Below are 114423 nucleotides of genomic sequence, written 5' to 3'. Positions count from 1 at the left end.
GAGAAGGTCTGGCAGGACCTTGAGGCCGGCCGGCCCGTGGACAGCCTGTGAGCGGGCCGAAGAACGGGTCCACGGGCGTCGTCTTCGACGAGTCGGCCCTGCTGGCGCTGGGCTCGGGGAATTCGCTCGCCTCGCAGTTCGTCGCCAACACCGAGCACGGCCCCACCCGGCACGTGTACGTCCCCGCGCTCTGCCTGGCCGCCGCCGACGGGATGCGCAAGGGGCTCGCCGAGCACGTCGGGGCCCTGCCCGCGGTCGAGATCGTCGAGCTGGACTTCGCGGGCGCCTCCACGGTCGGCGCGCTGCTGCGCCAGGGCGTGCAGTGGCGGCTGGGCCATGCGGTCCACCTGTCCCGCCCGACCGCGGACTGGCCCGACGGACGCCATGTGCTGACCGCCGACCCGGACCTGTACGCGGACATGGCCCTCGTGCGGACCATCAGGCTGCCGCGTCAGCGGTGATCGGCAACGGTCCGGGGCACCCCACGGGGGTGCCCCGCACCGGCCTCAGCTGAAGACGATCATCGAGCCCTGGGCGAGGCTCCGCGTTGCCGCCGCGTGCAGGCCCAGCCAGACGTGCCGTTCGCGGGCGAAGGGGCTCGGGTCGTAGGGGGCGGGCCTGGCCGGTTCCTCCAGGGCCGTGGGGGAGAGCGGGGCGTCGGGGGCCGCCGGGGGGTTCGCCGGGTCGATGCCGATCGCCGCCGCCACCGACTCCAGCTCCCGCAGCAGTGCCTGGGAGGAGCCCAGGGGGCCCCCGCCGGTGAGGAGTTCGTCGTTGGACAGGGGGTGCGGGAAGTCCACCGGCACATAGGCGCCCGCATGGTCGTAGTGCCACACCAGATGCGACTGCTGGGCCGTGGACTCGAACATCTCCAGCAGCTGCTCGTAGTCGCCGCCGAGTTCGTCGACCGGGGTCACGGCGAGCCCGCACAGCTGGAGCAGATGGGCGCGGCGCAGGAAGTGCAGCGCGTCGTAGTCGAAGCCCGCGACCGGCGCCACCTCGCCGGTCAGCCCCGGCATGTACTGGTACACCGGAACCGGTGGCAGCCCGGCCTCGCCCAGCGCCTTGTCGTAGAGGGCGAGTTCCTCGGCGAACGGGTTGTCGGGGGTGTGGCACAGCACGTCGACGAGCGGGACCAGCCACAGATCACAGGCCAACAGTAAGCTCCTCGGGTCATCGGTGTGGTGCAGGCAGCGTAGTGCGCGCGGGGGCCGGACGCCCCGCCTCGTGCAGGTCCCATACCCATACGCCGCCCACCCACTTACCGGGCCGCCCCACCAGCAGGTCCACCGTCTCGCGCAGCCGGTCCTGGTACGGCTGCGGAGGCAGCACCAGCACCCCCGCCTTCCAGTACGCGAAGTCGGCCCGCGCCTGCGCCCGCCAGTTCTTGCCGATCACCGGCGCCACCCCGGTGAAGCTGACATCGCGCAGCATGCTGGAGGTGAAGCGGGGGGAGGCGCCGTAGATGCCGACGCGCTCGGGGCCGTAGGGGCCGTTGAAGTAGCCGCCGGGCAGCCGGAAGCCGAGGCCCGCCGCGGTCTGCCAGTGCAGGGCCTCCGCGTTGCCCGAGTCGGGCAGCGGCACCGGCACCAGGGTCTCGTCCTTGCCGACGTAGGCCCGCCAGGTGCCGTCCGCGATGAAGGACGGCACGGGGGCCCGCTCCACCGACCGCAGCGGGGCCGGGAGGATCGGGATGAGCGCCGCGGCGACCGCGGTCAGGCCCAGGAACTGGCGGCCGACGCGCGGAGTGTGCACCAGCCGCTCCACCGCCACCGCCAGCAGCATGCCGAGCGCGGGCGCGCACACCATCGCCACCCGGCCCTCGATGACCGACTCGAACAGGGGCAGATGCGCGAACAGCGCCCAGGGGCCCGGGACCGTCATGTGCGTCAGCGGGATCCCGAACCGCGGGCCCAGCGAGAGCAGCCCGGCGGCCGCCGCGGTGAAGGCCAGCGCCTTGACCAGCGGGCGCTCCCACAGCCGTACGACGAACGCGAACGCCACCAGCGCCAGCGGCCAGCCGTAGAAGGCGTTCTGCTCGGTGGGGTTCGGGGACAGCGCGTCCGCCGTCGTGCGGTCGCCCGCGACCAGGGAGCGTTCCGCGAAGGACAGCAGCGCCCGGGGGCTGTTGCCCATGTTCGGGGCGTGCAGCACCCGCGTATAGCTCTGCGGGCCGAAGAACTGCCAGTACAGCGGCAGCGCGAGCAGCGGGAGGCACACCGCGGCCGCGATCGCCGTCCCCTTCAGCAGCGGGCGCACGGCCGCCTTCGCCACCTCCGGCCGCACCACCGCGTACGCGGCCGCGAACAGCACCATGCCGAGGGCCGCCAGCAGCAGCGGCTCCTCGCCCAGGAAGATCTGGTACGCGGCCATCAGCCCGAGGACCACCCCGTCCCGCACCACCCGGGTGCCCGCGCACAGCCGCAGCGTCCGCTCCACGATCGGCGGGATCATGAACAGCACCACGAAGTTGGGATGCGCGTTGGCGTGGCTGACCATCGGGGGAGCGAAGGCCGCGAGGGCCGCGCCGGTGAAGGCCGCGCCCCGGTGCCGTACGACCCGCCGGACGATCAGCGCGTACCAGGCGGTGGCGGTCGCGGCCAGCCCCAGGGTCGTCACCAGGGCGAGGGAGACGGCGGGCCCCAGCGCGAGGGTGACCGGCGCGAAGGGCACGGTCAGGCCCAGCATGACCGTGTTGGCCATGAGGTTCACCCCGTCCGGGAAGCCCTGGAGGGTGGTGAAGAAGGGGTTGCGGAGATGGGCCACATGGTCGGCCGTCACCGCGAAGAACCACTCCCACTGGTTCTGGTCCTGCAACGAGTCCGGGAGATAGCGGTGGGCCGGGTCCGCCCAGCGGCCCGAGTACAGCGCCACCGCCATCAGCAGGAAGGCGGCGGCCGCGAGGACGTCCGCGGGGCGGACCGCGCGGAGCTTCAGCGCGGTCAGCTCGGCGAGGACCCGGAGGTAGTCCAGCGGGCGGACCTTGGAGCCGGGCTGGTGCGCCCAGCGCACCGGCACCTCGGCGACCGGCCAGCCCGCGCGCCGGAAGTGCTGGAGTATCTCCACGTCGATGCCCCAGCCGGTCAGCCGGGACGCGGCGAACGCCTCCCGCGCCCGGTCGCCGTCGAACAGCTTGAAACCGCACTGGGTGTCGCGGACGCCGGGCACCGCGACCCGGCGTATCAGCCAGTTCCCGGCCCGCCCGAGGAACTCCCGGGCGGCGCTCTGGTGCCGTTCGATGGTCGCGCCCGCCACCGTGCGGGAGCCGACCGCCGCCGCGTTCCCCTCGGCCAGCGCCTTGTCCAGCAGTTCCAACTGCTCGATCGGGGCGGCCAGATCGGCGTCCGTGAGCAGCACCCGTCGGCCCGCCGAGGCGAGCACCCCGAGGCGCAGGGCATGGCCCTTGCCGCGGTTGCGGGGGCTGGTGACGAGCCGGATGCGCCGGTCGCGGGCCGAGGCCGCGGTCACCACGTCCCGGGTGGCGTCGGTGGAGCCGTCGTCGACGACGAGGACCTCCCACGCGCCGAAGCGGTTCTCGTGCTCGCGCAGATGTGCGGCGATCGCGTCGAGGGTGGGGGCGAGCCGCTCCTCCTCGTTGTAGGCGGGCACGACGACGGACAGATCGACGGCGGCGGACGGCATGCTGGGGGAGACGGACGGCATGTTCTGTAGGACGTGCGCGCCCTCGGTCCGGCTCATCCGGCGTCCGGCCCTTCGAGCAGACCGCGGCAGTGCGCGTTGTACGCGGCGACCCGGTCCTGCGCCGCGACGGCGTCACGGCGGGCGAGCGCGTCGACGACCTCGGTGTACCCGGACCACAGACGGCCCCCGAGCGGGGCGGCCCCGCGCAGATGCTGGACCGTGCACACCCAGGACTGCACCCGCAGCCGGTGCAGGAACCCGGCCAGGTAGGGGTTGCTGTACAGGGCGCTCAGCTCCCGCCAGAAACGCAGGTCGTAGCCGATGAGGATGTTCAGCTCACCGGCCGCGGCGGCCCGCTGGGCCTCCTCGCCGCGGCGGCGCACCGCGGCCAGGGCGGCGGCCAGCGGCGGCCCGTCGAGGGCGGCCCGGCCGTCGTTGTCGAGCAGACGGCGGAAGAGGCCGTCCGTGACCAGGCCGCGCGCCTCGATCATGCCGCGGTAGTCGTCCAGGGAGTAGGAGTGCACCTCGAAACCGCGGTGCTGCACGGCGTCCAGCAGGCCCTGCGCCGACAGGTCCACCAGGGCCTCGCGGACCGGTGTCGCGGAGACGCCGTACTGGTCGGCGATCTCCTTCACGGTGAACTCCTGCCCCGGCTGGAGCCGGCCGGCCAGCACCTCGTCGCGGAGCGCGTCCGCGATCTGCTGCCGCAAGGTGCTGCGGGTCACCGCGCCGTTTCCGGTGCTGCCGGGCATGGTCGGGTATCTCCCTCGTCGCAAAAGGGTGGCGTGCTCGCACACATCTACGAGCACGCCACCATACGCGTTCGAGGGTCCGGGGATTCCGGGTCCTACTCGGTGTACTCGTCCGCCACCGAGAGCGCCGCGTCCAGCGCCGCCAGCCCCTCCTTCAGCTCGGCCTCCGTCGCGTTGCACGGCGGGACCACATGCGTCCGGTTCATGTTCACGAACGGCCAGACGCCGTTCGCCTTCATGGCGGCGGCGAACGCACCCATCGGCCTGGCCGCCTCCCCGGCCGCGTTGTACGGCACCAGCGGCTCGCGGGTCTCCCTGTTCCGCACCAGCTCCAGGGCCCAGAACATGCCCACCCCGCGCACCTCGCCCACGCACGGGTGGCGCTCGGCCAGCCTGCGCAGGCCCGGCTCCACCACCGAGGCGCCCAGCTCCGCCGCGTTCTCGACGACGCCCTCCTCGGCCATCACCCCGATCGTCGCCACGGCCGCCGCGCACGCCAGCGGATGCCCCGAGTACGTCAGCCCGCCCGGGTACGGCCGCCTGCCGAAGGTCTCCGCGATCCGCCCGGATATGGCGACACCGCCGAGCGGCACATACCCGGAGTTCACGCCCTTGGCGAAGGTCATCAGGTCCGGGACCACGTCGAACAGGTCCGCCGCGAACCAGCGGCCGGTGCGCCCGAATCCGGACATCACCTCGTCCAGAACGAAGACGATCCCGTACTTGTCGCACAGGGCGCGCACGCCCGCGAGATAACCCGGCGGCGGCACCATGATCCCGGCGGTGCCCGGCACGCTCTCCAGGATGATCGCGGCGATCGTCCCGGGGCCCTCGTAGGCGATGGTCGTCTCCAGGTGCTCCAGCGCCCGCTCGCACTCCTGCTGCTCCGTCTCCGCGTAGAAGCGGGAGCGGTACAGGAAGGGCGCCCAGAAGCGGACCACGCCCGCCGCGCCGCTGTCGGAGGGCCAGCGGCGCGGGTCACCGGTGAGGTTCACGGCCTGCTGGGTGCCGCCGTGGTACGAGCGGTAGGCGGACAGCACCTTGGGGCGCCCGGTGTGGATCCGCGCCATGCGCACGGCGTGCTCCACCGCGTCGGCGCCACCATTGGTGAAGAAGATCTTGTCGAGGTCGCCGGGGGTGCGCTCGGCGATCAGCCGGGCGGCCTCCGAACGCGCCTGGACCGCGAAGGCGGGCGCGAAGGTGGTCAGGGAGGCGGCCTGCTCCTGGATCGCGGCGACGACCTTCGGGTGCTGGTAGCCGATGTTGGTGAAGACCAGTCCGCTCGACAGGTCGAGGTAGCGGTTGCCGTCGAAGTCCCAGAAGTACGACCCCTCCGCACCGGCGACGGCGAGCGGGTCGATGAGATCCTGCGCTGACCAGGAGTGGAAGACATGCGCACGGTCCGCGGCCTTGACGGCGGCGCCGGCCTGGGGGTCGGTCTGAGGCGTCATGCGCCCGAGCGTAGGAGTTCGCTGCCGGTGCGCGACACCGGCGTCCTGTCTGCGGTCGGGCCCGGAACACGACAGTCTGTCGACAGATGACGGAACCGGGCCCCGGTGGCCGACTCTTCGCGGGGTGGTGCCGCTCTGTGGTTATCCTCTGGCTGTCCGTGGCCACGCGGGGCCGCGCACGCAGGGGGTAGGTGAGGCGGCGATGGAGAAGCCGGGGGGCGGGGATCCGCTGGGAATCCCGCCGGGCTTCGGGCTCCGGGGGAGCGCCGGGGCCTATCGGCTGCTCGCCCGGCTCGGGGCCGGCGGCCTGGGCGACGTGTACGCGGCCCGCTCCGACCGGGGCCGCACGGTCGCCGTGAAACTCGTCCGGCGGGAACTGGCCGGGCAGGAGGACTTCCGGGCGCGCTTCCGGCGGGAGGTGCGGGCCGCCCGGCGGGTCGGCGGGCACTGGACCGCGCCCGTCCTGGACGCGGACACCGAGGCCGATGTCCCCTGGGTCGCCACCGCCTATGTCGCGGGACCCGCCCTCCAGACGGTCGTCTCCCGGGACCACGGAGCCCTGCCCGAACGGTCCGTCCGCGTCCTGGCCGCCGGGCTCGCCCACGCCCTGCGGGACATCCACACGGCCGGGATCGTCCACCACGATCTCAAGCCCTCCAATGTGCTGGTGACCACCGACGGGCCCCGGGTCGTCGACTTCGGCATCGGCCGCGCCCTGGACTCCCCGGGCGGCGCGGGGCTCACCCGGACCGGCGCACCGGTGGGCGCGCCCGGCTTCCTGGCGCCCGAACAGGTGCGCGGCGACCGCGTCACGCCCGCGTGCGACGTGTTCTCCCTGGGCTCGGTCCTCGCCTACGCGGCCACGGGCGCCCTTCCCTTCGGCGGCGGGGACAGCGGGCTGCACGCCCTGATGTTCCGCATCGCCCAGGAGGAGCCCGACCTGACGGGCGTGCCGGAGAGCCTCGCCGACCTCGTCCGCGCCTGCCTCCGCAAGGACCCGGCGGCCCGCCCCACCCCCACCGAGATCCTGACCCGCACCGACCCCGACCACACCCTCACCCAGGGCCCCACCTCCACCCCCTGGCTCCCGGCCTCCCTGACGGCCCGGCTGGGGCGGTACGGGGAGGGCTCCGCCGGGGGTGTGGAGGGCTCTGCGGGGGGCTCAGCGACGGGCCTTTCGGGGGGCTTTCCGGGGGGTGCGGCGGGCTCCGCCGCGGAGGGTGCGCACGGTGGCGTTCATGGCGTGGGCCCCGCCGGGAGCGCCGTAGAACCCGGCGAGGGGACCGCGAGTCCAGCCGGGAGTGCCGTAGGCCTGAGCGAGCGCCCCTCAAGCCCCGGCCGGGGGGCCACGGGCCCGGAAGCCGCAGACTCCGCGGAGGCGGAAGCGGGGGCAGAGGTGGGGGCAGAGGCAGAGACCGGGGCGGAGGCGGAGCCGGGGGCGGGGGCGGAGGCGGAAGCCGAGGCCGAGGCCGGTTGGCCCGGTGTTCCGTCCGCCGGTGCGGCCCCGGCGTCCGGAGCGTCGGGCCCCTGGCCCCCCGCGCACCTCACCAAGCGGCTCCCGGCCGCGCCTACCAACCCCGAGGTGCCCTCGGCCCGCCACTCGCCGTTTCCCGCCAACTCCGGGGCGCCCGCGGCCACGTCCCTGCCGGGCGTACCCCCCGCCCGCCCCCCGGCGCCGCCCGCCACCCTCCACTCGCCCCCCGCCACCCCCGAAGCAGCGCCCGATCCCGAAGCAGCGCCCGATCCCGAAGTGGCGCCCGAGCACGCGTCCGCGGCCGATGTGCCGTACGGGGGCGACGCGCCGTACGGGGGCGACGCGCCGTACCGGGGTGATGTGCCGTACCGGGCCGGTCAGGCGTACGCGGGCGGGTCTCCCTACGGGATCCCCTCGGACGGGCGGCCGGTCTTCTCCGGGGAGCCGCCCGCGCCGGGCGGCGGCTACGGCTTTCCCCAGCAGCACCCCCAGCCGCCCGGCTACGGCCACGGCGGCTTCGGCCCGGTCCAGCCGTACGGGCCGTACTCCTATGGCGGTCCCCAGGAGCCGCGCCGCAGGAGCCGGCGTTCCAGCGCCGCGCTGCTGGTCGCCGCGCTGGTGGTCGCGCTCGGGGCGGGTGGTTCGGTGTACGCGCTGATGCAGGGCGACGGGACCGGCACGCACGGCCGCGGCCACGAGCACGGCCCCTCCGCCGCGTCCGCGGCCCCCGCTCCGGACACCCCCGCCCCGGAGACCGCCGCTCCGGCGACCCCCGCGCCCTCCGCGAGCCCCTCCGCGCGCGGTGCCGTGCCCGGCGCCTTCCTCGGCACCTGGACCGCCGCCATCGACCACGGGGGCGGCCGCAACACCCGGCGGCTGGTCATCGCGCAGGGCGGGGTGGGCGACCCGGTGCTCTCGCTGACCGCGGAGGGCCCCTCCGCGGGCGGCGGCTACCGCTGCGTCTTCCGGGCCGAGCTGTCCGGACCGCCCCGCGCGGACGGCTCGTTGGCGATCGGGCCCTCCACGGTCGCGGCGGCCCGCCCCGCCTCGGCCTGCACCCCCGGCGCGGCCACCGAGCTGTCGCTCCTGCCGGACGGCCGCCTCCGCCGGGTGAACACCGGCGACGGCGAATCCCTCACCTATGCCAAAGAGAACTGAAGTCACGTAACCCACAGGCTGGTTGAACGTCATACCGACTTCCGCCGCCGTCCCCTGCCCACCCGCACCGGCGGACCGTACCGTGACCCCACGATCGGCTCCGGGGAGTTTCGGGGGACCCGCGGTGCAGTGGTTCAGCGCAGAGAACATCGTGGCCGTGGGGACCGCGGTCCTCGGCATCGTCGCGTCCGGCGCCATGGTCTGGTACGAACGCCGGGTGCCGCGCCGCAAACGCGTCGGCTACCGCGTCCAGATGGACAACCCGATCGGCGACGACGTCCGCTCCGGCCGCGCCAACCGCCGCCTCGGCCTCTTCGACGAGACCCCGGGCATGGCGGACGCGACGCTCGTCCTGCTGCGCATCGAGAACGACGGCTCCCAGGGCATCGACGGCGGCGACTACACCGGACCCGAACCCCACGGCCTGACCGCGGTGTTCACGGACCGCACCATCCGCGGGGTGTCGGTCACCCAGCCGACCGACGCCGACCATCTGATGGACCACTTCACCGCGGAGCGCGGCTTCGGCTACGAGGGCAACCGGCTCCGCATCCCGCGCGTCCCGCTCAACCGGGGCGACCACTTCAAGCTGCTGGTGCTGCTGTCCGGCGGCGACGTGGGCAGCGGGATACGGCTCACCGGCGGCATCCGTGAGGGCGAGGTGCATCCCAACCGCAGCGCCACCCCGGACGAACAGCCGCCGCTGTTCAGCCGGGCCGCCCGGCTCATCAGCATCACGCTCACCCTCAGCGTCCTCACCCTCGCCGGTATCGTCATCGCCCGCGACGACCACCCGCTCCCCCTGGGCTGCGCCCGGGGCACCCTGACGGTCACCGGGTCGACGGCCTTCGCGCCCGTGGTGCGGGAGCTGGCGCAGGAGTACGGGAAGAAGTGCGCGGGCGCCGACATCACGGTGGACGCCCACGGCAGCGAGGCCGGGGTCGGCGAACTCACCGCCCTGCGCCCCCGTTCCCGGCACGCCCCCGCCCTGATCGCGTTCTCCGACGGTGCCACCCCGAGGGCCGACGCGGCCCGTGATCTCACCGGCAGCCGGATCGCCGTCTCCGCCTTCACCCTGGTCGTCAACGAGGACGTCGACCTGGGGCGCGGGCTCTCCCTGGCCCAGGTGCGCCGCATCTACGACGGCCGGATCACCCGCTGGAGGCAGCTCGACCCCCGGCTGCCCGACCTGCCCGTGGTGCTGGTCAGCCGGACCGCCGACTCCGGCACCCGCCAGATCTTCCAGCGCCGGGTGCTCGGCACCTGGGAGCGGGTCCCCAGCACCTCCCTGGACTGCGTGCACCGGGACGACCGGTCCGCGCCGGTGACGCGCTGCGAACTCGGCTCCACCCAGGAGGTGCTGGACCGGGTGGCCGCGATCCCGGGCGCGATCGGCTACAGCGAACTCAACCTCGCCCTCGGCCACCGGGGCCTGCGCCGGGTGTCCCTGGACGGCGCCGCGGCCTCCGGCGAGGACATCGAGTACCGCCGGAGCGGCTACCCCTACCGCGGTGTCGAGTACGCCTACACCTACGGCCGCCCGCCCACCGGCTCCCTCACCGCCCGCTTCCTCGCCTACGTCGGCCAGAGCACCGGCGAGGACGTCATCCGGGCCCACGGCCATCTGCCGTGCTCGGCCCCGGCGGTGGCCCCCCTCTGCGCGGACGACGACAACACCTGATCCCGCGACGCCCCCTCATCGAGGATCCGGCGGCCGCTGGCGTGGCATGTTCGGGCGGGCCCCCGTGGGCGGGGCGAACCGGCCCGGGGCCGATGCCTCGGCCCGGGGACCGGTCGCGCCCACCGACTGGAGCACCAGCGGCGCGGACCCCCGGCGGAACTCCACCATCCAGTCCGCGGTCTCCGCCCGCATCAGCTCCGTCACGTCCTCGCAGAACCGCCGCAGCACCGACAGACAGCGCTCCGCCGCCTCGCCCGCGGTGCCCTCCGTCGGCCCGAGCACCTCCCGCACGCTCTCGGTCGCCCAATCGAACTGGAGTGCCTGCAACCGCCGTTCCAGGGCCTGGGCGGTCGCCACATCCCGCATCCAGCCGGAGGTCACCCCGAAGAACCGGTCCCCGGCGACACACGCCATCCCCAGCAGCAGCGACAGATACGCCCACGGCACGGCCCGGTCCGTCACCCCGGTCTGGTCGAGCAGCGGCAGCGCGGCCCCGCACACCACCCCGGCCGCCGCGCCCCCGCGCAGGCCCCGGGCGACCCGGCGCTTCCACACCCGGTTCGCGAGATACCAGGCCGCCGTCTCCAGCGCCCGCCGCTCCACCCACCGGTACAGCTCGTCCAGCCGCTCCGCGGGCTCCCCCCAGTCGCCGTGCGGAAACGGCCGCCCCCCGAGGTCGCCCGGCCGGGGGCCCGCCGCGCCGTCGCCCCGGCCGTCCTGGAGGGGACCCTCGGGCTGCATCTCCGGCTGACTCACCCGGCACTCCCTACGTACGGCTCCGACGTTCCGCGATGTTCCGCGATGGTCGCTTCGCGGGGCGCACCCGCCGCTCGGTACACACTCCGCGACGGACGAGTGACGCATGGTGCTCAAGCGCCGGACCCTTCCTACCGTCCCCCGGACGGCCGGGGCCCGCCTTTCCCCGCATTTCCGCCCGGAAGTGGGCCCGGGCCAGGGGGAGGCCGCCCCGAAAAGCCACTCGAAAGAGTGCCGCCATCCGTGCGACCCGGGTCCGGACGGACTACCGGAGCGAGCCTCCCGGTGACCACGTAGGCTCGTGCCAGGCGGCAAAACCCCGCCCTGACAGCCGTACGCGACCTGCCAGCCGAACCCGTACGAGACCAGGAGCTGATCGTGATTCCCGGTGGTGGCCAGCCCAATATGCAGCAGTTGCTCCAGCAGGCCCAGAAGATGCAGCAGGACCTCGCGCAGGCCCAGGAGGAGCTGGCGCGGACCGAGGTCGAAGGCCAGTCGGGCGGCGGCCTCGTCAGGGCCACCGTCACCGGCGCCGGGGAGCTGCGCGCCCTGGCGATCGACCCCAAGGCGGTCGACCCCGAGGACACCGAGACGCTCGCCGACCTGATCGTCGCGGCCGTCCAGGTGGCCAACGAGAACGCGCAGGCACTCCAGCAGCAGAAGCTCGGCCCGCTGGCCCAGGGGCTCGGTGGCGGCGGCCTCCCCGGTCTGCCGTTCTGAGTCCACCGGCCCGTCCCTTCTGCGCAAGGCGAGGGCCAACTACCGTACGTACCAAGAAACCCGGCCCGGCCGCGGTACCCGCGGATGTACGTCAGCAAGGCCGAAGCCCTTCAGGAAAGGCACTCCGTTGTACGAAGGCGTGGTCCAGGACCTCATCGACGAGCTGGGGCGGCTGCCCGGCGTCGGTCCCAAGAGCGCCCAGCGGATCGCCTTCCACGTCCTCGCGGCCGAGCCGACGGACGTCCGCCGGCTCGCCCAGGCGCTGCTGGAGGTGAAGGCGAAGGTCCGCTTCTGCGCCGTCTGCGGCAATGTGGCGCAGGAGGAACTCTGCGGCATCTGCCGCGACGCCCGCCGCGACCCCGCGGTGATCTGCGTGGTGGAGGAGCCGAAGGACGTCGTCGCGATCGAACGCACCCGTGAGTTCCGCGGCCGCTACCACGTCCTGGGCGGCGCGATCAGCCCCATCGAGGGCGTCGGCCCGGACGATCTGCGGATCAGGGAACTGCTCGCCAGGCTGGCCGACGGCACGGTCACCGAACTGATCCTGGCGACGGACCCCAACCTGGAGGGCGAGGCCACCGCCACCTATCTCGCCCGCATGATCAAACCCATGGGCCTCAAGGTCACCCGCCTGGCCAGCGGCCTCCCGGTGGGCGGCGACCTGGAATACGCGGACGAGGTCACCCTCGGCCGCGCCTTCGAGGGGAGACGACTCCTAGATGTCTGACGCCACGCTGCACTCCACGACGCAGGACCCCGACGACTTCGCCGTCCAGATCGCGGACCAGGTCGAGAGTTTCCTGGTCGCCGTCACGGAGGTCGCCAAGGGCGACGAACCCGACTCGGCCGTCCCCTTCCTCCTGCTGGAGATCTCCCAGCTGCTGCTCGCGGGCGGACGGCTGGGCGCGCACGAGGACATCGTGCCCGAGGAGCGGTACGAGCCGGACACGGGCCCGGACGTGGACGTGGACGAGCTGCGGGAACGCTTCGCCGTCATGCTCGACCCGATCGACGTCTACTCGGAGGTCTTCGACCCCTACGAGCCGCGCCAGGCCTCCGTCCCGGCCCGTATCTCCGACGACCTGGCCGACATCATCACGGACCTGCGCCACGGCATGGCCCACTACCGCGCGGGCCGCACCACGGAGGCGCTGTGGTGGTGGCAGTTCTCGTACTTCTCCAACTGGGGCTCCACCGCCTCCGCGACCCTGCGCGCCCTCCAGTCCGTGGTCGCCCATGTGCGGCTGAACCAGCCCCTGGCGGAGCTGGACGGGCTCGACACCGACCAGGACCTCGGCGACGACGCCCTCGCGGAGGAGGCGGGCCGGGTCATGGCCCGGGAGATCGCGGCACCGCTCGGACTCCGCTCGGTCAGGTAGCGGGCCCGGCCGCGCCGGTGTCTGTGACACGCGGCACGTTTCCGAGTAGGGGGCGCGCGGCGGGGGCAGGTGCCGTTCGAAGCGGCCCGGCTTTCCCGCGGAAAGCGGCGGTGAAAACCGTCGTACCTCCGTCCAGGATCCGTAGAAAAAGGGGAGGGTCCCGATGGGAGCGGGACATCTCACCATGCGGTATCCCGGAAGGGGAATTCGGTCGCTCGATAGACTGAGCCGACCGCACCGGCACTGCGCGGGTGCGGAAAGAGACGGATTGAGCGAGGAGCGCACGTGGGCCTTGTCGTGCAGAAGTACGGAGGCTCCTCCGTAGCCGATGCCGAAGGCATCAAGCGCGTCGCCAAGCGGATCGTGGAAGCGAAGAAGAACGGCAACCAGGTGGTTGTCGTCGTTTCCGCGATGGGCGACACGACGGACGAGCTGATCGATCTCGCCGAGCAGGTGTCCCCGATGCCTGCCGGACGTGAATTCGACATGCTGCTGACCGCCGGAGAGCGGATCTCCATGGCCCTGCTGGCCATGGCGATCAAAAACCTGGGCCACGAGGCCCAGAGCTTCACCGGCAGCCAGGCAGGAGTCATCACCGACTCGGTCCACAACAAGGCCCGGATCATCGATGTCACCCCCGGCCGCATCCGCACCGCGCTGGACGAGGGCAACATCGCGATCGTCGCCGGTTTCCAGGGTGTGAGCCAGGACAAGAAGGACATCACGACCCTGGGGCGCGGCGGCTCCGACACGACCGCCGTTGCGCTGGCCGCCGCCCTCGACGCCGAGGTCTGCGAGATCTACACCGACGTCGACGGCGTGTTCACCGCCGACCCGCGCGTCGTGAAGAAGGCCCGGAAGATCGACTGGATCTCCTTCGAGGACATGCTGGAGCTGGCCGCGTCCGGGTCCAAGGTGCTGCTCCACCGCTGCGTGGAGTACGCGCGCCGCTACAACATCCCGATCCACGTCCGCTCCTCCTTCAGCGGGCTGCGCGGTACGTGGGTCAGCAGCGAGCCGATCGAGCAAGGGGACAAGCAGGTGGAGCAGGCCATCATCTCCGGAGTCGCGCACGACACCTCCGAGGCCAAGATCACGGTCGTCGGTGTGCCGGACAAGCCGGGCGAGGCCGCCTCGATCTTCCGCGCCATCGCCGACGCCCAGATCAACATCGACATGGTCGTGCAGAACGTGTCGGCCGCCTCGACCGGGCTCACCGACATTTCCTTCACTCTCCCGAAGACCGAGGGCCGCAAGGCGATCGACGCCCTGGAGAAGGGCAAGACCGCGATCGGCTACGACTCCCTGCGCTACGACGACCAGATCGGCAAGATCTCCCTCGTCGGCGCGGGCATGAAGACCAACCCGGGCGTCACGGCCACCTTCTTCGAGGCGCTCAGCGACGCGGGCGTGAACATCGAGCTGATCTCGACCTCCGAGATCCGCATCTCGGTGGTCACCCGCGCGGACGACGTCTCCGAGGCGGTCCGCGCCGTGCACACCGCGTTCGGCCTGGACACCGAGAGCGACGAGGCGGTCGTCTACGGAGGCACCGGGCGATGACCCGCCTCCCCCGCGGGGGCGAGGACCGTACGGACTCCGCACCGCCGAGCCGTACGGGGCCCGGGCGCGTGCGCCCGCCGGGTACGAGGGCGGGGCGCGTGTGCCCGCCGCGTAGTGCGGGGTCCGGGCGCGCATGCCTTCCGGGACCCGCCCTGGCGTGCCCTCCGGGCCCTGGCCCGGCCGCGGCTCCCGTACGGCAGGCCGCGTCCCCCGTATGGCAGGCCGCGGCTCCTGCACGGCAGGCCGCGCTCCCCGGGGAGTGCCGGTGACGGCGGCGCGGACCGGGCGGCCCACGCTCGCCGTCGTGGGCGCGACCGGAGCCGCCGGCTCGGTCATGCTCCAGATCCTGTCCCAGCACGCGGACATCTGGGGCGAGATCCGGCTGATCGCCTCACCCCGCTCGGCGGGCCGCAAACTGACCGTGCGCGGCGAGGAGGTCGAGGTCGTCGCGCTCGACGAGGACGCCCTGTCCGGCGTCGACGTCGCCCTGTTCGACGTACCGGACGAGGTGGCCCGCCAGTGGGCGCCGATCGCCGTCGCCCGCGGCGCGGTCGTGGTGGACAGCTCCGGCGCCTTCCGGATGGACCCCGAAGTCCCGCTCGTCGTGCCGGAGGTCAACCCGCACGCCGCCCGGGTCCGCCCCCGCGGCATCATCGCCAACCCCCACTGCACGACCCTCGCGATGATCGTGCCGATCGGCGCCCTGCACGCCGAGTTCGGGCTGAGCGGACTGGTCGTCTCCTCGTACCAGGCCGTGAGCGGCGCGGGCCGCGCGGGCATCGACACCCTGCGGCAGCAGCTGTCCCTGGTCGCGGGCACCGAACTGGGCACCAGCCCCGGCGACGTACGGCGCGCCGTCGGCGACAACACCGGGCCCTTCCCCGAGCCGGTGGCGCTGAACGTCGTCCCCTGGGCCGGGACACCGGCCGAGGACGGCTGGTCCTCGGAGGAGATGAAGATCCGCGACGAGTCCCGCAAGGTCCTGGGCCTGCCCCGGCTGCCGGTCGCGGTCACCTGCGTCCGCGTGCCCGTCGTCACCGCGCACTCCCTCACCGTCCACGCCCGCTTCGAGGGCGAGGTTACGGTCGAGCGCGCCCGCGACATCCTCGCCACCGCCCCCGGGGTGGTCCTCTTCGACGACCCGGCCGCGGGCGAGTTCCCCACCCCCGCCGATGTGGTCGGCACCGACCCCACCTGGGTGGGCCGGGTGCGCCGCTCCCTCGACGACCCGACCGCCCTGGAACTGTTCGTCTGCGGCGACAACCTCCGCAAGGGCTCGGCACTGAACACGGCCCAGATCGCGGAGCTCGTCGCGGCGGAGCTGGGGGCTTCGGAGGGCTGAGGCGGGGGCGGCGGCGAGGTCGGCGCGGGAGCGGCCCGGCTCTCCACGCCGGGTGCCGCGCGGGAAGGTGTCCCGTCCGGCGGGAAACCCCCTGGTCGTCGGCCGAAAGATTTGTAGGATCTGTGTCGGTTCCGTGGACCGGTCGCATGATCGGAACCACGCGAGCACCACTTGAATCGGAGCCCCCGGGTGTCCGAGGATTTCCCTCCCCGCTCCGCAACCGCCTGCGGCGCGGGGAGCGTCTTTGCGGTCGCCCTGGGGGAGGGCGCGCACCATCACACATGGGGCACAGGGGAAGAGCAGGTACGCATGAGGCCACTAGACGCACGGTCCGTCGCGCTGGGGGGCGCACCCGGGCACGTGCAGACCGACCTGCTGCCCGACGAGAAGGCGATACCCGACGCGTACAACCCTCATGGGGCGGAACGTGTCCAACTGGCGTGGCAGAGGTACTCGAATTCACCGCGGTACGGGCGAGGGGCACGACCCTCCGCCCGCCCCGCCGTCCCCGCCTGTCCGGTGCGCCCGGCGGCATGCCGGTGATCGCGCCCATGCCCGCAGCGCGGCCCGCCCGCATACCCGGACAGCGCGAGAGCGCCGAGGAGACGACGGCCGCCGGCACCACGGTGGACCATCTCACCGAGACCTACCGCGCCCACTACCGCTCCCTCCTCGGGCTCGCGGCGCTCCTCCTCGACGACACCGCGTCCTGTGAGGACGTCGTCCAGGAGGCGTTCATCCGCGTCCACTCGGCCCGCAAGCGGGTCCGCGACCCGGAGAAGACCCTCGCCTATCTGCGTCAGACGGTCGTCAATCTGTCGCGTTCGGCGCTGCGCCGCCGCATCCTCGGCCTCAAGCTGCTGTCCAAGCCGATGCCGGACATGGCGAGCGCCGAGGAGGGCGCCTACGACCAGCTGGAGCGCGACTCGCTGATCCAGGCCATGAAGGGCCTCCAGCGCCGCCAGCGCGAGGTGCTGGTGCTGCGCTACTTCGCGGACATGACCGAGGCCCAGGTCGCCGAGACGCTGGGGATATCGCTGGGTTCGGTGAAGGCGTACGGTTCGCGCGGCATCGCGGCGCTGCGGGTCGCCATGGGAGCGACGGCATGAACGACCGCGCCGACCGGGACGAAACCGTCGGCCCCCGCACCCACCCCCAGCCCGACGCCCGCCCCGAGCCCGACGCCCGCCCCGAGCCCGACGCCCGCCCCGAGCCCGACGCCCGCCCCGAGCCCGACGCCCGCCCCGAGCCCGACGTACGTCCCGGGCGGGACGAGGAGTCCGGGCTGGACGAGAGGTCCGGGCTGGACGAGCGTCATGGGCAGCACGGGCGGGACGAGCGGCACGGGCGGACGGACCGGACCGGGCGAAACGAGCGGTTCGGGCCGACGGACCGGCCACGCCCGCACAAGAACGACCACGAGCAGCATGCTGGGAACGGAACTGTGAACCACCGCCCCGACGACCAGGCCCCCACGGCCCTCCGGCCGGACGGCGCCGACACCCCAGGCCCCGCAGGGTCGCCCGGGCTCGCGGAGAAGGAGAACGGGTCCGGCACCGGGCGGGACGGCTGGGAGACCGAGGGCCTCGCCCCGGACGAACGGGCGCTACGGCGCCTGCTGCACCAGGCCGTGGACGAGATCGAGCCACGCGACGGCACCCTGGACCATCTGCGGCGCGCGGTGCCCGCCCGACGGGCCCGCAAGCGGCAGGCCCTGATCGGCATGGCGGCGGCCGCCCTGTTCATCGGTACCGCGATCCCGGCCCTCGTCCATGTCTCCGACGCCACCGGCCCCGACGCCGACCCCTCCATCGCCGGGCAGGCCTCCCGGGCCCGGCAGGACCAGCGGCACGACGAGGGACCGGACGGCGGCTCCAGCGGCGCGGTCGGCTCCCACGGCACCGCCGAGGGCCGGGAATCGGGCGCCAGGCCGGGCACGGAGGGCAAGGGCAGGGGCAAGACCGGCGGAGCCACCGCCCCCACGGCCTCCGCGCCCGGCGCACCCACCTGTACGACGGCCCAGCTCGGCGGCGAGACCGCCATCGCGGGCGCCCCGGACTCCGCCGGCACGGTCTACGGCACCTTCCGCGTCGCCAATGTCTCCGCCGCGAGCTGCACGGTCCCGGGCGGCGGCAGCGTGGCTGCGGCTCCCAAGGGCGCGGCGGAACCGTCGAAGATCGACGTGGTGCAGCATGTCGCGGGCGACGCGGCGGCCGGACTGCCCGACCCGTCCCAGGAGGTCGCCTCGCTCGTGCTGAAGCCCGGCGGGGCCTACGAGGTCAAGTTCGCCTGGGTCCCCTCCGAGACCTGCCCCACCACGGGCGGCGGCAGCGACGGTCCCTCACCGGACCCCAGCCCCTCGGGCAGTCCCGGCACGGGCGGCGGCACGGCCGCCCAGGGCAGCGGGGTGGCACCCCAGCTGATGACGGAGGACGGGGTGGCCGACGGCAGCGTGATCGTCTCCCACACACCGGAGACCGGCTCCGCCCCCGCCACGGCAACCGTCTCCAACGCCTGCGCAGGCACCGTCTACCGCACCGGCATGCTCCCGGCCACCTGACCCCCCGCCCGACCGCCCCCGGCGCCTCTCGGGCCCTGCTCCGCCCCTCACCGGGCGAGGCCTGCCCACCGGTGCCGGGCGGGACGGGCGGGGCAGGCCCGCTCGCCAGTCGTCACGGGCCTCCCGTACGGACCTCTCGTACGGGCCCGCGTACGGGCCTCGCGCCCGCCCGAACCTCAGGTCGCCGCGGTCCCGGACCCGGCCCTGGACTCGCTCCCGGCGGCCGCCGCCTCGCCACCGTCGGCTGCCCCACCTGCGGCGCCCGCAGCCCCCTCGGGGGCCTTGGGAGCCGTGGCAGCCTCGGAGGCCGCGGCAGCCTTCGGAGTCTCGCTCCCGGCCCCCGGCCCCTCCATGACGAGGCCAAGCTCCGCGTCCCGCGCGTACTCCACCTCACGGCGCAGCAGGCGGAACCACATGAAGACCGTGAAGCCCGCGAAGACGAACCACTCGCCCGTGTAGCCGAGATTCTGGAAGGCCTTGAGATCCAGCCCGGTCCCCTGGGGTGCCGTCGCCGGTACCGCCTTCATGCCGCTGTCGGCCTTGTCGAGCGTGACCCAGGCGTCGTAGAGGCGGTAGGGCACGAGGTTCACCAGGGACGCCGCGCTGATCGCGGCGGTCTGATCGGGGGGGAGCCCCCCGCCCCCACCCACCCCGTTCCCCCCCGGACTTTCCGATGCCTGCAAGGCACCCGTGACGGTGACCTCGCCGGTCGGCGCGGCCGGTGCCTTCGCACGGTTCGCGTCGCCCGGCAGCCAGCCCCGCACGACGGGCAGGGCCCTGCCCCCGTCGGTGCGCAGCAGTGTCAGGACGTAGAAGCCCTGCCTGCCGTCCAGCTCCCGGTCCGGCACCAGCAGCTGCGTGCCGTAGCGGCCGGTGGCCGTGGCCCGCTTGCCGGACGTGTTCTTGTCGACCGGCAGCAGTTCCTGAAGGGGCCGGGCCGCCTCCGTGCGGGCCGCCGAGGCCTGTCGGCTCGCCTGCTCCTGCTCATGGACCCGGGACTCGAACCGGCCCAGCTGCCACGACCCCATGAAGATGCAGAAGGGGACGGCCAACAGCACGAAGACGTTGATCCCCCACCAGCGGGGTGTCAGCAGAAAGCGGTACACGCCCTCCACGGTACGGTGCCGCCCTCCCCGACCCGTCCGTGGGGCCCGGCGGACGGGGACGCGCGCCCCCGTACGCCGGGCGGGTCATACGCACCCGCCCCGGCCCACGTCCTCCCGCCCCTGTCCCTCCCCCCCTCTCCGGATGTCACTTCGCCAGATGGCGCTCCGCGAAGTCCAGCTCCAGCCGCACCTGCTTGATCCGCTCGTCGACCACCAGGGAGCCGTGTCCCGCGTCATAGCGGTACACCTCGTGCACCGCGCCCCGGGCGGTGAGCCGGTCCACATAGTTCTCGACCTGGCGGATCGGGCAGCGCGGGTCGTTCACCCCTGCCGAGATGTAGACCGGGGCCTTCACCGCGTCCACGTAGGTCAGCGGTGACGACGCCTCGAACCGCTCCGGTACCTCCTCGGGGGTGCCCCCGAGCAGCGTCCGGTCCATGGCCTTCAGCGTTTCCATCTCGTCGTGGTACGCCGTCACATAGTCCGCGACCGGTACCGCCGCGATGCCGATCGTCCATGCGTCCGGCTGGGTGCCGACTCCGAGCAGGGTCAGATAGCCGCCCCAGGAGCCGCCGGTCAGGACCAGCCGCTCCGGGTCCGCGAGCCCGGACGACACCGCCCAGTCCCGCACCGCCGCGATGTCCTCCAGCTCGATCAGCCCCACCCGGTGCTTCAGGGCGTCCGTCCACTCGCGCCCGTAGCCCGTCGAGCCCCGGTAGTTGACCCGCACCACCGCGTACCCGTGGTCCACCCAGGCCGCCGGGCCCGCCGCGAACGAGTCGCTGTCGTGCCAGGTGGGGCCGCCGTGGATGTCGAACACCGTCGGCAGCGGCCCGGTCGCCCCGGCCGGCTTCTGCACCAGGGCGTGGATGCGGCCGCCCGGGCCCTCCACCCACACGTCCTCCACCGGGACCGACCCGGGTGACTTCATCCCGGGCGGATCCAGCACGACCCGGCCCGTCGTGGACCGCACCACCGGCGGCTCGGCCGCCGACGACCACAGGTACTCCACGGTCCCGTCGGGGCGGGCCGTCGCCCCCGACACGGAGCCGGGCGGTGTCGGGACCCGGACCAGCTCGCGCGTCGCCAGGTCGTACCGCAGGAGTTCGCTGCGGGCCTCGAAGCTGTGCGCGATCAGCAGCGCGGAGCCGTCCGGGTACCACTCCGCTGCCACATCGCCCGGCAGCTCCAGGGCGAGGTCGGTCTCCTCGCCCGAGGAGACGTCCCACACCAGCGGTTCCCACCGGCCGCGCCGCTGGTGCCCGACCAGCAGCCGGGTGTCCCCGTCGACCGGTGCGAAGCCCAGCGACTCCAGGCCCAGCTCGACCCGGCCGCCCTTGGTGTCGTCCAGCTCCGCCACCGTGGCGCCGTCCGCCCGCAGCACCCGCAGGGCCGAGTGCATCGCGTCGCCGTGCTCGGTGTGCTCCACGGCGATCAGCGAGCCGTCGTGCGAGAGACCGCCCACTCCGGCCGACTCGCGGTGCCGGTACAGCTCGACGGGGGACTCACCGGTCCGCACCAGATGGACCGTCGAGCCGTCCTCGTCGGTCGAGCGGCCCACGACCGCCGTCCGCCCGTCCCGTCCGATCGCCAGTCCCGCCGGGTAGGACGGCTCCAGGCCGGGAGCTGCGGGCTCGTCGGGCCCGGACCGCGCCGCCGAGGGGTCCTGTGTGAACCGCTGGCGTCTCCAGATGCCGAACTCGTCCCCGTCGGTGTCGTCGAACCACCAGATCCACTCGCCGTCCGGTGAGAGCAGCCCGTCCGTCGTACCGTTCGGCCGGTCCGTGACCTGGCGCTGCTCGCCCGTGTCGCGGTCCCACGCGTACAGCTCGTAGGTCCCCGTGGCGTTGGAGACGAACAACGCGCGATGCGGCGCGTCCTCCGCCCAGTCCGGCAGTGACACCCGTGGCGCCCGGAAGCGCTTCTCCCAGTCCGGCATGTTCTCGCCGCGCTCGGGCGAGGTGGGGCCGTTGCTCTCAGTCATGGCCCCATAGTGCCTGGCTCGGGGCACATCGTGCGGGGGAGGTCCTCAGCCTGTGGAAAACTCTTCGCCACAAGCCCCTGACCAGCCACGACCGCGCCGCCCGCCCGCCATGCCGCCAGCCCGCCGCGCCGCCAGCCCACCGGGTCGCCCGCCCACCTGCCGCGCCGCTAGCCCGCCATGCCGCCAGCCAGGCCAGCGAGTCCGCCGCCCGCCCGCCGCGCCACCCGCCCGCCATGCCGCCCCGCCCATCGCGCCGCCCGCCGCGCCGCGCCGCCCTACACCCCCGCAGCCCCCTCCCCCCGCCGTCGCCCCAGGAGTTCGGCCAGGCCGCGGCGGGTCGCGGCCAGGACCACCCGGTCCTCGGGGCGCAGGACGTAGGTGGACGGCAGGTCCCAGACCAGGCCCGAGGGGCGGCCCGGGGCGCCCGCGTCGGGGTCCGGGGCCGGGGTCCGGGCGCCGGGTGCCGCCGTGTCCAGGGCGAGGACGCGCCAGGCGCCCGCCCGGAAGGCCTGCGCGACCGTCCGCCCCTCCAGCTGCGGATGACCGGCCACGTTCACCGCGGCGAACAGCAGCACCCGGCGTTCCACGGGGATCGCCCCCAGGATCTGCCGCCCCAGCATGGCCCCGGCGAAGGCGGGCGCCGCCAGGTGCGACACGCTGCGACTGCGGGTCAGGGCGTGCGGGTGGGCGGCGCGCAGGGTGCGGTAGACCGCGGTCGCGAAGTCGTCGTCGTACAGGCGCAGGACGACCCGCAGATCGGGCCGCACGGACCGGGCGTACAGGACGGCTTCGAGGTTGGTGGTGTCGGCGCTGGTGAGGGCGAGCAGTGCGTGCGCGCGGTGGATCTTGGCGGCCTCCAGGACGCCTTCCTCCGTCACATTGCCGAGCACGACCGGCACCCGAAGCCGCCGGGCCGTCGCAAGGCCCCGGGCCTCCGGATCGCCCTCCACGCACACCACGGGAATCCTCAGTTCCCGCAGCCGGGTCAGCACCCGGGTGCCGATCTTGCCGACGCCGAGCAGCACCACATGGCCGGACAGTCCCCGTGGCGGCTTGCGCAGGGCGGTCCCGCTGCGGAAGGTGCCGAGCGCCTCCAGGACGGCCGCCACCAGCACCGGCAGCAGCAGCAGGCCGACCAGCCCGGAGAGGAGCTGGAGGATCTGCCGTCCGGCGGGCTGGCCGATGGCCGGGTCGTTGATCGCGAACAGGTCGAGCAGCGTCAAGTAGGTGGCGCGCAGCGGGGGTTCCCCGGTGACCGCCATCGACGCGACGGCCAGCGCGACGACACAGCCGACGATTCCCGCGAAGGACCAGCGCAGCCGCCGTGACAGCAGGGAGCCCAGGGGGACGACGCTGCGTCCGGCGGAGAGCGCGGGACCCGCGTAGGAGACGTTCTCCAGGACGACGGTGCCGCGCCCGGTGGCGGCGGCGACCGCCCGTTCGTCTGGGAGGAGTTGGGGTCCCTGCTCGCCGCTGCCCTCGGAGCCGTCGGCGCCCGCGGGGTCGTTGGCCGTCGCCGACAGCAGGGCCAGGGTGCACAGCCCGGGGTCGGCGACCTCGCCGGGCCGGGGCGGCGGGCGTTCCACGGCGCGCAGCATCAGCCCGTCGGTCTGCACCACCTTGGTGGTGCCGGCGACGGCGGTCGCGGCCAGTGCGGGCGCGGCGGTGTCGGCGTCGGACAGGACGGTCGTGGACGTGTCGAACCCTCCGGCCTCCCCGTCGCTCCCGCCCAGGGCCAGCGCCGCCGCCTGGTCGAGGAGTGCCTCTATGTGCTGCCCGAGCCGCCGGTTGTAGAGGCGCAGCACCAGCCGGATGCGGGGGTTGAGGCGGCGGGCGGTGAGGGCGGCGCGGATGTTGGTCTCGTCGTCGTCGTAGACGAGCGCGAGGGCCCTCGCCCGCTCCACCCCGGCCTCGGCGAGTACGGATTCGGACGCCTCCGACGCCTCCAACACCCGTACGTCGCCGGGTGGGTGCGGCGCACGGGCGGTCCCGGCACCCGGGCCACGGCCGTCGGCGCCGCTGCCGCTGCCGCTGCCGCCGTTGCCGGTTCCGGTGGTGGTGTTGCCGTTGCCCGCCGCGCGGGTGACGGCGGCGGAGACCCGGTCGAGCAGCCCGGAGGCGCGGGCGCGACCCACCACCGGCTGCCGGGCGACCCGGGTGGCGGGCGGCACGACAAGGGCCACCTGCTCGCCGTACACCCCGCGCAACTCGGCCGCCAGCCGATGCGCGAGCCCGTCGTCGCCGCACACCACCATGTGCGCGACCGTGTCCCCCGACCCGTTCTGCTGCGGAACGCCTGCCACGGGGGAAAGACTGCCGCACCGGCGGGCCGGTTCCACAGGGGGGTGCCGGTAGCGGGGATTCCGGGGCGCGGGGCGGTACGGCTCCGGGAGGGGCCGCCGTCCGGACCGGGCGGCGCCCGGATCCCGTACCCGCGGTGTCATCCGAACGGGTCATCGTGGTGGACGCGACGGCAATTCGTGAATTCGTCCGCCATACTCAGGGTGTTCCCTGCTGAGTGCACGTTCCAGTATCCGAATACGCGGGCCCGGACGGATGGCAGCGGCTCCACGGGCCGGACCATTCCCTGAGGGGGCTCATCGTGGCCGTGGAAATTCCGCCCCTGCTGAAAACCTCCCGACTCAGGATGCGAGGGGGCCTCTTCGGTGAATGCCTCGCGGAATTCCTGGGGACCTTTGTCCTGGTGTCCTTCGGGGCGGGCGTGGTGGCCATGGCGGTCGCCGCGCTCCCCGGATCGGGCCGTACGGTGGGGCCCACCACCTTCTTCCTGGGGGCCGGTGACTGGCTGCTGGTCACCTGGGGCTGGGCGCTCGCCGTCACCTTCGGCGTCTATGTGGCGGGCGGAGTCAGCGGCGCCCACCTCAATCCGGCGATCACCCTCGCTTTCGCGACGCGCCGCGGTTTCCCCTGGCGCAAGGTGATTCCGTACATGGCGTCGCAATTGGTGGGCGCATTCACCGGCGCCGCACTGGTGTACGCCGTCTACCACGACGCGATCAACACCTTCGACCGGGTCGCGGCGGGCCAGAAGGTCAACGGGCACACCCTGGCCACCTTTTCCATCTTCGCCACGTTCCCCGCGCCGTACTACCACAGCGGAATGTGGGGCCCGCTCATCGACCAGATCGTCGGCACGGCCTTTCTTGCCATGTTCATCGTGGCCGTCGTCGATCTGCGCAACACGGCCGTCAAGGCCAATCTGGGCCCTTGGGTGATCGGCCTCGCGGTCGCCGCCATCGGCATGTCCTACGGTGCGAACGCGGGCTATGCCATCAACCCGGCCCGGGACTTCGGCCCCCGCCTGTTCACCTGGCTCGCGGGCTGGCAGGGCATCGCACTGCCCGGCACCCTCGCGGGCTCCTTCAGCAACTACTTCTGGGTCCCCATCGTCGGCCCGCTCATCGGCGGCGTCCTCGGCGTCCTCCTCTACGACCTCTTCATCGGCGACGTCCTGCACGCCCGGCTGCGACTGTCCGAAGGTCCCGAAGCCGGCCGCACCCGCCCCGAGACGGACCCCGGCGGGACGTGACCTGCCCCGCCCGGCCCGGGGGCGGCGACGCCCTTGCCGGGCCCCCGGGTCCCCTCTACCGTAAAACTGACGCATCGTCAGATCAGGAGGGGAGCAGCAGTGGGAGCGGACGGCAGCACAACCGACCTGCCCCGGGTCATCAGCGTGGACGACCATGTGATCGAGCCCGCACACCTCTTCGGGACATGGCTCCCGGCCAAATACCGGGACCGGGGGCCGAAGCCCCTCACCGCAGGCATCGGGGAACTCCGGTACATCGGCGGCAAGTACCGGTTCACCACCGACCCCGAGGGCCAGATCACCGACTGGTGGGAGTACGAGGGCCGGCTCTTCCCGTACAAGCGCATCATCGCCGCCGTCGGCTTCTCCCGGGACGAGATGACCCTCGACGGCATCACCCGGGAGCAGATGCGCCGCGGCTGCTGGGACCCCAAGGCCCGGCTCGACGACATGGACCTCAACCATGTCGAGGCATCCCTCTGCTTCCCCACCTTCCCGCGCTTCTGCGGGCAGACCTTCGCCGAGGCCGAGGACAAGGAGGTCGCGCTCGCCTGCGTCCGCGCCTACAACGACTGGATGGTCGAGGAGTGGTGCGGCGACAGCGGAGGGCGTCTGATCCCGCTGTGCCTGATCCCGCTGTGGGACATCGGCCTGGCCGTCGACGAGATCCGGCGCAACGCCGCCCGCGGTGTGCGGGCCGTGACCTTCAGCGAGATCCCGACCTATCTGGGGCTGCCCTCGATCCACTCCGGCTACTGGGACCCGTTCTTCGCGGCGTGCGAGGAGACCGGGACCGTGGTCAACATGCACATCGGGTCCTCCTCGCAGATGCCCGCCGCCTCCCCCGACGCCCCGCCCGCCGTCCAGGCGTCGCTGAGCTTCAACAACGCCATGGCGTCGATGATGGACTTCCTCTTCTCCGGGGTCCTGGTGAAGTTCCCCCGGCTCAAGCTCGCCTACAGCGAGGGGCAGATGGGCTGGATCCCGTACGCGCTGGAACGCGCCGACGACGTGTGGGAGGAGCACCGGGCCTGGGGCGGGGTCAAGGACCTGATCCCGGAGCCCCCGTCGACGTACTACTACCGGCAGATGTTCTGCTGCTTCTTCCGCGACCGGCACGGCATCGAGGCCATCGACACCGTCGGCGTGGACAACGCGACCTTCGAGACCGACTACCCGCACGTCGACTCGACCTGGCCGCACACCAAGCAGGTCGCGGCCGAGCATGTGGCCGGGCTGTCCGACGAGGTGACGTACAAACTGCTGCGCGGCAACGCCATCCGGATGCTGGAGCTGCCCTTCGACCGGTGACCCCGGCGCCGCCCCGTCCCGTCCCGGGGCATGGAAAGACCCGACCGCTGGCGACGGGGGATGCACCAGCGATCGGGCTGTGGCCAAGAGTAACAACGCTGCTCGGGCGGCGGGAGTCGACTGCCTGGCCCGGGAGGGGAGTTGTGAGCGGGATCACGTTACGGAGGCGGCCCGGCCCGGCCGTGCTCAGGGTCCGCAGGGCGGCCGGTACGAGAGCCGGGGCAGGTACTCGTGCCACCGTTCCGGGGTCAGCACGCCCCGGGTGACCGCGCAGATGTGCCGGATGGCCGCGTCGGCGTCCAGGCTCCACAGCCGGACCGTGTCCGAGCCGCTCGACACCCCGAGCACATGGCTGTTGGGGCTGAAGGACAGGAAGTTCCCGGTCTTGGCGTAGGGGCTCATCGACTGGCCGATCGGGCGGGCGGCCGACGGCCGGGTGACGTCCCACAGCCGTACGGTGTTGTCGTTGCCGCCGCTGGCCAGGGTGTGGCCCGACCGGCTGAACGTCAGCGAGGTGACCGCCTCGGTGTGGCCGGTGAGCGGGGGGCCGAGGCCGGTCGCCGTCCGCGGGTCGGTGACGTCCCAGAGCCGTACGGTGTCGTCGTCGCTGCCGCTGGCCAGGGTCCGCCCGTCGGGGCTGTACGCCAGCGCGTTGACGGGCCCGGAGTGCCCCGCGAGCGGGCTGCCGAGCGGGGCCGGACGCGCGGGGTCGCCCAGGTCCCACAGCCGGATGGTGTTGTCGGCGCTGCCGCTGGCAAGGGTGCGCCCGTCCGGGCTGAAGGCCAGGCTGTTGATGAAGCCCCAGTGGCCGGTCAGCGGCCTGCCCAGGGCGACGGCATGGGAGAGGTCGCTGACGTTCCACAGCTGGATGGTGCGCTGGTCGTAGGCAGTGGCCAGGATCCGGCCGTCGGGGCTGTACGCCAGCGCGTACGAGCCCATGAAGCGGGTCCGCAGCGCGAGACGCGGCCCGGTGACCACCGGGTGCGCGGGGTCGGTGACATTCCACAGATACACCGACTCGTTCGAGGTGAGCACCACGAGCGTGCGGCCGTCGGGGGAGAACACCAGCGACCGCTGGCCCCCGTCGGCGGGCATGAACGGCCGTCCCACGAGCACGGGACGCCCCGGCACCGTGACGTTCCACAGCCGGACCCGGCCGTCGCCCGCGGCCGTGGCGAGCAGCCTTCCGTCCGGGCGGAACACCCCGTTGCGGCCGGTGATGTCCGAGGTCGGCAGCGACCACAGACGCACCTTGCTGTCCCCGCTCCCGGTGGCCAGCGTCCGCCCGTCGGGGCTGAACCCCAGGGCGTACATCTCGCCGCTGCCGCCCGCGAGCGGCTCGCCGACCTGGGAGGGCCAGGCCGGGTCGCTGACGTTCCAGAGGCTGGCCGTGCTGTCCGCGCTGGCGGCGGCGAGCCGCCGTCCGTCGGGGCTGAAGGCCACCGACCAGATGGCGCCCGTGTGGCCGGTGAGCGGTGAGCCGATCGCCGCCGCGTGCGCGGGGTCGGAGACGTTCCACAGCCGGATGGTGTTGTCGGCACTGCCGCTGGCGAGGGTGTGCCCGTCGGGGCTGAAGGCCACCGAGTGCACCAGGTCCGTATGGCCGGTGAGCACCGTCGGCAGTGGCTTCGGACGGCGCGGATCGGCCGTGTTCCACAGCCGGACGGTGTTGTCGTCGCTGCCCGCCGCGAGGGTGCGGCCGTCGGGGCTGAACGCCACACAGCGCACCGCCGCCGTATGGCCGCCGAGCGCGCCGAGCGGCTTCGGCCGCCGCGGATCGGCGACGTTCCACAGGCGTACGGTGCGGTCCTCGCCCGCGGACGCCAGGGTGCGGCCGTCCGGGCTGAAGGCGACCAGATAGATCGTGCCCCGATGGCCGGTCAGGGGCTTTCCGAGCAGGGCCGGCCGGGCGGGGTCGGTCACGTCCCACAGCCGGATCGTGCCGTCGTCCCCGGCGCTGGCCAGGGTGTGCCCGTCCGGGCTGAAGACAGCGCTGCTCACCCAGCTCGTATGACCGGTGAGGGGATTGCCCAGCGGCTTGGGGCGGCTCCGGTCGGCCACGTCCCACAGGCGGACGGTCCGGTCGTAACCGGCCGTGGCCAGGGTCTTGCCGTCGGGGCTGAAGGAGGTGAGGTAGACGGCGCCCTGATGGCCGAGCAGGGGAGTGGCCAGAGGCGCGTTCACGATCGAGATCAGCCTGCTGTAGGCGCCCTTGTCGTCCGGCCGCAGGTCGCGGGCCACCAGGCTCAGCTGGGCGGCCAGCGAGGGATCCGTGTGCTGCACCCGGTCCGCCTCCGCGAGGACCTGCGCGTACACCGCGTCGTCCCGCTGCCGCCACGCCACCACCGCCGAACCGGCCGCGAGCACGGCGAGCACCACCAGTGCCGCCACGGCGGCCCGGGCGATCAGGACCGTGCGCTTGCGCAGCCCGGCCGAGGCGGCCAGGAACTGCACGGCGCTGCGGGTCAGCGAGGTGTCCCCGGCGGACTTCGCCCAGCTGCGGGCCTGTTCGAGCCGGGAGCCGCGGTAGAGCAGCGAGCTGTCCCGCTCCGAGGCCTCCCAGGCCCGTCCGTCCTCCTCCAGCCGCTGGCGCAGCAGATTGCCGTTGCGGTCCTCGTCGATCCAGTCGCGCAGCCGCGGCCAGGCGTGCAGCAGGGCCTCATGGGTGATCTCCACGGTCTCCGCGTCGAGCGTCACCAGCCGGGCCCGGACCAGCGCCTCCAGGGACTCGTCCGTCTTGCCGGGATCCGTCGACTCCTCCGCCAGCTGGCGCCTGGTCCCCCGGCGGCGGGTGGCCTGGGTGTCCTCGCCCAGCCGCACCAGACGGAGCAGCAGCAGCCGCGCGGCCGTACGGGCCGCCGGGTCGAGGCCCGACCAGGCCCGCTCGGCGGTCGCCGCCACCGCGCCCTGGATCCCGCCCGCCGCGCGGTAGCCCGCCAGCGTCAGCCGTCCCGCCTTGCGGCGCTGCCAGGTGGCGAGCAGGGCGTGGGACAGCAGCGGCAGCACCCCCGCGTTGTGGGCGCCGCGCGGACCGTCGGCGCCCACCTCACGGATGATCAGTTCGGCGAGCCCCGGCTCCAGTTCCAGCCCCACGGCCTTGGCCGGGCCCGTCACCGCCTCGCGCAGCTCCACGGCGGTCAGCGGTCCGAGCACCATGTGCCGGTGCTGGAGCGCGTCGGCCAGTTCGGGGTAGCCGAGGCACTCCTCGTAGAAGTCGGCCCGGATGCCGAGCAGGACCAGCACCGGGGCCTGCTCACCGGGGCGGCCCGGTGCGGAGGCGGCATGGAGGAGCTGGATGAAGGCGCGCCGGTGCGACTCGTCGGCGCAGAGGGTGAACGCCTCCTCGAACTGGTCCACGACGAGGACCGGACGAGGCGCCGGGGACCCCGTGCGGCACGCCCATTCCGCGACGGCTTCCCGCACGGCGCGGGCGAAGGCCGGGGTACCGGGAGGAGCGGCGACCGGCTCCGCGGCACGGAGCAGGGGCGCGATCAGGGGTGCGAGGGCGGGGATCCGGCGGGCCAGTTCCGCCAGGGGGTCACTTCCCGGTACGAGGTGCAGCACCTCCCGTGTCCCGTCGCCGTCCCCGCCCAGTGCGCCGTTTCCCAGCGCGGGCCCCAGTCCGGCGTTCAGCAGGGACGACTTGCCCGCTCCGGAGGCGCCCACGAGTATGACCGGACCGCCCGTCCGCTCCGCCGCCCGGAGTTGGGCGATGAGCGCCTCCGTGCTCCGCTCCCGTCCGAAGAACCACCCGGCGTCCTCCTGCCGGTAGGCGGCCAGCCCCCGGTACGGGCAGACACCGGCCACGGCCGGGGCCTCGGCCGGGAGCCGTTCCTCCTCCTCGACGGCCGTCTCGGGGCGGTCGCCGACCGGATCGGCCACCGCCCGCTCCCACAGCCGGTGCCACTGGGCCACGTCGTACAGGCCCTTGGACACCGGAGCGGGCCTTGAACGCCGCGCCTGGGGTATCAGGATCTGGAGCACCGCGGCGAGGGCGGTGAACTGGGCGGGCACGTTCTTGGCCCGTCGCCAGTCGCTGATCCGCTGGGCCGACACCCGTACGGGCCGCCCCCGTTCGTCGACCCGCTGCAATCGGTCGACCGCTTCGGCCACGCGCTTCAGGGGAGGGTTGCCGGCCTCCTTGTACAGCAGCGCGAGACGTTCCGCGAAGGCTGTACGTGCCCCCGAGTCGGAACTCAAGGCCTCCACTCCTTACTTCCCCCGCGGCTGGACTTCCGGACCGGAAAACTCACTTTATACGGCTGACCTGCGGTGAAGTCGCTTGTTTGACACCGGAACCTCCTCGGGGGGATGCACCGGCTGGCAGGATCAAGGAAGCACCGCGCATCGTCCGCAGGGGCCACCGGACCGGCGTCCGGGAGCCACACCGTGGCGCATGTTTCCGGTCGTTGCTGCCGGAGCCGTTGCAGCTGTTGCAGCCGTCGCGTCGAGCACGGGCCCGGACGTCCACCGGTCCGCGCCGTTCGGTACCGGTCCCCACGAGGGGAGGGACCGGTACCGGGCGCCGCCTCCTCCGTCTGCCGTTCGAAGAGGCCCTAGAGGTCGAGTACGACCTCGCCCACCGGCTCGCTGCAACAGACGAGAACGCTGCCCGCGTCCGGGAGTTCGAGGGGCGGCGTGGTGTAGGTGATGCCGCCCGAGACCAGAGGCGTGACACAGGTGTGGCACACACCGGTGCGGCAGGACCAGCGGGTCGGTACGTCGCAGGCCTCGGCGAGGTCGAGCAGCGAGGCATGAGCGGCCGACCAGGCGGTGGTGATGCCGCTGCGGGCGAAGGTGACGAGAGGTCCGGTGCCGGGCGGCCCGGGCGGCTGGTGCGGCCGGACCGCGGGCGCCGGTGCCACCCCGGGGGTGAGGGCGGGAAGCGCGCTGAACCGTTCCGTGCGGATCCGTTCGGGCCGTAGACCGTGGTCGCGCAGAAAGCCGCCGACCTCCTCCATGAAGGCGCTCGGCCCGCAGAGATAGGCGTCCGCGTCGGCGGGAAGGCCCAGCTCCGCGAGCGACCGGGCGGTCGGCCGTCCCGCGCTGACCCGGGGCCCGCCGGGAGGGGAGTCGGCCGCGCCGGTGTAGTAGATGTGCTCGTGGCCGTCGGGGAGCCGGGCCAGCAGTGCCCGCACCTCCTCCGCGAAGACATGGTGGGCGCGGTCATGGGCGACATGGATCCACCAGACGGGGCGTGCGTCCCGCGCGGCGGCCAACTGGTGGAGCATGGCGAGCACCGGGGTGGCGCCGATCCCCGCCGAGACCAGGACGACCGGCCGGGTGCCCGCTTCGAGGACGAACGTGCCGCGCGGACTGGCGATGTCCACGAGATCCCCGGGGCGGAGCACGGCGTTGAGGTAGCCGCTGACCCTTCCCCGGGGTTCGCGCTTGACGCTGATCCGGTAGATGCCGGACGAGGGCGCGGAGGACAGGGAGTAGCTGCGCACGGTGGGGGATTCCGCGCCGACGGCGATCCGGAGGGAGAGGTACTGCCCGGCGCGGGCCTCCGGCAGGGGCGTGCCGTCGGGGGTGCCGAGGTAGATCGACGAGACGGACGGTGTCTCGTGCACGATCCGGACCACCCGCAGGCGCTGGAAGCCCGCCCGGCCTGCCGTCTCCCCGTCCCGCCGGACATCTGTCCCTCCTGTTCCGCCCGGTGCTCCCGGGCCGCCCGGTGCCTGCTGGGGCTCTTGGGCGTGTTCGGCAGCGAGTTCCCGGAAGGACTGCTGCCAACCGGGGCTCAGCGCGGGGATGTTCAGCGCTCTGCGCAGCGTGGCGGGGTCGCGGCCGGGAAGGTAGAGCAGCGCATCGGTGTCGGCCACGCTGAGCGCCTCGGGTCCTCTGCGGGTCAGGGTGATCTCGTCGCCCGCCCGTACCCGCCCCTCGGCCAGGACCCGCAGATAGAAGCCCGGGCGGTGGTGGGCGACCAGAAGGGAGGCCATGGCGGGTTCGCCCAGGCGCATGCCCACCCGGTAGCAGGTGACCCGTGGCTGGGTGACCTCGAATTCCGCCTCCCCGATGCGGTACCGGTCGCCGATGCACACCTCGTCGTCGGGCAGTCCGTCGACGGTGAAGTTCTCTCCGAAGATCCCGACGGTGAGGTCGTCGCGCCCGAGTTGCCGACGCCAGTACGCGTAGGACTCACGCTGGTAGACGAGAACGGCACGCATCTCGCCCCCGTGCCCGGCCAGATCGCCCTGACCGTCACCCTCGATGTTCAGCCGTCGCACCATCCGGGGCCCCTGCACGGGAGATTTCCAGGCTCCGGTGTGGACGGTCCGTCCCTGCCAGGGGACGTCCTGGGGCATGCCTACGTTGACGGACAGCAGCATCGCCATCGCGGACCTCCTGCGAGGTGTCCGGCCGGAGGCGGCCTGGTGCGGAGGGTGGGGAGGGTGCGGAGCGGTGGTCCCTGCGCTCGGGCCGATCGTAGTTCTGGGCCGGTATCGCCGCACTCTGCACCAATGTTCCACGTGAAACACTGCGGGGCGCCTCGCGGACGCTCCCGGCGACCGGGCCTGCGGGTCTACTCGGCCGCGGTGTCCCGGGTGCGCTGGTAGTGGCGCCGTGCCTTCATGCGGTTGCCGCACACGGCCATCGAGCACCAGCGGGCCCTGTTGGTCTTGCTGCGGTCGATGAGGAACAGCCGGCACTCCGCGTTGTCGCACGGCCGCAGCCGCCCGGGCGCCGTCTCCTGGAGCGCGCTCCAGGCCATGACCGCCTCCACCGCCAACCGGCGTTCCGCGGGCACGTCCAGCTCCCATGCCACCCCGGCCGCCAGGACCCGGGGGCGGGAGACGACGCCCTCAAGCAGCGGCTCCAGCGATGCGGCGGACGCTCCGCCCCGCACCACCTCCTGCAACGCATCGCGCGCCTGGAGGAGGTACCGGCGCTCCCCGGCCGTGCCGCTGCCGCCGTGTTCCCGCTGCCAGGACCGTGCCGCCCCCGGATCCGCCAGCCGGTCCTGGACGGCCCCATGCACCACGGGTGCGCTGTTGAGCAGCTCCAGCAAGGCGTCCTGCCGCTCCCGGCCGCTGTCCGCCATCCTCGCCTCCTAACCCCATCGCTCCACTTGAAAGGTTAACCGACACTCCGGGCCGCCCGTGGCCGCCCTGGTCGCCCGACGCGCCCGCCATCTAACCCCTAAAGCATCCTTGACAGGTTATGCCCGCCGTGCTCGACTGAAGAGCGAAGTAACCACTGAAAGTGCTCGAACCAGTTAGATATGCGAAGGTGAAGGGAGCAAGAACATGACCACCCCCGCAGTCCACCACCGCACCGCCACCGTCAAGGGACTGGAGGTCTTCTACCGGGAGGCCGGGGACCCCCAGGCGCCCGCGGTCGTCCTGCTGCACGGCTTCCCGACCAGCTCGCACATGTTCCGCCGGCTGATCCCGGCGCTGGCCGACCGCTACCGGGTCATCGCCCCGGACCACATCGGCTTCGGCCAGTCCGCGATGCCCTCCCCCCAGGACTTCCCGTACACCTTCGAGGCCCTCACCGACGTCACCTCCGGCCTGCTGGGGGAGCTGGGCGTCGACCGGTTCGCGATGTACGTCCAGGACTACGGCGCCCCCATCGGCTGGCGGCTCGCCCTCCAGGCCCCCGACCGCATCACGGCGATCGTCACCCAGAACGGCAACGCCTACGAGGACGGCTTCGTCAAGCCCTTCTGGGACGGCGTCTTCGCCTACGCCAAGAACCCGGGACCGGACACCGACGGCCCCGTGCGCGCGGCCCTGACCCTGGAGGTCACCCGCTGGCAGTACCTGAACGGGGTCGCCGACCCCACCCTGGTCAGCCCCGACAACTGGGTCCACGACCAGGCCCTGCTGGACCGCCCCGGCAACGCGGAGATCCAGCTCGCGCTCTTCCGCGACTATCCCGCCAACGTGGACCTGTACCCGCGGGTGCACCAGTACTTCCGTGACTCCCGGGTCCCGCTGCTGGCGGTCTGGGGCGCGGGCGACGAGATCTTCGGCCCCGAGGGCGCCAGGGCGTACGGCCGGGACCTGCCCGACGCGGAGATCCATCTGCTCGACTCCGGCCACTTCGCCCTGGAGAGCCACTTCGGACCCATCACCGAGCACATCCGCGGCTTCCTCGGCCGCACCCTGCCCCGCCCCACCGGCTGATGCCGCTCCGCACCCGGAACGGGGTCAGACGGCCGCCGGGCGCGGGGACCCGCGGAAGACCTGGCTGGTGTGCCAGGTGCGGTGGGGCTCGGCGACGGGGCGGATGCCGGGCTGGGGGCCGATGAGCGGACGGCCCGCCAGGGCGGTGACATGGTCGCGGGCGGCGGTGCTGCGGCCGATGAAGCGTTGCGAGACCAGGATGCGGTGGCCGTCGCCCATGCCGAGGACCCCCTTGTCGAACAGCTTGTGGTGCAGGGAGCACAGGCACAGCCCGTGTCGACGTCGTCCGGCCCGTCGAACGCCCACCAGCGCACATGGGCCGCCTCCAGCCCGACGGGAGAGGTGCCGAGCATGCCGTCGTAGCCGCAGAAGGCGCACTGGTACTCGTAGGCGGTCAGCACCATCTCCCGCATCCGGCGGTCCCGCCCGCGCCTCCCGGGCGACGCGGACGCGTCCGTCTGCGCCGGTTCCAGTTCCAGGCCCACGGCCTCGCACAGGTCCTGGTGCAGCGACGGAGGGAAGTGCAGGTCCAGCAGCACCCTCGCCATCCGGCCCAGCAGCGACGGTTCGCGCAGCAGTTCGGCGCGCAGCCCCGGGGCGAGCCGTCCGGTGGCGCCGCCGGCCCGCAGCTCCCGTACCCCGGTGCCGGGGCTGCCGCCGCCGCGGTCGGTCCGCACCTCCCACACCCCGTCGCTGACGAGATGGTGGAAGGGGTAGGCGGGCGTGGTCACGCGCGCCGGACCGTACTCGGCCAGCAGCTGCTTCAGATCGGCCTCCACCGCGCTGTACGGCAGGGTGTCCCCGGCGTCCGCCTGGAACCGGCCCAGCGCGTACAGCAGCAGCAACGGCTTGTGCGGCGCGCGCACCCCGTCCCGGCTCCACTGCCTCAACCCGGCGGCGCGCTCCAGCCAATCCATGGCCGCTGATCGTAGCGGCACCCCGCCGGGCAGCGGGAGGTGCGGTGGACGGCGGGACCGCCCTCAGCTCTGGTCCGTCGCGGGCAGTACGGCCCGCAGGATCTCCTGGACGCGGTCCTCGATGTCCTTGCGGTCGTCGAGGACCCAGGAGATGTGCTGGGCGCCGAAGAAGGCCGAGACGAGGACGCGGGCGGTGGACTCGGGGGAGGCGGGCGCCGGGAGTCTGCCCTGCTGCCGGGCCTGGCGGAGCCACACCGTGAGGGACTCGGTGTAGCCGAGGTACGGCATCGGCATCTCGACGCCGATCAGGGAACGTTCGATCTGGAGCCGGGCCCCGGCCTGGACCATCGTGTCGTCGCGGAAGGCGACGGCGGTCCGCACCAGCAGCTCCGCCACCGCTTTCAGCGGCGGCAGCCCGGTCTCCTCCACCTCCTGCCCGATGACCCCGAGCACGTGGTAGAACTCCTCGGCCACCGCCTGGGCGAGCGCCTCCTTGTTGGCGAAGTGGAAGTAGACCGCCCCCTTGGTCACGCCCGCCAGTTCGGCCACGTCCTGCACGGTCACCGCGGGGAAGCCCTTGATCGCGAAGGCCTCCGCCGCCGCGTCGAGCACCTGGCCGCGCGTGCGCACCGCGCGTTCCTGCTTCAGCCCCGTGTCCCGGTGCCGGGGTGCGGTGCCCCGTCCGGGCCGGGACCTGGGGGCGCTGCGTTCCGCGGCCATGGCGTCCATCCCTTGTTCAGACTCTGATCTTCGCTTGAAATATACCTTCGGGAATGTATTGTAAGTGGCGGCTCGACGAGCTCAAGCCTCGTGCCGGTGTTGCTGTCTGCGTGAGTACTTCACTGGGGGTTCAGACCATGCATCAGCCTGTCGCCATACCTGTCACCAGATCCCTCGACCCGGGCACGGCCGCCCATGCCGAGACCTCCCGCCCGCGGCACCTCGCCCCGCATCCGGCGGCTCCCACGCTTCCCGGCCACCGACAGCTCAGCTATCTGCACGCCGTCCCGCGGCACATGGTGCACCGCGCCGCCATCGCGGAGGTCTTCCTCACCGACACCGTCCGCACCGGCGAGCACAGCTTCCTGGTCGCCGCGCAGTGGCCGCGCGACCACGCCCTCTACTCCCCGGGCAGCGACGGCAGCAGCGACCCGCTGCTGTTCATGGAGACGATCCGGCAGGCCCTGGTCTACCTCGCGCACGCCTACTACGACGTCCCCCTCGGCCACCGTTTCATCGGCTTCGACTCCGAGTTCGAGATAACCGACCCGGCCGCCCTGCACATCGGCGGCGAACCCGTCCCGGTGGTCCTCGAAGCACAGTGGGTCTGGGTCGGCAACCGTCCGCCGCATCGCTACGGCATGCGCCTGGAGGTCGTCCTCACAGTGGGCGGGCGGCCCTGCGGCCATGGCGCGCTGCATGTCGTCGCCGTGGACGACAAGCGCTACGCGCTGCTGCGCGGCCGGGGGGCCAAGCCGCGCGGTGTCGCCACCAGCGGCCCGGAACCGCGCCCGCTGCACCGCGCGCACCCGGCGGCGGTGGGCAGGCTGCGTGCCAAGGACTGCGTGCTGGTACGCGAACGCACCGAAGGTCCCTGGCAGTTGCTCATCGACGTGGAGCACCCGATCTTCTTCGACCACCCCAGCGACCATGTGCCCCTGATGGTCACCCTGGAGGGCTTCCGCCAGCTCGGCCATCTGCTGCTGCACCCCGGCGACACACCCCGGGACCCCGGACACACCCTGCTCGGCATGGAGGTCGACTGCCTGGCCTTCGGTGAACTGGACACGCCCATCGACCTGGTGGTGCGCGAGCGGGAGTCCGACCCCGTCTCCGGTACGACCCGGCTGACGCTGGACGCCGTCCAGGGCGGTGTCCGGCTCGCCGTGTGCCGGTCGCGCTGGGGAGCCGTCGACGTGACCGCGGGCGCCGTTCACCGGGCCGCCGCCGTCGCCTTCCCCGCCGCGTCCCACAGCCCGCGCACCCGCTCGGCCAGCCCGCGCCGCTCCAAGTCGGGCGCCGTGCAGTAGGCGCCCACCAGGATCACCATGGCGAGGTCGGCCAGGGCCGCGGCCGACGTCTCCTTCTCCTGTCCGTCGCCCGGCTCCGCGCTGTCCGCCATCTCGGCGGCCAGCGCGCGCAGATCGGCCAGGATCTTCGGCGGTTCGGCACCCACCGGTGCCTCGTCCAGCACCAGCCGCAGTGCCGCGTTGAACCGCACATCGGACTCGACGCGTTCGGCCAGCCCGCAGCACAGCGCCCGCAGCCGCTCGCGCACCGGAAGGTCCGTGGCCGCGTGCCGGGCGAGGATCTCGTCCACCACCTGGTCGAGGTGCTCGGTGAGTGCGCGGGCCAGGTGCTCCTTGGAGGCGAAGTGGCCGTACAGGGCGCCCTTGGTCAGTCCGGTGCGGGCCGCCACGTGCTGGAGGTTGGCGCGTGGGTAACCGTGCTGGACGAACTCGGCGGCGGCGGCGTCCAGGACCAGTTCATGGGTGCGCAGTGAGCGCGCCTGCTTCGCCATCGTGCGTCCCTTCGGTCGTGCGAGAGGTGGGGGGAACGGCCGGCACACAAATAATACCTTCTTGAACGCACTTTTTAAGTGCGGGATTCCGACAGGAGCACACACATGCCCTCCATCAGCACCCTGGCCGCGGTCGCCGAAAACGCCCCGTCCGGCGACCGGGACGGCCGGCTGGCCGGGCAGGTCGTGTCCGGACTGACCTCCGCCGGGCTGCCCCGGCACTTCGTCCCGCGCCGATGGGGCGGCGCCGAGGGCGGTTTCGCCTCCCTGCTCGCGGACGTGGCGGCGGTGGGCGAGGCCTGCACCTCGGCCGCGTGGGTCGGGATGCTCTGGGCCGTGCACGGGCGCTATGCGGCGCTGCTGCCCGAAGAGGGGCAGCGGGAGCTGTGGGGCGGCTCGCCCGATGTGCGGATCTCGGCCGCGCTGATGCCGCCCGCCGGGCTGGCCCGGCCCGTCGGCGACGGCTGGCGGCTGACGGGGTCCTGGGTGTGCGTCAGCGGGATCGCCAGCGCCGAATGGCTGCTGGTGGCCGCACCGGAGGCGGCCGAGTACGGGGGACGGGTGCGGGTGTTCGCCGTTCCGGCCGGGGCCGTGGAGACGGTCGGCACCTGGGACGCCACCGGGCTGCGCGCCACCGGCAGCCACACCGCCGTGGTGCGGGACGCCTTTGTCCCGCACCACCGCTCCTTCCTCCAGGCGGAGTTGCTGCGCGGCGCCGACGCCCCGGGTCTGGCTCGCTGCCACACCGTCCCGGCCCGGCTGGTCGGCGGCCCGCTGTTCTGCGCACCGGCGCTGGGCGCGGCCCGCCGGGCCCTTGCCGCGTGGTCGGAGTGGGCGGCGGGAAAGGCGCCCGGCGGCGGACGCCCGCACCGCGACAGCGCGGCGGTGCGCGAGACGCTCGCGGTGGCCTCGGCGCACATCGACGCGGCCGGGCTGCTGCTGGAGCGGGCCGCCCGCCGCGCCGACACCGAACCCGTCACCCCGGCCCTCGTCACCGGCAACCAGCGGGACGCCGCCGTGGCCGCCGGGCTGCTCACCGACGCGGTGGACCGGCTCTTCCGCACCGGCGGCGCCCATGTCCGCGAGGGCGGCGGCGATCTGAACCGGCTGTGGCGCGACGTCCACACGGTCGCCTCGCACGGCGTACTCCGCCTGGAGCCGGTGGCCGCCGCCTACGCCTCGGCCGTGCTCGACGCCGATGCCTCGGCCGTGGACGACGTCCCCGCCTCGGCCGTAGACCGCGTTGGCGCCTTCGTCGTGCCGGGCGCCGACGCCCCGGGCGTGCCGGGTGCCGATGCCCCGGCCCGTATCAGCGCCGCCTCCCGCTCCAGGTAGAAGCCGATCTTCCAGTCGAGGTAGCGCAGCGTGGAGTCGTACTCCCCGGGCCGGGCGCGCACCGACTCCCGGTGTGCCTCGAGGAGTTTGCGGCGGCCGGCGATCGTCGAGTCGCCCGCCCGGTACAGCTCGACGTAGTGGTTCATGTCGGCCGGTGACATCCCGGTGCTGCGCAGATGGTTCAGGAACTCCAGCCAGCGCAGATGGACCGGGCTGTAGGCGCGGCCCCCGTACGCGTCCTCCTGCGCGTCCTCGATCAGCCCGTGGTCCTCGTACCAGCGCAGCGTCCGGGCGTCGAGTCCGCTGATCCGGATCACCTCCTCCAATGAGTAGGTCTCGGCGTGACGGGTGGCTTGAGCGGTGGGGCGGCTGCCGTGCGTGGCCCGGATCGCGGCCATGGTGAACCTCCGTGTCAGTTGCGCCAGGACGTGGCGGGGCGGTGCGTGCTCAGGGCGGGGCGGTGCCAGGTGGGTCGGGTCCGGGCGGGCGCGGGCTCCTCCGTGGCAGGCGTCCGCCGGGCCAGTTCCATCAATACGGCGGTGGCCGCGGCCAGTTCCTCCGGAGTGGGCGCACCGCGCAGCACACGCAGGACGCGCAGGACGGGACCGCCGGTTTCGTCGCAGTGCATGCGACCATCATGCGCCACTTACATTCCTTCGTGAAGGTATTTTAATGGTGCTTTGCCTGGGTGGTGCGGACGGCTCTACGGACAGCGCTATGGACGGCCGTACGGACGCACGAAGGCCCCGGTCCCGGGAACGATCCCGGGCCGGGGCCTTCGTGGAGTGGTCGAGCGGTCGGCGGGGGAAGAAACGGCACCGCCCGGCCGTCCAGAGGCGTGTCGGACGCCCCTGAGCCTTGGCCGCTAGGCCTTGTCACCGGCCTTCTTGGCGAGCCGGGGCAGCAGCAGGGCGGTGGCCGCGGCCGTCGTCAGCAGCATCGCCACGCCGATCACAAAGCTGGTGTCGAAGCCCCGCTGGAAGTGCGAGGTGTCCGCGATCATCGCGCCGAAGGCCGCCACTGCGATGCAACTTCCCACCTGGCGGAAGGTGTTGAGCACCGCTGCCGCCGTGCCCGCCCGCTCGCCGTCGATGTTCTCCAGGATCGCCGCCGTCAGCGACGGCACGGCGAGCCCGCCGCCCAGGCCGATCGGGACCAGCAGCAGCACCGGGATCAGGTACGAGGTGTGCGAGGTGACCGTGAGCATCAGCAGCGAACCGGCGGTCATGACCAGCTGGCCGATGGTCATCGGCACCCAAGCTCCCCTGCGGGCAGCCAGTTTGACGCCCGCCATGTTCACGATGGAGATCAGCGCGCACATCGGGATGAACATCGCGCCGGTGCTGACCGGGGAGGCCCCGCGCACCTGCTGGAAGTACATGCCGAGCAGGAAGATGGCGCCGTAGAACACCGCGTTGATGGTGAAGCCCGCCGCCAGGCAGACGACCACCGTGCGGTTCTTGAAGATGCTCAGCGGCACCATCGGGTGCGCGCTCCGCGACTGCCTCACCACGAACACCGCCGTGGCCACGACCGCCAGCGCCAGCGTGCCCAGCACATCCGTGCTGCCCCAGCCCGCCCGGCCGCCCTCGATCACCGCGTAGGTCAGACCGGCGAGCGACGCCACGACCGACAGCTGGCCGAGCAGGTCGACCGGGGCTTCGCGGCGGGGCGAGGGGGTGATCCGGGTCAGCATGGCGAGACCGAGCGCGCCCACCGGGAGGTTCAGATAGAACACCGCACGCCAGCTCAGCCCGCTGGTGAGCATGCCGCCGATCACCGGGCCGACGGCGACCGCGACGGAACCGGCGGCCGTCCAGATCGCGATGGCCCGGGCCCGCTTGCCCGGGTCGGAGTAGGTCTGCCGGATCAGCGCGAGCGAGGCCGGCACCATCAGCGCGGCGGCGCCACCCTGCACCATGCGGGCACCGATCAGCGTGGCCAGGTTGGGTGCGATGCCGCAGGCCAGGGAGGCCACCGTGAAGGCGGCGAGCCCCCAGGCATAGGCCCGGGTGGCACCGATCCGGTCCGAGAAGGTGCCGGCCGACAGCATGAAGGCCGCGAACATCAGGGTGTAGCCGTCGACGATCCACTGGAGGTCGGCCATCGAGCCGCGCAGGCTGTGGGAGATGGCCGGCAGGGCCACATTGACGACCGAGCCGTCGAGGGAGATGACGAAGAACGCGAGCAGGGCTGCCGCGAGGACGGTGGTGGGGGAGCTGCGCCGCGGGGTGGACGGGTCGACGGTCGGTACGACCGGGCGCCGGTCGGTCCGCGCGGACCGGGTCAGGATGGCCATGGGAACTCTCCTTGGAAGCGGCCGAGTTGGTGGGGGGTGGGGGAGGGGCGGGACGCGGAGCGCGGTCAGGCGTCGGCCGGCGCGGAACGGCGGCGGCTGAGTTCGGCGAACCCGGGGTTCGTGCCGAGCACTCCGCCCTCGCCCCAGCGGTTCTGCGGAATCTCCTGGATGTAGACGGTGATCTTGTCGAGGGGCGCACCGATGACGCGGTGCACGGTGGCGGTCAGCTCCTCGATCAGCTCCTGGCACTTCTCGTCGGTCTGGTTCGGCCAGGTGGTCATGGAGAGGATGGGCATGGCGGAGCTCCTTCGGGCGGGAGGGCGGGAGAACGGCGGGCGGCACATGCAGGCGTTCGGGCGTGCGGGGGCGTGCGCGGCCGTGCGGGGCGTGTGAGCACGGGACTTGCGGGCGTGCGGGACTTGCGCGAGTACGGGACTTGCGGGCGTGCGGGGCGCTGCGGACGTACGGGCGTACGGCATGCGCGGGCGTTCGGGTGCGGGGTGCACGGGGTGTGCGCGGCGAGCGAGTACGGGGCTCATGGCCGCACCGGCTGCAAGGGCTGCACAGTCAGCGGCGTATGGCGTATGTGGCGATGGCGTATCGCGTACGGCGCTCGCGGGCGCAGTGGCGTCTGGGCGCAGCGGCGTACGAGCGGGGTGGTGGGGGTGGGGGACGGGCCCTAGAGGCCGGCCGAGGCGCCGCCGTCGAGGGTGATCGCGGCGCCCGTGACATGGCGGGCGGCCGGTGACAGCAGGAAGGCGGCGAGCCGGGCGACATCGGCCGGGGCCGCGAGCGTGCCCAGCGGTGTCTGGGCGGCGACCTGCGCGCTGACCTCCGCGCCGGTGGCGCCGGTGCGGTCGCCGATCGCCTGGGCGATCTCGTCCCACAGCGGGGTGCGCACGGCACCGGGGTCGAGGACATTGACCCGGACGCCACGGCGGCCCAGGTCCTTCGAGACGGACTTGGCGAAGGCGGCGAGTGCGGCGTTGACCGCGCTGTTCACCGGGAAGAGCGGGTCGGGGTCCTTGCGGAAGACCCCGCTGACCAGCACCACCGAGCCGCCGTCCGCCTCGGCCAGCGTGCCGGACAGCGCCCGGGTGAGCCGGACCGCGCCCATCAGCTTGCTGTTGAAGGTGGTCTGCCACATCTCGTCGGTCGTCTCGTCGAGCGGGGCCAGCGGGCCGTCGCCGGCCGTGTGCACCAGCCCGTCGACCCGGCCCAGTTCCCCGAGCAGCGCGGCGACCGTGGCGTCGACCGAGGCGGTGGAGTTGATGTCGGTCTCGTACGCGATCAGCCGACCGGCGCCGCCGGTGCGGGTGTTGACCTCGGCGCGGGTCCGCTCCAGCCGGGCGGCGTCGCGGCCGAGCAGGGCGACAGTGGCGTCGGAGCGGGCCAGTTCCTCCACCACGGCGGAGCCCATGCCGCCGGTGGCGCCGCTGACGACGATGACGGGGGCGACGGTGTCCACGGAATCCACGGAGTCCTCAATTCCCGGGGATACGCCCCCGATTGATCGGCCGTCAGGTCACGTCCTGTGACCCGGACCGAGCGGTCCGGCCTGACGATGAAGAAGGTAGCGGGGTTGAGAGACGGGCGCAACCATCTAGTTGGTTTTCGGCTGGCCGATACGTCGGGGCAGCACAAAGGGAGCCCGGGTGACCCGGACTCCCTTGCAGGTGAAGCGAGTGAACCGAACCGACGAGCCATCAGGCCGGCCGGTCGGGGAAGGCGATGGGGCGTCCGCCTCAGACGGACCCTTGCAGCACGTTGTCGATGATCGAGTGCCCGTGCGCCACGACACTGGCCCGCAGCAGGGCCCAGCCCGACTCCGTGTCGCCGTCCGGCCCCAGCATCAGCCGACGCTGCTGGGGCACGATGAACGGCCAGGACGCGATGCCGATGAGGGCGATGAGCACCCGGGCCGCTGCGGTGGGGTCGTCGACGCCGAGGGCGAGGCTGAGTGCGGCCGTCTTGTGGACGTAGTACGTCTCGCGCTCCTTCTCGTCCGGAATCGGCTTGTCCCGGTAGTGCAGACCCTCCCAGGCCAGCAGCCGCACCAGGTCGGACCGGCGGTGGTAGTCGAAGACCTCGCCGACGTAGGAGCGCAGCCCCTCCTCCGTGGTGGGGATGGGAACGGCCGCGGACATATGGGCGTACACCTTGGCCATCACGGCGGCGAACAGGGCTTCCTTGTTGCCGAAGTACGCGTAGATCCGCTGCTTGTTGACGCCGGAGCGTTCCGCGATGCGGTCCACGCGCGCGCCCGCGAGACCGTGCTCGGAGAACTCCGCCTCGGCGGCCTCCAGGAGCTTGGCGCGGGTCTGCTGTGCCTTGGGTGTCTCAGCCATGGGAGAAGCCTAGTACCCAGTGAAACCAACTGGATGGTTCAGAAAAACCAACTAGATGGTTGCGCCGCGCCCCGGCCGTCCTCTACGGTCCTCACATCGGCCCCGCCACCCCGGAAAAACCGAGGCGGAAGAGGCGGCAGGCCCTGTAAGTCAGCTGTTCCTGTTCAACGCTCCTCCCTTTCTGCGGCCCGCCCCTCGGGCACGGCCGCCCCATCAAGGAGAAACGCATGTCAGCCACAGCCACTCCCCGGACCCTGCTCCTCGTCGGTGACCGTTTCCTCGGATTCGCCGTTCAGGAGGACGTCCTCACCGTCTCGCAGTTCATCGAGAAAATGCGCCTCGGGCTGTACTCCTGGGACTCCCGGCCGGTCCGGGTCCGGGCGGGTCAGGGCGTCACCGCCGACGAGTGGGAACGCGTCCGCGGCGAGGCCCTCCTCCTCGGCCTGGCCGAACGGCTCGACCTCGACTTCAGGGCGCCGGACCTGGCGGGCCGCGGCGAGGCCCACAAGCACCAGAGCTGCAACACCCTCATAGCCGACCTCAGACGGGACGGCGAGGATCTGTTCTCCGCCTCGCTGCGGGTCCACAACGACAACGAGCTGCTCATCGACCACCAGACCGGCGAGCACGTCCAGGGCATGGTCGCCGTCGAGGCCGCCCGGCAGATGTTCCTCGCGGTCAGCGAGCGCTATCACGCCTCCCGCCACCGGGACCGCTCGTACTACTACGTCATCGAGTCGCTCAACACCGACTTCGAGAACTTCCTCTTCCCGCTCGACGCCACGATCGTCTACCACACGGTCCGCGCCGAACTGGACAACCCGGACCGGCTCTCCTTCGAGGCGGAGATCTCCCTCCACCAGGCCGGCCGCCGCGCCTCGATCACCACCGTGCGCTACACGGCCTTCGACTCGCCGGTCATCGAGGCCAAGGAGCACCGCAGGGCCCGGTCGGCCGTCGAGCACACGGTCCGCGCGACCACGGCGGCGACGCCCGCGCCCGCCACCCGGCAGCCGGTACTGGTCGGCGCCTGAGCCGCAGCCGCAACCGCGGCCGCAACCGCAGCCGCAATCGCAGCGGCGGTCGCAGCCGCAGCCGACGCACGACGCCCGAACTGACGCACCACAACACCGACTTCGCTCCACACCGCCATCACACAGGCCCCGAACCGGGACCCCCTCACACACCCAAGGAGACAGCCATGTCCGCTTCCGCTTCCGCTGCCCTGATCACCGCCACCGAGCTGTTCGCCAAGCCCGAGCAGATCGACGCCGTCGCCGAGGCCTGGCAGCGCCACAACGACGCGTCCGGCTTCGCGGGCCGCATCCTCTACCGCGGCCTGGAGAGCAACTCCGTGCTGGAGCTGGCCCCGCTGGACGGCTTCGAGCGCATGGAGGAGCTGCGCGCCGACTGGTGGAAGCTGTGGGAGGCCGTCGGCCCGCTCGGCGAGGGCGACTTCCGCCGCCAGTTCCTTCAGTTCGTCGAGGCGCCCAAGCCCGCCGCCGGGGCCCTCCCCGACACCCGGTATGTGCAGATGCGGCACGTCGAGGTCGTCCCGCGGGTCTACCGGCAGTACCGCGCCTGGCGCGAGGAGACCATCTTCGACGTGGTGCGCACCTCGGAGGCGGTCAAGAGCTTCCAGGCCTTCCACTCCCTGGCCAGCACCGAGCCCGGCGTGATGTTCGTGTCCGGCTTCGACGCGGACCCGGCGGCCTACATGGAGGCCTTCACCTCCCCGCGCTACCAGCAGATCGTCCGCGAAGCGGGCGACACCTACATCACCGGAGGCGACAACGGCCTGTACACCCGCATCTACGAGCGCGTCACCGCCGCCTGACCCCGCCCGCACACCCCACGGCCGGCCGCGGAGCCCCCTGTCACCGCCGCAAGGCACCCCGCGGCCGGCCGTTCGCACACGACGGACACCGTGCGCCCGCAGTTCCCTCCTCCACGGCCGCCCGTCCGCAGGCCTCGTCTCCGAGGAGCAGAAGGAGCATCCGACATGACCCTCTCACCCGTGGCCCCGGCACCCGTCGCGGCCGCCCCGATGACCCGGACCTACGACCTGAGCGTCACCACCCAGGGCCCGCTGTACCCGCCGAGCGAGATCGTGGACGAGAACGGCGACTTCGTCGTCATCGGCCGGGTCAACCGCCCTGCCGCCGACGGCTCCACCGTGTCCGAGTGGGGCGGCGCCGTGGTCTCCCCCGACAGCCCGCTGCCGCCACTCGGCCAGAACCTGCCGTACGACATCGTCCGCGAACTGGACCTCACCGACCCCACCGGACCGGACGCCCGGGTCCAGCTGCACACCCTGCCCCTCCCGCTGCCCTGCAACAACTACCCGATGCTCTTCGCCCCGGAGCAGCGCCCCGACGCACACGATGTGCGCCGCCCGAGCTATCCGCTGCACGGCGCCCCCATCCCGGACCTGCGGGAGGAGGACGGCCCGAAGGTGCGCGAGCCGATCACGCTGGGCCAGTGGATCAAGGCACGGGGCCAGCTCGAGGTCCATGTACCGGCGCACCGGCGCAGCGCGGACTTCTCGTTCGCCTTCACCGGCCTGATCCCGGACAGCCTCTACACGGTCATGTCGCTGCGCGAGCACGACCTCGACCCGGCGGGCCCCACTCGCCCCGGCCCGCTCGGCGTGCCCAACGCGTTCATCAGCGACAGCAACGGCATGGCCCACTACCGGGCGACGCTGCCCAACCCCTTCCCGGCACCGGGCACTTCGGGTGCGAACCGGGTGATCAACGTGGTCGTGCTGTGGATGAGCTACCAGCAGAACTACGGCGGTGCCATCGGCCACTTCGGCCTCGGCGGCGACATCCACGCCCAACTGAAGCTCCAGGGGCCGAGCTTCGGCGAGTTCACGACCGGCACGACCACCTGACGCCGTACGCCCTGCCCCGTACGCGCCATCTGACGCCGTACACGCCGCCCGACGCCGTACACGCCGCCCGACGCCGTACGTGCCACCTGACGCCGTACGCGCCGCTCGGCGCGTGTGCGTGCCGTAGACACAAGGCCGCCCTCGCCCGCCAGGCACCGCAGTCCTCGCGCGCCCGCCCCCTCACCACCCCACCCGGGAGTGACCATGAACACCGCGATCGGCATCATCGCCACCGGCTCCTATCTGCCCGCCACGGTCGTCGACAACGCGCAGGTCGGCGACGCGGCCGGAGTGACCGCCGAATGGATCGAGCGCAAGACCGGCATACGACGGCGGCACCGCGCCGCCCCCCACGAGGCCACCTCGGACCTCGCCGCCCACGCGGCCCGGCAGGCCCTGGAACAGGCGGGCCTGACGCCCGACGAGATCGCGTACATCGTCGTCGCGACCTCCACCCCCGACCATCCCCAGCCCGCCACGGCGGCCATCGTCGCGGACCTCATCGGCGCCCGCCGGGCCGCGGCCTTTGACGTCAACTCGGTATGCAGCGGCTTCATGTTCGCGCTGACGGCCGCAGACCGCATGCTGCGCACGGACGCGGCCGAAGCGGCGGCCGATGGCCAGTCGTCCGGGCTGACATCCGGGCTGACATCCGGGCAGGCGTCCGGGCTGACATCCGGGCAGGCACCCGGGCGGGGACCAGGACAGGGACAGGGACAGGGACAGGGACAGGGACAGGGATTGGGACAGCGGCCGGGAGACGGGCCGGGAGACGGGCCGGGACACGGACCCGGGCAAGGCCCGTACGCCCTCGTCATCGGCGCGGACATCTACTCCCGCATCCTGGACCCGGCCGACCGCAAGACCGCCATCCTGTTCGGTGACGGCGCGGGTGCCGTGGTGCTCGGCCCGGTGCCGGCCGGTAACGGCCCCATCACCACCAGCCTCACCACCCGCGGCGACCAGCACCGGCTGATCAGCGTCCCGGCCGGTGGGAGCAGGCGGCCCGCCTCGGCGGACACGCTGGCGGAGGGGGCGCACTGGTTCACCATGGACGGGCGTGGCGTCCGCGGGTTCGTCCAGGAGAACCTGCCGTCCGCGGTCCACACCCTGCTGGACAAGGCAGGGGTGCCCGCCCGCGCGGTCCGCCACTTCGTCCCCCATCAGGCGAACGGCGTGATGCTGGCCGAGGTCTGGCCCGCGCTCGGCCTGGACTCGGCCCGGATGCATCTCGCCCTGGCCCACCACGGCAACACCGGCGCCGCCTCGGTCCCGATCACCCTCGATCTGGCCCATCGCCGCGGCCTGTTCACCGAGGGCGATGTGACCGTGCTGTCGGCCTTCGGCGGCGGAATGTCGGTGGGTTCGGCCTTGCTGCGCTGGGCTCCCACCCGCCACGCCCGCCCGGCCAGGACCCGCACGGAAACGCACGCCCCGGCGGCACCGGCACGGAAGCCCGCACTGGCCGGGGCGCGATAACCGGACCCTGCACCAACCCGCAAAGGAACAACGGCAAGCGCCCACATCACACCCCCGAACCAGCAGCGGAGAAAAGTACGCACCCCCCACCAGCACCCAGGAGAAGCAGTGACCACCACGGAGACCCCCGCCCAACGGACCACCCCCGCCCCCCGACCCTCCGGATCCCCCCGCTCCCGCCTGTGCGTCCTCACCAACGGCAGCATCGCATCGGTCCGGCACAACGGCCGTTGGTACCTGCTCAACACCGGGCCGGAGGTGAAGAGCCCCGTCCTGCGCCTGGCGGGCGACGCCGACGACGCGGGGCTGGAGCCACACATCTGCCGCAGCATCGACTGACCCCACACATGCCCCCGCGCACACGTCGGGGGACGGCGGGCCACAACCCCGACCGTCCCCCGACACGCTCATGTACCGCCATGCCCGTGCAGGACGCCCGCGCTCAGCTCATCGGCCGGGCGGCAGCGCGCACGGCTCCGAGCAGTCCGCGCAGTGCTCGTCCTGGCCCATGGACCAACAGGCGAGCGCACACCCGGACACGGCGGCCCCGGCCCGTTCCACCCGCCCCGCGAGATAGGCCCGTACGGCAGGGTCGTCGCCGACGCCCCGGGGACGTCCGACGCAGTCGAGCATGGGGAAGTCCGAGGGATGGTCCCCGTAGGCGTAGCAGTCGAGCGGGTTGACGCCGGGGTGTTCGGCCAGCATCCGCAGCACCGCCGCCCGCTTGCCCTCGCCGATCACGGGTTCGGGTACCTCACCGGTGTAGCGGCCGCCGGCCACGTCCGGGGTGGTGCACAGGACATGCCGGGCGCCGATGTGCGCGGCGATGGGCTCCAGGCAGGGAGGGAAGGAGCCGGAAACGAGCACGATCTCGGCCCCGGCGGCACGGTGCCGCGCCAGCTCGGCCACGGTGGACGCGATGAAGAACCCCGGGTCCGCGACGGCGAGGGAGAACCACTCCCTGCCAAGGGCAGCCATCTCGGCCGCACTCTCACCGGCGTAGGAGCGGTAGTAGAGGCGATTGACAGCCTCGCGGGGCGTACCCGAGTCGGCCCGCCGCCTGATGTCCCCGTGCAGGGACCGATAGCGCTCCTCACCCGCGTCCCCGAAGCGCCGCACCAACTGGAAGCGCAAGAACTCGAACATGCTCTTGCAGCCGATCAGAGTCTCATCGACATCGCAGAACACCAGATACCCAGGCCGATGCCCACCCCCCACCGACACACCGACGCCCGCGTCCACCCCGCCGGCCACATCCGCCGTCTCCGCCATGACTGTCATGCCTCAACCTCCCCCTGAACGCCCGACAGAACGCCGAGCCCCAAAAAATTCGTTCTGGAAGGTATCATTAATCGACGGCCGCGGGGAGGGCTTGCACGGAAGGCTGAACACCACTTCGGTCGGCCAGCCCCTCCGCTCTTGACAGCCAGTGGCCGCCGTGCCGGCACTCGCGGAAGAAGCGCCCCTCACAGGCAGGCCGGAGAGCTGGATCCCGGAGCCACCGCCCTAGTGGCTCCCAAAAAACAGGGCGCAGAGAAAATCAGGACCGGCTCTGATCCCTCAGCGCCGGTCCTGACCTGGTTTGTCATCGTTGGGGTGGAGGATTGGACTATGACCTTTTACCGGTCAGTCCAGTACCGCCTCCTGGCACTCCTCGGATTCCGCATCGTCCCCCTCTGGCGCACCGTTATCCGTTGACCTGCGCCGCAGGTTCTCCACGTCAGTCAGGATGCCGACCAGCAGTTTGTGCAGGCTATCCAGCTGGCCCGCCGGGACGACAGGAGTGTGGTCCCCGATTTCCGGCTCCAGAGCGTGCAGATGGTCGAGAGCGTCCCGGGCACCCTGCACCCCGAGGTGAAGGGCCTTGCGGTGCGCGGCGGCGCGCTGGCTGGGAGGCGGCGTAGCGTCTTCGGCACGGGGAGCCGGGATGGTGACGGTAGCCAGAGCATCCACGCTCCCGTGAGCAGCGCCGTGCTGGAAAAGCGCCGACGCCGGGTCCGTGGTGACGGGCTCCTCACCGGAAGCGGCACTTGCGGAGGCGCTGCCGTCGGCCAGCGCCACCTCAGCGTTCGGCGAGGATGCTGCCGGAACCCCAACAGGCGGCGGACCGATCAGCGTCAATGGTGGTACGGCCTGCGCCGCGCGGGCCGGGGCGGAAGCCGCGACGACATCCCACTCATACAGCGGAAGCGGCACGCCATTTGCATCGCGGGCGATATGGTCCGGTGCGTCGAGATCGACTTTGAAGTACACGTACGGCGGCTCTGAGGATGCGGACGACTCCTTGCCGGTCAGGCTCTGCCTGGGTACGGAGTTCTGCGGCAGGTCGTCACCGCGGAACGTGTTGGCTGCCAGCGCGAGGGTCCACAGGCCGAGTTCATTCGTCGGCCGTGAGAGCCCCTCGATGATCTTGTTCACGTCCGACCGGAAGGGGACGCCGCCCTTCTCCTTCTTGACCCCCAGCGAAGACCCCACGTTCCTGGTAAGGAGCTTGTCGGCGATCAGTGCGGTACCGCCGGCCACTGCCAGGGTGTGGCGGGCGTCGTCGTCCCCATTCATCGCTGGTGCGATCAGCTCGGTGAAGTCGTCAGTGGGCCGCGGAGTCCAGCCCTGGGTGACGTCGTTCGACAGCACACCACCGTTGTTCCAGGCGTTGCGTGCCTGCTTGGTGACGAGCTTCTTCTTTGCCCGCCAGGGCAGGTCAATGATCGGGCCAAGCAGCTCGCCGAACCCCTTCATGCTCATCCGCTGGCCGCCCTTGATGGCCTTGGCCTGGTCCTTGAGAAGCTCGAGGAGATCCGGCTGGGTCAGGGCGCTGACCAAATAGACGGCGCGCCATAGAGCGGTTCCGGGAGGAGCCGGATCGTCTCCGAATACCTGGGGAAGCTCAGACACGGGAATGCGGCCGACGGCAAGGCCGTACACCGCTTGGAGGTCGGCCGTATTCCAACGCGGGTCGCCCTGCTGGATGATCCGCTTCAAGGCTCGGGTGATGATCTCGACATTTTGTGCCGCCGCGTCCCACTGCTTGAACTCGACGTGCACTGACGCCAGTACGGAACGAACGGCGTCGTCAAAGATGTCCTCGGCAGACAACACCCGGCCTTCATGTCCCTCGATGCCGACGGCGATCTGCGCCGGAACGACGTAGGACTGGGCGATCTGAGCGGCACGGAGCCCGGGCGTCGCCCCCTTCATCTCATCATGGAACTCTTGCTGAATTTCCTGTCGCCACCCAGCTCGGCTGGCGGCCAGTCGCTGGCCGAGGCCGGGTCCCGCAGCCATCCCTGCCGCGGAAGCGCTGCCGAGCAGCGCGTCGGTGGCCAGGGTGGCTACCTCGGCCGGGTCGGCATCGTGCCCGGCCAGCACCGCCCAGGCACTGGCGAGTCGGGTGATGCCGTCACGGACGACAAGGAGGTGGATCGGCTCTGAGCCGTCCTCGAAGGCGACCTCGACGGGGTGGGCGATCAGGTTGCGGGTGACGGAGCGCGTGAGGATGGAGGTTGCGTAGGTGTTGAGCGAGAGGGTCGCGTGGATGGTTTGCCACACATGGTTCCGCAGGTGGATCAGGTCTTCGTAGAGGTACTGGATGATCGCACCGGGACGCCCCTCATGAGTGATTCCGTGCACCTGCGGGTCGGGTACCTCGGATACCTCCATGCCGGTACGAGGCTGGAGACCGGGGAACAGCTCGCTCAGCAGGACGCGGGTGACAACCGACCGCAGAGTCGCACCTTCGACGTTCTCGACCATCAGGAGACCCGAGGGGTCATCCGTCGTCGGACTGAGCTGAACTGCTAATGCGTCAGGACGAGTTGTTGCGCGCGCTAAGGCTCTCCACGCAGTGTCGGGCAGCCATGCGCTCGCATTGGACCGGCCTGCTGCGGTCACCGCCGCGGCATGGCTGTCCGTCGAGTCGGGAGGGAGATGGGGCGAGATGTTGGTGACCCGGATCGGGTCTGTCCCCCAGACGATGTCGATGGAAAAGGCAGAGGGTTGGTCAATGGTCATGGGTAGAGATCTCCAATATGTGGTCCGAAGTGGCTCGCGATGGCTATCGCGAAAGGTTCCGGGGTGCGTGAACTCGCTGTCCGGGTCGACATTCCGAGTGGCCTTCCGAGACGCCTTCATCTGGCGAGGAAACTCTGATATAGGATCGGTAGACCTGCCGCTCATGTCCCGTCGGACGACAGTTCTGATAAGCGGCGTAGGTCTCAATTTTTAGGGGTTTCAGGATCAGCCTGACCTCAGTCGGACGACAGAGAAGAGCCCCAGTACGGTTGATTCTGGGGGCAAGGTGTGAGTTTCGGACCTTCCGTGGCGAGGTAATGCCAGGTAATCCCTCAGCCGGTATGGATGAGCTCAGTGCCGGGGGTCGCCCGGTGAGCCAAATGCACAGCCAGCGAAGCATTTTTTGCGTGCCGACTATGACCGCAGGATTCCACACACAGGGCGCGTATTTCTGCGGTGTAGCTCATTCGTAACCTTTGACGGCGGGGGTTTCCTGAAATCGGATGGCGGGACATTATCCGCATGACCGGAAAGGCCCATTGATATCACCGTACAGAAGACTTGACTGCATGCGCAGTCGTTTTTAGTGCATGCCCCGTATTCAGTGCATCAGATACGATCGTTGATGTACGTGGCATGCGGGTCAGGCATGTCTCCTCTACGTCATTTCAGCTCAAGGTGCCCTTAGCGCGCGGGTAGTTATCGAACACCTGGGGGAGTGGATTCATCCCCAGCTTGTCCAGGTGGGCCAGGGCGGCTGCGACGTCGGCAACCTCTCCGAGAGTGCTGTCACGCTGAATGACCCAAACGAACCCGTTCTCGGATGTCGGCAGCGTCCGCGGCAGAGTGGACAGCCCGATCCTCTCGAACTCTTCGCTGATCTGTGTGCACAGCTCGCTGCTGAGCCGGGCTCGCTCCGGCGCTGCGTGTTTCTTGATGAAGTGCATGGACAAGCGCTTGATGCCATGGTCAACCTCGACTGCATGCTTGATAATTGTGAAGTCCATAACTGGGCAGCTTACTGAGTTAATAAGGAACTTGAGGTGGCGGGCGGGGATCTGCCCACTGGGGGGGTGGATTTGGGACAGCTGTCCGTGGCTCGCGGCCGAGGGTTACGGACCTGACTTGGCGCCATCCTCCGGCGGGCGCAGCTCACGTCGCCCATGACCGCGTCGGCCGTGCGGTGTCTACCGCGCGCTCCGGAAGCGGCAGTGCAAGACCCCGGTCGGATGCGCGACCAGTTCCGGCGGTGCTCAGAACTGTCCGGATCCTGGAGAAGCACTGACGTCGCGGACGTCCGTTGCGTGATCCTTCATCAAGGGGCGCGATGACAGTGGCGGAAACCCAACCCAGCGTGTGAGAAGGCGACCTTCACCGTCACGCGATCGACGAATGGCTCGTCTACGGCCTAGCCGGCCTCGCCCCTGCTGAGACCACCACCCTGCTGAGCGGAGCGCAACCTCGTCGAGCTGGGCTCCGTACCGCGAGGCCAGACCGGGCGCCTGTCCAGAGCGCACACCTTCGCTCAGGGTAGAGGCAGTGCTCACGGGAACCGAGGGCATCTTGAGATGCGCGTACCTCGTCATCGTCTCGCCGACCCGGGCCTGTATCGAGGAACTGCGGGCGCTCACCTGGGACCACGTCGCCCTGAAGGCCCGACCGGACTTCGCCTCGTCGGGCCGGCGCAATGCGTAAGTGCAGTCTGGCAGCAGTTCAGGAACACGGCGGGGGCCGGCTCACCGCTCACGAGAAGCGGAAGGAGCAGAGGTTCGCCTTCTCCCCGGCCGCAGGCATGCCACTCGACGCAGCCAACGTCCGCCGTGCCTTCTGCCAGGCGCTCAAGGGTATCGACGGGATCGACACCGCTTCGTGTCCTACTGTCCGGCCGGGGCGTCCCGCTGGAAGAGATCTCGCGGCTCGTCGGCCACTCCGGGACCGCCGTCGCCGAGGAGGTCTACCGGAAGCAGATCCGGCCCGCGATCCAGACCGGTGCCGTGGTCGTGGACGGCATCTTCGGGGCGCAGGAGCGGCGGCCGTAGACACGCGGAGAGCGATAGACACGCACGCAGAAACGTGTAGGCACCTACAAACGTTTGTAGGTGCCTACACGGTGTTTCGGCTGTCGGGGTGGCGGGATTTGAACCCACGACCTCTTCGTCCCGAATTAGGCCCTGGAAGATCGCCTACCTGTATCTAGAGGTAAAGATGCAGGTCGGAGCGTCGGGGAGCGTTGGTCTTTGTTGCCTTCTCAAGGCCCCCTTCGCAAGATCATCTCCAGGATTTCTCCAGGCACCGGGAAGGCCAGAGTCGCGTAAAACGTTTGACGCGACTCTGAAGACTGCAACCTGGCAGGTGCTAGGTGTATTGACCCGCAGGGTTGTTGACGCGGCTGATGGGTGGCTGGCCTCCGAGTGCGGTGTGGCCGCGGTGGTGGTTGTAGGTGTGGAGGAAGTCTGCCAGTGCCGTGGTTCGCTTGTCGTTTGAGGTGTAGGGCCGCAGGTAGGCCCATTCGTCGGCCAGGGTGCGGTTGAAGCGTTCGACCTTACCGTTGGTCTGCGGGCGGTAGGGGCGGGTGAGCTTTCCGGTCGCGCCGATCTCGATGAGCGTCTTTTCCCAGGCCAGGCCCTTGCGGTAGGCCCAGGCGTTGTCGGTCAGGACCCGCTCGATGCGGGTGATGCCCTGGCTGCGGAAGACGGCCGCGCGGGTGAGGAAGCCCGCGCAGGTGGCGGCTTTCTCATCGCCGTGGATCTCGCTGTAGGCGAGGCGGGTGTGGTCGTCGACGGCGGAGTGGACGTAGTCGAAGCCCATGCCCCGGATCGGCCGGCCCGCGTCGCGGCCGTGGACCTTGTGGCCGCCGCCGTCGGGGATCCGGCCGAGTTTCTTCACGTCCACGTGGATGAGTTCGCCGGGCCGGTCACGTTCGTAGCGGCGGATGGGCTGGCCGGTGGGCCGGTCGAGAAAGGCCAGGCGGTTCAGGCCGTGTCGGGTGAGGATGCGGTGCACGGTGGAGGCGGGCAGGCCCAGGACCGGCCCGATGCGGGCCGGGCCCAACTTGCGCTCCTGTCGCAGCCTGCAGACCTGCGCCTCGGTGGCGGCTGCCGTGCGGTGCGGTGTCGTGCGGGGACGGCTGGAGCGGTCGATGAGTCCGCTCTCGCCCTCTGCACGCCAGCGCCGGATCCACTTGTGGGCTGTGGGACGGGAGATGCCCATCTCGGCTGCGACATGCGCGACGGGACGGCCGGAGCGGACACGCTCGACGAGCAGCCGCCTGCCGTGAACGGTCAGCCGGGCATTACGGTGGGACACGAAGACCTCCGTGTGCGGTGTGGAGCCTAGACACCTCCACCACACCGGAGGTCTTCGCCACGATCAAGACCAGTCAGCGTTAACAACGCTCGTGATCAATACAGCTAGGACATGGCCAGCTGACTGTCGTCGGGCCCCGGTCCGCCTGCCCGAGTCTGTTGCCTCCGGGCTCCGGCCCAGAAGTGGGGAGGCCGCCGGAAGAGGTCCGCGTGCGTGAATCGCTTCTGCGGGTGACGCTGGGATCGTGCCTGCACCGCGTGTCGTCGTGTATCCACCTTCGGATAGTGGTGGCAGGCGGGTGCGTGTGGACAGCGTGATCCTGGGGACGGCCTACTCGCTTCACGACCTGACGGTGTTCCTCGAGCGTGCCGGGCTGGAGGGTTGGGACGAACTCGACGTGGCCGCGGCAGAGGGGCTGATCGAGTGGCGAGGCGGCGGCCCGGATGCCTGGCAGTAGGGCGTGTGAACCGCGTGAATCGGTACAGGGCGTGACCGCAAGGCAAGCGTCAAACGTTTTGCGTTCCTCGCTGCGTACGCCAGGGTACGTAGAACCTGTTGCGGCACGCAATAGCGTTGTTATGATGCAGGGACCCCTGACACGTCTTAAACGACAAAGTGGGGCCTGACGCTGTTGACGCAGCGTCAAGCCCCGAAGGGGTGCAGATTACGAGCCCGGCCGTCCGAGTTGCGGTCGGGCTCTCTGCTCAGCCCCCGGCCGGTTCGTGCGCTCTCGTCACGACGAGAGGTACTGCACCACTTCCTTGATGACCACGGCGATCACCGACACCCAGTCCAACACTGCCTGCCTGAACGACAGGCGGCGTTCACACCGCGCGCAGCGACCGTCGACGGATTCCTCCTCGGTCACCTGGCTCCCTTCCCTTCTTCGAAGTGGCCCTGAGTACAACTCAGGGGTTCGCCTTCTGCTGAGGCGAACAACTCGGTGAGTCCGGCGAGGGGAACCGGGCCTAAGCATAGGTGAGCTGATGTAAGACGAAGGGCTGATCGACTGTAACTTGGTTACACCTGCCGACATCCCCCGCTAACCGCGCTTGCCAACGTAAATTTGCTCTGGCGCATTTTGAGGCGCGCTAACGTGACGTTTCTTGGAGTTAACTAGGGTTCGTGCTGCGCAAGTCATTGACGCTGCAAAGCATAATCGGGAAGGCGTAATCGCCACGTTTCCCAAGGTGGCGCCCCGGGCGATGCAATCTATCGCCGAGCGAACCCGAAGCGGCTCCGGAACGCTAAAGCAGTGGCCCCAGCGGATACAGCACGGCCGTCCAGTTGCACCGTTTGCCGAGTGGAGGCTCCACGCAGGGCGAGTTGAGGTGCAAATGTGATTCAGATCACCTTTCAGGTGGCGTCGTCCTGAGGGGGCATACCCCCCTCCCGCCTGGCAGGCCTTGCCTGCCGTCGGTGTCCCCGCCCCTCTCGTACGCACAACCCTCCCCCGACAGGTCACCGGGAACTTCAAGGATCCGCATGCCGAACGACCGGAGGAAACGTGCCTGAAGGGCCGAGTCTCGCCGTGGACACCCTCTACCACCTACGGACATCCGTAGGTGGGTAGCTACGCTGGTACGCACCACCTCAGAAGGGGGAGTGCGCCATCCATGGGACCAAAGACGACCAAGGTCTACGAGACGCTTCGCGAACGGCTCACCAACGGCGCGTACGCCCCAGGCGAGAAGTTCCCTTCCGAGCGCACGCTTACCGAGGAACTGAGCATCGGACGGACGGCGCTGCGACAGGTTCTCGCCCGTCTCGTGGCAGAGGGCGCCCTAGAAGTCCGGGGCAGGAGTTCGTACCGCGTACCGGGCGCGGTCAGCGTGAAGACCCCGGAGGGGGTGGAGCCCTGGCGTATCCACGGCGAGCGCGACCTCTACGACAACCAGTGGGTGAAGCTTCAGCTCTGGGACGTGGAGCCGCCGGGCGTGGACCGGTTCGAGCACCATGTCGTGAAGCTTCAGCACGTCGCCATCACGGCTGTGGTGGACGACCAGGACCGCGTACTCATGATGTGGCGATACCGGTTCGTGCCGCAGCGGTTCGGTTGGGAGCTGCCCGGAGGGATCGTGGACGAAGGAGAAGTGCCGGCGGATACGGCGCTGCGGGAAGTCGTTGAAGAGACCGGCTGGCGCCCGAAGTCCCTTGAGCACGTCGTCACCTATCAGCCCATGGTCGGCATGGTCGACTCACCGCACGAGATCTTCGTAGCCCACGGCGCCGACAAGGTCGGGGAACCCACCGACCTGGAAGAGGCCGGGCACATCGAATGGGTACCCCTTGCCGACATTCCTGGACTCATGGCCAGGGGTGAGCTGCTGGGGTCCGGGACCCTGGTCGCGTTGCTCCACATCCTGGCGACCAGGGGAAAGTAGGGCGTCACAGCCGCTCACTGAGGAGATCGACCCGTCGGCGCTGCCGCACCGAACCGGTGCGGCTCGCCAGTAGCCGCGCCTGCTTCAAGTGGGTGTTCGCGTCGTCGTACTCCGCTCGCGCCAGGTGAGCCTGGGCGAGATCGGTGTGAAGCCCGGCCTTCGCTCGTACGAACGTCGGGTCAACGACTTTCAAGGCGTCGTAGAGGCTGGTCACGGCGTCGCCGTCCCCCAGCAACGCAAGAACGTTCCCCTGCCACCGGCTCAGGTGGGCAGTGTTCAAGAAGAGACTGGCCACATCCGGATCGCGCTCCTCGCTGCCCGGCGGGATAGTCGCCATGGCGGCGTCGAGTGCGCGTCGACAGTCGTCCTCCAGTTCCGAGACGTGGGCACACAACTCCGCCTCCGCGGCATACAGCCACGCCCGAAGCCGCGCGGATCCGCTCGTTCCGAGGATGCGGTGCGCATCACGAACTAGTTCGACACCAAGCGCCGGACGGCCCGCCTCGCACAGTACGTACGCCTGCTCAGCCATGGCGTGAGCCAAATGCGTCGGGGACTCCGCGTCGCGCGCCGCTCGCTTCGCCAATTCGTAGTGCCGCCAAGCCCGCTCGATGGCACCGGAGTCGATCGCCTGCCAGGCCGCCAAGGTCGAGGCCCCCACGAGCGCCAGGGCCACCGGTCGGCGCGCACTCGGCAGCACCGCGAAGTTCAGCGCATCTTCGAGTCGGGCAAGGTGACCCGTCATCTGATCGACAAGGCCAGAGGCTCCCATCTGGCGGTCCATGGTGCGCAGCAATTCAGTCTGATCGTTGAGCGTCGCGACCATGGACTCACTGACACTGCTGGCTGAGTCGATCCTGCTCAGCAGCTCGTCGTACCCGTCAGTCATGGGCACAGCAGCAGCATTGCCACCGCCTCTCAGCTCAGCGTCGGTGGCGCCGAGGAGGCGACGCAGGATCTCGGCATAGCGGTCCGAGATGGTGCGCTTGCCGTTCTCCCACTCGGACACGTACACCCGCAAACTCGCGGTTGAGGCCACGTCAGTGAGGTGCCGTCGGGCGTACTGCTCGATCTCGCGAACCAGTCGCTCCTGAGACCAACCGCGCGCCGTGCGCGCGCTCCGAAGTCCTGAACTCACAAGCCACCACCAGGGGCTAGTTCCGATCAACGCTCCTCTCATGGTGCCTCACATAGTCGCAGGTCAACAGGGGTTAACAGGACGAGAGTTAAGACCTGTTGGCTACCGCCACCCCCGCCTCAGAGGGTCTTCTGGAGATGCACCGCGGCGGGCAGCCGTCACCCGAATTGACGAACCACCTTGACTCTGGTGCGCACCAGATGCATTCTTCTGGTGCGCACCAGATGGTGGAGTCACTCCCGATTCGCGGTGTGCAAGACGCGGCCCTTCGCAGCCGCCGTCCTTGAGAACTAAACAGTGATCGTGCGGGGCTGACGCGGGAGCGGCGGTCGCGGCAGGTGCCCAGGGCGAGAGTCTGAGGGCAAACCGCCGTGGTGGACGAAGCTCTCCCCCTACGCGCTTGGCAGGCGCCACCCGGTTTCTGGGTGTGGGGAGGTACAGCGGGAGCTCCAATGCACGTGGCGGCAAGAGTGAGACCGCCCCCGCGGCGACCGGGTGATGTCGTCGGCGGCACGCCATCCTGCACGGCTTCGTGCAGGCCGCCCTGCTGGCGTCAGAGCAGCGACGATGACGCGCCCGATTTCCCGGCTCGGGACCGGTGCTCCGTGGCAACGGCGCACCGGTGAAGCCGTGTCCCCGCGATCTGCGGGAGGTCGGCATGGGCCGACGACATACCGGGGCGCTGCCGGGATGGACCGGCTGGCGGCGCCTGACGATTCCCCGGTCCGCCTTCTTCCTGGCTTCGCAGCGGCTGACGCTGCGGCCGGTTGCCTCTCTCGCCCGTCCGGCCTGCGCACTTGGCGTGCAGGCCGGACGGGCGGGGGTGCGGGGAGCCGGAGAGTCTGGCCCCGAGAGGGGGGGTTCGATGGAGATCGCCGCTGCCGTTGTCGCGGTGATTGGCACCGTGCTGGGTGCTTCTGTTGTGGGTGTCCAGCAGTACTACGCGTCCAGGTCCGAGCGTCGGCAGGCACTGCGGGACCGGGCCCTGACGGCCCTGTCCGAGCTGAGCACCGCGCTGGCGGATCACCGCCGTGCGATGTGGGTGCGCGAGGACCTGCGCCTGTCCGGCGCGGCCCCGGCGGACGTCGCCGCCGCCCGTGAGGCGAGCCACGTCACCCGGTCCGCTGTCACCGCCCCGCAGATCGCCCTGGCGGTTCTGCTGCCGCAGCTTCGTCTGGACGTGGACGCCGCAGTTCGGGCCGCGTACGACATGCGCGGCGCCCGGAGCGTGGAGGTACTGGCGTCGTTGCGCGAGTCGGCCGTAGCCGCGGCCGACTGCCTGACCGCCTCGGCGGCCCGCCTTCTGTCCCGTCCCTGATCCACTCCACACAAACGGCCGCACCCCCGGAGTAGCCGCTCCGGGGGTGCTGTTCGGGCCGTCCAACCCAGCGAGAGGAACAACGACCCATGAAGCACATCGGTGCACTTCAGGCGGTTGTTACCGCCGACGAGTACGACCGCGAGCCGACAGCCGCGGAGCTGGACGCCATCGCGGTGGAGACGCCGCTGATCCTGGCCGAGGTCGAGCTGCTGGATGTGCGCATCGCCCTGATGGACCGCAGTCCGGGCGAGCTGGACAAGCGGCGCCTGCGCAAGGCCCTGCACCGCGTGTTGATCGCGCGGGCGGCGCTGGCCAACCGTGCCACCTCTGAGGAGGCGGCGTGAGCAGGGACCTCGCACTGAACGATCTGGCCGCTCCGCTGCGGGCCCTGCACCTGCTGGCAGGTGACTTCGGGCACCTGCCCGCGCCGATGGTTGACGTGAACGACATCTTCCCGGACCGGCTCAAGCTGAGTTTCCACGACGGCTTGAGCCAGTTCGAGGCGTGGCGTGAGGCGCTGGGTGTCGACTTCGGCGCCGTAGCGTACGGCACGCAGGGTGAGGGTGACCGTACGTGCGCCCTCAAGATGTCCACCGTGTACGCAGGCGCTGTGCTGGAACTGGTGGCTTACGCGGACGTTCCCCTCGCAGCACCGGCTGAGACCGACGAGCCCCCCGCCTCCCCGGATCCGCTGATCGTCACGGGTGCGGTTCCGGTCGGGGGTGCCTCGTGATTCGTATCGTCACCGCGGGCCGTCTGCGCCGCATGAGTGAGGCGACCGAGCAGGCCCGTACCCGCGCACGGGAGGTTCAGGAGCAGGCGGACGCCGCCCTGAGCCGCCATCTGAAGCAGGTGTGGGAGCTGACCGGCCGCGCCGAGCGGGCCGAGCACGCCGCTCCCACGGCTGCCTGGGACAAGGAAGTCGCCGAGGCCGCGCTCAAGGTGCTGCGCGAGGAGACCAACCGGCTGGAGGACTCCCTGGAAGCCGCCGCGGAGCAGGCGGCTGAGCGTGGGGAGGAGATCCGGCGGCTGTGCGGCGAGCTGGAGACGGCGGAGCAGAACGTGCCGCTGGTGCTGCTGCTCCACGGGGGTGAGCCGCACAGCATCCACCGCAGCCGCCAGGACGCCTACGCATACGCGGCCACCCGGGGGGCTCCTGTTCACGGGTGGGTGCCGAGCGATGAACACCCGGCCGCTGAGGTCGCCTGGCGGTCCGTCCCGTTCACTCCCGATGAGGCCGTGAGGGATTTCCGGGCCGTGTCGGTCTCCTCCTCCGAGGGCTCGGAGGGCCAGGCGTGAACAGCGTTCAGATCCGTTCAGCGGAGAAGGCGCTGTCGGTGGGTACGTGGCTGATCGTCGCGGGAGCGATGCTGTATTCGATCCTCACCGTGACCCCGCTCGCCGCCGCTCACACTCCCGTCCGGTGGGCGTGGACGGCGCCGATCCTGCCCTTGGTCGTGGATGCCGCGGTGGTCATCGTGGTCCGTCTCGACGCGGTCCTGGCCCGGCTCGGGGGCGAGGGCGGGAGGTGGCCGGTCGTCCTGCGGTGGATGACCGGCTGCATGACGCTCGCCCTCAACGTCGCCGACTCCGCCCTCAAGAACGACCTGGTGGGCGTGGCCGTGCATGCGGTCGCGCCGCTGCTGCTGATCGTCACTGCGGAGACGGGGCTTGCCTACCGGCGCGCCATCACCGCCGCCGTGGCGGCCTTGGCAGCACGGCAGCAGGCCGAACGGGAAGCCCGTGAACACGCCGCCACCCGGCGGCGCGAGGAGGCCGTCCGGCTGGCGCGGGAGGAGCGGGAGCACGCGGCAGCGGTGGCTCGTGAGCAACGCGAGCATGCCGCCGAGCTGGCCCGTGAACAGCGTGAGCACGAGGCCAGCATGGCCCGGGAGCAGGCCGGGCGGGAGGCCGCGCTGCGGCGTGAGGAACGCGAGCGCGAGCAGACCCGTCAGCGCGTGGAGCGGGAGGAGCGTGAACGCCGCGACCGGGAGCGTGAACAGCTCCAGCGCGAGCGTGAACACCAGGCCCGGCAGGCCCGCGAGCGGGCTGAGAAGGAGCAGCGGGAGCGGGCCGAGCGTGAACGCCGTGAACAGCGGGACCGTGAGGAGCGGGCCGCGCGTGAACGCGCCGCGCTGCTGTCCGCCGGTCCCGCCGCGGAGAAGCAGCCCGAGGACGTCGCCCGTGCCACCGTGCACGCCGCCTATGTGGAGGGGCTGTCGGTGCGGGCTGCTGCGGAGTTGTGCGGCTGGTCGGTGGGGTGGGTGTCCTCTCGTTACGCCGAGCACCGCGACCCGAGCGCGGGCGGCGCTGAACTGGCCATCGCGAGCCGCTGATGGCGACCGTCCCCGTCTACCGGTGGCGGCTGGCCCCTGATGGGCTGGCCACCCGCCGTCAACTCCGTGCGCAGGGACTGCGGCCCGGCGGCCAGGACGTCGCCGCCCAGGTGGAGCGTCCCCGGCGCCGCCGCGGCCCGCTGGTCGCCTACCTCTACTCGATCGAGCTGGCCAGACCTGTCCGGCCGATGACGCCCGCGAAGTGGGCGGCTCTGGCCAGGGCGAATGCCGCCCGGCGCAGGTGCCCCGAGTGCGGGCGGGATGCCGGGTACGTCATTCCGTCCTCGCTCGGCATGTGCCCTGCCTGCGCCTATCCCGAGGAACAGCTCGCTGCCTAGACCCTGTTGGCGGGCCCGGCCAGCAACCTTCCACAGCCCTGGCCGGGCCCTACTCCTTCGAAGGAGTGCTCACAGCATGACGGAACTCAGCACCGAGCCGGTAGCCGTCGAGGCTGCCCCGGCCACACCGCCCCCGCCACCCGACACCCCGCTGACCACAGCCGCGGGCGTGAAGGAGGCGGAGCACACGCCCGGCGGCTGGCCGGTCGTCCCCCTTGCCCTGACGGGGGCGAACAGCACGGTCGGCATGGTGGCCGCGGCCTGCCTGGCGGGCGGCCCGGTCGCCGCCATGGTCGCCGCCACCGGAGCAGCCGTCCTCGGCACGGTCGCCGCGACCCGCTCCCGTCGGCCCAACTCCCGCCGCGCCGCGCGCCGGGCCGCCATTCGCGCTGCTGGCCGCGCAGCTGCCCGCAGCGCGGGCCTGCGCCACGGCGGGATGGGAGCAGGAGGCAGGTCCGGGGGCCGTTCGGCTTCCCGTGCCGGCCGCACCGGCAGCCGCCCGGGTGGTGGGCCGGGTCAGCACCGCCGCGGCAGTGCCGCAACCGGCGGGAAGAACCGCGGTACAGGCAGCCGTACAGCGTCCGACCGCGCGGTTGGCAGCGTGGGTGCGGCCGCGGGCCGCACCGGGCAGATAAGGGCCCTGCGTGCCTCGCAGAAGGCTGCGGCCGGATCCCGTGGCGCACAGCGGGCGCAGACCACCGGGGCCCGCCGCGCGGTCGCCGACGCTCGCCGCAGTGCCAGGTCCGCCGTCGGCCCCGCCCGGTCGGGCAGGGGCGGCAGCATGGCGGGCCGCCTGATGGGCAGCGTCGCCCGCAGGGCCCGTGCCGCGCGGGATGCGGCCGTTGCCAGGCAGCGTGCCAGGCGCGACGCCAAGACGAACGGCAGGGTGGACGCGCAGCGGTCCGCGGTCCGCAAGGCCCCCGCCCGCAGGGCCGCTCGTGCGGCGTTGCGCAGGTCCGCGGCCCGCTTCCACGGCCGTCGCCTGCTCGCGGCCTTGCTTGCCCTGCCGGTCGGTCTGCTCGGGATGCTCACCACGCCGATCGGGCGGAAGTTCGGTATCCCGTGGCTGGTGCACCCCGGACGGCGCCTGTACCGGCGGATGGTGCAGACGGCTGCCGGGGAGCGTGCCGAACGGGACGAGGCCACCCGCCAGGAGCTGGCCGAGCAGGAAGCCGCCGCCGATGCGGAGGCAGCCGAAGACAGCGCGGACGCGGTCGCGGACAGCGTAGAGCGGCCCCCGGCCACGGTCCCCGCCCCCTCCACATCCGAAGCGAGTGAAGGAGAACAGATGGCTCTGGTGTCCGGGTTCAAGTTTGAGGATCACGCCATGGAGATGCTGGCCGCGGCCAACACCTACGAGCCGGACGGCTGCATGGAGATCCTGGCCATGGTCGAGGGCATGCCTGCCGCGCTGACCTGCATGGCGGGCGTGATGAAGATCCTCGCCGAGCGCTCCGACTGCGAATTTCCGCTGGAGAAGGAGATCGCGAACGGCTTCGCCGACATCTACGGCGCCCTGATGGCCGCCGTCGCGGTCGCCGAGGACATGGGCCCGCTGTTCCGGCAGGTCCACGAGAAGGACATCGCCCGGCATGAGGACCCCCGCAACGGCACTGAGGCCGAGAAGGGCTGGAACGTCTGAGATGAGCAGCACCGCCACCGCCAAGCAGGGCAGTGGCCCGGTGCTGGACTGGGCAGCCGGTCACGGACCCGTGACCGGCGCCCTGTCCGCCACCACCGGAGCCTTCGCCGTCGCCACCACCGGCGCCGCCACCGCCATGCCCCCCGGCTGGGCCCTGGCCGTCGGCGCCGCCGGTGCCCTCGGTCACACCGCGGCCGGACTGCGGGTTCGTAACGCGGGCCGCACCCTGGCCACCCGGGCCGCGTCCTGGCTCGTCGGAGCCGGATGGACCACCTGGGCCATCACCCACGGCCCCCTGACCTGGGCCGCCCTTGGCTCCCTGGCCACGATCGGCGTCGGCATCGGCGCCGCCGCCCGCTCCACCGCTCTGTACGAGGAGGCCCGGGAGGAAGAAGCCATCGCCGCCGAACAGCGGCAGATCGCCGCGGAACTGTCCGCGGACCGCCGGGCCGTCGCCGCGGAATGGGCCGACCGCCTCCTACGGGTCTGCTCCGTCACCGTGCGCGTGGTGGGAGTGGAGATGTGGCCCACCGGAGCCGGGTACTCCATCGACGCCGAACTCCCGCCCGGCGGCGCCACCTGGAACAAGATCGCCGCCGAGTCGTCCCGCTTGTCCGCGGACGCACGTCTGCCGCACGGCTGCACCGCCACCGCCTCCCCCGGCATCGACCAGGGCCGCGTCATCATCGACGTGACCACAGTCAACGTCCTGGAAGAGGAGCGGACTTACCCCGCCGACTACGGTCCGCTGTCTCTGCTCACCGGGATCCCGTGGGGCTACCGCACGAACGCGGCAAGCATCCTGGCCTACCTGCGTGAGCAGTGCGCGCTGGTCGTCGGGCCCACCGGGTCGGGCAAGACCAACATGGTCCACACGATCCTGGCCGGGTTCGCCCGCGCCCAGGACGTGCTGACCTGGGTGATCGACCTCAATGCCGGATCCGCTGGCCTGCCCTGGGTGCTTCCCGCGCTGAAGGGGCAGATCGAGACCGGGGACGGCAAGCCGGTCCGGCCCGGTGTCGACTGGCTCGCCGGAACCTTCGACGAGGCCATGACCATGCTGGACGCCGCTATCCGGGTCGCCAAGCAGCGCAAGATGGGCTACCAAGACCTGTTGGCCAAGGCCAACACCGACCTCCTGCCGGTCGGCCCGGCGATCCCTCAGGTCATGCTCGTCATCGACGAGGGCGCGGAGATCCTGGCCAGCCCGGACCGGCAAATGCGCAGGTTGGCAGAGAAGATCCTCGAAGTCATCAGGATCGCCCGGGCCATGGGCGTGCGCACCGTCCTGACCGCCCTGGGGGCGACCGGCAGCGTGCTGGGCAACCTGATGATCCGCCGGGAAGCCAAGGTGCGCGTCGCCCTGACCGGCGGTGAGACGGAGGGCATGGATCTGTCGAAGATGTTCCCCGGCTCCCGCGGGCTGCGGGTGGAGCAGGCCCCGTACAAGGGCGCGGGGTTCATGGGCACCCCGGAGTCCCCGGCGGCACTGTTCAAGGCGTGGCGGATCCTGCCCAACCAGATCCGGGAGATCATCGCCGCCACCTCCGGCCGCCACCCCCGCCTGGACGATGTGTCCGCCAAGGCCGCCGGGCCCGCCTACGCCCGCCGCTGGGACACCGACCGCACCGCATGGATGCTCGACCCTGCCTGCACCGACGACGCCCCGGATGCCGGGCCGTCGCGGGAGGGGCTGAACCTGTCCGCCCTGCGCAGCGGGCAGCCTGCCGGGCAGGCCTCGCCGGAAGAGGAGATGCTGCGGCAGTTCCGGGCCCAGATTGATGCCGAGTTCGCCACGGCCGCCGACCCGCACGCCCCGGCTGCCGACCAGGCACCGCCCCCTGCGGGCGGGCTGAACCTGTCGGCGCTGCGGGGCGAGCAGGACAGCCCCGCCCAGCAGGAGGCACTCGCGCTGCTCCTCGCCGCCGGGGCTGAAGGCACCGGGGCCTCCGCGATCGCCCGCGCGCTCGCCGACAGCCACGGCACGACCCGTCAGACGGTCGTCGGCTGGCTCAAGGCATGGGTCAAGGACGGCACCGCCGTACGCGTCGGGGAGGGCACCAAAGCCCGCTACGTCCACCGCCAGCACACCCCCGAACAGCCCGGCGAGAGCTGATCACTTGTCGCCTGACGCCCCGCAGAAGCACAAAGCCTCTACAGCGGCTCCAGGCACCCGGAAACGGCTTGTGACCTGCAAGACGACAAGCGACAAGACAAGACAAGCGACAAGCCAGACGACAAGCCGCACGACAAGCGACACGACAAGCAGCCACGGGCAGCCACCGCACGGCGCGGAGGCTGCCCGCCGCGTTGAAGGGACCCCGTTGTGCACCCCGACACCCCCGCCGAGAGCACCCCCGACCCCCTCCACCCGTACTCGCGGATGAGCGACACCGAAGCCACCGCCGAAGCCCGCCGGATCATCGCCGACGCCTACCAGCCCGTCCCACAGATGCCGACCGCCTACCGCGACCCGGCCCCGCTGCCCGTCTACGGTCCCACGCCGCCCGTGCCACAGCCGGACCGACGGATCGTGCCCGCCTGGGCCGTCGGGACCGCCGTCGCCGGGATCGGGGTCGCAGCCACCTGCGTCGGCCTCGGCTGCGGCATCTGGCTCGCCTGCAAAGGCTTCGCCGCCGTGACCCTGACCAGCGTCCTGTTCGTCACCCTGCCCATCGCCGCCCTGGTCGCCGTCGTGACCACCATCGGCTCCGCCGTCCGCGCGGTGAAGGCGACACGTACCGAGACCCACCACCACTACTCCGGGCCGGTCCGGCTGGAGAACAACACGATCACCGCGCCCGCATACGGGCTGATCGCCCGCAACCGCAACGAACTCAACCGCTGAACCGGAAAGGGAACTCATGTCGTTCGGAGAGACCCCGATCACCCTCGTCGGCAACCTGACCGACGATCCCGAGCTGAAGTTCACCGAAGGCGGCGCTGCACTGGCGAAGTTCACCATCGCCGTCACCCCGCGCAGCTTCGACCGCACCAGCAACCAGTGGAAGGACGGCACCACCGCCTTCTACCGCTGCGCCGCCTGGCGCGCCCTCGCCGAGCACGTCGCCGAGTCCCTGGGCAAGGGCTCCCGCGTGGTCGCCATGGGCCGGATGCGGCAACACGACTGGACCAACGACCAGGGCGAGAAGCGCTCCATGCTCGCCGTCGAGATCGACGACATCGGCGCCTCCGTCCGCTTCACCACCGTCCAGATCAACGCCAAGCGGCCCGCGCAGAACGGCCCCGCCGGTGACGACCCGTGGAACACCCCGGACAAGCCCGCCGAATCGGGCAACGAGCCCCCGTTCTAGCCGTGCCCGAGGCGACCGCCTCTCTCGCCAAAGACACGCGGTCGCCCCGGATTCCAGTCCCATCCAAGAGACCTGGAGGACTCCAGCATGACTCATCCCCCGGGGGTCACGGTATGACCCCCGTCAACATCACCGGCATGCCCCTGGCCGATCTGGACAACCTGCACCTGCTGGCCTCCGCCCTGTGCTCCGTCGAGCGCGGCTGGCCGGTCATCCCGCTGCACCCCGGCAGCAAGCGCCCGGCCGGGCACCCGGAGCGTTCCTGCCCCGGCACCGGCCGGTGCACGGACGGACACCGCACCCCCGAACAGCGCGCCACCACCGACCCGGAGCTGATCCAAGCCGCTTGGGCACACACCGCGTACAACGTGGGGATCGCCACCGGCCCGGCCGGGCTGCTGGTGATCGATCTGGACGTGTGCAAGCCGGGAGAGGAAGAAGGAGCGCCTGACGGCGCCACTTCTCTGGCAGCGCTCTGCGAGCGCGCCGGGGAGCACCTTCCGCCCACGTACCAGGTGCGGACCCCCAGCGGGGGCCACCACCTGTACTTCACCGCCCCGCCCGGCGAGAGGCTGCCCGGCAGCGTCAACCGGCTCGGGCCGCACATCGACACCCGCGCCTGGGGCGGTTACGTCGTCGCCCCCCACAGCACCACCCCCGAGGGCGCCTACGAGGTCCTGGTGGACGCCCCGATCGCGGCGCTGCCCGACTGGCTCACCCCGCTCTTGAGCGAGCCATCCCGGCCCCAGGCGGCGGCAACCGCCCCGCTGCTCGTGCCAGGTTCGGTCACCCGGCGAGCCAGGGCCGCCCTCGACCGCGAGGTCGCCGCGGTCGCCAGGACCGGCGAGGGCGGCCGGAACACCCGACTGCTGGAGGGCGCCCGCGCGCTGGGGCGGTTCGTCGCATGGGGCGAGATCCCCCGGGACGTGGTGGAGGAGGCGTTTCAGGCGGGGGGAGCGGCGGCCGGACTGTCGACGGCCGAGTGCCGGGCCACCATCCAAAGCGCCCTGAACTGGTCCATCCGCACATGCCGTCCCAGGGACGCCGCGTGACTCCCCGCCCTGAAAAGCCATCCCGGTCCACCATCGCCGCCCCGCGCCCGGCTGCGGGCAACACCCCAGTAGGCCGTGGCACGAAGAGCGACGGCCGCCAGGCCGTCCTTTCATCTCTTCGTCCTGACCCGCACCCGACCAGCCACGCCCGCCACAACGCCGACGACCCGACACCACAACGGCCGGGCATCCGCATCTACGCCCCGCCGGTCTACCGCCACCACTACGACGGCGCCCGCTGGTCCCAGCGCTACGGCGACACCCCCACCGCCGCCTACGCCTGCCCCTGCGGCGAGACCCGCACCGCCCGCGGTCCGGACGCCGTCGCGGCCCTGGTCACCGAGTACGCCGCCCACAAGCACTCCTGCACCGGCACGCCCGTCCCACGCACTGAAAGGAGGAACGCCGCATGACCAGCACCAACCCACCCGCACCGTCCATCGACGGCGCCGCCCTGCTCGATGAAGTCGAAGCGTTCCACCGCCGCTTCAACGTCTTCCCCACCGAACACGCCTACGTCGCCGTCACCCTCTGGGACGCCCACGCCCACCTCATGGACGCCCTCGACGGCACCGCACGCCTCGCCTTCCTCTCCCCCGAACCGGGCTCGGGCAAGTCCCGCGCCCTGGAGATCGTGGAAACCCTCACCCCCCGTGCGGCCACCACCGTCAACGCCTCCGCGAACGCCCTCTTCCGGCTCGTGGCGGCTGACGGAGGTACCCCCACGGTCCTCTTCGATGAGATCGACACCGTTTTCGGGCCCAAAGCCGGAGGCAACGAAGAGGTCCGCGGGTTCCTGAACTCCGGCTACCGGCGCGGCGCCAAGTCCCTGCGCTGCGTCGGTGACGGCGCCAACCAGAACCCCGAGTGGTTCTCCTCGTTCTGCGCCGTTGCCATGGCCGGACTCGGCTCCCTCCCGGACACGATCCTGACCCGCTCCGTCATCATCCGCATGCGCAAGAAGGCCCCCAACGAGAAGTGCGAGCCCTACCGTCGGCGTGTCCACGAGAAGCAGGGCCACATCCTGCGTGACCGCCTCGCCGACTGGTGCGCCACCATCCACAACCAGGTCGCGCAGGCGTGGCCGGAGATGCCCGAGGGCGTCACCGACCGTCCCGCCGACGTATGGGAACCACTCCTCGCGGTCGCGGACGCGGCAGGCGGTCACTGGCCCGACCGCGCCCGCACGGCGTGCATCGCGCTCATCAAAGCCGCGTCCGAAGGTGACCAAGCCTCTCTGGGTGTCAGGCTGCTGACCGATCTGCGGGACCGGGTGTTCTGCGGTGTCGACCGGATGCCCACCGCCGCGATCCTCGAAGTGCTCCTCCAGCTCGATGACGCACCCTGGTCCGACCTGAGCGAGGACGGACAGAACAGCAAACCGCTCACCGCGCGCGCCCTGTCCAAGCTCCTGAGCCAGTACGTGCGCCCCGACAACGCCCCGATCAAACCCCGGGGCATCCGGATCGGCAGCACCACCCCGAAGGGCTACTACGCGGAAGACCTCAGCGACGCGTGGAACCGCTACTGCCCCCCGGACCCCGGAGAATCCGCAACATCCGCCACATCCGCAACACCGCAGGTCACAGGGGGTGAATCTGTGGCGGAAGCCCCTTCCGAGAGCCGCCACATGTTCACGGAAACCGACACACGCACCCTCCGCAGCGTCAGCTGACACCGCCCGCCGGACAGGTGCCGCCGCGCCCGCCCGTGGCGGCGCCTATCCGCAACACAGGCGGCATCCGCCACAAATCCAAGCCGCTGACCAGCAATGTTGCGGCGTGGCGGATGTTGCGGATTCCCAGACAGGCCCCAAGCCACCGCCTGCCGAGGAGGCATGGTCACATGAGCACAGCTCCCCGCCGGGAACCCCCCGCCCTTCCTCCGGTCTACCTCCCGAGCGACATCGCCGAGGCGCTCCATTGCTCGGAGTGGTGGGTGAAGGAGCAGGCACGGAGGGGACGCATCCCCTTCAGTAAGCCCGGAGGCAGCTACCGGTTCACGGCCGAGCACTTCGCAGAGATCATGCACATCTTCGAGAGCCGTCCCACCGAGAGCCGGAGCACCACTGTCCCACCCCCTCAAGCGCCGCGCCGACCGGCGACCACAACGACGACGCCTGTCTCGTCCCTGAAGCCGAGGACCCCGCGCAGGGCGCGAGACAGCCAGTCCCGTTCCAGCGCAGCCTGATCACGGGTGCCGCCCGGTCCTTCAGCCGGGCGGCATACCCATCTATATAGGAGAGCAAGTTGGGCTATGCCGAGAACCTCGGTAGCTACTGGCGCGGCCGGTACAAGCTCGCGCCCGGCAAGTACGCCACTGTCCGAGATGCAGACGGTGAGGCCATCCGCTTCCGAACTAAGGCAGCGGCAAAGAAGGCGGCGGACGCTGAAGAGGCGAAGTTGCTCGCCGGTACGAAGAGGGTGCCCCCGGAGAGGATCACGTTCGGCGCCTACGTGAATCGGTGGTACGCCGCACAGGATTTAGCGGCGTCCACCATGCAGAACTACCGGCGGCACATCGAGGAGCACTTGCTCCCCGCATTCGGCGATTTCGCTGTCACCGACATCCTCAACACCGACATCGCCGCTTGGGAGAAGCGCGAGCGTGCCGTTCCTTATGCGGCTGCCAGCGTCAAGACATGGCGGGCAACGCTGCACCTGATCCTTGCCGACGCCGTTGACGAGGGGCTGCGCGATTCCAACCCGGCAACGAAGCGACGCGGACGAGGGAAGCGCGCCGGTCGCTCACGCAACCGCGGCCCGGAGAAGGCGGTCACGTCGGCTCTCGGCATTCTGCTGCTTGCCGAGCGGATGGCGTTGCTGTCTGGCCGCGACGATGAGTTCGTTGCCTGCATCATCAAGGGCTACACAGGCATGCGGTGGGGCGAGATCGTTGGTCTTGAAACCGAGTTCGTCCGGCCGGAGAGCATTCGCGTGGAGTGGCAGCTCTACGAGCTGGACACCGGCGAACTGCACCGTTGCCCGCCCAAGGACGACTCCTACCGGGACATCGACACTCCAATTTTCCTGAACGCACTGCTTGCGGGCCACCTCGCCCGGGCGCAACCGAAGCCGTGCGGGTGCCACGGACTGACCTACGTCTTCCGCGGCCACGGGACCGCCAACGGCTCTGCAAGCCGCCCGGGAGCGAAGCTGGCTGACGTGGCTCGCCGCGCTGGAGTCTCGACTGGCACCGTTTCCAACGTCCTCAACCGCCCGGACGCTGTCGCGGAACCGACTCGGCTGAAGGTGCTGGAGGCCATCAACGAACTCGGGTACGTCCGTAACGCGGGATCAGGGGAGTTGGCTGCACACTGGCGACGCTCCGGTTTCGCTACTTGGCTCTTTCGACCGGCCGCCACGGGGCGGTACTCCGGGCGTGGCAACCAGGAACAGCACCCGGTGCCGGTGGTCGCCGAGCCGTGGCCCGGGATTCCGGCACGCGGGCGAGGAGCCTCCAAGCGGGCTGAGGCATGCTGGCTGCCGATCGCGCCGGGGCTGACACCACACGGGCTGCGCCACACTCACAAGACGCTCATGAGAGAGGTGGGCACCCCGCCGAAGCTTATGGACGAGCGGATGGGCCATGAGGACGGCTCGGTCCAGTCCCGCTATGACCACATCACGCGCGGGATGCGGCAGGCGTTGATGGTCGCGCTCACGGGGATGTGGGAGGAAGCGTTGGACGCGCGCCGGGCGATGAGTCCTCGCTCGCCCGTGGCTTCCCTGGACGTGTTGCTGAAGGCTCGCCAGTAGGGCACGGTCCGGCCACGGATTTCAAGATCTTCTCCAGGATTTCTCCAGAGAGCCCCTCAGAAACAGGTCAGGCCCGGTGCTGACTCCTCAGCACCGGGCCTGACCTGGTGTTTCTCTGTCGGGGTGGCGGGATTTGAACCCACGACCTCTTCGTCCCGAACGAAGCGCGCTGCCAAGCTGCGCCACACCCCGATGTCGCTGCTGTCGCGGCGACGTCGTTTACTTTAGCCCACCGGCGGCTGGAGACGAAATCCGGTTTTGGTGCTCCGGCGGGTGGGGTCCGGGCGGAAGCGGTCGGTGATGACCATGAGGAGGGCCAGGGCGAAGAAGGCGACGCCGAGGAGGAGGGCGTTGGCCAGGACGCTTCTGTAGCCGAGGCGGGCCGCGTCCAGGAAGGGGTAGAGGTAGCGGTCCGGGGTGGCCGGGGGGAGGCGGTCGCCGCGGACCAGGCAGAAGATCAGGTAGGCCATGGGGTACAGCAGCCACTTCCTTGCGTCCCGCACCCGCAGCGGGGCCGGGCTCGTCAGGGCGAGCCAGTCGAACAGGGCTGCGAGCGGGATCAAGGTGTGCAGGATCTGGTTGGCCAGGGACTGCCAGCCGGCGGGGGTGCCGGGCTGGCCGGTCATGGTGAAGGGGCCCGGTTCGTTCACCAGGAGGACGTGGTAGACGAGGCCCGCGATCAGGGCGTAGAAGACGGCTCCGCCGGTGATCAGTGCGGGGAGCGGGCGCAGGGCCGTGCGGGCTCGCCAGCCGGAGAGGGCGAAGACGAGCGCGAGCAGCAGGTCGGCCTGGATCGTGAAGTAGCTCAGCACGCGTGCCGGGCTGCCGAGGTGCAGGTCCACGGCGACCGCGGCGGTGGCCGTCAGGGCCACCAGCAGGCGGTAGGTGCCCACCCTCGGGCGGTGTACGGGGCTGAGCACGGCGGCGGCGGGGACGATGGAACGCGGCAGTGCCGGTATGCCCGGCACCGCGGGGAGGTCCGGGATGTCCTTGGGTATCGGCCCGATCATGCCCTCACGCTAAGCAGGACGGGCGGGGCGGGCGATGTGGGTGGACCGGGTGGGTTACGGGCTCCGGTCTGAGGGCTCCGGCTGGGCTCCCCGGCCGGGCTCCGGCGTTCGGGGCGGGAGCCCGGCTTTCGGGGTGGAGTGCCGCCGCCGTTTCTTCGTCAGCCGTTGGCCGTCGGGGTCACTGGTCCTTGGCCGTCAGGGTCAGCAGTGTCGCCTCCGGGGGGCATGCGAACCGTACCGGGGTGTAGCGGTTGGTGCCGCAGCCCGCGGAGACGTGCAGATACGAGGTGTTTCCCTCCGCCGTGTGGCGGGACAGGCCCTTCACCCGGTCGGTGTCCAGGTCGCAGTTGGTGACCAGGGCGCCGTAGAAGGGGACGCACAGCTGGCCGCCATGGGTGTGGCCCGCGAGGACCAGCGGATAGCCGTCCGCCGTGAAGGCGTCCAGGGACCGCAGATAGGGCGCGTGCACCACGCCCATCGAGAAGTCCGCCGAGGCGGAGGGTCCGCCCGCCACCCGGGCGTAACGGTCGCGCTTGATGTGCGGGTCGTCCAGGCCGGTCAGCTCGATCTCCAGGCCGTCGACCTTCAGCGTCCCCCGGGTGTTGGTCAGATTCACCCAGCCCGCCGTGTCGAAGCCGTCCCGCAGGTCCTCCCAGGGGTTGTGGATGGCTCCGACCACGGGCGGATTGCCGTTCAGACCGTGGCTGCCGCGCACCTTCTCCACCAGATAGCGGCCGGGGTTGCGGAGCCTGGGGCCGTAGTAGTCGTTCGACCCGAAGACATACGCGCCCGGGAACTCCATCAGGGGGCCCAGCGCGTCCAGCACCTCCGGCACGCCCTCGGGGTCGGAGAGGTTGTCCCCGGTGTTGATCACGAAGTCGGGGCGGAGCCCCGCCAGGGAGCGCAGCCAGCGCTGTTTCTTCCGCTGGCCGCTCACCATGTGGATGTCGGAGACCTGGAGCACGCGCAGCGGACGGGTCCCCGGCGGCAGCACCGGGACCGTCACCCGTCGCAGCCGGAAGGAACGGACCTCGAAGCCGGCCGAGTACAGCAGTCCGGCGGCGGCAACCGCCGTGATTCCCAGGGGCACTCCGTATCGCGCGCGCATACGACCATCGTGTCAGAAGCCCGGTGGGTCGTGCGCCGCCTGTGGACAACCATGATCCGCCGCACGCACCCCGGGTACCCGGGGTGCGTTCGCGTGGTGCCCGCGCCACGGCAAGATCCCCCGCCGCCCCCTCCCCGGCCCAGGAACACTCCCCGCCCCACCGGAAATCATGGGGCGCCAAGCGCCGTGCACCTGCGACAATCAGAGTCATGACCACGCTCAAGTCGAAGCTCAAGGAAGACCTCAACGCCGCGATCAAGGAGCGCGACGAGCTGCGCTCCTCGACGCTCCGGCTGACGCTCGCCGCGATCACCAAGGAGGAGGTCGCGGGCACGGAGAAGCGCGAGCTCTCCGACGACGAGGTCACCAAGGTGATCACCCGCGAGGCGAAGAAGCGCCGTGAGGCCGCCGATGCCTTCGCGCAGGGCGGGCGGGCCGAGCAGGCCGAGCGGGAGAAGGCGGAGGGCGTGGTGCTCGCCGCGTACCTGCCCAAGCAGCTGTCCGACGACGAGCTGAGGCAGATCGTCGCCCAGGCCGTCGAGGAGGCGAAGGCGGCGGGCGCCGAGGGCCCCCGCGCCATGGGTCAGGTCATGAAGATCGTGAATCCGAAGGTCGCGGGCCTGGCCGAGGGCGGGCGCGTCGCCTCCGTGGTCAAGCAGCTTCTCGCGGGCGGCTGACCGGCCCGCGTCGTGTCCGGCGCCTACGACGACGGGGGCGCCCCTCACTGAGAGGGGCGCCCCCGTCGTCGTACAGGAGATGGCCGCACACGAGGCAGCGGGGCGGGTCAGCCCCGCTGGCCGCCGTTGCCGTGTCCGTTCCTGCCGCCGCCCTTGCCCGGGTTTCCGCCCTGCGGGAGGGCGGGGGAGGGGTTGCCGGCGGTGGTACCGGTCGTGGTGCCGTTGGGGCCGCCTCCGGCTCCGCCGTTGTCCGGGCCGCCGAACAGTCCCCCGATCAGGCCGCCGTCGTCCTGACCGCCGTCGTCCTGGCCCCCGTGGTCGCGACCGTGGTGGTCGTGGTCGTTGCCGTCCCCGTCGTCGTTGCCGTCCCCCTCGTCGCTGTTGCCTTCGGGGATGTCCACGAGGTTGAAGTCCTGGACCGGCCTGCCCGACAGCGCGCCCGTCATCATGTCGCGCCAGATCGGGCCGGGGACCTGACCGCCGTAGACCTTGGCGTAGGGGGTGCCGCCGATGGTGATGTTGTTCATCTGCCGCTTGTGGGCCGGGTCGCCGACCCAGACCGCGCCCGCCATGTTCGGCGTGTAGCCGACGAACCAGGCCGCGTAGCGGAAGTCCGTCGTACCGGTCTTGCCCGCGCTGGGGCGGCTGCCGAGGCCGGCCTGGGTGCCCGTGCCGTCCTCGACCACGCCCTTGAGGATCGTGTTGATCGTGTCCGCGGTGGTCTGCGACATCGCGCGCGAGCACGCCGACTTCGGGACGGGCAGCGACTTCTTCTGGTTGCCCACGGTCTGGGTGATCGACTCGATGGCGACCGGGGTGCAGTACGTGCCCCGGTCGGCGAACGTCGCGTAGGCGCTCGCCATCGTCAGCGGAGACATCTCCTGGGTGCCGAGGGCGATCGAGGGCGCCTGGTCGAGCGCGCGTCCGTCGGCGCGGTTCACGCCCATCTTCTTGGCCATGTTCACGACCGGGCAGATACCGATGTCGCCGATCAGCTGCACGTAGTAGGTGTTGACCGACTTGGCGGTCGCCTCCTTCATGCCGTAAGGGCCGTGCTCCGACTCGTTCTCATTGGTGACCTGCGAGTTCTCCGTGTTCACCCAGTTCTTGCCGCAGGTCGAGACCGGGCTCGGGTAGTCCATCTCGTACGGGGAGGGGTACTCCTGGTCGGGCGGTGTGCCGCCCTCGATGGCGGCGGCGGCCACGATCGGCTTGAACGTCGAACCGGGCTGGTAGCCCGCGCCGCCGCCCATGGACTGGTCCACCGAGAGGTTGATCTGTGTCTCGTCCTTGCCGAAGCCGTACGGGCGGGACTGGCCCATCGCCAGGATCCGGCCGGTGCCGGGCTCGACGATGGTCGCGGCCGTGGCCACCTCGTCGCTCTTGTAGACATGGTCCTGGACCGATGTCTGCACCGACTCCTGGGACTGCGGGTCCAGCGTCGTGCGGATCGTCAGACCGCCGCGGTTCCAGACCTTCGCCCGGTCGGTCCTGGACTTGCCGAACACCGGGTCGTTCAGGAAGACCTCGCGGACGTAGTCGCAGAAGAAGCCCGCGCCCCGAACCGCGGTGATGCAGCCGTTCTTCGGCTCGCTCACCTTCAGCCCCAGGGGGGTGTTCTTGGCCCGGTCGGCCTCGGCCTGGGAGATGTCGTGCACCTCGGCCATGCGCTGGAGCACCACATTGCGCCGCTTCTTGGCCTCGGCCTCGTCGTTCACCGGGTCGTACCGGGTGGGGGACTGGACGAGGCCCGCGAGGAGCGCGGACTCCGGGAGGGTGAGGTCCTTGGCGTGCTTGGAGAAGTAGCGCTCGGAGGCCGCCTCCACGCCGTAGGCCTGCTGACCGAAGAATGTGATGTTCAGATAGTTTTCGAGGATTTTCTTCTTGCCGAGCTTCTCCTCGATCTGGATCGCGTACTTCAGTTCGCGGACCTTGCGGCCGAGGGTCTGCTGAGTGGCCTGGGCGACCTTCGTCGGGTCGTCGCCGGCCTCCTCCACGAAGTAGTTCTTCACCAGCTGCTGGGTGAGCGTGGAGGCGCCCTGGGCGACTCCTCCGCTCTGCGCGTTCTGGTTCAGCGCGCGCAGCACGCCCTTCAGATCGATCGCGCCGTGCTGGTAGAACCGCGAGTCCTCGATCGCGACAATCGCCTTCTGCATGTACGGCGAGATGTCCTTGAGGTCCACCACCGTGCGGTCGCGGGAGTAGACCGTGGCGATCTGGCCGCCCTCGTTGTCCAGGATGGTGGTGCGCTGGCTCAGCTGGGGGCTCTGGAGGTTGGACGGGATGTCGTCGAATCCCTGGACCGATCCCTTGGCCGCGAGCCCGAGCGCGCCCGCTGCGGGCAGCGCGATGCCGGCCATCACCGCCCCCGCGAGCACACTCACTCCGAGGAACTTGGCGGCCTGCTGCACGGGGGACACTCCCCCGCCCGAGCGCTTCTTTGGCATGAGGGAAGCCTACGTTCTGATTCGCCGGACACGCGTCTAGGCCTTGGCCTAAGCTGCTCTCAACTGTCACAGCAGCAGGGCCATGTATCAAGTACGTCCGGCGACCCCGAATCGTTCCGGTGTTCTCCCGTCTTTCCGTCGGGTGCGTGTCCGAAACCGCCTTCTGTGTCATGAGGCGTCCGTTGTGACGCAACTGAACTGTGCTGGTTTGCCCGGCAGGTCGCATATGTCGTCAGCTCACTCCCCCGGGTGATCTGCCGCTTACCCATAGTCCGTTCGGACCATTCAAGATTGGGCCCGCTGGGGGTGTTGCCCTCTGCCCATCTTCCGTAGCGTCCTCAACTGGCGGCGGTGAATATGCCGCTGCCGCCGTGGGGGAGCCTCGATTCGGGAGAGGACGGCGCCGGTATGGGCTGGGTAACCGACTGGAGTGCGCAGGCGGCCTGCCGCACTACCGATCCGGATGAACTGTTCGTTCAGGGAGCAGCGCAGAACAGGGCCAAGGCGGTGTGCACCGGATGTCCGGTACGCACGGAATGCCTGGCTGACGCGCTGGACAATCGCGTCGAATTCGGCGTATGGGGTGGGATGACGGAGCGGGAGCGCCGCGCGCTGCTGCGCAGGCGGCCGACCGTCACCTCGTGGCGGCGCCTGCTGGAGACCGCCCGTACGGAGTACGAGCGTGGAGCGGGTCTGCTGCCCCTCGACGAGGAAGAGGTGTACGAGAACTACGCGGCGGTGGGCTGAGGTCGAACTGGTGGCTGACGTTGAAGCAATGGCTTATGTCGAAGCAATGACTCACGTCGAACCGGTGACCGAGGCTGAGCCGGTGGGCTAGGCCGAACCGGTGGTCGAGGCTGGGTCGGCCGGCTGAGCGCGGCTGCTGCGGTATGCGGGCGACCCGGGGGCAGGGCAGGCACCCGGGAGCCCTTACGTGCGCCCTCAAGCCCTGGCCGGACCTGACCTGACTCTGAGCGTGTTCCGAACGGTTGGCCGATTGGCACCGGTTGGCTGATCGGTCAGTTGGGTGCCCAGTTGAGTGCGAGGCCGTGCCCTACGCCTGCTCCGGCCGGTTGGCCGCGAGGCGGTCGCCGATGTCCCGTAGTCCGACGAGGTCGTGGACATCGCCGGGGAGTGCCGCCACCTCCGCCACGGCCACCTCGGGGTGACGGGCGGTGAAACGGTCCCGCGTGCGCTGCTCACGGGAGAGCAGCTGCATACGTTCCGCATGCAGCCGAAGAAGAGCCGCAGTCAGCTGCTCGATGCTCCGGTCCTGGTCCACGGGGGCGGGGGAGCCTGGGTCGGGGGCCGGTGCCTCGGATGCAGGGGATTCTGAACTGCCGTACGTGTCGGGAGAGTTACGAAAAACAGCTTTCCCGTCCTGCTGATCGACAATGCGGGGATCTTCAAGATTTTCGGCGGCCGCGAGCGCCCGCTCGGCCGACAGCTGGTCCGCGCCGCTGCCGTGCACCCGGTTGAGGACCAGCCCCGCCAGCGGCATCCTCTCGGCGGCCAGGCGCTGCACGAAGTACGCCGCCTCGCGCAGGGCGTCCCGCTCCGGAGCCGCCACCACCAGGAACGCCGTACCGGGTGCCTGGAGCAGCTTGTACGTGGCGTCCGCGCGGGTGCGGAAGCCGCCGAACATGGTGTCCATGGCGGCCACGAACGTCTGGACGTCCTTCAGGAGCTGACCCCCGAGCAGCTTGCCCAGGACGCCGGTCATCATCGACATCCCGACGTTCAGGAACTTCATCCCCGCGCGGCCGCCGACCTTCGCCGGGGCCATCAGAACCCGGATCAGCTTCCCGTCCAGGAAAGACCCGAGCCGCTTGGGCGCGTCCAGGAAGTCCAGCGCCGAGCGCGAGGGCGGTGTGTCGACGACGATGAGGTCCCATTCGTCCCGCGCGCGCAGCTGCCCCAGCTTCTCCATCGCCATGTACTCCTGCGTGCCCGCGAAGCCCGCAGAGAGCGACTGGTAGAAGGGGTTGCCCAGGATCGCCGCCGCCCGGTCGGGATCCGCGTGCGCCTCGACGATCTCGTCGAAGGTGCGCTTCATGTCGAGCATCATGGCGTGCAGTTCGCCGCCCCCGGCGTCCTCGATGCCCTTCACCCGCCGGGGGCTGTTGTCCAGCGCGTCGATGCCCATCGACTGGGCCAGCCGACGGGCCGGGTCGATGGTGAGCACGACCACCTTGCGGCCGCGCTCGGCCGCGCGCAGGCCCAGGGCCGCCGCGGTGGTCGTCTTGCCGACACCGCCGGAACCGCAGCACACCACAATGCGGGTGGCCGGGTCGTCGAGCAGCCGGTCGATCTCCAGCACGGGCACATGCTTCAAGGCGCGTACGGAGGCCGGGTCGGGGGTGGTGGACTGCTCGGTGGCGGGGGCCTTGGCGGCCTCTTCGTCGTGCACGGGGGCCGAGTCCTGACTCATGAGATCCCTTGCTGACGCAGTTCCGTGGCCAGTTCGTACAGGCCCGCCAGGTCCATGCCCTCGGCGAGCAGCGGCAGTTCGTGCAGGGGCAGGCCGAGGTCCGTGAGCACGGCGCGCTGCTCGCGTTCCAGGGCGAAGCGCTCCGCGTACTCGTCGGCCTGCTGGAGCAGCGGGTCCACCAGCCGCTCCGCGAGCCCGCCGCGGCGCGCGCCGCCGAGGCCGGCCCCCGACAGGGCCTTGGCCAGGGCGGTCCGCGGCGTGGTGTGCGCGAGGTCCAGCTCCGACTCGTCCAGGACCGCGGGCCGCACCATGTTCACCATGACCCGGCCCACCGGCAGACGGGCGGCGCGCAGCTCGGTGATGCCGTCCGCGGTCTCCTGGACCGGCATCTCCTCCAGGAGCGTCACCAGGTGCACGGCCGTCTCCGGGGACTTCAGCACCCGCATCACCGCCTGGGCCTGATTGTGTATCGGGCCGATCTTGGCGAGGCCCGCCACCTCGTCGTTCACATTCAGGAAGCGGGTGATGCGTCCGGTGGGGGGCGCGTCCATCACCACGTAGTCGTAGACGAACCGGCCGCTCCTGTCCTTCCGGCGGACGGCCTCGCACGCCTTGCCCGTGAGGAGTACGTCTCTCAGGCCGGGCGCGATGGTGGTGGCGAAGTCGATCGCGCCGAGCTTCTTCAGGGCCCGGCCCGCCCCGCCCAGCTTGTAGAACATCTGGAGGTAGTCCAGCAGGGCCAACTCGGGGTCGATGGCCAGTGCGTGGACCTCGCCGCCGCCCGGGGCCACGGCGATCTTGCGCTCCTCGTACGGAAGCGCTTCTGTCTCGAAGAGTTGTGCGATGCCTTGTCTGCCTTCGACCTCGACGAGGAGGGTGCGCCGGCCCTCCGTCGCGAGGGCGAGCGCGAGTGCAGCGGCGACCGTGGTCTTTCCGGTCCCGCCCTTGCCGCTGACGACCTGGAGCCTGCTCACGTCTTCGAGCCTAACCAGTTCCCGCGCGGGCTACGCGGGAGGCTGTGGACAACGAGCGTCACAGTCGGCCGCACGCGGGGCCGTCGCGGGGCCCCGGTCGGCCGCGTACCCCGCTCGCCACAGCGGCTACAGTCGGCCCATGACCAAGTGGGAATACGCAACCGTGCCGCTGCTCGTCCATGCCACGAAGCAGATTCTGGACACCTGGGGCGAGGACGGCTGGGAGCTTGTCCAGGTCGTGCCCGGGCCGAACAACCCCGAGCAGCTGGTGGCCTACCTGAAGCGGGAGAAGCAGGCATGAGCGCCGTGGAGTCCAGGATCGCCGAACTCGGGCTGACCCTTCCGGATGTGGTGCCTCCGCTGGCGTCCTACCAGCCCGCCGTGCAGTCCGGCGTGTACGTGTACACCTCCGGTCAGCTGCCGATGGTGGAGGGCAAGCTTCCGGTGACCGGCAAGGTCGGCGCCGAGGTCACCGCCGAGGAGGCCAAGGACCTGGCCCGGATCTGCGCGCTGAACGCGCTCGCCGCGGTCAAGTCCGTCGCGGGCGACCTGGACCGCATCGCACGCGTGGTGAAGGTCGTGGGCTTCGTGGCGTCGGCCGCGGACTTCACCGGCCAGCCGGGTGTCGTCAACGGCGCCAGCGAACTGCTGGGCGAGGTCCTCGGCGACAAGGGCGTGCACGCCCGCAGCGCGGTCGGCGTGGCGGTCCTCCCGCTGGACGCACCGGTCGAGGTGGAGATCCAGGTGGAGCTGACCGAGGCGTGAGGCGCGGTCCGGCTGACGCCGGTCCCTCGGACGTCGCTGTCGCCGAGCTGTCTGCCGGGCGCTGATCCGCCTGCCGGGCGCTGATCCGTATCCGGGCGGCTGAGTCTGCCGGGCCGCTGAAGCCGCCGGGCGGCTGAACTCGCCGGCCCCGTGAGGCTGCCGGGCGGTTGAGCCTGCCTGGCGGGCGCTGGCCCCACTTGCCCGTCGCTGGTCCGGTCGTCCGGGCGCTGGTCCGCTCGTCCGGATGCCGGCCCCGCCCGCTGGGCGCTGATCCGCCTCCGGGTATCGGCCCGATGCCGGGTGCGTACGCCGTCCGGCCGCCCGTTTCCGGCCTTTTCCGGGGGCGGCCGACGGCGGGTCGCGGCTCCCGGAGCAGTGCCTTGGGCGGCGGTCGTACGTCCGGTGGGGTGTCTTCGGCGGTGGCGGTGCACCTGGTGGGGTGTCTTCGGCGGTGGCCGTGCGCCCGGTGTGTGCCTTCAGCGGTGGCCGTACGCCCGGTGTGATGCCTCCGGCAATGGCGGTACGCCCGGTGGGGTGCACGCCGCCTGGGCGCGCCGCCCGTCTGCTGCGTGAGGCCGCTGCTGACCGTCCGTCCGCGGCCCGAGGCAGCCCGTCCGTGGCTCGGAGCAGGCGGGCACGGACGAGGGTGGCGGCGCGTCGGCGGCGTAGATCACCCTCTCGAACATCCGCGCAGTTAGGGATAGCCTCCGCCCATGGCGAATGGGCAGTGGTTTCCACCGGAGTGGCCGTCACGGATCCGCGCGTTCGCAGAGGGCACGCTCGTTCCGGTCGCCCCCAAGCGCGCGGCCACCGTCATGCTCCTGAAGGACACCGACGGCGCCCCCGCCGTGCACATGCTGCGCAGACGCGCCTCCATGGCCTTCGCCGGAGGCGCGTACGCCTATCCGGGCGGCGGTGTCGACCCGCGCGACCACGACCTCCGGATCGACTGGGCGGGCCCCTCGCGCGCCTGGTGGGCGGAGCGCCTCGGCGTCGACGAGACGGGCGCCCAGGCCATCGTCTGCGCCGCCGTTCGGGAGACGTACGAGGAGGCCGGGGTCCTGCTCGCGGGACCCACCCCGCAGACGGTCGTAGGAGACACCACGGGCGCCGACTGGGAGGCGGACCGGGCGGCCCTGGTCGCCCGGGACCTGTCCTTCGCCGAGTTCCTCGGCCGCCGGGGACTGGTGCTGCGCTCCGACCTGCTCGGCGCGTGGACCCGCTGGATCACCCCCGAGTTCGAGCCGCGGCGCTACGACACCTGGTTCTTCGTGGCCGCCCTCCCCGAGGGGCAGCGCACCCGCAACGCCTCCACGGAGGCCGACCGCACGGTGTGGATCCGCCCCCGCGACGCTGCCGCCTCGTACGACAGGGGGGAACTGCTGATGATGCCCCCCACCGTCGCGACCCTGCGCCAGCTGGTGCCGTACGCCACCGCCGCCGAGGCGCTGAAGGCCGCGCCCGCGCGCGATCTGAACCCGGTGCTGGCCAGGGCCCGCCTGGAGGACGGCCAGGTCGTCCTGGTCTGGCCCGGCCACGACGAGTTCACCCAGCACATCCCCGCGGGCGGAGAACCCGCATGACCCCCGCGACGGAAGGTTTCCCCGCATGACGGATGCCGCAGCACTCCCCGGTCAGCCGCGTGGCGGGGTCCTCTCCGGTCCCGCGACCGAGCGGACCGTGAACGTCCTCGCGCCCAACCCGTCGGCGATGACCCTGGACGGCACCAACACCTGGATAGTCGCCGAGCCGGACTCCGATCTGGCGGTGGTGGTCGATCCCGGCCCGCTCGACGAGGGCCATCTGCGCCGGGTGATCGAAACGGCGGAGGAGTCGGGCCGACGGGTCGCGCTCACCCTGCTCACCCACGGCCACGCGGACCATTCGGAGGGTGCCGCGCGGTTCGCCGAGCTGACCGGCAGCGCGGTGCGCGCCCTGGACCCGGCGCTGCGGCTCGGGGACGAGGGGCTCGGACACGGGGACGTGATCACGGTGGGCGGCCTCGAACTGCGCGTCATCCCGACGCCCGGCCACACCGCCGACTCCCTGTGCTTCCACCTCCCGGCCGACCGGGCCGTCCTGACCGGGGACACCGTGCTGGGCCGCGGTACGACGGTCGTGGCGCACCCGGACGGCCGTCTGGGGGACTATCTGGACTCGCTGCGCCGTCTGCGGTCGCTCACCGTCGACGACGGCGTCCACACCGTGCTTCCCGGCCACGGGCCCGTCCTGGAGGACGCCCAGGGCGCCGTGGAGTACTACCTCGCCCATCGGGCCCATCGCCTCGCCCAGGTGGAGACGGCGGTCGAGGACGGCCACCGCACGCCCGCCGAGGTCGTGGCCCAGGTGTACGCGGATGTGGACCGCGCGCTGTGGCCTGCGGCCGAGCTGTCGGTGCGGGCCCAGCTGGACTACCTCGGGGAGCACGGGCTCATCTGAGGCCGGGATCGGGATGACGACAAGAGGCCCCGTCTCCTCGTCGGAGAACGGGGCCCAGTCGTAACGGTCCGGACCAGCGCAGTGGCCCGGTCAGGCGTCAGTGGAACCGGCTGTCACCGGAACCGGCCGTCGGTAGAACCGGCCGTCGGCGGAACCGGCCGTCGGCGGAACCGGCCGTCAGCGGGAGCGCTTGGCCAGTCGCTCCACGTCCAGCAGGATCACCGCGCGCGCCTCCAGACGGAGCCAGCCGCGCCCGGCGAAGTCCGCCAGCGCCTTGTTGACCGTCTCGCGGGACGCGCCGACCAGCTGGGCCAGCTCCTCCTGCGTCAGGTCGTGCACCACGTGGATGCCCTCCTCGGACTGCACGCCGAACCGGCGCGACAGGTCCAGCAGGGCCCGCGCCACACGGCCGGGTACGTCCGAGAAGACCAGGTCGGACATCTGGTCGTTGGTCTTGCGCAGGCGCCGGGCAACGGCGCGCAGCAGGGCCGCGGCCACCTCGGGGCGTGCGTTCAGCCACGGCTGGAGGTCGCCGTGGCCGAGGCCCAGCAGCTTGACCTCGGTCAGCGCGGTGGCCGTAGCCGTGCGCGGGCCCGGGTCGAACAGCGACAGCTCGCCGATCAGCTCGCCGGGGCCGAGGACCGCGAGCATGTTCTCGCGGCCGTCGGGGGAGGTGCGGTGGAGCTTGACCTTCCCCTCCATGACCACGTACAGGCGGTCACCGGGGTCGCCCTCGTGGAACAGCGAGTCGCCGCGCGCGAGGGTCACCTCACTCATGGAGGCGCGGAGCTCCGCGGCCTGCTCGTCATCGAGCGCCGCGAAGAGCGGGGCGCGCCGCAGAACGTCGTCCACGAGTTCTCTCCTTGTCGACCTGCTCAGGGGATCTTGCTCCCCCGCTTACCAGGGGACCGTGTTCCCCATTTTGCCGGACGGTCCAAACAGTGTGATCTGTCACAAGGATGCCGCACTGGTGTGCCGGGGGATGCGGCAGGGGTCCAATCGGGGGCTGATCCGCCTGCTCCGGGGCGGATGTCGGTGCCGGGCCTTAGGCTGGCCGGGTGTCCAAATCGCCGGTGAGAGCACAGGCCAAGGGGGCTGGGCGGGTGGTTGTACGTCGAGATTCCGCCGTGGGCGAACAGGATCCCACGGGCGGGAGGAAAACGGCAAAGCGCGGGAAATCGGCTGCGCCGAAGCAGACGTCGGCGAGGACACCGGCCAGCAAGACCGCCAGTAAGACTGCCGGCAAGACCGCCGACAAGGCTGCTAGCAGGACTGCCGGCAAGACCGCTGGACAGAAGACCGCTGCCGGGACAACGGGCACGCGCACCACCGCGAAGACGTCTCCCGCCCAGAAGGCCCCCACCGCCAAGCCCACCAAACCCCCCAGAAAACCGGCGCACGCCGAAGTCGTCACCGAGAAGGGCACCGTCCCCGTCGTGAATGTGGCTCCTGCCAAAACCGTCGCCTCCAAGCCTCCGGGGAACGAGAGCCGGACCACCCTCGTCCGCCGGGCCCGCCGGATCAACCGCGAGCTCGCCGAGGTGTATCCGTACGCCCACCCCGAACTGGACTTCGAGAACCCGTTCCAGCTGATCGTCGCGACGGTCCTGTCCGCGCAGACCACCGACCTGCGGGTGAACCAGACCACCCCCGGCCTCTTCGCCAGGTACCCGACCCCCGAGGACCTCGCGGCGGCCAACCCCGAGGAGGTCGAGGAGATCCTGCGGCCGACGGGCTTCTTCCGGGCCAAGACCAAGTCGGTGATAGGGCTTTCCAAGGCGCTGGTGGAGGACTTCGGCGGTGAGGTGCCGGGCCGTCTGGAGGACCTCGTCAAACTGCCGGGCGTCGGCCGCAAGACGGCCTTCGTGGTGCTGGGCAACGCCTTCGGCCGTCCCGGCATCACCGTAGATACGCACTTCCAGCGGCTCGTCCGCCGCTGGCAGTGGACCGCAGAGACGGACCCGGACAAGATCGAGGCGGCCGTCGGCTCGCTCTTCCCGAAGAGCGACTGGACGATGCTCTCGCACCATGTGATCTTCCATGGGCGTCGGATCTGCCACGCCCGCAAACCGGCCTGCGGTGCCTGCCCCATCGCCCCGCTCTGTCCGGCGTACGGCGAGGGCGAGACCGATCCGGAGAAGGCCAGGAAGCTGCTGAAGTACGAGAAGGGCGGCCTTCCGGGGCAGCGTCTGAAGCCGCCGCAGGCCTATCTGGACGCGGGCGGCATTCCGGCCCCGCCGCTGAGGGCCGGATGACGGACGTCCGGGGCGCGGGGAGCGCCCCGTCACCGGGGCAGGCCCCGACGGGAACAAGCTCCGTGGGGAACAAGCCCGACGGGACACCCACACGGGGGACGCGCGGAACGAATCGCGGCCCCGCGGGCGTTGGACGGGCAGAACGGGGGTGGCGATGACGCACGTAAGCGATACGGACCACATGAGCGACACGGACGGCGAGCGGCTGGGGCTGAGCACCGAGGGTCTGCCCGGCTGGCTCGACCCGGTCATACGGGTCACCAGGACCGTCGAGCCGCTCCAGCTCAGCCGTTTCCTGCCGCCGGAGGACGGCGCGGGGCGCCAGTCGGCCGTGCTGGTCCTCTTCGGCGAGGGCGACCGCGGTCCGGAGCTGCTGCTGATGGAGCGTGCCGGATCGCTGCGCTCGCACGCCGGGCAGCCCTCCTTTCCCGGCGGTGCGCTCGATCCCCAGGACGGCGATCCGAAGGCCGACGGGCCGCTGCGGGCCGCCCTGCGCGAGGCCGAGGAGGAGACCGGGCTCGACCCGGCCGGAGTCCAGCTCTTCGGCGTGCTCCCCCGGCTCTACATCCCGGTGAGCGGCTTCGTCGTGACGCCCGTCCTGGGCTGGTGGCACAGCAGAAGCCCGGTGGGGGTCGTCGATCCGAACGAGACGGCGCGGGTCTTCACCGTCCCCGTGGCAGATCTCACGGACCCGGCCAACAGAGCCACCGCGGTGCACCCGAGCGGCCACCAGGGTCCGGCATTCCTGGTCGAATCATCCCTTGTCTGGGGTTTCACCGCAGGAGTCATCGACCGCCTGCTGCACTACGCGGGCTGGGAGCGCCCCTGGGACCGGGAGAAGCAGGTCCCGCTCGACTGGCGCTCATGACAAGGTTGCCTCCGTGCTGTGGTCCTACGGGGGACGCCGTGCCCCGCTGCCGCCGCGCGACAGGCCGGTCCGCCGGCCGGACGACGGCGACCGGAAAGCGATGAGGCGAGGCTTGAAGCAGTGAACGTGCTGGACATCCTGTTGCTGGTCGCCGCCGTGTGGTTCGCGATCGTCGGCTACCGCCAGGGCTTCGTCGTCGGCATCCTCTCGGTGATCGGCTTCCTGGGCGGCGGTCTGGCCGCGGTCTATCTGCTCCCGGTCGTCTGGGACGGCGTCACCGACGACGCCAAGGTGAGTACGACCGCCGCGGTGGTCGCCGTCGTAGTGGTGATCGTCTGCGCCTCCGTCGGCCAGGCCCTGACCACCCATCTGGGCAACAAGCTGCGCCGGTACATCACCTGGTCCCCGGCCCGCGCCCTGGACGCCACCGGCGGCGCCCTCGTCAATGTGGTGGCGATGCTCCTGGTCGCCTGGCTGATCGGGTCCGCGCTCGCCGGTACGACGCTGCCGACGCTCGGCAAAGAGGTCCGCGGCTCCAAGGTGCTGCTCGGGGTCTCCCGGGCCTTGCCCACGCAGGCGGACACCTGGTTCGCGGACTTCTCCTCGGTGCTCGCGCAGAACGGCTACCCGCAGGTCTTCAGCCCCTTCGCCAACGAGCCCATCACCGAGGTCAGGCCGCCGGACCCGGCCCTGGCGAGCAGCCCGGTCGCCGCCCACGCACGGCGCTCCATCGTCAAGGTCGTGGGCACCGCGGAGAGCTGCGGAAAGGTCCTGGAGGGCACCGGCTTCGTGTTCGGCGACCGCCGGGTGATGACCAACGCGCATGTGGTCGGCGGCGTCGACGAGCCCACCGTCCAGGTGGGCGGCGAGGGCCGTAGGCACAACGCGAAGGTCGTGCTCTACGACTGGCGGCGCGACATCGCCGTACTCGACGTCCCCGACCTGCGGGCGCCCGCGCTGCGGTTCGCTGCCTCGGACGCCCGCGGGGGCGCCGGCGCGATCGTGGCGGGCTTCCCGGAGAACGGGTCGTACAACATCCAGCCCGCGCGGGTCCGGGGCCGCATCACGGCCAACGGCCCGGACATCTACCACCGCGGCACGGTGCGCCGCGATGTGTACTCGCTGTACGCGACGGTCCGCCAGGGGAACTCCGGCGGCCCGCTGCTGACACCCGACGGCAAGGTCTACGGGGTGGTCTTCGCCAAGTCCCTCGACGACGCCGAAACCGGGTACGCGCTCACCGCGGACGAGATCCAGCACGACATCGCCACGGGGCGTACGGCGAACCAGCAGGTGGACAGCGACAACTGCGCGCTGTAGAGCCGCGGGGCGGAGCGGACCGCTTCCGGGACCGGACGGTCAGCCGCGCGGGTGACGCAGCCGCACCGAGACCCAGCGGGCCCGGCGGCGCAGAATGTGCGGGATCCCCACGCGGGGGTCCGTGCCCTGCAACTGCGGAGCGCCCCTGACGTGGGAGCCCGGCGCGGCGGCCGAGCGTCGGTCGCGCGCTGCGTCACTGTAGTCGTGCGTCCAGCCCATACCCCGACGTCTGCCCCCACCCCATGGTCGATAACCGCCCCGGGGGCGCCCAATTGGCCTATGCGGCAGGCATGTGGCCGGTTGTGGAACAGCCGTTCGCCTCCGGGCGCGAGCCGCGTACGGACCGTCACCGAACGGGCTCGGCGGCCGGGTTCCGCGGGGCGGAGGATCAGCGGTCGGGTTCCGGGTCCTTGAGCCAGTTGATGAGCTCGGCGGAGAAGGACACCGGATCCTCCTCGTGCGGGAAGTGCCCCAGCCCGTCGAACAGCCGCCAGCGGTACGGCGCCTCGACATACTGGCCCGAACCCGCCGCGCTCCGGGTGCGCATGACGGGGTCGAGCGAACCGTGCAGATGCAGCGTCGGGACCCGGACGGGCCGCTTCATCCGCCGGTTGAACTGGATTCCGTCGGGCCGCGCCAGGGAGCGCACCATCCAGCGGTACGGCTCGACCGAGCAATGCGCCGTCGACGGGATGCACATGGCGCGCCGGTAGGCCTCCACGGCCTCGTCCTCCGGCAGTCGCGGCCCCGACCAGTCCCGGATGAGCCGGGCGACCAGGGCGCCGTCGTCGGCGGTCAGCCGTCGCTCGGGGATCCAGGGCCGTTGGAAGCCCCAGATGTAGGAACTCGCGGCCGTCTGCCGGACGTCACTGAGCATCGCCGAGCGCCAGCGCCGCGGGTGCGGCATCGAGGACACGACGAGCCGCCGCACCAGCTTGGGGCGCATGGCGGCCGCGGTCCAGGCCAGATAGCCGCCCAGATCATGGCCGACGAGGGCCGCGTCGGGCTCGCCCAGGGAGCGGACGACCCCGGTGATGTCGAGCGCCAGGTTCGCCGGGTCGTAGCCGCGCGGTGTGCGGTCACTGCCGCCGACCCCGCGCAGGTCCATCGCCACGGCACGGAAGCCCGCATCGGCCAGCGCCACCAGCTGGTGCCGCCAGGTCCACCAGAACTGCGGAAAGCCGTGCAGCAGCAGCACCAGCGGCCCGTCGCCCAGCTCCGCGATGTGGAAGCGGGCGCCGTTGGCCGCGACGTCCCGGTGGGTCACCTCTTTCCCTCCGGGTACGTCGAGCCGCACGACCGAGGTGGGTTGCGCCGAGTGGGTGGCCGGGTCCGTCATGAGGACGAGCGTGCCACAGCTTCGGCCGCCGTGCCGTTCGGGTGCGCGTCCCGCGGGTGCGGCTTGGCGTGTTGCAGGACGCCCGCGGACTCCTTCATCGACGCGGCCACCTTCTGCGGGCCCTTGCCCTTCTTGGCCTTCTTCGCGAACACCAGACCGATGAGCGCGAGGAATCCGGCGACCAGCACATTGGCGGCGAAGGAGAGCAGGAAGCAGAAGGCCAGATTCCAGCCGCTCCAGGTCCGGATCCCGTAGGCCAGTGCGAAGTTCAGCATGGGCAGGGAGAACAGCAGTACGGCGCCCGCGGCCGAGAACGCTCCTCCGCTCGTCGCGCCACGCTTGACGTCTCGTTTGAGCTGAGCCTTCGCCAGCGCGATCTCGTCGTGCACCAGGGCGGACATTTCGGTCGTCGCCGAGGCGAACAGCTGGCCGATGCTGCGTTCGGCACCGACCGGGCTGCCGTCGGGTGCGCTCATCGCGGTCTCCCTGCTCTCTGCGTGGCTACTCCGCGGACACCGCGGAGGCTTGTGGATGTGTCAGATCATGCCGGACGGCCGTTGCGTCCGCCTGCCCCGCCCGTCACTTCGGCAAGCGCGGCGGCCCGGTGTCAACTCGGCGACTCGTCCCGGGCCCCCGCCCGGGAGGCCGTTCCCGGTTCGGCGGCCGACTCGCGCCGGGCGGGTGTTCCGAGCCCGGCGGACGCGCCCTGCCCGTCAGGTGATCCGTACCCGTCAGGTCCGTACCCGTCAGGTCCGGGCTCGGCAGGCGTTCCGCGTCCGGCGGTCCCGAGTGCGGCGAGCCTGCGGTGTTCGGCGGCCTTGTGTTCGAGGATCTCCGCCATGCGCAGGTGGTAGGCCGGGTCGCCCTCCGCGTAGACATCGGGGATCCCGTCCATGTCGTCGTCGCGCTCCTCCTCGGCGCACAGGGCGCGGTACTTGGCGTTGCGGACCTTCAGCAGCGCCGTCGCGCACACGGCCGCGATCAGCGACCCGACGAGGACGGCGGCCTTGACCTGGTCCGCCAGCCCCGGATCGCCGTCGAAAGCGAGTTCGCCGATCAGCAGGGAGACGGTGAAGCCGATCCCGGCCAGGGAGGCGACGGCGAAGACATCGCCCCAGGCGAGGCCCTCACTGAGGGAGGCCCGGGTGAAACGGACCGTGAGCCAGGTTCCGCCGAAGATGCCGACCGTCTTGCCGACGACCAGACCCAGCACCACCCCGAGGGTCTCCGGCTGTGTGAAGACATTGCCCAGGGCCCCGCCCGAGACCGTGACCCCGGCGCTGAACAGGGCGAACAGCGGAACGGCGAGACCGGCCGACAGGGGCCGTACCAGATGCTCCAGGTGCTCGCCGGGGGAGCGCTCCTCGCCCTCGCGGCGGTGGCAGCGCAGCATGAGCCCCATGGCGACACCGGCGATGGTGGCGTGGACGCCGCTGTTGTACATCAGTCCCCAGATCACCAGCGCGAGGGGCACGTAGATGTACCAGCCGCGGACCCCCTTGCGCAGCAGCACCCAGAAGACGGCGAGACCGGCGAAGGCTCCTCCGAGGGCCGCGAAGTCCAGCTGGTCCGTGAAGAAGACCGCGATGATCAGGATGGCGAAGAGGTCGTCGACGACGGCGAGGGTGAGCAGAAAGGCACGCAGGGCGGACGGCAGCGAGGTGCCGATGACCGCGAGGACCGCGAGGGCGAAGGCGATGTCGGTGGCCGTGGGAACCGCCCACCCGGCGAACGATCCGCCCCCCGCGGCATTGGTGAAGGCATAGACGGCCGCGGGCGCCGCCATGCCGCAGAGCGCGGCGACCACGGGGAGCGCGGCCGCCCGGGGGTCCCGGAGATCACCGGCGACGAGTTCACGCTTGAGTTCGATGCCCGCGACGAAGAAGAAGATCGCGAGGAGCCCGTCGGCGGCCCAGTGCTGGGCCGACAGGTCCAGCCCCAGCGCCCCGGGCCCGAAGCGGAAGTGGCTCACGCTTTCGTAGCTGCTGTGCAGCGCGGGTATGTTCGCCCAGGCCAGCGCGGTGATCGCGGCCAGCAGGAGCAGTACGCCGCCGACCGTCTCGGTGCGCAGCGCGTTCGCGACAAAGGTTCGCTCGGGCAGGGAGAGCCGCCCGAAAAACGTGCGGTGTCGGGTGCGGGGCGCGGCCACGGTGAAAACCTCCGGTCGGGTACGGCAAACGGACCGCCGTCGCGCTGTCTCGCGGACGGCTCGCCGACCAGTCTTCCCGGCACACCCTGAGCTCCCCATTTTACCTGATCATTACGATCATGTGTTCGTCCGCCGTTTCGAGGGCCCGGCCCGGAACGCGCAGGGGCGCCCGGCGGTATGCCGGGCGCCCCTGGGAGACGGGTGAGAGGGGGCTCAGTCCTCGCTCGGTGCCGCGGGCAGCTTCGCCTGGATGAGCTGCATCACTGCCGAGTCCGTCAGCGTGGTGACGTCTCCGAGCTGCCGGTTCTCCGCGACATCGCGCAGCAGCCGCCGCATGATCTTCCCGGAGCGGGTCTTCGGCAGCTCCGCCACCGGCAGGACCCGCTTCGGCTTGGCGATCGGGCCGAGGGTCGCGCCCACATGGTTGCGCAGCTCGCCCACGAGCTTCTCGTCCTCGGACGCCGTGCCCCGCAGGATCACAAAGGCGACGATCGCCTGACCGGTGGTCTCGTCGGCGGCGCCGACGACGGCCGCCTCGGCGACGGCCGGGTGGGACACCAGCGCCGACTCCACCTCGGTGGTGGAGATGTTGTGCCCCGACACCAGCATCACGTCGTCGACACGGCCCAGCAGCCAGACGTCCCCGTCGTCGTCCTTCTTGGCGCCGTCCCCAGCGAAGTACCTGCCCGCGAACCTCGACCAGTAGGTGTCGATGAACCGCTGGTCGTCGCCCCAGATGGTGCGCAGCATCGACGGCCACGGCTCGGTGAGGACCAGATAGCCGCCGCCCCCGTTCGGCACCTCGTTCGCCTCGTCGTCGACCACGGTCGCGGAGATGCCCGGCAGGGCGCGCTGGGCGGAACCCGGCTTGGTCTCGGTCACACCTGGCAGCGGCGAGATCATCATCGCGCCGGTCTCCGTCTGCCACCAGGTGTCCACGATCGGTGCCCGGTCCCCGCCGATGTGCTTGCGGTACCAGACCCAGGCCTCGGGGTTGATCGGCTCGCCGACGGACCCGAGGACCCGGAGGCTGCTCAGATCGAACTTCGCGGGGATGTCGTCGCCCCACTTCATGAACGTACGGATCGCCGTGGGCGCCGTGTACAGGATCGTGACCCCGTACTTCTGCACGATCTCCCAGAACCGGCCCTGGTGCGGGGTGTCGGGCGTGCCCTCGTACATGACCTGGGTGGCGCCGTTGGCCAGCGGCCCGTAGACGATGTACGAGTGCCCGGTGACCCAGCCGACGTCCGCGGTGCACCAGAACACGTCGGTCTCCGGCTTGAGGTCGAAGACCGCCCAGTGCGTGTACGACGCCTGGGTGAGGTAGCCGCCGGAGGTGTGCAGGATGCCCTTGGGCCTGCCCGTCGTGCCGGACGTGTAGAGGATGAACAGCGGGTGCTCCGCGTCGAACGCCTCGGGCGTGTGCTCCGCGGACTGGCGGTCGACGGTCTCGTGCCACCACAGGTCCCGGCCCTCGGTCCAGTCGACCTCCTGGCCGGTGCGGCGGACGACGAGCACATGCTCGACGCCGTCCACGCGCTCGGCCGCCTCGTCGACGGCCGGCTTGAGGGCGGTCGCCTTGCCGCGCCGCCAGCCGCCGTCGGCGGTGATGACGACACGCGCGTCGGCGTCCTTGATACGGGCGGCGAGGGCGTCCGCCGAGAACCCGCCGAAGACCACGGAGTGCGCGGCGCCGATGCGGGCGCAGGCCAGCATCGCGATCGCGGTCTCCGGGATCATCGGCATATAGACGGCGACCCGGTCGCCCTTGCGGACTCCCAGCTCCAGCAGCGCGTTCGCGGCCCTGGAGACCTCGTCCTTCAGCTCCGCGTAGGTGATGGCGCGGCTGTCACCGGGCTCGCCCTCGAAGTGCAGGGCGACACGGTCGCCGTGGCCCGCTTCCACATGCCGGTCGACGCAGTTGTACGCGACATTGAGCGTGCCGTCCTTGAACCACTTCGCGAACGGCGGGTTCGACCAGTCCAGCGTCTCGGTCGGCTCCGTCGCCCAGCTCAGCCGCCGGGCCTGCTCGGCCCAGAAGCCGAGCCTGTCAGCCTTGGCCTGCTCGTACGCCTCTGCCGTGACGTTGGCGTCCGCGGCCAGGTCGGCGGGGGGCGCGAACCTGCGCTCTTCCCTGAGTAGATTGGCCAGGCTTTCGTTGCTCACGACATCTCCCTTTCCCGGGGTGTCCGTTGTGTCCCAGGCCACAGCTCACCAGACCGGAGGGTCCGATGACAAGGGCCGACCCGGAATTGGTTTAGACCTGTCGGCGGTGCGCGTGGCCTGGGCGGGTCTGCCCAGGGTGACGTGGCCGGGGGTGCCTTTGGTTCTCCGGGCGGGGGTGACGGCGGTGGTGGTGGGCGGGGTGCGGTCCCGGTCCGGCTCCGGCGCTCCGGGCCGGGACCCCGCCACCCCTGCGTCAGGCCGGGCTGCGCACCTCCCCGGACACCCCCACTCCCTCGAAGACGTCACCTGCCGGGGAGCCGGCGCCCGCCGGGGACACGCCGAGCAGATATGCCTGGGCCTCGCCCACATGGAAGTACATCCCGTGCAGGTCGAGCGTGCCCTCGACGAGGGCACGGGCCACCGACTCATGGGCTCTGAGATGGTCCAACTGCTGCACCACATTGGCCAGACACAACTGCTCCACGGTGTCGGCGGCCTCCCGCCCGGCGATCCGTGGCGCGGGCCGGGCGGTGCCCGACATCCGCTCCAGGCTGGGCACTCCATGGCGCAGCCACCGTTCGAGAGGAGTCCGCCCCTCGGGAGCGATCCGCCCTTCGGGAGGGGTCTGCCCCTCAGGTGGAGTCCGCCATTCGGGGGTGGTCAGCCCTTCGGGGGTGGTCCGCGGACTGCTCTCCTGCGAGGCCAGCAGTGCCTGCATCGCGCCGCAGCCGGAGTGCCCGCACACCGTGATGGAGCGCACCTTCAGGACGTCCACCGCGTACTCGATCGCCGCCGCCACCGAGTCGTCCCCGCGCTCCGCGCCGGGCAGGGGCACCAGGTTGCCGACATTGCGGACGACGAAGAGGTCGCCGGGGCCGCTCGAAGTGATCATCGAGGTGACCAGCCGCGAGTCGGCACAGGTCAGGAAGAGCTGCGACGGACGCTGTCCCTCCCGTGCCAGCCGGGCCAGCTCGCTGCGCACCAGTGGCGCGGTATGGCGCTGGAACGCCCCGATGCCCCGGGCGAGTTGATGCCCGCTCGGCCCCGGCCCGTCGGCCCGCCCGTGGGCGCGGTCGCCGGACGGCGTGGTCGGGGGCCGCTCGCCGCACTGGTGGTTGCGCCAGGGTGTCCAGGGCCGGCACCGGCACGCGGACGCCTCCGCGGCTTCCTGTCTCTCCTCGGCCGTGGAGGCGCTCAGGGCCGGGAGGGTAACCGGATTCCCCGCGCGGCCGGTGAGGGCCACGGTGCCGCCCTGCGCGAGATGCGTCCGCTGCCAGTCCTGGAGGGACTCGTATGCAGCATGGTCCATGAACGATCCGTCCAGCTCCACCACGGCGGCCGCTCCGGCGGGCACCAGATGCAGGGTCCGGCTGAGCCGCGGCACCGCGAGGAAGGTCAGCTGTCCTCTGACTCGTACGTGATGGACTCCCTTTCTGCTGTCATGGGTGATGCGGGTGCGGGTGAGGCGGTGCAGGGCCACCGCGATGGCCACGGCGATGCCCAGCGAGACACCCTGGAGAACTCCCAGAAGGGCGACGCCGAGTGTGGTCACGGCGTAGACCAGCACTTCGCGGTGGCGGGTGACTGTGCGGATGTGGTGCAGGGACACCATCTGGATACCGACGGCCATCACCAGTGCGGCGAGCGAGGCGAGGGGGATCAGCTCAAGCACCGGGACCATCAGCAGCGCGGCCACTACTACCCAAACGCCGTGCAGCATCGTGGAGTTCCGGCTGACGGCACCGGCTCGGACATTCGCCGAACTTCTCACCGCGACGCCCGCGAGCGGCAGCCCCCCGAGTGCCCCCGAGACGACATTCGCCGCGCCCTGGCCGAGCAGCTCGCGGTCCAGGTCGGAGCGGCCGGGGTGCGGCCGTCGTCCCGAGGCCAGCTTGTCCACGGCGACGGCGCCCAGCAGCGACTGGACACTGCACACCAGTGTGACGGTCAGGACGGCGACGCTGAGGCCGAGTCCGGAGCCCCGGGGGAGCCCGGCCAGGGCGTGGCTCTGCCAGGAGGGCAGGTCGACCCTGGGCAGGGCGAGCCCGGCGAGGGCTGCGGCCGCGGTCGCCGCGGCGACGGCGACGAGCGCGGCCGGGACCCGGCGCAGCAGCCGTCCGGTCCGGCCGGGCAGCCGCGGCCAGAGGAGCAGCACGGCCAGGGTGAGTGCGCTGACCGAGACGGAGGCGGGCTGGAGCCGGGCCAACTGGGCGGGCAGTGCGCGGAGGTTGTCGAGGACGGCGCTGTGCGGGGTGCCGCCGAGGACGATGTGCAGCTGGGCGACGGCGATGGTGACGCCGATGCCGGCGAGCATGCCGTGCACGATCGCGGGGCTGACCGCGAGTGCCGTGCGGGCCACGCGCAGGCAGCCGAGGCCCAGTTGGGCGATGCCCGCGAGAACGGTGATGGCGCAGGTCGTCCGCCATCCGTAACGGTGGATCAGGTCCGCGGTCACCACCGTGAGCCCGGCGGCGGGGCCGCTGACCTGGAGGGGGGACCCGCCGAGCCGTCCGGCGACCAGGCCGCCGACGGCCGCGGCGACCAGGCCGGACTGGAGCGGGGCGCCGGTGGCGAGGGCGATGCCGAGGGACAGCGGGAGGGCGATCAGGAAGACCGCGAGGGAGGCCGACAGATCGGCACCCGCGAGGGAGAAGCGGCGGGGCCGGGACGGCGGTGGACTGTGGGGCTGGGGTACGCGCTTCGTCCGAGTCGGGTCGGTGGCGCGGGTGGGGACGCAGGCGGGCATGTTCCCGTCTCCTCCGGGGCGGCGCGGTCGCGGAATGGGTGGGTCCCGGCCGACGGGCCGGGGCGGGGCGGCCGTGGGTCACGGCGTACTGCGGAGGGGTGTCTCAACACTCGGTAAATAGATCGTAATGCCAAGTAAAGGGCATGCATTCGATATCCGAGTGGATGGCGCAACGGATCACTCAGTGGAGTGAATTATCAGTTTTATCGGCTTGTCATACAAAAACATGTCTTCTTTTCATGGGACCTTGGCCGGGCCGCGCATGCAGGCGGGCCACGCCGCAGCGCACGGCACCTGATCGGCGCGGCCCCGGCCGTCGGCGTGGCCCCGACTGAAGGAAGAAGGTGGGCGGAAGATGGCCGCCACCCAGAGGATCGCCGCGGGTGCGACACTGGCCGCGGCCTGCGCCACCGTCTTCGCCGGGTGCACCGCCGGGGGGACCGCTTCCGGGCAGAACGAGATGAAGGCTCCGGGCGCCCCCGCCCCGGGCGGCGCGGTCCGCCTGATCGGCGACGGCTCCACCTCGTACACCGGTATGCAGCCGCATCTGCCTCGGCCCGCGCGGCTGAGGTCCGGTCAGCGGCCCCCGCAGTTCGTGGTTTTCTCCTGGGACGGGGCGAGCGAGGACAGCCGGAAACTGTTCTCCCATTTCCGCAAGGTCGCCAAGGCCAACAACGCGACGATGACCTACTTCCTGAGCGGTGTGTATCTGCTCCCGGAGGAGAAGCGCGATCTGTACCGGCCGCCCCGGCACTCCCCGGGCAGCTCGGCCATCGGCTTCAACGACGAGCAGGGCGTCAGGGACACCGTCGAGCAACTGCGCCTCGCCTGGCTCGAGGGCAATGAGATCGGTACCCACTTCAACGGCCACTTCTGCGGACAGGACGGCGGGGTCGGCCAGTGGTCGGTGGAGGAGTGGAAGGACGAGATCTCCCAGGCGAAGTCGTTCGTGAAGTCCTGGCGCACCAACGCGAATCTGGAGACGGAGCCCCCACTGCCCTTCGACTACGACAAGGAGCTGATCGGCGGCCGCACCCCCTGTCTGGAGGGGCGGACGAACCTTCTGGAAGCGGCCCGCGAACTGGGTTTCCGCTATGACGCCTCCGGAGTGGGCCAACAGGTCTGGCCCGGCAAGAAGGACGGCCTGTGGGACCTCTCGATGCAGCGGGTGCCCTTCCCCGGCCACTCCTACGAGCAGGTGACGATGGACTACGACTTCCGGGCCGGCCAGTCGGGAGCGCAGACCCAGGGCGACCCCGACAGGTTCGCCGAGTGGGGCGACCAGTTGCGCGACGGACTGCTCCAGGGCTTCCGGCGGGCCTACGACGGCAACCGGGCGCCCCTGATCATCGGCAACCACTTCGAGTCCTGGAACGGCAGCACCTATATGCAGGCCCTCCAGGAGGTCGTCGAGCAGGTCTGCACCCAGCCCGAGGTGCGCTGTGTCTCCTTCCGTCAGCTCGCCGACTGGCTGGACGCCCAGGATCCGCAGGTCCTGCGGAAGCTGCGCACCCTCTCGGTGGGCCGGGCCCCCGAGGAGGGCTGGGGGACCTTTCTGGCGGCCCGCCCCGCCCCGGCGCCGAAGGGCGTCCCGGGGGCGCCGCCTTCCAAGCCGTAGACGCGGGGCGGTCGCCGTTCACACGGCGGCCACCAGGCCCTCCCTGAGGACGAAGCCGGGGTCGACCTGCGCCGCCAGATCGGCCCCGGTGCGCTCGTTGCCCCAACTGGTCGCGTTCCTCAGGTGGAAGTGCACCATCTGGCGGGTGTACTGCTCCCAGTCCCGCAGGTCGTACATGGCGTCGGCGGCGACCTGGAGCACGCGCAGGGCGCGCCGGTTCGCGTCCTCCAGGAACTCGAACCGCGGCGGACGGCCCTTCTCCATGGAGCGCACCCAGTCCGAGTGCCCGACCGTCACCAGCAGGTCGTCACCGACCTCGGCGCGGAGGAAGTCGATGTCGTCCTGCCCCTGGACCTTGTTGCCGACGACCTTCAGCACGACTCCGAAGTCACGGGCGTACTCCTTGTACTGGCGGTAGACGGAGACCCCCTTCCGGGTCGGCTCGGCGACGAGGAACGTGATGTCGAAGCGGGTGAACATCCCGGAGGCGAAGGAGTCCGAGCCCGCCGTCATGTCGACCACCACGTACTCGCCGCGGCCGTCCACCAGATGGTTCAGACACAGCTCGACCGCTCCTGTCTTGGAGTGGTAGCAGGCGACCCCGAGGTCGGCGTCCGTGAAGGGGCCGGTGACCATCAAACGGACGGTGTCGCCGTCGAGTTCCACGCGGCGCGCACAGGAGTCGTAGACCGGGTTGTTCTCCCGGACCCGGAGCAGCCGGGACCCCTCACCGGGCGGGGTGGTCTTGATCATCGTCTCGGCGGAGACGATCCGCGGGTTGCTGCCCCGGAGGTACTCCTTGATGAGCCGCAGCCGCTCCCCCATGGCCGGCAGTGCCGCTGCCTCCTCCTCGTCCAGCCCCAGAGCGGCGGCGAGGTGCTGGTTGATGTCCGCGTCGATCGCGACGACGGGTGCTCCGGCGGCGGCGAGGTGGCGAATGAACAGGGACGACAGGGTCGTCTTGCCGCTGCCGCCCTTCCCGACGAAAGCAATTTTCATGTTCACCAAGGGTAGTGGGATGATTGCGGTGAGTCGCAGTCCGCGTGAAGAAGACCACTCCTTCGAAGGAGGACACGTGCGGGTGCGTAGGGTCGTACTCATGAGTACGACAGGTGCGACCGCCGATCCGCTCGCCGTTCTGGCCGCGCTGCCCGGCGTGGTCGAGTCCGTGGAGTCCGTGCGCAAGGCCGTGGACCGGGTCTACGGCCACCGGGTCATGCGGCGCCGCAGCAACGAGATCACCTCGGAGGCGGCGCTGCGCGGCGCACGCGGCTCGGCGGCGCTGTCCGGGGCCGACTGGGCCCTGGAGGAAGTGCGTCGGCGTACCGACTTCAGTGGTGACGACGAGGCCAGGACGGTCGGCGCGGCACTCAGGCTGACCGCCGAGGCCGGGCAGTTGCTGTCCATCTGGCGGCAGTCGCCCCTGCGGGTGCTGGCCCGGCTGCACCTGGTGGCGGCCGCGGACCCCGATGCCTCGGTGGGTCGCCCCCGGCAGGCCGGGGAGCCGGTCGACGAGCCGCTGGTGGAACTGAAACTGCCGGACGCGGCCGAGGTCTCCGGCCGTCTGGAGGGCCTCTCCGCGCTGATCGTCGCGGGCAGTACGGCCCCCGCCCTGGTGACTGCGGCCGTTGTGCACGGGGAGCTGCTCGCCCTGCGCCCCTTCGGCTCGCACAACGGTCTGGTCGCGCGCGCGGCCCAGCGCATCGTCCTGGTGGGCAGCGGTCTCGATCCCAAGGCGGTCTGCTCGGCCGAGGTCGGCCATGCGGAACTGGGCCGTGCGGCCTATGTGGCCGCGCTGGACGGCTATGCGTCGGGCACGCCCGAGGGGATGGCCGCCTGGATCGCCCACTGTGCGAAGGCCGTGGAACTGGGGGTCCGCGAGTCGACCGCGGTCTGCGAGGCGCTCCAGCGCGGGGCGGCGTAGCTGGCGGGTCTTCGGGTCCTGGACGCGCAACAGGCCCTCACCGAGGGCCTGTCGTGTGGTTGCGGCGGTACGAGTGCTCGTACCGCCGCTGGCATGCTCACCGGGTTACCAAGCGTCCTCGATATGTGCCCATCAGGCCGGGAACTGCTGCCCGTACCTGGTGCGGCTGGCCCGTAATCGACGGGTCGACGTCGCGTGGGTGCTCGATGGTCATGCTCGGTCCGTGGGGCCAATCTCGTTCTTCAAGGCGATCCCTTCGGATGTTTCCTTTGGTCTCGCGGGCCGTTAAACCCTTTGTACTCCTGGCCCGGGACGAGTGGAACCCCTCACTGCCGTTCTTTACTTTTAGGTTCAAAGAGGTGTGAATCGGGCGCCCGTATGAGCCCTCTACGGCGCCGATCGCCTCGTATGACCCGTACGTGTGGTCATACGACGGGTGTACGCCGCCTGTTCGCGTACCAGACGAGCCCCGCGGTGGCCGCTGCCGCACCTATCGCGGCGGCCGCGAGGAGGGCCGGACGCGGCGGCACGGCGAGCCGCTGCTTGAGCCGGACCGGGCGGTGGAAGTCCAGAATCGGCCACTCGCGCGCCAGCGCCTCTCGTCGCAGAGTCCTGTCGGGGTTGACGGCGTGCGGATGGCCGACCGACTCCAGCATCGGCAGGTCGGTCGCGGAGTCGCTGTAGGCGTAGCAGCGGGAGAGGTCGTACCCCTCGGACGCGGCCAATTCCTTCACGGCCTCCGCCTTGGTGGGCCCGTAGGCGTAGTACTCCACCTCTCCGGTGAAGCACCCGTCCTCGCCCACGATCATGCGGGTGGCCACCACGCGGTCCGCGCCGAGCAGTTCGCCGATCGGTTCGACGACTTCGGCGCCCGACGTGGACACGATCACGACATCGCGTCCGGCGGTGTGGTGCTCCTCGATGAGGGAGGCTGCTTCGTCGTAGATGATCGGGTCGATGAGTTCATGGAGCGTTTCGGCGACGATCTCCTTGACCTGCTGGACGTTCCAGCCGCGGCAGAGTGCGGACAAATACTCGCGCATCCGTTCCATCTGGTCGTGATCGGCGCCGCCCACCAGGAACACGAACTGGGTGTATGCGGTGCGCAAGGCGGCCCTGCGGTTGATCAGACCGCCTTGGTAGAAGGACTTGCCGAAGGTGAGCGTGCTCGACTTCGCAATGACCGTCTTGTCCAGGTCAAAGAAGGCCGCTGTGCGGGGCAGGAAGTGGTTTTCCACGGGCCCGAGCATAGGGGCCCACCATTCGGCGTAAGGTGGGGCGCGTGGGTTTGCCTGAGAGGGCTCTCGGGTACACCATGGAAGTCACGGATCGTTCGCGACCGTGCTAACCCGGTCCGACTCCTCCCCCCCCCGAGTCGGCCGTGGGGACGACCCCCGCTCTCCCCCCCGGCGGGGGTCGTCGCATGTCCGGGTGGGTTTTCTCTCCTCCGTCGCGGCCCGCGAGCCACGGGGTCCCTCTCGTCGGCCCCGGTGTCGATCCGCCCCCGACCGGTCGCTCTACGTAGTCGTCCTGCTGCTCTGCGGGCATGCCGAGCCGACGTGCAACCTTCGCGGCCCGGAGTGAAGGCGATATTCACATTCGTTGAGTTGTCCACAGTTATCGACCAAGATCCACACGATTTCACGGATCGATGCACCGTGATTCCACCGCGTCCCGCCGGACGGCCGGTTGATGCCGGTTCCGGTTTGCCGGACACGTATGGCCGATTCCTGTCGGCCAGTCATATGGAAGCCGTTTTCCGGTTCTTCACACGAACGGCGGGCGCGAGACCCGAGAGGGCGCCGCCGCTGTCGGCGAAAGAACCGCGGAAGAAGCATCGAAGGGGGTTGGAGAGCGTGGCGGAAGCCATCACACACGGTCGGCCGGGCACCGCCGAGGAGCGGCGGAGCGGCCCGCTGATCGTCACCGAGGACGCGGGACTCCTCGACGACCTGCTGCGCCTGTGCGCGGCCGCAGGTGCCAGACCGGAGGTCCACCCGGGGCTTCCGGCGCGGCGCGGCGGCTGGGAGGACCCGCCGCTCGTCATCGTCGGCGACGACGCGGTACGCCGGGTGCGCGGAGCCGCACGCAGACGCGGAGTGGTGCTGGTCGGCCGGGACCAGGACGACCCGGGGGTCTGGCGGCGCGCCGTGGAGATCGGCGCCGACCATGTCCTGATGCTGCCCGACGGGGAGCGCTGGCTGGTCGACCGGATCGCCGATGTGGCCGAGGGAGCCGTCCGCCCGGCGCTCACCGTCGGGGTCATCGGCGGCCGCGGCGGGGCCGGTGCGTCCACACTCGCCTGCGCCCTCGCCGTCACCTCCGCGCGCGAGGGCCGACGCACCCTGCTGGTGGACGGGGATCCGCTGGGCGGGGGACTCGATGTACTCCTCGGCGGCGAGACCACGGCCGGGCTGCGCTGGCCGGCGTTCGCCGCCTCCCGCGGACGGGTCGGCGGCGGCGCCCTGGAGGAGTCGCTGCCCGAGCTGCACGCCCTGCGGGTGCTGAGCTGGGACCGCGGTGACACCGTGTCCGTTCCGCCCCAGGCGGTCCGTGCGGTCCTCGCCGCGGCCCGGCGGCGCGGCGGCACGGTCGTCGTCGACCTGCCCCGCCGCGTGGACGAGGGAGCCGCCGAGGTCCTGGCCCAGGTGGACGTCGGACTGCTGGTGGTGCCCGCCGAATTACGGGCGGTCGCGGCCGCCCGGCGGGTGGCGTCGGCCGTCGGCATGGTGCTGGGCGACCTCAGGGTCGGGGTGCGCGGACCGTACGCACCGGGACTCGACGACCGCGAGGTGGCACGGCTGCTGGGCCTGCCGCTGCTCGGCGAGGTCCCCCATGAGCCGACGCCCCACGACGGTTCCACCCCGCCCGGGGGAGCGGCGCGCGGGCAGCTCGCCCGGTTCTGCTCCGCCTTCTGGAAGGGCGCGCTGACCGAGGCGGGTGACTGACCCATGGGCATGAGCGTGAGCAGGAGCACGGGGTGGGACGCGGGGGCGCGGGGACGGTATCCGGCGGTGCGAGATGAGCGTGCCGCGCCGGACGGGCCGGACGCGGGACCTGCGCCGGTGTCCGCGGCCGAAGCGGGTGCCCGCACCCGGCTCCTCGACGGGGTGCGGCAGTGGCTGGTGGAGAGCGGGGCCGAGCCGACTCCGGCCCGTGTGGCCCAGGCCCTGCGCGAACAGGGACGGGTGCTGGGGGATGCGGAAGTGCTGGGCGCGGCCCGGCAACTGCGTTCCGAACTGGTCGGCAGCGGACCTCTGGAGCCGCTGCTCGCCGACTCCTCCGTCACCGATGTCCTGGTGTCGGCACCCGACCGGGTGTGGGTCGACCGGGGCCGCGGGCTCGAACTGACGGGCGTGTCCTTCCCCGACGCCGCGGCCGTACGGCGCCTCGCGCAGCGGCTGGCGGCGGTGGCGGGACGGCGGCTGGACGATGCCAGACCGTGGGTGGACGCCAGGCTCCCGGACGGCACCCGGCTCCATGCGGTGCTGCCCCCGGTCGCGGTCGGCTCGACCTGTCTGTCCCTGCGTGTGGTGCGGCCGCGGGCGTTCACTCTGGACGAGCTGGTCGCGGCCGGGACGGTGCCCCCGGGCGGAGACCGCGTGCTGCGGGCCCTGGTCGCCGCACGGCTCTCCTATGTGATCAGCGGAGGCACCGGATCCGGCAAGACCACGCTTCTGAGCGCGCTGTTGGGGTGCGTGGGACCGGCGGAACGCATCGTGCTGGCCGAGGACTCGGCGGAGCTGCGCCCCGACCATCCGCATGTGGTGCGCCTGGAGGGCAGACCCCCGAACCAGGAGGGCATGGGGCTCGTCGAGCTTCAGGACCTGGTGCGGCAGGCGCTGCGGATGCGGCCGGACCGGCTGGTGGTCGGAGAGGTGCGCGGCCCCGAGGTGGTGTCCCTGCTGGCCGCGCTGAACACCGGGCACGAGGGCGGCTGCGGGACGCTCCACGCCAACGCCGCGGCACAGGTGCCCGCCCGCCTCGAAGCGCTCGGTACGGCCGCCGGTCTGGACCGGGCCGCGGTGCACAGCCAACTGGCGGCCGCCCTGTCGGTGGTCCTCCACCTGGTGCGCGACCGGACGGGCCGCCGTCGGATCGCCGAGGTGCACGTCCTGGAGCGGGACGCGTCGGGCCTGGTGGTGACGGTGCCCGCGCTGCGGTGGGGGCCCGGGGCGTTCACCCGCGAGCGGGGGTGGGAGCGCTTGCGGGAGTTGCTGAGGGGCGGGGGTGAAGACGGACGGGGTGAAGGGGGCGTGGAGGGGGCCGAACGGTGAGGGGCGGAAGGGGCGGAGGCCACGTGCCACGGAGGTGGCGGAACTGGGGACGGCTTCCGGCGGAAACGACGGAAGCGGCAGATGGGACGCGTGACGCAGGGAGCGGATGTGGGAGGTGCGATGCGTGGTGTGGGTGGCGGAAGTGGCAGATGAGGCACGCGAGGCGGGCGGCGGAAGTGCCGAGGGCGAGGGGAGCGGGCGGCTGTGGTGACGGGAATCGGACAGATGTCTGCGGGTGCGGGGCTGGTGTGCGCGGGCGTGGCGGCCTGGATGGCGAGCGCCTCGAACGCGGGGGCGCACCGCGCACGGTCGCTGTGCGCGGCGGACGGCGAGGGGGCGACGGGGGCCGATCCGCCGCCCTGGGAGCGGGCCCTCGGGCGGTTGCGGAGGCTGGGGGCCGAATGGTGGTCCCTTGCTGTGGGCGCTCTTGTCGGAGCACTCGGCGCGTCGGTGCTGCCCCTGCTGGCGGGAGCCGCCGGAGTGCCGGTCCTGCGCAGGGTGCGGCTGGCGCGGGAGGCGCGACGGAGGAGGGAAGCGCGCGGTGAGGAGGTGATCGCACTGTGCGCGTCGCTCGTCGGGGAGGTGCGCACGGGACGCCAGCCGGGCGACGCACTGCTGCGGGCGGCACGGGACTCGGGCGGCCTGGGCGAAGCCCGGGCGGCGGTACTGGCGGCGGCTCGGTTCGGCGGGGATGTGCCCGGTGCGCTCGCGGCCGCGGCACGGCAGCCGGGGGCCGACGGCTTGTCGGGGCTCGCCGCCTGCTGGCGGGTGGCCGTGGACCGGGGTGCGGGGCTGGCCGCCGGACTCGATCGGCTGGAGGCGGCCCTGCGCGCCGAGCGGGACCAGCGGGCCGACCTGCGCGCCCAGTTGGCGGGCGCCTGGTCGACAGCGGTTCTGCTCGCGGGACTTCCGGCGCTCGGCCTGCTGCTGGGGACCGCGCTCGGCGCCCATCCACTCCGTGTGCTGCTGCACACCGGTGCCGGACTGGCCTGCCTCATGACCGGCGGGGTGCTGGAGGGAGCGGGGCTGTGGTGGGCCCTGAGGATCGTCCGAGGGGCTGAGGCGGCATGAGCCCCGGCACTGTCCACAGGCTGTGGGTGCTGTGTGGGATCCCGGCGCTGTGGTGGTCGGCACGGCTCCTCGTCGCGCTACGGCGCGAACGAAGGGCGCGACGACGGCTGGGTGCCCTGCTGAAACGCGAGGGCGGGGCGTCGGGAGAGAGCCCGCCCACCCGGCGGCGGGGCGGGCTCCGGCTGCCGCGGGACAAAGTGCGGCGGTGGCTGCCGGTCCCGGCGGCGATCTGCGCCGGTTGGCTCTTGACCGGCGGGTGGGCAGGCGGGGCGGTCGGACTCGCCGTCGGGATCGCTGTGACGCGCTGGCGTGCCCGGCAGGAACGCGACCGGCTCTCCCAGGAGTACGACCCCGTCGTGGCGGCCCGCCAACTGCCTCTGGCGGCCGATCTGCTGGCCGCGTGCATCGCGGCCGGTGCGAGTCCCGTGGCGGCCGCCCAGGCCGTGGGCGAGGCGCTGCGGGGGCCGGTCGGCGAGCGGCTGGAGCGGGGCGCGGCCGAAGTGCGACTTGGCGGTGAACCGGCCGATGCCTGGCGGCGACTGGCCGCCCTGCCGGGAGCCGCGGCACTGGCCCGGCTGCTCGAAAGGGTGGATGAATCCGGCGTACCGGCGGCCACGTCGGTCGGGCGCCTCGCGACGGAGGCCCGAGCCGAGTGGGGCCGCACGGCGACGGCACGGGCGCGCCGCGCGGGCGTCATGGTCACCGCCCCGGTGGGGCTGTGCTTCCTCCCCGCCTTCATCGCGATCGGGGTGCTGCCCGTGGTCATCGGGCTCGCGGGCGGGCTCTTGGGAGGGGGTGGTCGCTGACGGCTCAGGTCGGACGGGGACGCCGGACGGAGGCGCTGGACGGAGGCACCAGACGAAGACACCGGCCGGAATCGCCGGACCGCATCGCCGGACGGTGAGTGGCGAGCGAGAAGCAGTAATCGGAACAAGTACGGATCCGACAGACCAAACGCATTGAAGGAGACGGGGGTTGGCATGAGCAAGGTGACACGGGTACGAGCACGGGCTTGGGCGCGGGCGCGGATGCATGCGCTGGTGGGCCGAGTGCGACCGGCGGTACGTCGGGACGCGGGGATGGTCACATCCGAGTACGCGGTGGGCATCATCGCGGCGGTGGCCTTCGCGGCAGTGCTCTACAAGGTGCTGACGAGCGGACAGGTCAGCGCGGAGTTGCAGGACATCGTGAAACGGGCGCTCAGTGTCCGGATGTGACGGGCCGCCGGTGCGCCGGAGCGGGAGCTGCGGCCGGGACCGGGGGTTCGTGACGGCGGAGGCCGCGGTCGCGCTGCCCGCCCTGGTGCTCTTCGCGATGGCCCTGCTGTGGGCCCTGCTGGCCGCGTCGGCGGAGATCGAGTGCGTGGACGCGGCCCGGGCAGGCGCCCGGGCCGCGGCCCGGCAGGAACCCGCGGACGTGGTTCAGAGGATGGCCCGGCAGGCCGCGCCGGGCGGAGCCAGGATCACGGTGAGCCGACGCGGCGACCTGGTCCATGTACTGGTCGTCGCCCACCCGCCCGGCCCCCGAGCCCTGACGTTCGAACTGCGTCACGAGGCCGTGGCTATGGCGGAGGACGCGCAGGACGCGGTGGGGGTGAATCGGTGAGGCCTTTCGGATCGGTGCGAGGGCGTCGGCCCGGTGGGGTCCGCCCTGTGTCCCGATTGCTCGGGGGGCGGATCGCCCGCCTGGAGGCAGTCCGGAAGTTCCGTGCGGCAGGCGCCCGTTCGGACCGCGGTTCGGCGACCGTCTGGGTGGTGTGCCTGACCGGGGCTCTCTGCGCCGTCTTCGGCGTACTGCTGGCTCAGGGCGAGGCGGTACTGGTTCGGCATCGCGCGGCCGCCGGGGCCGATCTCGCGGCGCTGGCGGCCGCCGACCACTGGACGGAAGGAGGCGAGAGGGCATGTTCCAGGGCGGCCCGGGTGGCGGGAGCGCAGGGAGGCCGACTCGTCCGGTGTGCTGTCGCGGGGGAGATCTCCGATGTCACGGTGGCGTCGGGCTCCGGGCTCTTCACCGCCGAGGTACGGGCGAGGGCGGGCCCGGCGGAGATGGCGGAGCCGGGGGCGCCAGGGGAGCCGGGGGCGGCAGGGGCGCAGCCCCTGCCGGAACGGATTGCCCCGCGCGCCGTCACCCCTGGGATCCTGCGCCGTACCTCTGTCCTGCCGGAAGCCTGTGCCCTGCCGAAAGCCCGCGCCCTGCCGAACGTCCCTGACCTGCCGAAGGTCCCTGACCTGGCGACAGTCCCTGCCAAGCCGAAAGTCCCTGCCAAGCCGGGACGGCACATCCCGCCGCGGTCACTCACCCCGCAAGCCTCCCCCCTCCCTGCCGCATGCCTCACTCCGTCCCGGCGGGGACCTCGCCCCCGGTCGTGTCCGCCGTCTCCTCGGGCGCCCCATGCGCCGTCTCCTCGGGCGCCCCGCGCAGCAGCACCGTGAGGAGCCGAAGGGCGCCCCGTTTGTGCAGCGGATCGTTGCCGTTGCCGCACTTGGGGGACTGGATGCAGGACGGACAGCCCGCCTCGCACTCACAGGAGGCGATGGCTTGGCGGGTGGCGTCCAGCCAGGCGCGGGCCGTGCGGAAGGCGCGCTCCGCGAAGCCCGCGCCCCCGGGGTGGCCGTCGTACACGAAGACCGTGGGCAGCAGGGTGTCCGGGTGGAGGGGGATCGAGACGCCCCCGATGTCCCAGCGGTCGCAGGTGGCGAAGAGCGGCAGCATGCCGATCGAGGCGTGCTCGGCGGCGTGCAGGGCCCCGCCGAGGATCTCCGGGCCGATCCGGGCCTCGTCGAGCTGGTCCTCGGTGACCGTCCACCACACGGCACGGGTGCGCAGCGTACGGGGAGGCAGGTCGAGTTTTGTCTCGCCCAGTACTTCGCCGGTGATGAGACGCCGACGCAGAAAGGAGACCACCTGGTTGGTGACCTCGACGGAGCCGTAGCAGAGGCGGCCCGCGCCCCAGGGCACCTCGAGATCCGTCTCCAGCACGGAGATGGAGGTCGTGTCGCGGGCGACCGTCGAATACGGCGGGTTGGCCTCCTCGACCAGGGCGACGGAGTCCTCCAGGTCGAGCGATCGCACCAGATGGGTGCGGCCCTGGTGCAGATGGACCGCCCCCTCGTGCACCGTCGTGTGCGCGGCGCCCGCGTCGACCGTGCCGAGCAGCCGCCCGGTACCGGCCTCGACGACCTGGACCGGTGGGCCGCCCTGGCCGCGGATGTCCGCGAGGTCGGCGGCCCGCTCCCGGCGCGTCCAGTGCCAGGCCTTCGTACGGCGGCGCAGCAGCTTCGCGGCCTCCAACTGCGGCAGCAGCTCCGCGCAGGCGGGGCCGAACAGCTCCAGGTCCTCGTCCGTCAGCGGGGACTCGGCGGCGGCCGCGCACAGATGCGGGGCCAGGACGTACGGGTTGTCCGGGTCGAGGACCGTGGACTCCACCGGCTGGTCGAAGAGGGCCTCGGGATGGTGGACCAGGAAGGTGTCCAGCGGGTCGTCCCGGGCGACCAGGACGGCCAGGGCGCCCTGCCCGGCGCGCCCGGCGCGGCCCGCCTGCTGCCACAGCGACGCCCGGGTCCCCGGGTAGCCGGCGATCAGGACGGCGTCGAGGCCGGAGATGTCGACACCCAGTTCGAGGGCGGTGGTGGCGGCGAGGCCGAGGAGTTCTCCGGAGTGGAGGGCGCGTTCCAGGGCGCGGCGTTCCTCGGGAAGATAGCCGCCGCGGTACGCGGCGACACGCCGGGCCAGGGAGCGGTCGACCTCGGCCAGCCGCTCCTGGGTGATCACCGAGATCAGCTCGGCGCCGCGGCGGGAGCGGACGAAGGCGACCGAGCGGACGCCCTGCACAGTCAGATCGGTCAGCAGATCGGCGGTCTCGGCGGTCGCGGTCCGCCGTACGGGTGCGCCCTTCTCGCCGTGCAGCTCGGTCAGCGGCGGCTCCCACAGGGCGAAGACCAGTTCGCCGCGCGGGGAGGCGTCGTCGGCCACCTCGACGACCGGGAGGCCGGTGAGACGGCCGGCGGCCACCGAGGGCTCGGCGGCGGTCGCCGAGGCCAGCAGGAAGACGGGAGAGGAGCCGTAGCGGGCGCACAGGCGGCGGAGTCGGCGCAGAATCTGGGCGACATGGGAGCCGAAGACGCCGCGGTAGGTGTGGCACTCGTCGATGACGACGTACTTCAGGGCACGCAGGAAGGAGGACCAGCGCGGGTGTGAGGGCAATATGCCGCGGTGCAGCATGTCGGGGTTGGTGAGGACGTAGTTGGCGTACTGGCGCACCCATTCGCGTTCCTCGGGCGGCGTGTCGCCGTCGTACACCGCGGGGCGAACAGATGTGCCCAGTGGCCGTGAAAGTTCCTTCACGGACCGGCACTGGTCGGCCGCCAGAGCCTTTGTGGGGGCCAGGTAGAGGGCGGTGGCGCCCCGCCCGTTCGGGGCCTCGGAGCCGTCCAGCAGACAGGACAGCACCGGGGCGAGGTAGGCCAGCGACTTCCCCGAGGCGGTGCCTGTTGCGACCACCACCGAATCGCCGTCCAGGGCGTGCTCCGCGGCGAGTGCCTGGTGGGCCCAGGGGTGCTCGATGCCCGCGGACTGCACGGCGGCGATGACCTCCGCGCGGATCCGGTCCGGCCAGACGGCATGCCGACCCGCTCGCGGGGGCAAGTGCTCCGTATGAGTGATGCGCGCAGCCCGGCTCGGGCCCGAGGCGAGCCGGTCCAGCACCGTTCCCGGCGCGAGGCGGGACACGGGGTTCGTCGGGGGTCGATCGGATCGGTGATTCTTGGCCATCGGCACCGAGTGTGTCACTGGCGTGACGGACAATGGGGCCAAGGCGTCGTGCACGCCTCCCGGTAAGTGATTGAATGCCATCGCGGCTGGCGAACCGTCCTGGGGCTCTGGCCCAGACGTCCCATGGGGCGACCGCTCGATAGCAAGGTGCTGGAGGATCCGTGGACCTGTCCCTGTCGACCCGTACCGTCGGCGATCGTACGGTCGTCGAGGTCGGTGGCGAAATCGACGTATATACCGCGCCCAAGCTGCGCGAGCAGCTGGTAGAGCTGGTGAACGACGGGAATTTCCACCTCGTCGTCGACATGGAGGGCGTGGACTTCCTCGACTCCACCGGGCTCGGCGTGCTGGTGGGCGGCTTGAAGCGTGTGCGGGCCCATGAGGGCTCCCTGCGCCTGGTGTGCAACCAGGAGCGCATTCTCAAGATCTTCCGCATCACCGGTCTCACCAAGGTGTTCCCGATCCACACCTCGGTCGAGGAAGCGGTAGCGGCCACCGACTGACCCCGCTTCCGGGCCGCGCTGCCCGGACGGTCGAAGTAAGAGCGGGGGGACCGGGCCGGGTGGCCCGGCCCCCTGATCGCACGCCCGAGTTCCGAGGGGGATGCATGGCCACCGTTGAACTCCGCTTCAGCGCGCTGCCCGAGCACGTCAGGACCGCCCGACTGGTGGCGGCAGCGGTGGCGCGCAGGGCCGGAGTGGAGGAGGCCGTACTCGACGAGGTCAGGCTCGCGGTCGGCGAGGCCTGTAGCCGCGCCGTCGGACTGCACCAGAGCAACGGCATCTCGGCGCCGGTGCGGGTGTCGCTGAACGAGGAGGAGAAGCAGTTCTCCATCGAGGTCGGCGACGAGGCACCGCATCTGGGGTCCGGAGGCAGAGCGCCCGGTGCCCCGGGTACGGCCGACGACGCCGAGACCGAGGAGGACGAGATGGGCCTCGCGGTCATCAGCGGTCTGGTGGACGATGTCGAGGTCTCCGCCGGTGAGGACGGCGGCCTGATCAGGATGAGCTGGCCGACCACGCCGTCCGTCACGCTCCCGGCCTGACGGACCGGACCGCGGCGGACACCCTCACCGCGCAACCCCCGTCCCACCCCATCCACCCCACCCCTCTCTTCCCGTAGCGGACTTTCACAGCCGTTACGGTCCGAAGGGCCCTGCCGTGTGCAGGGCCCTTCTTCTTGTGCGGCCACGTTGTACAGTCACATCTTTTTGAGCCGCCCTGCCGCTATTCGTGAATTCCTTCACGATCAATCACGCGATAATTGGATCAAGAACTGATCCAGTCAATGCTTTTGGGGCGTTACCTCTTTCGGGTTGCGTGTCCCGCGTGCGATCTTTGCTGAAGGGCGCGTGCAGGCCAATTCCGCTTACCGCGCACTGTTTTGATCAGGTTCCGGTACCTACAATCCGTCCACATCTTGAGCTCAGCCCAAGCGTCAAGGAGGACGAATGGCGGGGCTTTTTACCCCTCAACAGTTTGACCACCCCACAACCCTCGCAGCGGCGGTCCTGACCGACAACAACCGGATGATCGTAGTGGTCATCGGTGTGGTCGCCCTCGCGGCCCTCGCGGTCGCCGGAGTCCTGGTGCGCCAGGTGCTCGCCGCGGGCGAGGGCACCGACAGCATGAAAAAGATCGCCGCGGCGGTCCAGGAAGGCGCCAACGCCTATCTGGCCCGGCAGCTGCGCACGCTCGGCGTATTCGCCGTGGTCGTGTTCTTCCTGCTCATGCTGCTGCCCGCGGACGACTGGAAACAGCGTGCCGGACGGTCGGTGTTCTTCCTGATCGGTGCGGCGTTCTCGGCGGCCACCGGCTATATCGGTATGTGGCTCGCCGTACGCAGCAATGTGCGGGTCGCGGCCGCGGCCCGCGAGGCGACCCCGGCGAAGGGTGAGCCGAAAAAGGATCTGACCACTGTTTCGCACCACGCGATGAAGATCGCTTTCCGCACGGGCGGCGTCGTCGGCATGTTCACGGTGGGGCTCGGCCTGCTGGGCGCCTCCTGTGTGGTGCTGGTCTACGCGGCGGACGCCCCGAAGGTCCTGGAGGGCTTCGGCCTCGGTGCCGCGCTGATCGCCATGTTCATGCGTGTCGGCGGCGGCATCTTCACCAAGGCCGCCGACGTGGGCGCCGACCTGGTCGGCAAGGTCGAGCAGGGCATTCCGGAGGACGACCCCCGCAATGCCGCGACCATCGCCGACAACGTGGGCGACAACGTCGGCGACTGCGCCGGAATGGCGGCCGACCTCTTCGAGTCGTACGCCGTGACGCTGGTGGCCGCGCTGATCCTCGGCAAGGCCGCGTTCGGCAACTCCGGGCTGGCGTTCCCGCTGATCGTGCCCGCGATCGGCGTGGTGACCGCGATGATCGGCATCTTCGCGGTGGCCCCGCGGCGCGCCGACCGCAGCGGCATGTCCGCGATCAACCGGGGCTTCTTCATCTCCGCGGTGATCTCGCTGGCGCTGGTCGCCGCGGCCGTCTTCATCTATCTGCCGTCGTCGTACGCCTCCCTCAAGGGCGTCACCGACGCGGCGATCCGGGCCAAGGGCGGCGACCCGCGGGTCCTCGCACTGGTCGCGGTGGCCATCGGCATCGTGCTCGCCGCCCTGATCCAGCAGCTGACCGGCTACTTCACCGAGACCAGCCGCCGCCCGGTGCGGGACATCGGCAAGACCGCCCTCACCGGACCCGCGACCGTCGTCCTCGCCGGTATCTCCATCGGCCTGGAGTCGGCCGTCTACACGGCGCTGCTGATCGGGCTCGCGGTGTACGGAGCGTTCCTCCTGGGCGGCACCTCGATCATGCTCGCGCTGTTCGCGGTGGCGCTGGCCGGGACCGGTCTGCTCACCACGGTCGGCGTGATCGTCGCCATGGACACCTTCGGGCCGGTCTCCGACAACGCGCAGGGCATCGCCGAGATGTCCGGCGATGTCGAGGGCGCGGGCGCGCAGGTGCTCACCGACCTGGACGCCGTGGGCAACACCACCAAGGCGATCACCAAGGGCATCGCCATCGCCACCGCCGTCCTCGCGGCCTCGGCGCTCTTCGGCTCGTACCGCGACGCGATCACCACGGCCGCTCAGGACGTGGGCGAGAAGGTCG

The 114423-nt window shown here is 71.4% G+C and carries 99 protein-coding genes, 1 tRNA gene and 2 pseudogenes (2 of these 102 running past the window's edge); 60 read left to right on the top strand and 42 right to left on the bottom strand.

What is annotated here, in order from left to right:
• Together ACIHAA_RS21555 and ACIHAA_RS21550 are read left to right on the top strand one after the other, a co-directional pair.
• Nucleotides 1–51 carry the 3' portion of a hypothetical protein gene (locus ACIHAA_RS21555; RefSeq protein ID WP_399819479.1) on the top strand. The gene continues 213 nt to the left of window position 1, outside the view, so the window shows 51 of its 264 coding nt (coding positions 214–264); the start codon falls outside the window, past its left edge; it ends in the stop codon at nucleotides 49–51.
• A complete protein-coding gene (locus ACIHAA_RS21550; RefSeq protein ID WP_399819477.1) occupies nucleotides 48–461 on the top strand; it encodes a hypothetical protein in 414 nt (137 codons plus the stop codon). Before ACIHAA_RS21555 ends, ACIHAA_RS21550 begins: the two co-directional genes overlap by 4 nt.
• Nucleotides 462–506: 45 nt before the next feature.
• Here the strand turns inward: ACIHAA_RS21550 and ACIHAA_RS21545 are convergent, their stop codons facing one another.
• The 4 genes from ACIHAA_RS21545 to ACIHAA_RS21530 form a co-directional block, all read right to left on the bottom strand.
• Nucleotides 507–1157 (bottom strand): hypothetical protein, encoded by a 651-nt coding sequence (locus tag ACIHAA_RS21545; RefSeq protein ID WP_399819475.1) that lies wholly within the window; start codon nucleotides 1155–1157, stop codon nucleotides 507–509.
• 16 nt (nucleotides 1158–1173) lie between these two features.
• Complete coding sequence (locus ACIHAA_RS21540) at nucleotides 1174–3663, bottom strand: glycosyltransferase (RefSeq protein ID WP_399819504.1); 2490 nt, start codon at nucleotides 3661–3663, stop codon at nucleotides 1174–1176.
• 32 nt (nucleotides 3664–3695) lie between these two features.
• The gene (locus ACIHAA_RS21535; RefSeq protein ID WP_399819472.1) at nucleotides 3696–4394 is read right to left on the bottom strand and encodes a GntR family transcriptional regulator; all 699 of its coding nucleotides are present in this window, start codon (nucleotides 4392–4394) and stop codon (nucleotides 3696–3698) included.
• 95 nt (nucleotides 4395–4489) lie between these two features.
• A complete protein-coding gene (locus tag ACIHAA_RS21530) occupies nucleotides 4490–5845 on the bottom strand; it encodes an aspartate aminotransferase family protein (protein ID WP_399819470.1) in 1356 nt (451 codons plus the stop codon).
• Nucleotides 5846–6047: 202 nt separating this feature from the next.
• Between ACIHAA_RS21530 and ACIHAA_RS21525 the strand changes: the two genes are divergently transcribed.
• Both ACIHAA_RS21525 and ACIHAA_RS21520 read left to right on the top strand, forming a co-directional pair.
• Nucleotides 6048–8477 (top strand): protein kinase, encoded by a 2430-nt coding sequence (locus tag ACIHAA_RS21525; protein ID WP_399819468.1) that lies wholly within the window; start codon nucleotides 6048–6050, stop codon nucleotides 8475–8477.
• A 124-nt stretch (nucleotides 8478–8601) separates the two neighbouring features.
• Complete coding sequence (locus tag ACIHAA_RS21520) at nucleotides 8602–10158, top strand: PstS family phosphate ABC transporter substrate-binding protein (RefSeq protein ID WP_399819466.1); 1557 nt, start codon at nucleotides 8602–8604, stop codon at nucleotides 10156–10158.
• A gap of 15 nt (nucleotides 10159–10173) precedes the next feature.
• On the opposite strand, the gene ACIHAA_RS21515 is transcribed toward ACIHAA_RS21520, so the two are convergent.
• Nucleotides 10174–10914, bottom strand: a complete 741-nt coding sequence (locus tag ACIHAA_RS21515) for an SLATT domain-containing protein (RefSeq protein ID WP_399819464.1) — start codon at nucleotides 10912–10914, stop codon at nucleotides 10174–10176.
• A gap of 378 nt (nucleotides 10915–11292) precedes the next feature.
• Here ACIHAA_RS21515 and ACIHAA_RS21510 point away from each other — a divergent pair, with 378 nt between their 5' ends.
• The 7 genes from ACIHAA_RS21510 to ACIHAA_RS21480 all read left to right on the top strand — a co-directional run bounded on the left by ACIHAA_RS21510 (nucleotide 11293) and on the right by ACIHAA_RS21480 (nucleotide 18478).
• Nucleotides 11293–11634, top strand: a complete 342-nt coding sequence (locus ACIHAA_RS21510; RefSeq protein ID WP_399819462.1) for a YbaB/EbfC family nucleoid-associated protein — start codon at nucleotides 11293–11295, stop codon at nucleotides 11632–11634.
• 127 nt (nucleotides 11635–11761) lie between these two features.
• Nucleotides 11762–12361, top strand: a complete 600-nt coding sequence (gene recR, locus ACIHAA_RS21505; protein WP_399819460.1) for a recombination mediator RecR — start codon at nucleotides 11762–11764, stop codon at nucleotides 12359–12361.
• Nucleotides 12354–13013 (top strand): DUF5063 domain-containing protein, encoded by a 660-nt coding sequence (locus ACIHAA_RS21500; RefSeq protein WP_399819458.1) that lies wholly within the window; start codon nucleotides 12354–12356, stop codon nucleotides 13011–13013. The genes recR and ACIHAA_RS21500 overlap by 8 nt, the downstream gene beginning before the upstream one ends.
• A gap of 285 nt (nucleotides 13014–13298) precedes the next feature.
• On the top strand, nucleotides 13299–14576 hold the full coding sequence (locus ACIHAA_RS21495) for an aspartate kinase (RefSeq protein WP_399819456.1): 1278 nt from the start codon (nucleotides 13299–13301) through the stop codon (nucleotides 14574–14576).
• A 214-nt stretch (nucleotides 14577–14790) separates the two neighbouring features.
• A complete protein-coding gene (locus tag ACIHAA_RS21490; RefSeq protein WP_399819454.1) occupies nucleotides 14791–15918 on the top strand; it encodes an aspartate-semialdehyde dehydrogenase in 1128 nt (375 codons plus the stop codon).
• Nucleotides 15919–16358: 440 nt separating this feature from the next.
• Entirely contained in the window at nucleotides 16359–17027 is a 669-nt protein-coding gene (locus ACIHAA_RS21485) for a SigE family RNA polymerase sigma factor (protein ID WP_399819452.1), read from the top strand.
• Nucleotides 17024–18478 (top strand): hypothetical protein, encoded by a 1455-nt coding sequence (locus tag ACIHAA_RS21480; RefSeq protein ID WP_399819450.1) that lies wholly within the window; start codon nucleotides 17024–17026, stop codon nucleotides 18476–18478. Before ACIHAA_RS21485 ends, ACIHAA_RS21480 begins: the two co-directional genes overlap by 4 nt.
• Nucleotides 18479–18654: 176 nt before the next feature.
• Here ACIHAA_RS21480 and ACIHAA_RS21475 read toward each other — a convergent pair whose 3' ends face one another.
• From ACIHAA_RS21475 to ACIHAA_RS21465, 3 genes are all read right to left on the bottom strand, one after another.
• Nucleotides 18655–19584: an SURF1 family protein gene (locus tag ACIHAA_RS21475; protein ID WP_399819448.1), complete on the bottom strand. Its 930-nt coding sequence runs from the start codon at nucleotides 19582–19584 to the stop codon at nucleotides 18655–18657.
• A 145-nt stretch (nucleotides 19585–19729) separates the two neighbouring features.
• A complete protein-coding gene (locus tag ACIHAA_RS21470; RefSeq protein ID WP_399819446.1) occupies nucleotides 19730–21568 on the bottom strand; it encodes a prolyl oligopeptidase family serine peptidase in 1839 nt (612 codons plus the stop codon).
• A 275-nt stretch (nucleotides 21569–21843) separates the two neighbouring features.
• Nucleotides 21844–23823 (bottom strand): NAD-binding protein, encoded by a 1980-nt coding sequence (locus tag ACIHAA_RS21465; protein ID WP_399819502.1) that lies wholly within the window; start codon nucleotides 23821–23823, stop codon nucleotides 21844–21846.
• 347 nt (nucleotides 23824–24170) lie between these two features.
• Here ACIHAA_RS21465 and ACIHAA_RS21460 point away from each other — a divergent pair, with 347 nt between their 5' ends.
• Entirely contained in the window at nucleotides 24171–25118 is a 948-nt protein-coding gene (locus ACIHAA_RS21460; protein WP_399819444.1) for an MIP/aquaporin family protein, read from the top strand.
• A gap of 99 nt (nucleotides 25119–25217) precedes the next feature.
• Nucleotides 25218–26429: an amidohydrolase family protein gene (locus ACIHAA_RS21455; protein ID WP_399819442.1), complete on the top strand. Its 1212-nt coding sequence runs from the start codon at nucleotides 25218–25220 to the stop codon at nucleotides 26427–26429.
• Nucleotides 26430–26615: 186 nt separating this feature from the next.
• Here the strand turns inward: ACIHAA_RS21455 and ACIHAA_RS21450 are convergent, their stop codons facing one another.
• The 3 genes from ACIHAA_RS21450 to ACIHAA_RS21440 form a co-directional block, all read right to left on the bottom strand.
• Complete coding sequence (locus tag ACIHAA_RS21450) at nucleotides 26616–30638, bottom strand: AAA family ATPase (RefSeq protein ID WP_399819440.1); 4023 nt, start codon at nucleotides 30636–30638, stop codon at nucleotides 26616–26618.
• A gap of 347 nt (nucleotides 30639–30985) precedes the next feature.
• Entirely contained in the window at nucleotides 30986–32770 is a 1785-nt protein-coding gene (locus tag ACIHAA_RS21445) for an MOSC domain-containing protein (RefSeq protein WP_399819438.1), read from the bottom strand.
• A gap of 188 nt (nucleotides 32771–32958) precedes the next feature.
• The gene (locus ACIHAA_RS21440; protein ID WP_399819436.1) at nucleotides 32959–33477 is read right to left on the bottom strand and encodes a CGNR zinc finger domain-containing protein; all 519 of its coding nucleotides are present in this window, start codon (nucleotides 33475–33477) and stop codon (nucleotides 32959–32961) included.
• A 205-nt stretch (nucleotides 33478–33682) separates the two neighbouring features.
• On the opposite strand from ACIHAA_RS21440, the gene ACIHAA_RS21435 reads away from it, so the two are divergent.
• Nucleotides 33683–34567 carry an alpha/beta fold hydrolase gene (locus tag ACIHAA_RS21435; protein ID WP_399819434.1) on the top strand — a complete coding sequence of 295 codons (885 nt, stop codon included), beginning with the start codon at nucleotides 33683–33685 and terminating at the stop codon, nucleotides 34565–34567.
• A 24-nt stretch (nucleotides 34568–34591) separates the two neighbouring features.
• Here ACIHAA_RS21435 and ACIHAA_RS21430 read toward each other — a convergent pair.
• Nucleotides 34592–35484, bottom strand: a pseudogene (locus tag ACIHAA_RS21430) (phosphorothioated DNA-binding restriction endonuclease).
• Nucleotides 35485–35547: 63 nt separating this feature from the next.
• Complete coding sequence (locus ACIHAA_RS21425; protein ID WP_399819432.1) at nucleotides 35548–36204, bottom strand: ScbR family autoregulator-binding transcription factor; 657 nt, start codon at nucleotides 36202–36204, stop codon at nucleotides 35548–35550.
• Nucleotides 36205–36341: 137 nt separating this feature from the next.
• Here ACIHAA_RS21425 and ACIHAA_RS21420 point away from each other — a divergent pair, with 137 nt between their 5' ends.
• The gene (locus ACIHAA_RS21420) at nucleotides 36342–37514 is read left to right on the top strand and encodes a ScbA/BarX family gamma-butyrolactone biosynthesis protein (protein ID WP_399819430.1); all 1173 of its coding nucleotides are present in this window, start codon (nucleotides 36342–36344) and stop codon (nucleotides 37512–37514) included.
• Here ACIHAA_RS21420 and ACIHAA_RS21415 read toward each other — a convergent pair.
• A complete protein-coding gene (locus ACIHAA_RS21415; protein WP_399819429.1) occupies nucleotides 37418–38005 on the bottom strand; it encodes a TetR family transcriptional regulator in 588 nt (195 codons plus the stop codon). The genes ACIHAA_RS21420 and ACIHAA_RS21415 overlap by 97 nt on opposite strands.
• Nucleotides 38006–38110: 105 nt before the next feature.
• On the opposite strand from ACIHAA_RS21415, the gene ACIHAA_RS21410 reads away from it, so the two are divergent.
• Nucleotides 38111–39340: an acyl-CoA dehydrogenase family protein gene (locus tag ACIHAA_RS21410; RefSeq protein ID WP_399819427.1), complete on the top strand. Its 1230-nt coding sequence runs from the start codon at nucleotides 38111–38113 to the stop codon at nucleotides 39338–39340.
• A 149-nt stretch (nucleotides 39341–39489) separates the two neighbouring features.
• Here ACIHAA_RS21410 and ACIHAA_RS21405 read toward each other — a convergent pair.
• From ACIHAA_RS21405 to ACIHAA_RS21380, 6 genes and pseudogenes are all read right to left on the bottom strand, one after another.
• Nucleotides 39490–39738 (bottom strand): annotated as a pseudogene (locus ACIHAA_RS21405) (MerR family transcriptional regulator); the annotation flags it as partial.
• A 14-nt stretch (nucleotides 39739–39752) separates the two neighbouring features.
• Nucleotides 39753–39968, bottom strand: coding sequence for an acyl-CoA carboxylase subunit epsilon (locus tag ACIHAA_RS21400; RefSeq protein ID WP_399819425.1), 216 nt, complete (start codon nucleotides 39966–39968; stop codon nucleotides 39753–39755).
• Between the two features lie 237 nt (nucleotides 39969–40205).
• Complete coding sequence (locus ACIHAA_RS21395; protein ID WP_399819423.1) at nucleotides 40206–41639, bottom strand: MFS transporter; 1434 nt, start codon at nucleotides 41637–41639, stop codon at nucleotides 40206–40208.
• A gap of 65 nt (nucleotides 41640–41704) precedes the next feature.
• Nucleotides 41705–41935: a 4-oxalocrotonate tautomerase family protein gene (locus tag ACIHAA_RS21390; protein WP_399819421.1), complete on the bottom strand. Its 231-nt coding sequence runs from the start codon at nucleotides 41933–41935 to the stop codon at nucleotides 41705–41707.
• 383 nt (nucleotides 41936–42318) lie between these two features.
• Nucleotides 42319–43116, bottom strand: a complete 798-nt coding sequence (locus ACIHAA_RS21385) for an SDR family NAD(P)-dependent oxidoreductase (RefSeq protein ID WP_399819419.1) — start codon at nucleotides 43114–43116, stop codon at nucleotides 42319–42321.
• 268 nt (nucleotides 43117–43384) lie between these two features.
• Complete coding sequence (locus ACIHAA_RS21380) at nucleotides 43385–43987, bottom strand: TetR/AcrR family transcriptional regulator (RefSeq protein ID WP_399819417.1); 603 nt, start codon at nucleotides 43985–43987, stop codon at nucleotides 43385–43387.
• A 227-nt stretch (nucleotides 43988–44214) separates the two neighbouring features.
• On the opposite strand from ACIHAA_RS21380, the gene ACIHAA_RS21375 reads away from it, so the two are divergent.
• The 5 genes from ACIHAA_RS21375 (at nucleotide 44215) to ACIHAA_RS21355 (ending at nucleotide 48701) form a co-directional block, all read left to right on the top strand.
• Nucleotides 44215–45021, top strand: coding sequence for an AfsA-related hotdog domain-containing protein (locus ACIHAA_RS21375; RefSeq protein ID WP_399819415.1), 807 nt, complete (start codon nucleotides 44215–44217; stop codon nucleotides 45019–45021).
• Between the two features lie 167 nt (nucleotides 45022–45188).
• Nucleotides 45189–45824 (top strand): hypothetical protein, encoded by a 636-nt coding sequence (locus tag ACIHAA_RS21370; protein WP_399819413.1) that lies wholly within the window; start codon nucleotides 45189–45191, stop codon nucleotides 45822–45824.
• A 165-nt stretch (nucleotides 45825–45989) separates the two neighbouring features.
• Nucleotides 45990–46883, top strand: coding sequence for a hypothetical protein (locus ACIHAA_RS21365; protein WP_399819412.1), 894 nt, complete (start codon nucleotides 45990–45992; stop codon nucleotides 46881–46883).
• 204 nt (nucleotides 46884–47087) lie between these two features.
• Complete coding sequence (locus ACIHAA_RS21360) at nucleotides 47088–48362, top strand: 3-oxoacyl-ACP synthase III family protein (protein ID WP_399819410.1); 1275 nt, start codon at nucleotides 47088–47090, stop codon at nucleotides 48360–48362.
• Between the two features lie 108 nt (nucleotides 48363–48470).
• Nucleotides 48471–48701, top strand: a complete 231-nt coding sequence (locus ACIHAA_RS21355; RefSeq protein ID WP_399819408.1) for a hypothetical protein — start codon at nucleotides 48471–48473, stop codon at nucleotides 48699–48701.
• 108 nt (nucleotides 48702–48809) lie between these two features.
• Here ACIHAA_RS21355 and ACIHAA_RS21350 read toward each other — a convergent pair whose 3' ends face one another.
• The 3 genes from ACIHAA_RS21350 to ACIHAA_RS21340 all read right to left on the bottom strand — a co-directional run bounded on the left by ACIHAA_RS21350 (nucleotide 48810) and on the right by ACIHAA_RS21340 (nucleotide 53380).
• On the bottom strand, nucleotides 48810–49643 hold the full coding sequence (locus tag ACIHAA_RS21350; protein WP_399819406.1) for an HAD family hydrolase: 834 nt from the start codon (nucleotides 49641–49643) through the stop codon (nucleotides 48810–48812).
• A gap of 345 nt (nucleotides 49644–49988) precedes the next feature.
• Complete coding sequence (locus tag ACIHAA_RS21345) at nucleotides 49989–52373, bottom strand: hypothetical protein (protein WP_399819404.1); 2385 nt, start codon at nucleotides 52371–52373, stop codon at nucleotides 49989–49991.
• Nucleotides 52374–53041: 668 nt separating this feature from the next.
• Entirely contained in the window at nucleotides 53042–53380 is a 339-nt protein-coding gene (locus tag ACIHAA_RS21340; protein ID WP_399819403.1) for a hypothetical protein, read from the bottom strand.
• Nucleotides 53381–53912: 532 nt separating this feature from the next.
• Between ACIHAA_RS21340 and ACIHAA_RS21335 the strand changes: the two genes are divergently transcribed.
• Both ACIHAA_RS21335 and ACIHAA_RS21330 read left to right on the top strand, forming a co-directional pair.
• Nucleotides 53913–54068, top strand: coding sequence for a hypothetical protein (locus ACIHAA_RS21335; protein WP_399819401.1), 156 nt, complete (start codon nucleotides 53913–53915; stop codon nucleotides 54066–54068).
• Nucleotides 54069–54193: 125 nt separating this feature from the next.
• Nucleotides 54194–54412 (top strand): hypothetical protein, encoded by a 219-nt coding sequence (locus ACIHAA_RS21330; protein WP_399819399.1) that lies wholly within the window; start codon nucleotides 54194–54196, stop codon nucleotides 54410–54412.
• A 316-nt stretch (nucleotides 54413–54728) separates the two neighbouring features.
• On the opposite strand, the gene ACIHAA_RS21325 is transcribed toward ACIHAA_RS21330, so the two are convergent.
• Nucleotides 54729–55679, bottom strand: coding sequence for an IS481 family transposase (locus ACIHAA_RS21325; RefSeq protein ID WP_399819397.1), 951 nt, complete (start codon nucleotides 55677–55679; stop codon nucleotides 54729–54731).
• A 304-nt stretch (nucleotides 55680–55983) separates the two neighbouring features.
• Between ACIHAA_RS21325 and ACIHAA_RS21320 the strand changes: the two genes are divergently transcribed.
• Nucleotides 55984–56136 (top strand): hypothetical protein, encoded by a 153-nt coding sequence (locus ACIHAA_RS21320; RefSeq protein ID WP_399819395.1) that lies wholly within the window; start codon nucleotides 55984–55986, stop codon nucleotides 56134–56136.
• Between the two features lie 276 nt (nucleotides 56137–56412).
• On the opposite strand, the gene ACIHAA_RS21315 is transcribed toward ACIHAA_RS21320, so the two are convergent.
• The gene (locus ACIHAA_RS21315; RefSeq protein WP_399819393.1) at nucleotides 56413–56547 is read right to left on the bottom strand and encodes a hypothetical protein; all 135 of its coding nucleotides are present in this window, start codon (nucleotides 56545–56547) and stop codon (nucleotides 56413–56415) included.
• Between the two features lie 748 nt (nucleotides 56548–57295).
• On the opposite strand from ACIHAA_RS21315, the gene ACIHAA_RS21310 reads away from it, so the two are divergent.
• On the top strand, nucleotides 57296–58063 hold the full coding sequence (locus tag ACIHAA_RS21310; protein WP_399819391.1) for an NUDIX domain-containing protein: 768 nt from the start codon (nucleotides 57296–57298) through the stop codon (nucleotides 58061–58063).
• Nucleotides 58064–58067: 4 nt separating this feature from the next.
• On the opposite strand, the gene ACIHAA_RS21305 is transcribed toward ACIHAA_RS21310, so the two are convergent.
• Nucleotides 58068–59078, bottom strand: a complete 1011-nt coding sequence (locus ACIHAA_RS21305; RefSeq protein WP_399819389.1) for an XRE family transcriptional regulator — start codon at nucleotides 59076–59078, stop codon at nucleotides 58068–58070.
• A gap of 988 nt (nucleotides 59079–60066) precedes the next feature.
• Here ACIHAA_RS21305 and ACIHAA_RS21300 point away from each other — a divergent pair.
• From ACIHAA_RS21300 to ACIHAA_RS21235, 14 genes are all read left to right on the top strand, one after another.
• Nucleotides 60067–60519, top strand: coding sequence for a protein kilB (locus ACIHAA_RS21300; protein WP_399819387.1), 453 nt, complete (start codon nucleotides 60067–60069; stop codon nucleotides 60517–60519).
• An 89-nt stretch (nucleotides 60520–60608) separates the two neighbouring features.
• Nucleotides 60609–60866 carry a DUF6284 family protein gene (locus ACIHAA_RS21295; RefSeq protein ID WP_399819385.1) on the top strand — a complete coding sequence of 86 codons (258 nt, stop codon included), beginning with the start codon at nucleotides 60609–60611 and terminating at the stop codon, nucleotides 60864–60866.
• Nucleotides 60863–61255, top strand: a complete 393-nt coding sequence (locus ACIHAA_RS21290; protein ID WP_399819383.1) for a hypothetical protein — start codon at nucleotides 60863–60865, stop codon at nucleotides 61253–61255. The genes ACIHAA_RS21295 and ACIHAA_RS21290 overlap by 4 nt, the downstream gene beginning before the upstream one ends.
• Nucleotides 61252–61821, top strand: coding sequence for a hypothetical protein (locus ACIHAA_RS21285; protein WP_399819381.1), 570 nt, complete (start codon nucleotides 61252–61254; stop codon nucleotides 61819–61821). The genes ACIHAA_RS21290 and ACIHAA_RS21285 overlap by 4 nt, the downstream gene beginning before the upstream one ends.
• Complete coding sequence (locus tag ACIHAA_RS21280) at nucleotides 61818–62858, top strand: DUF2637 domain-containing protein (RefSeq protein ID WP_399819380.1); 1041 nt, start codon at nucleotides 61818–61820, stop codon at nucleotides 62856–62858. The genes ACIHAA_RS21285 and ACIHAA_RS21280 overlap by 4 nt, the downstream gene beginning before the upstream one ends.
• A complete protein-coding gene (locus ACIHAA_RS21275; RefSeq protein WP_399819378.1) occupies nucleotides 62858–63196 on the top strand; it encodes an RRQRL motif-containing zinc-binding protein in 339 nt (112 codons plus the stop codon). The genes ACIHAA_RS21280 and ACIHAA_RS21275 overlap by 1 nt, the downstream gene beginning before the upstream one ends.
• 76 nt (nucleotides 63197–63272) lie before the next feature.
• On the top strand, nucleotides 63273–64838 hold the full coding sequence (locus ACIHAA_RS21270; protein ID WP_399819376.1) for a hypothetical protein: 1566 nt from the start codon (nucleotides 63273–63275) through the stop codon (nucleotides 64836–64838).
• A 1-nt stretch (nucleotide 64839) separates the two neighbouring features.
• A complete protein-coding gene (locus ACIHAA_RS21265; protein ID WP_399819373.1) occupies nucleotides 64840–66954 on the top strand; it encodes a hypothetical protein in 2115 nt (704 codons plus the stop codon).
• Nucleotides 66955–67164: 210 nt separating this feature from the next.
• Nucleotides 67165–67686, top strand: coding sequence for a hypothetical protein (locus ACIHAA_RS21260; RefSeq protein ID WP_399819371.1), 522 nt, complete (start codon nucleotides 67165–67167; stop codon nucleotides 67684–67686).
• 16 nt (nucleotides 67687–67702) lie between these two features.
• On the top strand, nucleotides 67703–68152 hold the full coding sequence (gene ssb, locus ACIHAA_RS21255) for a single-stranded DNA-binding protein (RefSeq protein WP_399819369.1): 450 nt from the start codon (nucleotides 67703–67705) through the stop codon (nucleotides 68150–68152).
• A gap of 113 nt (nucleotides 68153–68265) precedes the next feature.
• Nucleotides 68266–69204, top strand: a complete 939-nt coding sequence (locus ACIHAA_RS21250; protein WP_399819367.1) for a bifunctional DNA primase/polymerase — start codon at nucleotides 68266–68268, stop codon at nucleotides 69202–69204.
• Nucleotides 69201–69617: a hypothetical protein gene (locus tag ACIHAA_RS21245; protein WP_399819365.1), complete on the top strand. Its 417-nt coding sequence runs from the start codon at nucleotides 69201–69203 to the stop codon at nucleotides 69615–69617. Before ACIHAA_RS21250 ends, ACIHAA_RS21245 begins: the two co-directional genes overlap by 4 nt.
• On the top strand, nucleotides 69614–70879 hold the full coding sequence (locus ACIHAA_RS21240) for a DUF3631 domain-containing protein (RefSeq protein ID WP_399819363.1): 1266 nt from the start codon (nucleotides 69614–69616) through the stop codon (nucleotides 70877–70879). The genes ACIHAA_RS21245 and ACIHAA_RS21240 overlap by 4 nt, the downstream gene beginning before the upstream one ends.
• A 574-nt stretch (nucleotides 70880–71453) precedes the next feature.
• Nucleotides 71454–72962 (top strand): LacI family DNA-binding transcriptional regulator, encoded by a 1509-nt coding sequence (locus ACIHAA_RS21235; RefSeq protein WP_399819361.1) that lies wholly within the window; start codon nucleotides 71454–71456, stop codon nucleotides 72960–72962.
• A gap of 118 nt (nucleotides 72963–73080) precedes the next feature.
• Here the strand turns inward: ACIHAA_RS21235 and ACIHAA_RS21230 are convergent.
• The 3 genes from ACIHAA_RS21230 to ACIHAA_RS21220 all read right to left on the bottom strand — a co-directional run bounded on the left by ACIHAA_RS21230 (nucleotide 73081) and on the right by ACIHAA_RS21220 (nucleotide 75080).
• A tRNA-Pro gene (locus tag ACIHAA_RS21230) sits at nucleotides 73081–73154 on the bottom strand.
• 32 nt (nucleotides 73155–73186) lie between these two features.
• Nucleotides 73187–73972, bottom strand: coding sequence for a Pr6Pr family membrane protein (locus tag ACIHAA_RS21225; protein ID WP_399819359.1), 786 nt, complete (start codon nucleotides 73970–73972; stop codon nucleotides 73187–73189).
• 178 nt (nucleotides 73973–74150) lie between these two features.
• The gene (locus tag ACIHAA_RS21220; protein WP_399819357.1) at nucleotides 74151–75080 is read right to left on the bottom strand and encodes a metallophosphoesterase; all 930 of its coding nucleotides are present in this window, start codon (nucleotides 75078–75080) and stop codon (nucleotides 74151–74153) included.
• A 209-nt stretch (nucleotides 75081–75289) separates the two neighbouring features.
• On the opposite strand from ACIHAA_RS21220, the gene ACIHAA_RS21215 reads away from it, so the two are divergent.
• Nucleotides 75290–75757 carry a GatB/YqeY domain-containing protein gene (locus ACIHAA_RS21215; RefSeq protein ID WP_399819355.1) on the top strand — a complete coding sequence of 156 codons (468 nt, stop codon included), beginning with the start codon at nucleotides 75290–75292 and terminating at the stop codon, nucleotides 75755–75757.
• 107 nt (nucleotides 75758–75864) lie between these two features.
• Here ACIHAA_RS21215 and ACIHAA_RS21210 read toward each other — a convergent pair whose 3' ends face one another.
• Nucleotides 75865–78204: a transglycosylase domain-containing protein gene (locus tag ACIHAA_RS21210; RefSeq protein WP_399819353.1), complete on the bottom strand. Its 2340-nt coding sequence runs from the start codon at nucleotides 78202–78204 to the stop codon at nucleotides 75865–75867.
• 408 nt (nucleotides 78205–78612) lie between these two features.
• Between ACIHAA_RS21210 and wblA the strand changes: the two genes are divergently transcribed.
• Complete coding sequence (wblA, locus tag ACIHAA_RS21205; protein WP_059133594.1) at nucleotides 78613–78951, top strand: transcriptional regulator WblA; 339 nt, start codon at nucleotides 78613–78615, stop codon at nucleotides 78949–78951.
• Nucleotides 78952–79258: 307 nt separating this feature from the next.
• On the opposite strand, the gene ACIHAA_RS21200 is transcribed toward wblA, so the two are convergent.
• Together ACIHAA_RS21200 and ACIHAA_RS21195 are read right to left on the bottom strand one after the other, a co-directional pair.
• Nucleotides 79259–80635, bottom strand: coding sequence for an ArsA family ATPase (locus ACIHAA_RS21200; RefSeq protein WP_399819351.1), 1377 nt, complete (start codon nucleotides 80633–80635; stop codon nucleotides 79259–79261).
• Complete coding sequence (locus ACIHAA_RS21195) at nucleotides 80632–81609, bottom strand: ArsA family ATPase (protein WP_399819349.1); 978 nt, start codon at nucleotides 81607–81609, stop codon at nucleotides 80632–80634. The genes ACIHAA_RS21200 and ACIHAA_RS21195 overlap by 4 nt, the downstream gene beginning before the upstream one ends.
• 139 nt (nucleotides 81610–81748) lie before the next feature.
• On the opposite strand from ACIHAA_RS21195, the gene ACIHAA_RS21190 reads away from it, so the two are divergent.
• The 4 genes from ACIHAA_RS21190 to ACIHAA_RS21175 all read left to right on the top strand — a co-directional run bounded on the left by ACIHAA_RS21190 (nucleotide 81749) and on the right by ACIHAA_RS21175 (nucleotide 84813).
• Nucleotides 81749–81910: a DUF4177 domain-containing protein gene (locus ACIHAA_RS21190; RefSeq protein WP_003975360.1), complete on the top strand. Its 162-nt coding sequence runs from the start codon at nucleotides 81749–81751 to the stop codon at nucleotides 81908–81910.
• Nucleotides 81907–82374: a RidA family protein gene (locus ACIHAA_RS21185; RefSeq protein WP_399819347.1), complete on the top strand. Its 468-nt coding sequence runs from the start codon at nucleotides 81907–81909 to the stop codon at nucleotides 82372–82374. Before ACIHAA_RS21190 ends, ACIHAA_RS21185 begins: the two co-directional genes overlap by 4 nt.
• A 713-nt stretch (nucleotides 82375–83087) precedes the next feature.
• Nucleotides 83088–83957 carry an NUDIX hydrolase gene (locus ACIHAA_RS21180; protein ID WP_399819345.1) on the top strand — a complete coding sequence of 290 codons (870 nt, stop codon included), beginning with the start codon at nucleotides 83088–83090 and terminating at the stop codon, nucleotides 83955–83957.
• A gap of 25 nt (nucleotides 83958–83982) precedes the next feature.
• Nucleotides 83983–84813, top strand: coding sequence for an MBL fold metallo-hydrolase (locus tag ACIHAA_RS21175; RefSeq protein ID WP_399819343.1), 831 nt, complete (start codon nucleotides 83983–83985; stop codon nucleotides 84811–84813).
• 177 nt (nucleotides 84814–84990) lie between these two features.
• Here the strand turns inward: ACIHAA_RS21175 and ACIHAA_RS21170 are convergent, their stop codons facing one another.
• A complete protein-coding gene (locus ACIHAA_RS21170) occupies nucleotides 84991–85665 on the bottom strand; it encodes a Crp/Fnr family transcriptional regulator (RefSeq protein WP_030573597.1) in 675 nt (224 codons plus the stop codon).
• A gap of 275 nt (nucleotides 85666–85940) precedes the next feature.
• On the opposite strand from ACIHAA_RS21170, the gene nth reads away from it, so the two are divergent.
• The 3 genes from nth (at nucleotide 85941) to ACIHAA_RS21155 (ending at nucleotide 89256) form a co-directional block, all read left to right on the top strand.
• Nucleotides 85941–87068, top strand: a complete 1128-nt coding sequence (gene nth / locus ACIHAA_RS21165; protein WP_399819341.1) for an endonuclease III — start codon at nucleotides 85941–85943, stop codon at nucleotides 87066–87068.
• A gap of 154 nt (nucleotides 87069–87222) precedes the next feature.
• A complete protein-coding gene (locus ACIHAA_RS21160; RefSeq protein ID WP_399819338.1) occupies nucleotides 87223–87936 on the top strand; it encodes an NUDIX hydrolase in 714 nt (237 codons plus the stop codon).
• Between the two features lie 120 nt (nucleotides 87937–88056).
• Nucleotides 88057–89256, top strand: a complete 1200-nt coding sequence (locus ACIHAA_RS21155) for a MarP family serine protease (RefSeq protein WP_399819336.1) — start codon at nucleotides 88057–88059, stop codon at nucleotides 89254–89256.
• A gap of 39 nt (nucleotides 89257–89295) precedes the next feature.
• On the opposite strand, the gene ACIHAA_RS21150 is transcribed toward ACIHAA_RS21155, so the two are convergent.
• The 6 genes from ACIHAA_RS21150 to ACIHAA_RS21125 form a co-directional block, all read right to left on the bottom strand.
• Nucleotides 89296–89475, bottom strand: a complete 180-nt coding sequence (locus ACIHAA_RS21150) for a hypothetical protein (protein ID WP_399819333.1) — start codon at nucleotides 89473–89475, stop codon at nucleotides 89296–89298.
• Nucleotides 89476–89644: 169 nt separating this feature from the next.
• Nucleotides 89645–90595, bottom strand: a complete 951-nt coding sequence (locus ACIHAA_RS21145; RefSeq protein ID WP_399819331.1) for an alpha/beta fold hydrolase — start codon at nucleotides 90593–90595, stop codon at nucleotides 89645–89647.
• A complete protein-coding gene (locus ACIHAA_RS21140) occupies nucleotides 90592–91071 on the bottom strand; it encodes a phage holin family protein (protein ID WP_399819329.1) in 480 nt (159 codons plus the stop codon). The genes ACIHAA_RS21145 and ACIHAA_RS21140 overlap by 4 nt, the downstream gene beginning before the upstream one ends.
• A gap of 131 nt (nucleotides 91072–91202) precedes the next feature.
• On the bottom strand, nucleotides 91203–92744 hold the full coding sequence (nhaA, locus tag ACIHAA_RS21135; RefSeq protein ID WP_399819327.1) for a Na+/H+ antiporter NhaA: 1542 nt from the start codon (nucleotides 92742–92744) through the stop codon (nucleotides 91203–91205).
• A gap of 213 nt (nucleotides 92745–92957) precedes the next feature.
• Nucleotides 92958–94913, bottom strand: coding sequence for an acetate--CoA ligase (gene acs / locus ACIHAA_RS21130; RefSeq protein WP_399819325.1), 1956 nt, complete (start codon nucleotides 94911–94913; stop codon nucleotides 92958–92960).
• Between the two features lie 253 nt (nucleotides 94914–95166).
• A complete protein-coding gene (locus ACIHAA_RS21125; RefSeq protein WP_399819323.1) occupies nucleotides 95167–97659 on the bottom strand; it encodes a bifunctional SulP family inorganic anion transporter/carbonic anhydrase in 2493 nt (830 codons plus the stop codon).
• Nucleotides 97660–98014: 355 nt separating this feature from the next.
• On the opposite strand from ACIHAA_RS21125, the gene ACIHAA_RS21120 reads away from it, so the two are divergent.
• Nucleotides 98015–99277 carry a hypothetical protein gene (locus ACIHAA_RS21120; protein ID WP_399819321.1) on the top strand — a complete coding sequence of 421 codons (1263 nt, stop codon included), beginning with the start codon at nucleotides 98015–98017 and terminating at the stop codon, nucleotides 99275–99277.
• An 18-nt stretch (nucleotides 99278–99295) separates the two neighbouring features.
• Here the strand turns inward: ACIHAA_RS21120 and ACIHAA_RS21115 are convergent, their stop codons facing one another.
• Entirely contained in the window at nucleotides 99296–100276 is a 981-nt protein-coding gene (locus ACIHAA_RS21115) for an ATP-binding protein (protein WP_399819320.1), read from the bottom strand.
• A gap of 100 nt (nucleotides 100277–100376) precedes the next feature.
• Here ACIHAA_RS21115 and ACIHAA_RS21110 point away from each other — a divergent pair, with 100 nt between their 5' ends.
• The gene (locus ACIHAA_RS21110; protein ID WP_399819318.1) at nucleotides 100377–101201 is read left to right on the top strand and encodes an oxidoreductase; all 825 of its coding nucleotides are present in this window, start codon (nucleotides 100377–100379) and stop codon (nucleotides 101199–101201) included.
• Between the two features lie 425 nt (nucleotides 101202–101626).
• Here the strand turns inward: ACIHAA_RS21110 and ACIHAA_RS21105 are convergent, their stop codons facing one another.
• Nucleotides 101627–102451: an HAD family hydrolase gene (locus ACIHAA_RS21105; RefSeq protein WP_399819316.1), complete on the bottom strand. Its 825-nt coding sequence runs from the start codon at nucleotides 102449–102451 to the stop codon at nucleotides 101627–101629.
• A 606-nt stretch (nucleotides 102452–103057) separates the two neighbouring features.
• Between ACIHAA_RS21105 and ssd the strand changes: the two genes are divergently transcribed.
• The 7 genes from ssd to ACIHAA_RS21070 all read left to right on the top strand — a co-directional run bounded on the left by ssd (nucleotide 103058) and on the right by ACIHAA_RS21070 (nucleotide 108981).
• Nucleotides 103058–104149 (top strand): septum site-determining protein Ssd, encoded by a 1092-nt coding sequence (ssd, locus tag ACIHAA_RS21100; RefSeq protein WP_399819314.1) that lies wholly within the window; start codon nucleotides 103058–103060, stop codon nucleotides 104147–104149.
• Between the two features lie 117 nt (nucleotides 104150–104266).
• Nucleotides 104267–105478, top strand: coding sequence for a TadA family conjugal transfer-associated ATPase (locus tag ACIHAA_RS21095; protein ID WP_399819312.1), 1212 nt, complete (start codon nucleotides 104267–104269; stop codon nucleotides 105476–105478).
• A 225-nt stretch (nucleotides 105479–105703) separates the two neighbouring features.
• Nucleotides 105704–106549, top strand: coding sequence for a type II secretion system F family protein (locus ACIHAA_RS21090; RefSeq protein ID WP_399819309.1), 846 nt, complete (start codon nucleotides 105704–105706; stop codon nucleotides 106547–106549).
• Nucleotides 106546–107355, top strand: a complete 810-nt coding sequence (locus tag ACIHAA_RS21085) for a type II secretion system F family protein (RefSeq protein ID WP_399819307.1) — start codon at nucleotides 106546–106548, stop codon at nucleotides 107353–107355. Before ACIHAA_RS21090 ends, ACIHAA_RS21085 begins: the two co-directional genes overlap by 4 nt.
• Before the next feature lie 174 nt (nucleotides 107356–107529).
• Nucleotides 107530–107766: a DUF4244 domain-containing protein gene (locus ACIHAA_RS21080; RefSeq protein WP_399819305.1), complete on the top strand. Its 237-nt coding sequence runs from the start codon at nucleotides 107530–107532 to the stop codon at nucleotides 107764–107766.
• A 49-nt stretch (nucleotides 107767–107815) separates the two neighbouring features.
• Complete coding sequence (locus ACIHAA_RS21075) at nucleotides 107816–108154, top strand: TadE family type IV pilus minor pilin (protein ID WP_399819304.1); 339 nt, start codon at nucleotides 107816–107818, stop codon at nucleotides 108152–108154.
• Entirely contained in the window at nucleotides 108151–108981 is an 831-nt protein-coding gene (locus tag ACIHAA_RS21070; protein WP_399819302.1) for an Rv3654c family TadE-like protein, read from the top strand. The genes ACIHAA_RS21075 and ACIHAA_RS21070 overlap by 4 nt, the downstream gene beginning before the upstream one ends.
• Here ACIHAA_RS21070 and ACIHAA_RS21065 read toward each other — a convergent pair.
• Complete coding sequence (locus ACIHAA_RS21065; RefSeq protein ID WP_399819300.1) at nucleotides 108881–111400, bottom strand: DEAD/DEAH box helicase; 2520 nt, start codon at nucleotides 111398–111400, stop codon at nucleotides 108881–108883. The genes ACIHAA_RS21070 and ACIHAA_RS21065 overlap by 101 nt on opposite strands.
• An 80-nt stretch (nucleotides 111401–111480) precedes the next feature.
• On the opposite strand from ACIHAA_RS21065, the gene bldG reads away from it, so the two are divergent.
• The 3 genes from bldG to ACIHAA_RS21050 all read left to right on the top strand — a co-directional run.
• Entirely contained in the window at nucleotides 111481–111822 is a 342-nt protein-coding gene (gene bldG, locus ACIHAA_RS21060) for an anti-sigma factor antagonist BldG (RefSeq protein WP_010986038.1), read from the top strand.
• 104 nt (nucleotides 111823–111926) lie between these two features.
• Complete coding sequence (locus tag ACIHAA_RS21055; protein WP_399819297.1) at nucleotides 111927–112364, top strand: ATP-binding protein; 438 nt, start codon at nucleotides 111927–111929, stop codon at nucleotides 112362–112364.
• A 405-nt stretch (nucleotides 112365–112769) separates the two neighbouring features.
• Nucleotides 112770–114423, top strand: the 5' portion of a protein-coding gene (locus tag ACIHAA_RS21050) for a sodium-translocating pyrophosphatase (RefSeq protein ID WP_399819294.1). 749 nt of this gene lie beyond the right edge of the window; 1654 of the gene's 2403 nt are visible here — the first part of the coding sequence; its start codon is at nucleotides 112770–112772; the stop codon falls past the right edge of the window.

The organism is Streptomyces sp. NPDC052040, from assembly GCF_044548405.1.
GTDB lineage: Bacteria > Actinomycetota > Actinomycetes > Streptomycetales > Streptomycetaceae > Streptomyces.
Note: the sequence above shows the minus strand (reverse complement) of the source record. Positions and strands in the feature narration are given on the sequence as shown.

What these genes read in the sequence shown, in the direction of transcription:
- ACIHAA_RS21540 (WP_399819504.1), bottom strand. Translation starts at nt 3,663, where the DNA reads ATGCCGTCCGTCTCCCCCAGCATGCCGTCCGCCGCCGTCGATCTGTCC.
- ACIHAA_RS21535 (WP_399819472.1), bottom strand. Translation starts at nt 4,394, where the DNA reads ATGCCCGGCAGCACCGGAAACGGCGCGGTGACCCGCAGCACCTTGCGG.
- ACIHAA_RS21530 (WP_399819470.1), bottom strand. Translation starts at nt 5,845, where the DNA reads ATGACGCCTCAGACCGACCCCCAGGCCGGCGCCGCCGTCAAGGCCGCG.
- ACIHAA_RS21525 (WP_399819468.1), top strand. Translation starts at nt 6,048, where the DNA reads ATGGAGAAGCCGGGGGGCGGGGATCCGCTGGGAATCCCGCCGGGCTTC.
- ACIHAA_RS21500 (WP_399819458.1), top strand. Translation starts at nt 12,354, where the DNA reads ATGTCTGACGCCACGCTGCACTCCACGACGCAGGACCCCGACGACTTC.
- ACIHAA_RS21490 (WP_399819454.1), top strand. Translation starts at nt 14,791, where the DNA reads ATGGCAGGCCGCGGCTCCTGCACGGCAGGCCGCGCTCCCCGGGGAGTG.
- ACIHAA_RS21480 (WP_399819450.1), top strand. Translation starts at nt 17,024, where the DNA reads ATGAACGACCGCGCCGACCGGGACGAAACCGTCGGCCCCCGCACCCAC.
- ACIHAA_RS21470 (WP_399819446.1), bottom strand. Translation starts at nt 21,568, where the DNA reads ATGACTGAGAGCAACGGCCCCACCTCGCCCGAGCGCGGCGAGAACATG.
- ACIHAA_RS21465 (WP_399819502.1), bottom strand. Translation starts at nt 23,823, where the DNA reads ATGGTGGTGTGCGGCGACGACGGGCTCGCGCATCGGCTGGCGGCCGAG.
- ACIHAA_RS21445 (WP_399819438.1), bottom strand. Translation starts at nt 32,770, where the DNA reads ATGGCGATGCTGCTGTCCGTCAACGTAGGCATGCCCCAGGACGTCCCC.
- ACIHAA_RS21440 (WP_399819436.1), bottom strand. Translation starts at nt 33,477, where the DNA reads ATGGCGGACAGCGGCCGGGAGCGGCAGGACGCCTTGCTGGAGCTGCTC.
- ACIHAA_RS21435 (WP_399819434.1), top strand. Translation starts at nt 33,683, where the DNA reads ATGACCACCCCCGCAGTCCACCACCGCACCGCCACCGTCAAGGGACTG.
- ACIHAA_RS21425 (WP_399819432.1), bottom strand. Translation starts at nt 36,204, where the DNA reads ATGGCCGCGGAACGCAGCGCCCCCAGGTCCCGGCCCGGACGGGGCACC.
- ACIHAA_RS21420 (WP_399819430.1), top strand. Translation starts at nt 36,342, where the DNA reads ATGCATCAGCCTGTCGCCATACCTGTCACCAGATCCCTCGACCCGGGC.
- ACIHAA_RS21415 (WP_399819429.1), bottom strand. Translation starts at nt 38,005, where the DNA reads ATGGCGAAGCAGGCGCGCTCACTGCGCACCCATGAACTGGTCCTGGAC.
- ACIHAA_RS21410 (WP_399819427.1), top strand. Translation starts at nt 38,111, where the DNA reads ATGCCCTCCATCAGCACCCTGGCCGCGGTCGCCGAAAACGCCCCGTCC.
- ACIHAA_RS21400 (WP_399819425.1), bottom strand. Translation starts at nt 39,968, where the DNA reads ATGCACTGCGACGAAACCGGCGGTCCCGTCCTGCGCGTCCTGCGTGTG.
- ACIHAA_RS21395 (WP_399819423.1), bottom strand. Translation starts at nt 41,639, where the DNA reads ATGGCCATCCTGACCCGGTCCGCGCGGACCGACCGGCGCCCGGTCGTA.
- ACIHAA_RS21390 (WP_399819421.1), bottom strand. Translation starts at nt 41,935, where the DNA reads ATGCCCATCCTCTCCATGACCACCTGGCCGAACCAGACCGACGAGAAG.
- ACIHAA_RS21380 (WP_399819417.1), bottom strand. Translation starts at nt 43,987, where the DNA reads ATGGCTGAGACACCCAAGGCACAGCAGACCCGCGCCAAGCTCCTGGAG.
- ACIHAA_RS21375 (WP_399819415.1), top strand. Translation starts at nt 44,215, where the DNA reads ATGTCAGCCACAGCCACTCCCCGGACCCTGCTCCTCGTCGGTGACCGT.
- ACIHAA_RS21370 (WP_399819413.1), top strand. Translation starts at nt 45,189, where the DNA reads ATGTCCGCTTCCGCTTCCGCTGCCCTGATCACCGCCACCGAGCTGTTC.
- ACIHAA_RS21365 (WP_399819412.1), top strand. Translation starts at nt 45,990, where the DNA reads ATGACCCTCTCACCCGTGGCCCCGGCACCCGTCGCGGCCGCCCCGATG.
- ACIHAA_RS21360 (WP_399819410.1), top strand. Translation starts at nt 47,088, where the DNA reads ATGAACACCGCGATCGGCATCATCGCCACCGGCTCCTATCTGCCCGCC.
- ACIHAA_RS21350 (WP_399819406.1), bottom strand. Translation starts at nt 49,643, where the DNA reads ATGACAGTCATGGCGGAGACGGCGGATGTGGCCGGCGGGGTGGACGCG.
- ACIHAA_RS21345 (WP_399819404.1), bottom strand. Translation starts at nt 52,373, where the DNA reads ATGACCATTGACCAACCCTCTGCCTTTTCCATCGACATCGTCTGGGGG.
- ACIHAA_RS21340 (WP_399819403.1), bottom strand. Translation starts at nt 53,380, where the DNA reads ATGGACTTCACAATTATCAAGCATGCAGTCGAGGTTGACCATGGCATC.
- ACIHAA_RS21310 (WP_399819391.1), top strand. Translation starts at nt 57,296, where the DNA reads ATGGGACCAAAGACGACCAAGGTCTACGAGACGCTTCGCGAACGGCTC.
- ACIHAA_RS21300 (WP_399819387.1), top strand. Translation starts at nt 60,067, where the DNA reads ATGGAGATCGCCGCTGCCGTTGTCGCGGTGATTGGCACCGTGCTGGGT.
- ACIHAA_RS21295 (WP_399819385.1), top strand. Translation starts at nt 60,609, where the DNA reads ATGAAGCACATCGGTGCACTTCAGGCGGTTGTTACCGCCGACGAGTAC.
- ACIHAA_RS21275 (WP_399819378.1), top strand. Translation starts at nt 62,858, where the DNA reads ATGGCGACCGTCCCCGTCTACCGGTGGCGGCTGGCCCCTGATGGGCTG.
- ACIHAA_RS21270 (WP_399819376.1), top strand. Translation starts at nt 63,273, where the DNA reads ATGACGGAACTCAGCACCGAGCCGGTAGCCGTCGAGGCTGCCCCGGCC.
- ACIHAA_RS21265 (WP_399819373.1), top strand. Translation starts at nt 64,840, where the DNA reads ATGAGCAGCACCGCCACCGCCAAGCAGGGCAGTGGCCCGGTGCTGGAC.
- ssb (WP_399819369.1), top strand. Translation starts at nt 67,703, where the DNA reads ATGTCGTTCGGAGAGACCCCGATCACCCTCGTCGGCAACCTGACCGAC.
- ACIHAA_RS21250 (WP_399819367.1), top strand. Translation starts at nt 68,266, where the DNA reads ATGACCCCCGTCAACATCACCGGCATGCCCCTGGCCGATCTGGACAAC.
- ACIHAA_RS21240 (WP_399819363.1), top strand. Translation starts at nt 69,614, where the DNA reads ATGACCAGCACCAACCCACCCGCACCGTCCATCGACGGCGCCGCCCTG.
- ACIHAA_RS21225 (WP_399819359.1), bottom strand. Translation starts at nt 73,972, where the DNA reads ATGATCGGGCCGATACCCAAGGACATCCCGGACCTCCCCGCGGTGCCG.
- ACIHAA_RS21220 (WP_399819357.1), bottom strand. Translation starts at nt 75,080, where the DNA reads ATGCGCGCGCGATACGGAGTGCCCCTGGGAATCACGGCGGTTGCCGCC.
- ACIHAA_RS21215 (WP_399819355.1), top strand. Translation starts at nt 75,290, where the DNA reads ATGACCACGCTCAAGTCGAAGCTCAAGGAAGACCTCAACGCCGCGATC.
- ACIHAA_RS21210 (WP_399819353.1), bottom strand. Translation starts at nt 78,204, where the DNA reads ATGCCAAAGAAGCGCTCGGGCGGGGGAGTGTCCCCCGTGCAGCAGGCC.
- wblA (WP_059133594.1), top strand. Translation starts at nt 78,613, where the DNA reads ATGGGCTGGGTAACCGACTGGAGTGCGCAGGCGGCCTGCCGCACTACC.
- ACIHAA_RS21200 (WP_399819351.1), bottom strand. Translation starts at nt 80,635, where the DNA reads ATGAGTCAGGACTCGGCCCCCGTGCACGACGAAGAGGCCGCCAAGGCC.
- ACIHAA_RS21190 (WP_003975360.1), top strand. Translation starts at nt 81,749, where the DNA reads ATGACCAAGTGGGAATACGCAACCGTGCCGCTGCTCGTCCATGCCACG.
- ACIHAA_RS21185 (WP_399819347.1), top strand. Translation starts at nt 81,907, where the DNA reads ATGAGCGCCGTGGAGTCCAGGATCGCCGAACTCGGGCTGACCCTTCCG.
- ACIHAA_RS21180 (WP_399819345.1), top strand. Translation starts at nt 83,088, where the DNA reads ATGGCGAATGGGCAGTGGTTTCCACCGGAGTGGCCGTCACGGATCCGC.
- ACIHAA_RS21175 (WP_399819343.1), top strand. Translation starts at nt 83,983, where the DNA reads ATGACGGATGCCGCAGCACTCCCCGGTCAGCCGCGTGGCGGGGTCCTC.
- ACIHAA_RS21160 (WP_399819338.1), top strand. Translation starts at nt 87,223, where the DNA reads ATGACGCACGTAAGCGATACGGACCACATGAGCGACACGGACGGCGAG.
- ACIHAA_RS21150 (WP_399819333.1), bottom strand. Translation starts at nt 89,475, where the DNA reads ATGGGCTGGACGCACGACTACAGTGACGCAGCGCGCGACCGACGCTCG.
- ACIHAA_RS21145 (WP_399819331.1), bottom strand. Translation starts at nt 90,595, where the DNA reads ATGACGGACCCGGCCACCCACTCGGCGCAACCCACCTCGGTCGTGCGG.
- ACIHAA_RS21140 (WP_399819329.1), bottom strand. Translation starts at nt 91,071, where the DNA reads ATGAGCGCACCCGACGGCAGCCCGGTCGGTGCCGAACGCAGCATCGGC.
- ACIHAA_RS21125 (WP_399819323.1), bottom strand. Translation starts at nt 97,659, where the DNA reads ATGCCCGCCTGCGTCCCCACCCGCGCCACCGACCCGACTCGGACGAAG.
- ACIHAA_RS21120 (WP_399819321.1), top strand. Translation starts at nt 98,015, where the DNA reads ATGGCCGCCACCCAGAGGATCGCCGCGGGTGCGACACTGGCCGCGGCC.
- ACIHAA_RS21115 (WP_399819320.1), bottom strand. Translation starts at nt 100,276, where the DNA reads ATGAAAATTGCTTTCGTCGGGAAGGGCGGCAGCGGCAAGACGACCCTG.
- ACIHAA_RS21110 (WP_399819318.1), top strand. Translation starts at nt 100,377, where the DNA reads ATGAGTACGACAGGTGCGACCGCCGATCCGCTCGCCGTTCTGGCCGCG.
- ACIHAA_RS21105 (WP_399819316.1), bottom strand. Translation starts at nt 102,451, where the DNA reads ATGCTCGGGCCCGTGGAAAACCACTTCCTGCCCCGCACAGCGGCCTTC.
- ACIHAA_RS21090 (WP_399819309.1), top strand. Translation starts at nt 105,704, where the DNA reads ATGTCTGCGGGTGCGGGGCTGGTGTGCGCGGGCGTGGCGGCCTGGATG.
- ACIHAA_RS21085 (WP_399819307.1), top strand. Translation starts at nt 106,546, where the DNA reads ATGAGCCCCGGCACTGTCCACAGGCTGTGGGTGCTGTGTGGGATCCCG.
- ACIHAA_RS21080 (WP_399819305.1), top strand. Translation starts at nt 107,530, where the DNA reads ATGAGCAAGGTGACACGGGTACGAGCACGGGCTTGGGCGCGGGCGCGG.
- ACIHAA_RS21065 (WP_399819300.1), bottom strand. Translation starts at nt 111,400, where the DNA reads ATGGCATTCAATCACTTACCGGGAGGCGTGCACGACGCCTTGGCCCCA.
- ACIHAA_RS21055 (WP_399819297.1), top strand. Translation starts at nt 111,927, where the DNA reads ATGGCCACCGTTGAACTCCGCTTCAGCGCGCTGCCCGAGCACGTCAGG.